The following is a 115,343-nucleotide window of genomic DNA, read 5'->3' on the forward strand; positions in this document are numbered from 1 at the left end:
CAGCAAGTGCAGCAGATAGTTCAGCGTCCGCAGCAAGCTCCTCTGCGTCTGCAGCAGATAGTTCAGCCTCAGCGGCAAGTTCTTCAGCAAGTGCAGCAGACAGTTCTGCAAGCAGCGCTGAAAGTTCAGCAACGGCTGCAAAAGATGTCGCAGATAAAGTTCTTGGTTCTGATGATGGCGACCCAACCACCACACAATATGGTGATGGTGCGAAAGCAACAGGTAAAAATTCCTCTGCTTTCGGTCATAATGCGATCGCTAATGCCGATAACTCAACAGCGATTGGTGCCAATGCACAAGCAACAGCACCAAATTCTGTGGCATTAGGTGCAAATTCTGTGGCAAATGAAGCGAACACGGTTTCTGTGGGTAGCGCAGGTCATGAACGCCGTATCACTAACGTAGCAGACGGTGTGAATCCAACCGATGCGGTGAATAAACGTCAATTAGATAAAGTCTCTAGTGATTTACACAGAACTGATCGCAAATTGCGTGCCGGTATCGCAGGTGCCGTGGCAGTGGCAAATATTCCACAGGTCACTAAACCAGGTGGTAGCGTTGTTGGCTTAGGTGTGGGTAACTATAACGGTCAAAGTGCCGTTGCGGTAGGTTATTCTCGTGCATCAGAAAGCAATAAGGTGATCATCAAAATGAGTGCGGGGGCAACCACGCAAGGTGATTACAACGTTGGGGCTGGTATCGGCTATCAATGGTAGTAAGGTAATTAGCCTATAATGAATTTCAGCTATACTTCGGTATAGCTGGAATTTTATCTAAAATGCGAAAGTATGGTAGATAAAATGATTATGTTGATCTTATCTTGTCGTTATCTGATGTAAAACAGTGTCAAAGTGCGGTAAAAAAATCATTTTATCTACGATACTTAAACGGGGTGAAAATATGAAACGTAAATATAAAGTTGGGATTACTTTTAACTTAGAATCAAAAGTAACAGATATTTGGGCAAATGGTGCCAATCAGAATATTATTTTCTTATATCAATTATTTAAGAAATCAAAAATTGTTGAAGATGTGGTGTTAGTATCGTGGGGGCCAGAAAAACGAACTGAACCACCTAAAGGCTTTATGTTAGACAATTTGGGCTTGAAATTTGCTTATGTGGATGATGTGATTGATGATCTTGATGTGCTGATTGAGGGGACGTTGGTCATTGAGCAAGTGCATCAAAAAAGAATGCACAGTCATAATGGTAAGATTGTCTGCTATAAGATGGGGCCCGATTATATTATGGATATTGAGTATTTTATTTTCGATAAAAAACCGGGGCGGACATTTAATGGTACAGTCTTTGATGCAAACTGGATTATTCCGCAAAATATGAATACCTGTGAGTCTTATTTATCGATTATGAACCGTTGTCCGTCTTATCAGGTGCCTGCAATTTGGGGGACGACGTTTTGTGATAAAGTGATTAAACGGATTAAAGATCAACATAATCTGGAATTTGGTTATAAGCCGAATCTGGAGAAAAAAAGTAAACGTATTTCCTCTTTTGAACCCAATATTTTTATCTTCAAAAACTGTTTCACTCCTGTCTTAATTTACGAGCAAGCCTATCGTACTGCACCAGAGAAAATTGAACACGTTTATTTGTGTAATACCTATGAGAAAAAAGATCATGATACGTTCTTTAATTTTATTGGGCGGACGAATTTGGTTAAAGATAAGGTGATGACTGTTGAAGGGCGTTATCAAATGCCTGATTTCTTGACCCGTTATGTGGATGTGGTGTTGGCTCACCAATGGGAAAATGGCTTGAATTATGCTTATAATGATGCACTTTATGGGGGCTATCCATTTATTCATAATTCTAAATTATTACCAAAAGGCGTGGGTTATTATTATGATCAATTTGATGCCTTTGATGGGGCCAGAGTATTGCTTGATGTGATTGAAAATCACGATAAAAATCACGATGCTTATGTGAAACGAGCAAATGAATATTTGGATTCCTTGTCGCCAGTCAATCCAATGAATATTTATTTGTATGAGAAAGAGTTGAAACGTTTGTTTGACGAGTAAATAATCGTATGAAAAAAGTGATTGTTACCGCACTCGATAATAACGATCAGATTTGGTATGAACATTTGGTCCCGTTTTTGATTAGTTTAAAAGAAACGGATTTTGATGGTGATATCGGGGTGATTGATTATGGTTTATCGGAAAACAAAATTCAAATATTAACCGAAAAACAGATAAAAGTGTTTGTGCCACAACGTCAATATAGTGAATTGTTAATGGATCGACAAATTTCTGCTGCGGCAATAGCAGAACAATATGGTTATGATGCGTTGGCGCTGTATGATGCGGATATTTGGTTTCCCGTTAAGCATCTGACTGTATTTGATGAAGTGCAAGAAAACGAAAAACTGTATTGTAGTTACGATCTCTGGGCTTGTGGTTTTTTATATACCTGTGTCAACCAATATGGCAAGGAGAAAATTTCTCAAGAGATTGAGCAGATTAAACAACAGCATAAATATGTTTGGCAAGCTGGGGTCATGACCGGCACAAAAAGTGCGTGGAAAGAATACCGAGATTTTGCCGACTTATTATTGTCTAAATCCGATGATTTTTATATGCAATATGGTATTGATGCGACCATTTTGAATTTATACTCTGTTCACGAAAATGGAGTGGCATTATTACCAATCAAGTATAATTGCCCACCTGTATGGGGGATTCGTTTATCAGATTGGGGGCATGGCGTTGAATATTCAGTCGAAAATGAGCCAGTGCAAGGTTTACATGTTACTCGGGCGCATCGTAAAAGTGGTGAATTTAGCTATCATAAACGTTTTCCGAAAAAATATTATGAGCAAGGGAAAGCCTATCAAATTAAACAGTATCCTTATTATTCGGTGATTAAAGACGGTTTTTCGTTGAAAGAATTGGCGAGCATGCCAAATCAATTCGAGATCGTGGAAGCGTTTATCAATAATGAATATATGAAAACCAGTTTTATGCCGAGAAATGCGGTTTATACTAAGGACAGTTTATTGGTCACGGCGGCGGGGAGTGCTTCTATTAAATTAAAAAATCGCCAATCTAGCCCACAAGAATTGTGTTTCTATGTAGAGGGGATCGCTGGGTATAGATTTTGTGAAGAAGTGTATTATCGGCTTGATGGGGTAGAACATAAAATAGAACCCTATCGAGTTTATTCCATTTATGTTGCCTCAGAACAACAAATTGAGTTAGTCACAAGGGAGCTGAATGTAGAACAAAGTCAGTTAAGATGGGTGTTGATGGATGTAGCACTGCATAGTTGCTAGACATCATTGATAAAATAGAACTCCCCCTAACGGAGGAGTTCTCTAACTGGTAATTATGAATTATTCATCCAAGAAACTACGTAATGTTTCCGAACGACTTGGATGGCGTAATTTACGCAGTGCTTTGGCTTCAATTTGTCGGATCCGTTCACGGGTTACGTCAAATTGTTTGCCGACTTCTTCCAATGTATGGTCAGTATTCATATCAATACCAAAACGCATACGTAACACTTTGGATTCTCTCGGGGTCAAGCCCTCCAAAACTTCATGGGTAGCAGCTCGCAGGCTTTGTGCTGTCGCACTGTCTAATGGCAATTCAAGGGTGTTGTCTTCGATAAAATCACCTAAATGTGAATCGTCGTCGTCACCGATTGGAGTTTCCATAGAAATCGGTTCTTTAGCGATTTTTAATACTTTACGGATTTTATCTTCTGGCATGCCCATCCGTTCTGCCAGTTCTTCTGGGGTCGCTTCACGTCCCATTTCTTGCAACATTTGACGGGAAATGCGGTTCAATTTATTGATGGTTTCAATCATATGTACTGGAATACGAATAGTCCGTGCCTGATCCGCAATGGAGCGAGTAATGGCCTGACGAATCCACCAAGTGGCATAGGTGGAGAATTTATAACCACGACGGTATTCAAATTTATCCACCGCTTTCATCAAGCCGATGTTACCCTCTTGAATGAGATCAAGGAATTGCAAGCCACGGTTAGTATATTTTTTCGCAATGGAAATTACCAAACGCAAGTTAGCTTCCACCATTTCTTTTTTAGCTTTACGAGCTTTAGATTCACCTTGTGCAACACGTTCGCCAATTTCACGAATTTGTGGAATGGTTAAGCGAGATTCTTGTTCAAGCTGTTGTAAGCGCACAATCGCTTGACGAATATCATCAGCATATCCCGCTAATTTCGGCGCATAGGTTTTCTTGCTGTCTAGAATTTTGACTAACCACGCATCGTTGGTTTCTTTGCCATAAAAGACCTTGGTAAAATCCTCTTTCGGCATTTTAGCATAATCCACTGCCCAACGTTGAATTTGGCGTTCTTCTTTACGCACGCGTTTCATCATGTCACGAATCGACATCACCAATAAATCAAATTGACGTGGTACCAAGCGGAATTGTACAAAAATTTCGGATAATGCTTGAATTTCTGACCGCACTTTTTTATGCGTACGTCCGTGTTTTTCGATCAGTCCTAAAATTTTAATGTGTTGCGCTTTTAATGCCGCAAATTTCTCTCTGGCCACTTCTGGATCAATGGCATTATCGCTGTCATCGGAGCTGGATTCGGTTTCTTCTTCATCTTCTTCATCGTCTAAATCCACATCGGCAACCGCTGCATTTTCATCATCGTCCTCATCGGCCATATCCTCATCGATTTCTTCAATGGCTTCTTCTTCCACCACATTTGGATCCACAAAGCCAGTGATCAAATCCACTAAACGTACTGAGCCATCTTCTACTTTTTCATATTGTTCTAATAAATAAGTCAAGGATTCTGGGTATTCAGCCACCGCACTTTGTACGGTATTAATGCCATCTTCAATCCGTTTGGCAATATCAATTTCACCCTCACGAGTCAGCAATTCAACACTGCCCATTTCACGCATATACATACGCACAGGATCTGTGGTACGACCTAATTCGGCCTCCACACTAGATAATACTTGAGTCGCTTCCTCGATCACATCATCATTAATATTATCAATATTTTCATTTAAGATAAGATCATCGGCATCCGGTGCGGTTTCCAACACGAGAATCCCTGCATCACTGATCATCTGAATAATATTATCGATCTGTTCTGCGTCAACCAGTTCTTCAGGAAGATGGTCGTTGACTTCAGCAAAGGTTAAATAGCCCTGTTCTTGCCCTTGTGCTATTAACAATTTTAATTGTGATTGTGGATTTTGCTCCATAAATGGCTCCGCCTTTACTTGGGTTCGTTGAGATAGTTAAGATAAAATGGGTTAAATTTTATCACTCTTGTGGCTAATTCACTATTGTTTTATTTCGCTCTTACGGTTAATAAGTGAGCAAGCTCTTGTTTTTCTGTTTCGTCTAAACCGTTAGTTCGGTCTTTGGCGATTAATTGTTCAATACGACGTTCGACAATTTGCACCAACAAGAAATTGTAGGTTTCAATGTAGGTCGCACTAATATGTTCATCTTCTATTAGATGATCCCATGTGGCCAAAATTTCAAGGGGTTTATAGTCTTCGGTGTCACGAAAATGTTCTAAAATTTGCCCTAAGTTGAGGCCGACATGCTGACGGCATAAGGTGGTTAATTTATCAAATAAGGCTAAACCCGGTTCATTTAAACTTGCTAGGGGAGAAACGTCATAGTCAAATTCTAGTGCCAATTGCGGATTTTGCAATAATAGGGCGATCATCAAACGCATAGGCGTTCGTTTGACTTCGGGCATTTTTTTCACCGCACTTTTTTGTTGTGGTTGTGCTAATAAACGTTCAATTTGTTGAGGATCGATAATACCTAATTTATGGGCTAAACTATTTTTTAAATAAATGCGTAACATGTCACCCGGAATACGTTCAATTAATGGCACCGCTAACGACGCTAATTTACTTTTGCCCTCTTTACTGTCTAAGCTGACGTCTTTCAGTAGATGATCAAATAAGAAATCGCTCAAGGATTGAGCTTGTTGTAAATAGTCCTCAAATTGTTGTTTGCCATATTGACGAATATAGGTATCAGGATCTTCTCCCTCTGGCAGAAAAACAAATTGTAACTGACGGCCATCTTCTAAATAAGGCAAAGCATTTTCTAAGGCTCGCCATGCAGCAGCTCGGCCCGCTCGGTCACCGTCGTAACAACAAATCACTTGATCGGTGGTACGAAAGAGCTGATTAATCTGTTCTGGTGTGGTGGCTGTGCCGAGTGAGGCCACCGCATAATCCACCCCAAATTGCGCCAACGCCACCACATCCATATAGCCCTCCACCACCAACAAGGCTTTCGGGCTATCGTTAATTTGCAAGGCCTCATATAAACCATACAGCTCATTGCCTTTGTGATAAGTCACGCTTTCTGGGGAATTAAGATATTTGGGCGTGCCGTCGCCAATCACTCGCCCGCCAAAGGCAATCACTCGACCACGGCGGTCACGAATAGGAAACATCACACGATCACGGAATGTATCATAGACCTTGCCACGTTCACTGCGTTTTAGCATGCCTAAGGAAAACAAACGTTCCTGTTCTGCCTTGTTATGGCCAAAGTGACGCACCACCAGATCAAAGCTGTCGGGGACAAAACCAATGGCAAAACGGGCAATAATCTCGTCGGATAAGCCGCGTTGTTGTAAATAGGCTTGTGCATGGGCAAATTGTGGCAGTTGCTGTTGATACAATTCCGCAATTTCTTGCATTAATTGATACAGATCTTTTTTGGTTTGATAATTCACATAAGGTTTATCGGACTTATGCTGGCGTTCTTCCCGTGGTACCTCTAAGCCAAGCATGGCGGCTAATTCTTCCACCGCCTCAACAAATTCGAGTTTGTCGTATTCCATTAAAAAGCTGATGGCATTACCATGGGCGCCACAACCAAAACAATGGTAAAACTGTTTGCTTTTGCTGACCGTAAAAGACGGGGTCTTTTCATGATGAAAAGGGCAACAGGCTTGATAATTATTGCTACCGGCTTTTTTCAGTTTTACCCGAGAATTCACCACATCAATAATATCCGCTTTTGCCACAATATCATTAATAAAAGAACGTGGAATCAAACCAGCCATAGATAACCCTTTATGTGAGCCAAACCAAGACAACAATTAAATGAACAAAACCGTGATTCCAAGTGGTTTCACGGTTTGTTTAGCGCAAATGTTAATTAGAACGTCTAATTAATATAAACGTGTGTTGCGAGAGTTCTCACGTGCAACACGTTTTGCGTGACGTTTAGCACGAGAAATATTTTCACGTTTACGAATTGTTGTTGGTTTTTCGTAGAATTCACGTGCACGCACTTCTGCTAAAATACCCGCTTTTTCGCAAGAGCGTTTGAAACGACGTAATGCAACGTCAAATGATTCGTTTTCACGAACTTTAATTACTGGCATAAGCCATCACCTCTATTAAAATTTGATAAATAAGTTGAGTTAATTTTGCAAAATTACTGAGTAACTTACTCAATAAAGGTCGCAATTTTAATCTAATTTACCCCTAAAAGTAAAGTAGGATTTTGATCTTTTCTGTGCAAAATCGCTAAAGTGCGGTAAAATCTCACTTATTTTTTAGCAGAATAACAAAATAAAGAGTATTTGATGAAGATCCTAGGCATTGAAACCTCCTGTGATGAAACAGGTGTTGCCATTTATGATGAACAACAAGGCTTAATCGCCAATCAACTGTATAGCCAAATTGCCTTGCATGCGGATTACGGTGGTGTGGTGCCAGAATTGGCCTCCCGTGATCATATTCGCAAAACCTTGCCCTTAATTCAGCAAGCCTTGCAACAAGCCAACCTCACCGCCCGAGATATTGATGGTATTGCATACACCTCTGGTCCGGGTTTAGTCGGTGCCTTGTTAGTGGGTGCCACCATTGCTCGTTCACTGGCTTATGCGTGGCATATTCCCGCTATTGGCGTACATCACATGGAGGGGCATTTACTCGCGCCCATGTTAGAACGGCCCGAAAATCGACCGCAGTTTCCTTTTGTGGCCTTATTAGTGTCGGGCGGACATACGCAATTAGTGCAAGTCGAGGGCGTGGGGCGTTATCAATTATTGGGCGAAAGCATTGATGACGCCGCCGGTGAGGCCTTTGATAAAACCGCTAAATTACTGGGTTTAGATTACCCCGGTGGCGCCGCCCTTTCTCGTTTAGCCGAACAAGGGCAAACGGGGCGTTTTGTGTTTCCCAAACCTATGACGGATCGACCGGGCTTAGATTTCAGTTTTTCTGGCTTAAAAACGGCGGCGGCCAATACGATCAACCAATTAATCAAACAGCAAAACGAACTCAGTCAACAAGACAAGGCGGATATTGCTCACGCTTTCCAAACTGCCGTGGTCGATACCTTAGCGATTAAATGCAAACGAGCATTAGCCCAAACGGGCTACAATCGTTTAGTTATTGCAGGTGGGGTCAGTGCAAACAAACAATTACGCCAAGGTTTACAGCAATTAATGCAAAGTTTAAAAGGGCAAGTCTTTTACCCTGCCCCCGAATTTTGCACGGACAACGGTGCCATGATCGCTTACGTGGGATTTTTACGTTTAAAAAATGGTGAACAATCGGATCTCGCCATTGACGTCAAACCCCGCTGGGCCATGACGGAATTGGCATCAATTTAAAAGGTTAACAACCATGGCAAAACTCTATTTTTATTACTCCACCATGAACGCAGGAAAATCCACCACCCTGTTGCAATCCGCCTACAACTATGTGGAACGTCAAATGAACGTGTTGCTTTATACCGCGGCCATTGATGATCGCTTTGGTGTCGGGAAAATTACCTCAAGAATTGGTATCAGCCAAGAGGCAAGATTATTTAATAAAAACAGCGATCTCTGGCAAGAAATCAAGCAACATGTGGAACAAGAGAAATTGCATTGTATTTTGATCGACGAGGCGCAATTTTTAAGTCAAGCACAGGTTCGTCAATTAAGTGATGTGGTGGATAAACTCAATATTCCCGTGCTGTGTTATGGTTTACGCACGGATTTTCAGGCGAATTTATTTGAGGGCAGCCAACATTTACTCGCTTGGGCGGATCAATTAGAAGAATTGAAAACCATTTGCTATTGCGGTCGCAAGGCCAATTTTGTGTTGCGTTTAAATGCGCAAGGCGAGGTGGTGAAAGACGGCAATCAAATTGAAATCGGTGGCAATGATAAATACCTTTCCGTCTGTCGCCGACATTATAAGGAAATGATGGAAAATACCTAAAGAGCTTAAAGTGCGGTGCGAATATTGGCAAAATTTACCCCAAAAACACCGCACTTTCTGTCGCCATTACACCACGGGCGTATTGCGATAAAACATTAATCTTGGCAAGGCCAACCCAATCACTAACGCCCCGAGTAAGAATCCGGTTTTAATAAAATCGTTAATCATATGTTCATACAGATCGGGCGCATAACCATGATAGTTAATTTGTACAATGGCAATCATCGCTTTATAGGCATAAATCCCAGGAATCATTGGGATAATCGCCGCCACCGTAAACACTTTCGGGTGCGCTAAATAACGTTGTGAAATATGCACACCCGCAAACCCAATCAACGCAGAGGCAAGCAAGGTTGCCAACACCAAGGCGACATCAAAATGCAATAACAGGGTACGGAAACTATGCCCCAATGCGCCTAACACGCCACAATAAATCAAGGCTTTAGGCGGCACGTTAAAAATCAACGCAAAGCCCACCGCAGGGATAGCGGCAAAAAACATATCGTCTAGTAATAATAAAATCAAATCCATGTTAATTTCCCCAATGTGCAATATTTAAAACATTTAATCCGAGAACAATGCCCATACAAGCGCCAAAGGTCAACACCGTGGCCAAGGTCCAACGGGCCCAGCCCATACCGATATGGCCCTTTAAAATATCCGCAATGGAATTCACTAACGGGAAACCAGGGACAAGTAATAACACACTGGACGCCAAGGCAATCTGAGGGTTGTTGCCTAAATTGAGTTTTAACGCCCAACCTGAAATCAAGGTCGCCACAAAGGCCGTGACACCAAACACAATCAGCGGGTTAAAATGCCGTTTAGCTAATTCTTGCCGTACAAACATGGCCACCGCAGAGGCCACAAAGGTAATGCCAAAAATAATATGATTACCGCCAGAAAGATGGGAAAAACAGGCGCAAGATAAGCCGATCATAAACACCACAAGCCAACGGTTATATTTCAGCGGTTTAATCTGTTCTAATTTTTTACGCACCAAGTGAATGTCATAAATATGATGTTCTGCCGAAATCACAATCCGCTGCACCGCAGTCACCACTTGCATATTAATGCCTTTATCGCTATTTTGCCGTGCGGTGGTAATGCAATGACCATTCATTAAGGTAGTTAAAATAATCGCGTTTGGGGTTAATGCACATTCTACTGACGCCGCCCCTAAGGCTTTGCCTAAACGTACTGCACTTTGCGACACCACCATACTCTCGGCACCATGTTGTAATAATAGTTGCGCCACCAAGACACAAAGCCTCGTGATTTCACGTTGCTGTTCTTCAGCTTCTGTTTCTGTTTGTTGATATTGTTCCATGACATCATCCTAACCAATAAATTAGCCCCTATTATACGGGGTTTTATCATTATTTAATTTGTCTTAAATCAAGAAAAGTGCGGTAAAAAATTAATGATTTTTTTAGATTTTAATGTTAATTTAAGCGCATTTCTTATTTCTAGGCTTTTATTATGACACAAAAAACCCTTGTGGTGAAATTTGGCACCAGCACCTTAACGCAAGGTTCGCCAACATTAAACCGCCCACATATGATTGAAATTGTACGTCAATTCGCCCAACTGCATCAAGCGGGATTTCGCATTGTGATTGTCACGTCAGGCGCCATTGCTGCAGGGCGTGATTATCTCAATCACCCTGAATTACCGCCGACCATTGCCTCTAAACAATTATTGGCCGCCGTTGGTCAAAGTCAACTGATTCAAACGTGGCAGCAGCTTTTTGCTATTTACGATATTCACATTGGGCAAATTTTATTAAGTCGTGCCGACATTGAAGATCGTGAACGCTTTCTTAATGCACGTGATACTTTGCATGCGTTATTAGACAACCGTATTATTCCCGTGATCAACGAAAATGACGCCGTTGCCACCGCAGAAATTAAAGTGGGCGATAACGATAATTTATCCGCTTTGGTGGCGATTTTAGTACAAGCGGATCAGCTTTATTTATTAACTGATCAACAAGGATTATTTGACAGTGATCCTCGCAAAAATCCTGAGGCGAAATTAATTCCCGAGGTGGCGCAAATTAACGATCATATCCGTGCGATTGCGGGGGGCAGTGGCACCAATTTAGGCACGGGCGGGATGTCCACCAAAATCACGGCGGCGGATGTGGCCACCCGTTCAGGCATTGAAACCATTATTGTGTCGGGCAATCGTGAAAATGTGATTGTGGATTTGGCCTATGATAAACCTATTGGCACCAAATTTACGGTACCGGCTGAACACTTGGAAAGCCGTAAACAATGGCTTTTCGCTGCGCCGTCTGCAGGTACGTTGGTGATTGATGAGGGGGCAGAAAATGCACTGTTAATCCAACAAAAATCCTTATTGCCTGCGGGGATTGTGGAGGTGCAAGGGCGTTTTTCACGGGGTGAAGTGGTCAAAATCCGCACCCGCAGTGGCAAAGACATTGCGCTCGGTATGCCACGTTATAACAGTGATGCCTTAAGCCGTATTCAAGGCAAAAAATCTCAGCAAATTGAACAAATTCTGGGTTATGAATATGGGGCGGTGGCGATACATCGTGATGATATGGTGGTGTTGAAGAAATAATATTCTGCGCTATTTTACACCGCACTTTTCGGCTTAATCTACGTTGATCATTGCCTAAAAAGTGCGGTGTTTTTTTACGTTATTTTTAGCGTAGGAGCTTGTTTATTCCTTGCCTTTTACATCAATAATTACCACTTCTGATTGCGAACCGAGGCGCATTGGAATGCCCCAAAAACCATAGCCAGAGGTGACGATAAAATGGCCGTGACCAATTTTTTCATGGCCGTAAGCCAACCGATAAGTTAATTTGGTAATCAAATTCGCAGGGAAAATTTGGCCGTTGTGCGTATGCCCTGCCACCAGTAAATCCACGGGTAATTGCGAAATTTGTTCAATTTCAGAGGGGCGGTGATCAAGCACAAAAATGGGTAATGAGGTATCGACCGATTGCAGTAATTGTGCGGTACTCGGGCGATCTTTGACGAGATCATCATTACGTCCCACAATCACAAATTCCTGATGAATGGTTTCGGTTTGGTCCCATAAAACCTTGATACCCGCTTGTTTAATTTGCTCGGCAATCCGTTGTTGATCGCCAAAGAAATCATGATTTCCCAAGGTGGCATAAACGCCTAAGGGTGCCTTAAGTTTGGCTAAACTCGGTTGCATTTGTTGGCTTAAATAAGCGTCCACGTTGTCGTCCATAATGTCCCCTGGGAGCAAAATAAGATCGACTTTTTGCTGATCAAAAATCGCCGCCAGTTGATCCATCTGTTTGGCGCCAAACAACGTGCCCAAATGAAAATCACTGGCTAGCCCGATTCGTAGGGGTTTGAGCGGTTTATCAAGGGTAATTTGATAATGCACAATTTTCGGTGTGTAAGCATTGTATACACTCACCGAAATCAGCCCGAACATGGCCACGGGATAAGCCCATGCCAATAAACGAGGACTCTGGAAATAACTTTTACCGAGCCACCAAATGATCCCGAATGCAAGACTAATAAACGCAGAATACAGTAAAATCACCAAAATATAAGGGGTTACCCGAAATAAGCTCGGTGAAACACGCAAAACGGTCAATAAAATAATGCCGTTCGCCAAGAGATAACTAAGAATCGCAAAGGCATATCGCCCTTGTTGGGGTAAAAACGCACCATATAACCAACCTAAAGTGCGGTTAAAAATATACAAAAATAATTGCAATACCACGAAAACAGCGGCAAAAATAAAATAATAACGAGTTTCCAATTTATGCTCTCCAATAAAAAATAGAAGGTGCGTGATAATACGCACCTTTCATTAAAAAATCAACCTTATCAAAAAGTTATACTGCAGATTGGAAAATCACATTATCGGATTTTTGCGTATAACGGCTAATTTGGTCGAAATTCATATAACGGTAAGTATCGTCTTTATCTTGCTGTAAATCATTGGCGTAAGATAAATATTCTGCTGGCGTCGGTAAACGACCCAACAAGGAGGCCACCGCCGCCAGTTCCGCAGAGGCCAAATACACATTGGCGCCTTGCCCTAAACGGTTCGGGAAGTTGCGGGTGGAGGTGGACACCACCGTGGCTTTATTGGCCACACGGGCTTGGTTCCCCATACAAAGTGAACAGCCGGGGATTTCAATCCGTGCGCCACTTTTCCCGAAAATGCTGTAATAGCCCTCGTCACTCAACAAAGACGCATCCATTTTGGTGGGCGGTGCAATCCACAATTTGGTTGGGATCATGTCTTTAAATTTCGCCAATAATTTCCCTGCGGCACGGAAATGACCGATATTGGTCATGCAAGAACCGATAAACACTTCATCTATTTTATCACCTTGCACCTCAGACAACAAACGGGCATCATCGGGATCGTTTGGTGCACACACAATCGGTTCCTTAATATCCGCCAAATCAATGTCGATCACCGCCGCATATTCTGCATCAGGATCCGCTTGCATTAATTCTGGGTTATCCAGCCATTTTTCCATATCACGAATACGACGTTCCAAGGTTCTCACATCGCCATAACCCTCGGCGATCATGTATTTCAGCAACACAATATTGGAATTTAAATATTCAATAATTGGCGCTTTGTCTAATTTAATGGTACAGGCCGCCGCAGAACGTTCGGCGGAGGCGTCGGAAAGCTCAAAGGCTTGTTCCACTTTTAAATGTTCCAATCCCTCAATTTCCAAAATACGCCCAGAGAAAATATTTTTCTTGCCCGCTTTTTCCACGGTTAACAAGCCTTGCTTAATGGCATAGTAAGGAATCGCATGTACTAAATCACGCAAGGTGATCCCTGGTTGCATTTCACCTTTAAAACGCACTAACACCGATTCAGGCATATCCAATGGCATCACGCCAGTGGCTGCCGCGAATGCGACCAAGCCAGAACCCGCAGGGAATGAAATCCCTATCGGGAAACGGGTATGGGAATCGCCACCGGTACCGACGGTGTCAGGCAATAACATGCGATTTAACCAAGAGTGAATAACACCGTCGCCCGGACGCAGTGAAACGCCGCCACGGTTCATAATAAAATCAGGCAACGTATGATGGGTCACCACGTCGACCGGTTTTGGATAAGCGGCTGTGTGGCAGAACGATTGCATGACTAAATCGGCGGAGAAACCCAAACAAGCTAAATCTTTAAGTTCATCTCGGGTCATTGGGCCAGTGGTATCTTGTGAACCCACCGAGGTCATGCGTGGCTCGCAATATTGACCCGGACGAATGCCGTCTACGCCACAAGCTCGGCCCACCATTTTTTGCGCAAGGGTAAAACCTCGGTGATTTTGCACCGCACTTTGTGGTTTTTGGAACACGTCACTTTCTGGCAAACCTAATTCCACACGAGCTTTATGGGTTAAGCCACGGCCGATAATCAATGGAATACGGCCACCCGCTCGTACTTCGTCCAATAACACATTGGTTTTTAATTGGAATTCCGCTAATACCTCGTCCGTATCATGACGGCAAATTTTGCCCGCATAAGGGTAAATATCAATCACATCACCCATATGCAGTTGGCTGACATCCACTTCAATCGGCAACGAACCTGCATCTTCCATGGTGTTAAAGAAAATCGGCGCAATTTTACCGCCAAGCACCACGCCGCCCGCCCGTTTATTCGGAATATAAGGAATATCTTCCCCCATAAACCAAAGTACCGAGTTGGTGGCAGATTTACGAGAAGATCCCGTTCCCACCACGTCGCCCACATAAGCCAAGGGGAACCCTTGTTGTTTAAGGCGTTCAATTTGTTTAATCGGGCCGATATTCCCTGCGTCGTCTGGCTCAATGCCATCTCGTTCATTTTTTAACATGGCTAAGGCATGCAATGGAATATCGGGACGAGACCACGCATCTTGTGCTGGTGAAAGATCGTCGGTGTTGGTTTCACCCGTGACTTTAAACACGGTGACCGTTAATTTTTCCGCCAATTTTGGACGAGATAAAAACCATTCGGCGTCGGCCCAAGATTGTAAGACTTGTTGCGCAAACGTATTGCCTTGTTTGGCACGTTCCGCCACGTCGTGGAAATTATCAAACATAAGTAGAGTAGTAGAAAGGGCGTTTGCAGCAATGGGAGCGAGAGTAGGATTATCGAGGGCGGCCAATAACGGCTCAATATTATAACCGCCTTGCATGGTACCGAGCAGTTTGACGGCATGTTCGGTTGAAATCAGCGGTGAACGGGTTTCTCCTTTGGCTAAGGCCGCCAGAAAACTGGCTTTCACATAAGCCGACTCATCCACTCCAGCTGGAATGCGAGTTTCAAAAAGTTCAAGCAAATCCACCGCACTTTTTTCTGCCGGCGGATGTTTCAGCAATTCGATTAACTGTGCCGTCTGTTCTGCATCTAATGGTTTGGGAACAACACCTTGTACAGCACGTTCATCAACGTGTTTTTGGTAATTTTGTAAAAAACTAGACATAGGAGCTCCTTATTTTTGTTGCAATTCTGTTACATATTAATACTGTTCTCTCTTATCGACAATAAGTTTTTGAAACAAATCATTAAGCTATGATAAACTAGCGCTAATTTGATAAAACCAAAGGATTTTTCAATGTCAACTTTAGCCAATCTCTACCGTAAAATTTTAGCGTTCCCTTTATCATTATTGGTCAAAAACAATTCTATTCCACATCACCCAATAGAAGAATTGGAATTGGATATCAATCAACCCTTTGTCTATGTTCTGCCTTATACCTCACAAACGGATTTAGTGATTTTTCAACGTAACTGTTTAAATGTAGGGTTGCCCGATCCGTTGCAACCCAATGAAATCAACGGTGAAAAACTACCACGTTATGTATTTTTAGATGAGGGACATAGTTTCTTTAAATCTAAGGGCGCCAAAAAAGAAACGGAAAAAGTATTCTATAACTACTTAGAATTACACCGCACATTGCCCGAGTTAAATGTGCAAGTGGTGCCCGTTTCCGTGTTATGGGGGCGTTCACCGGGGCAAGAAGATAAAAATGGCTTGCCGAAATTACGCTTACTGAATGGTATTCAAAAAACCTTTACCGTGTTATGGTTTGGCCGTGATACCTTTGTGCGTTTCTCGCAAGCGGTGTCACTACGTTATATGGTGGATGAACATGGTTCGGATGAAAAAATCGCTCAAAAATTGGCTCGTGTAGCGAAAATGCACTTTGCCAAACAGCGTATTTCTGCGGCGGGTCCTCGCTTACCGAATCGTCAAGCCATGTTCAAAAAACTATTGCAATCGCCAACGATTTTACAAGCCATTGATGATGAGGCCACCACTAAAAAAATAAGCCATGAAAAAGCCACTCAAGAGGCGCAAAAAATTCTGGATGAAATTGCCGCCAATGTGAGCTATGAAAGTTTGCGTATTGCCGACCGTTTTTTACGTTGGTTATGGAATAAACTGTATCAAGGCATTGATGTTCAACATGCCGACCGAGTGCGTAAACTGGCCTTAGAGGGACATGAAATTGTGTATATTCCTTGCCACCGTAGCCATATTGACTATTTATTGCTGTCTTATGTGCTGTATCATCAAGGCTTAGTAACACCGCATATTGCTGCAGGGATCAACCTTAATTTCTGGCCAGTGGGCGGCTTATTCCGTCGTGGCGGGGCATTCTTTATTCGCCGTACGTTCAAAGGCAATCGCCTCTATTCTACGCTGTTCCGTGAATATTTAGCGGAATTATTCCACCGTGGTTATGCCGTGGAATTCTTTATTGAGGGCGGTCGCTCACGTACAGGTCGCTTATTAGCACCGAAAACCGGCATGGTGTCCATGACCTTGCAAGCCTTACAACAAGGCCAAACTCGCCCGATTTCCTTGGTGCCCGTGTATGTGGGTTATGAACACGTGTTAGAAGTGGACACCTATGCCAAAGAATTGCGTGGTGCGGCCAAAGAGAAAGAAAATGCAGGGTTAGTGTTGCGAGTAATCAAAAAATTACGCAATCTCGGTAAAGGCTATGTGAATTTCGGCGAACCGATTTCACTCAATAGCTACCTCACGCAACATTATCCAGAATGGAAACAAAGCCTCCAAGAAGAACGCCCAAGTTGGTTTAACCAAGCGGTGGATCAAGTAGCCAATCAAGTGATGGTAAACATTAACAACGCCGCCGCCGTTAATGCCATGAACTTAACCGGCACCGCCTTACTGTCCTCACGCCAACGTGCGCTATCCCGTGAGCAATTATTGGAGCAGTTGGAAAGCTATCAACAATTATTACAAAATACGCCATATTCACAAGATGTGATTATTCCAACGGAAACGCCAGAGGAAATGCTCAATCATGTGTTAAGTTTAGATCGTGTCGGCGTGTTAACGGAAAAAGATAATTTCGGGGAAATTATCCGTTTAGAACGTAATTCAGCGGTATTAATGACCTATTATCGCAACAATATCCAACACTTATTTGTGTTACCGTCTTTAGTGGCGAGCATTGTGTTGCATTATGAGGCTACCCAAAAAGATTTGGTGATTGATGCGGTGAATAAAATTTATCCGTTCTTACGTGCCGAGTTATTTTTACATTTTAGCAACGAAGAACTGAACCAACGCATTGAAAGTGTGATTGCCGAATTAGCTCGCCAAGAATTAATCAAATGCAACGACAGCTTGCTCAGTATCAACCGACCAAAAGTGCGTGGTTTACAACTGTGGTCGGCCGGTATGCGTGAGATTTTGCAACGTTATCAAATTGCGGTGAGCTTGCTGTGTAACGATCCGAGCATGTCTCGTGCGAGTTTGGAAAAAGAAAGCCAATCGGTGGCACAACGTTTATCGGTATTACATGGGATTAATGCCCCTGAATTTTTTGATAAAGCCGTGTTCTCTGGTTTTATTAATAGTTTGAAAACAAACGGTTATTTTGATGAAAATGGCCAAGCAGATTTGACCAAATTACAACAATTATCGGATATTTTCACCCGTTTGATTTCGGCTGAAATTAACTTGACCATTCAAAGTGCGGTGGAAAAAGCGGAAGAAACCACCAACAACGAGGTGGCGCCAGAAGATAAAACCGAAGATAACGTATAATTATTTTTTATTATCCCTTTAAGGAACCCTATGAATTTACGAGAAAAGATCGACCAAAGCCCCATGTCTGGCTACCAATGGGCCATTGTGGCCATGGCTGCCATTATGAACTTATTAGATGGCTTTGATGTATTGGCGCTAGCCTTTACTGCCTCCTCCATTAAAGCCGAATTTGCCTTATCTGGCGTGCAACTCGGGTATTTAATGAGTGCAGGGTTAATAGGAATGACCGCCGGCTCCTTATTTTTGGCCCCACTGGCGGATAAAATCGGCCGTCGTCCGTTATTACTGATTGCCATTGGCTTATCTGCCTTGGGAATGTTCGGATCTGCCTTTATTAGCCATCATGACGCCCTATTCGGTTGGCGCTTGCTCACCGGTTTAGGCGTGGGCGGTATTTTAGTTGGCACCAACGTATTAACCAGTGAATATTCCTCTCGCAAATGGCGGAGCTTTGCGATTAGCGTGTATGCGGCGGGCTTTGGCGTAGGTGCCGTGTTAGGGGGCTTTTTTGCTGTCGGTTTGCAAGATGTGTACGGTTGGCGTGCGGTGTATTTAGCCGGTGCGGCTTTAACAGGTTTATGCTTTGTGATTTTATTGGCTTGGTTGCCTGAATCCATTGATTTTCTGTTAAATAAACAACCGCACAATGCGCAACAACGGTTAAACAAAATAACCCAAAAAATGGGCTTAGGCAAAGATTGGTCATTGCCAATGCAAACCGCACAACAAGACGGTCAAAGTGCGGTGAAAAAACTCCCCATTTCGCAGTTATTTAACGCCCAATATTTGCGTTCGACGTTGTTAATTTGGACCGCTTTTTTCGCCATTATGTTCAGTTTCTATTTCGTCAGTTCTTGGACGCCGGCCCTATTAAAAGAGGCGGGCATGACGGAAAATGCCAGTATTGTGGTGGGTATGATGATTTCTATTGGTGGCACCATTGGCTCCTTATGTTATGGCTTATTGGCGAGCCGTTGGTCTGCCCGTCATGTGTTAATGCTATTTACGGTGCTCTCCTCTTGCGCCATTATTATCTTTATTTTCTCCTCTGCTATTTTATGGTTAGCCATGGTGTTTGGTGTATTGGTAGGGGCGTTAATGAACGGCTGTATCAGCGGTTTATATACGCTCAATCCGAATATTTATGCGGCGGATATTCGTAGTACCGGTGTGGGTTGGTCGATTGGCATGGGGCGTGTGGGATCGATTCTGGCGCCGACCATTGCGGGTTCGTTATTAGATTTAGGTTGGCAAAAACAAAGCCTGTATATTGCCGTCGGTTTTGTGCTACTCATTGCGGTGGTGGCGTTATTTTTCTTAAAACGTCCAAGCAAAATTCAAGCCCTTTAAAAACAAAAATCCCCACGCAGTAGTGGGGATTTTTATGTGCAGAAAAGCGTGTCGTTTAATTTTGCCAAAGGGGTAACTTGATGGTGATACGTAAACCGCCTAATGGGCTTTTTTCGGCCCAGACTTTGCCCTGATGGGATTGCACGGTATTTTGGACAATTGCTAATCCCAATCCTGTACCGGTTTTTTGCTGTGTACGATATTCGTCAACCCGATAAAACGGCGAAAAGATCCGCTCATATTCCGTTGGCGATAATCCCTCACCATTATCATCAACCTGAATCAACAGCGTATTATCTTGCACAGAAAAATTTACCTCAATCAACGAATGGGTATATTTCAAGGCATTTCGGATCACATTTTCCAACATACTTGATAGCCCCTCTAAATTGCCATAAATTTGGTAATTTTCTGGGGACTTAATTTGTTGCCGTACTTGCATTTGGATATTAAGTTCTTGCGCCTCAAACCAAGCATCTTGTAGCACATCTTGCCACATTTCTGGCAACTTGATATGTTCTCGATAGGCGCTATTTTTAATTTGTGTCGCCGAAACTAATAATAAATCACTTACCATCGTATTCAATCGATTAGTTTCATTTTCAATACGTTGCAATTCGCTGCTGTCCCCCATTTTACGTCGTATTAAGCTGGCGGCTAATTGCATGCGTGTTAACGGTGTACGCAACTCATGTGAGGCGGTAGACATCATTTGCCGTTGGGTATTAATCAGGGTTGCCAAGGATTGTGACATCTGATTAAAACTTCGTCCTACTTGGCGTAATTCGACTACGCCGGTTTTTTCCAACTCTGGATTAACCCGAAAATCCCCTGTAGCAACGGAGTTTGCGGCACGTTGTAAACGGCGAATTGGCTCGGTTAAATTGTAAGCAAGCCATGCTAAAATTGGCGTAGAAACAAGCATTAACAAGATTAATAACAAAAATGGGCGGTCAAAAATATAGTTAGCAATTTCCTTTTGTGGATCGACATAGGTGATAAAATACGCAAAATAGGAATATTGCTGTTCATCGCTATTTAGGTGAATGCTAAAGGGGCCGGCAATTGACAGGTCATAAAATGTTTTCCGCTGTGGGCGTAATAAATCTGTCGAATATTTCATGAAATCTTGAATATAGCCGAGTTCATTTTCTTTCGCACCAATAATATTTTTCGCTTCGTCCACCAACACCGGCCGAGATGAATTTAATTGTTCCTCAATAAATACCTCTGGTGTCACCAGTAAGCGAGAAAATTGCTGGGAACGCACCGCATTAATAATGTCCTGATGGTATTTATTCACTTCCTTAGAATTTAAGGCGATATACAAACGAGTATCTAATTGTGGAATAAAAAACGCCGACACTAATAATAGCGCAAAAATGAACCAGAATAAGGCAAAGATTTTAACTGAGAGTGAATTAAGTATTACTTTGAACATCATTCCACCAATTTATTTTTTCCTTATAAATCATATTGTTAACCCCCCCCCCCGTGATTTTCGTTGGCGGCATTATCACCATGTCTATCACAAAATTCATCGGAGAACATGGCATAGCCTCGCCCACGCAAGGTTCTAAACCACAGATCGCCATTTTCTCGTGGAGGCAATTTTTTACGTAAATTCGACATGTGCATATCAATAGAACGGTCAAACGGAGACAGGGTTCTACCCAATACTTTCATGCTGAGATCATCCTTACTGACCGTTTGATTCAGGTTGGCAATGATCAGCTCAAGACAGCCGAATTCTGTGGTGGTAAGATCTAAATCTTGGCCGTTATAACTGGCTTGTTTGGTGGCGGTATTTAATACGAAACCCTCAAAATTAACGATATGCCGTGTACCGACAGTAAAACTTGAATCGGTACGGCGTAAAATAGCTTTGATACGTGCGAGCAATTCTCGGTCGTTGAATGGTTTAGCAAGATAATCATCTGCGCCTAATTCCAAGCCTTGAATGCGATCTAAATCATCACCACGTGCAGTGAGCATCAATACCGGCGTATTATAGCATTTACGAATCTCTTTTAAGGTTTCAATCCCGTTCATTACTGGCATCATCACATCAAGTAAAATCAATTGATATTGATTATCGGCTAATTTTCCCAATGCCACTAGGCCATTTTCCGCCTCGTCCACCTTAAATCCATCCAAAGATAACAAGTCCACTAATAAAGAACGAATGTCTTGGTCATCATCAACTAATAATAAAGGCACAGTTTTCTCTCCAACTTGTTTAACGGCTTCTCAAGGAGATTCAATTTTAATCTATTTCGATAAAAAAAAGAAACACAAAATAAAAAATTCTGCTGTTAATTTTATGCAAAATCTTTTAAAATCCACAAGATTTATCTATTGCAAATTCTCTTGCAAATTTTAAGTAAGGATCTCCTATGAAAATCGTCGAAGTAAAACACCCTTTAGTCAAACATAAATTAGGCTTAATGCGTATGGCTGACATCAGCACCAAGCACTTTCGTGAATTAGCCACGGAAGTGGGGAGTTTGTTAACTTATGAAGCCACCGCTGATTTAGAAGTGGAAAATGTCACCATTGATGGTTGGTGTGGTCCAGTTAAGGTCGATAGAATTAAAGGTAAAAAAGTTACCGTGGTGCCAATTTTACGTGCCGGTTTAGGCATGATGGACGGTGTGTTGGAACATATTCCAAGTGCCAGAATTAGCGTAGTTGGTATGTACCGTAATGAAGAAACCTTAGAGCCTGTGCCATATTTCCAAAAACTCGCCAGTGATTTAGAAGAACGTTTAGCTATCGTGGTTGACCCGATGTTAGCCACCGGTGGATCGATGATTGCCACCATTGATTTGTTAAAACAAAAAGGCTGCAAACAAATTAAAGTGTTAGTGTTGGTCGCTGCGCCTGAAGGCTTGAAAGCCTTAGAACAAGCTCACCCTGATATTGAATTATACACTGCCTCCATTGATGACCATTTAAATGAACATGGTTACATTATCCCCGGCCTAGGTGATGCGGGTGATAAGATTTTTGGAACGAAATAAATCCTGATGCCTTTGATTTTTATCAAGGGCATTTTTCTGCAACCGCGGTGCAAGGTCAGTGAGCTTTGGCCGCTTATTGAAGTAAAAAACTATGACAACACCTGAAATTCAAAGTAAAACTAAACAAGCCTTTGTGGGCTTACAAATGTTATTCGTCGCCTTTGGTGCCTTGGTTCTTGTGCCATTAATCACGGGCTTAAATGCGAATACTGCTCTATTAACCGCAGGGTTAGGGACATTATTATTCCAACTTTGCACCGGTAAACAAGTCCCGATCTTCCTCGCCTCCTCCTTTGCGTTTATCGCCCCAATTCAATACGGCGTACAAACTTGGGGCATTGCCGTGACAATGGGTGGCTTGGCTTGTACCGGTTTAGTCTATATTGCCTTAAGTACCTTGGTAAAATTACGGGGGGCGGGTATTTTAGAGCGCATTTTCCCACCTGTGGTCGTGGGGCCGGTGATCATTATTATCGGTATGGGGCTTGCACCGACCGCAGTAAATATGGCCGTGGGTAAACCAGACGGTGTGACGCAAGTTTATGAATATGACTTAGCCGTGTTGGTATCTTTAGTCACCTTGCTTACCACGCTATGCGTAGCCGTGTTCTCCAAAGGGATTATGAAACTGATTCCGATTATGTTCGGTATTACAGTTGGTTATATTTTATGCTTATGCTTAGGCTTAATTGATTTCCAACCGGTATATGACGCCGCTTGGTTTAGCTTACCTCAAATCACCACGCCAGAATTTAAACTGGAGGCCATTTTATACTTACTGCCTATTGCCATTGCACCGGCGGTTGAACACGTGGGCGGTATTATGGCGATTAGCTCTGTGACGGGCAAAGATTTCCTAAAAAAACCGGGTTTACACCGCACGTTATTGGGTGACGGTATAGCCACATCTGCCGCCTCCTTATTAGGTGGCCCACCAAATACCACCTATGCAGAAGTCACGGGTGCTGTGATGTTAACGCGCAACTTCAACCCCAATATTATGACATGGGCCGCCGTTTGGGCCATTGCTATTTCATTCTGTGGCAAAGTAGGCGCATTCCTTTCTACCATTCCAACCATCGTCATGGGCGGTATTATGATGTTGGTGTTCGGCTCTATTGCCGTAGTAGGAATGAGTACCTTAATCCGTGCTAAAGTAGATGTGACAGAGGCTCGTAACTTGTGTATTATTTCTGTGGTCATGAGTTTCGGTATCGGCGGTATGTTCGTCAACGTGGGCGAACTTTCGGTCAAAGGCATCAGCTTATGTGCTATCGTGGCCATTATTCTTAACTTGGTGTTACCAAAAGCGGAAAATAAAGTCGAATAACCCTCACCCTATCCCTCTCCCAACAGGAGAGGGAAATTGATAGGATTTTTTGTGCAACAACTTTCTCTCCCCATTCATCATCTTGATGATGAAACCTTAGAAAATTTTTACGGCGACAATAACCTATTGTTGCTCAACTCGTTGCACAAAAATTTCCAACAATTACAACAATCATTCTTTTATATTTGGGGAACCGCTGGCAGTGGCAAAAGCCATTTACTCAAAGCCGTAACCAATTATATTCTGGCCGAGAATCGTTACAGCATTTACGTCCCTTTAAGTAAATATGCCCATTTTTCCACCGCAGTTTTAGACAATCTCGAACAACAAGATGTCATTTGCCTCGACGATTTACAAGCCGTTATCGGTCATCACGACTGGGAACTGGCTATTTTTGACTTATTTAACCGAATCAAAGAAAAAGGCACCGCACTTTTACTCATTAGTGGTGATCAATCCCCCACTGCACTCCCCGTCAAATTACCCGATCTCGCCTCACGTTTACGTTGGGGGGAAATCTATCAACTTCACCCACTCAACGAAACGCAAAAAATCCAAGCCTTACAGCAAAACGCCCATCAGCTTGGCATTGAGTTACCCGAAGATACCGCAAATTTCTTAATCAAACGTTTAGATAGAGATATGCACAGCTTATTTACGGCCGTCGCAAAATTAGATAAGGCCTCATTACAAGCACAACGCAAATTAACGATTCCCTTTGTGAAAGAGATTTTAGGGTTGTAAATTTTACGTAAAAAAACACCGCACTTTCTCAATAATCATGGAAAAGTGCGGTGTTTTCTCTGCGAGTATTAGAACAATACTCTCGCCCGAATAGTGCCATCAATGGCTTTGAGTTTAGTTAATAAACCCTCGGTATTTTCGGTTTCTACGTCAATCACCACATAACCAATTTGCGGATCGGTTTGTAAATATTGTGCGGCAATGTTGATATTTCCTTCCACAAAAATTTGGTTGATTTTATTTAACACACCCGGTTTATTGTGGTGAATATGTAATAGACGTTTGGTGCCAGTATGCTCTGGTAAAGACACTTCTGGGAAATTCACCGAAGAAAGGGTTGAACCGTTATCAGAATATTTGACAAATTTACTGGCGACTTCCGTCCCAATATTTTCTTGTGCTTCCGTCGTTGAACCACCGATATGGGGGGTTAAAATCACATTATCAAATTGACGTAATGGTGACTCAAATACTTCATCAGCGGAAGCCGGTTCTTCAGGGAACACATCAATGGCTGCACCACGAATATGACCTTGTTCTAAGGCTTTGGCCAAAGCGTCAATGTCCACCACCGTACCACGAGCTGCGTTAATAAAAATACAGTCTTTCTTCAGTTGTGCAATGCGTTCCGCATTCATTAGGTTTTTAGTAGATGGCAATTCAGGGACGTGCAATGACACAATATCACTGGTGCTTAATAATTCTTCTAGTGAAGAAATTTGTTGTGCATTCCCTAACGGCAATTTGGTTTCCACATCATAGAAAAATACATTCATACCTAAGGACTCCGCAATAATACTTAATTGCGAACCAATATGGCCATAGCCCACAATGCCTAAGCGTTTGCCCCGCACTTCTCGCGAACCCACCGCACTTTTATTCCATTCGCCACGGTGAACCTGAGCGTTGGCGGTTGGAATATTACGCATTAATAATAGGATTTCGCCTAATACTAATTCCGCTACGGAACGTGTATTTGAGAATGGGGCGTTAAATACTGGAATCCCACGAGCTTTCGCCGCCTTTAAATCCACTTGGTTGGTGCCAATACAAAAACAACCCACCGCAATCAATTTCTTGGCCTCGGCAATAATATCAGCGGTGAGATTGGTGCGAGAACGTAATCCCACAAAATGGGCATCTTTAATCGCTTTTTTCAGTTCGTCAGGTTCAAGGGCTTTTTTGTGGTATTCAATATTAGTGTAACCAGCGGATTTCAAAATATCTAACGCATTTTGATGTACGCCCTCGAGCAATAAAAACTTAATTTTTGATTTGTCTAAAGACACTTTGTTTGTCATATTTGCCTTCCTAATGATGTTGTGTTTTTAATAAATGAAAGAAAAAGTGCGGTGCTTTATTTAATAATTTTCGCACCCTCTGGCGTGCCAATAATTACAGTATTTGCCGCATTTAACGCAAAAATACCGTTCGTCACCACACCCGCCACATTGTTTAATGTTTTCTCCATTTCTACTGGATTCAGGATTTTAAAATTATGGACATCTAAAATGACATTGCCATTATCTGTAATCACATTTTCACGCCATTCTGGTGAGCCACCTAAAGCGACCAATTTACGTGCCACTTGAGAACGTGCCATGGGAATCACTTCCACAGGCAAAGGAAAGGTTGAACCTAACACGTCAACTTGTTTTGAACTATCGACAATACAAATAAAATTCTTCGCCAATGATGCCACGATTTTTTCACGGGTTAACGCTGCACCACCGCCTTTAATCATCATTTTTTGTGGATTAATTTCATCTGCACCATCTACATAAATATCTAAGCTCGATACATCATTGGCACTGAACACTTCAATACCTTGCTGACGTAATAATTCTTCGGAGGCTTTTGATGCGGCTACAGCACCTTTAATTTGGTCTGCCATAGTGCCAAGTACATCAATAAAACAATTCACCGTGGAACCGCTCCCCACGCCCACGATCATATCAGGTTTCACAAATTGCAAAGCGGCTTTCGCTGCTTGTTTTTTCAGTTCGAGTTGATCCATTTTTAATCCTTAGTTTTTGGTAAAACGATTGCTACACTTTAATACTAAAAAGCCTGATAGACAAGCTAATCATACAGGAAATTATTGCATAGCCAGTGATAAAACCATTCATATCAATCTGGCAAAAATAATTCCAATAATTCATTTAAAAATAACTTACCCTGTGGCGTGATTTGCCAATACTCGCTGGCATTGATGACGAAACCTTTTTGAACAGCAAAATCTATCTGTTTTTGCACCGCACTTTGCGGTAGCCCTGTAAATTGCTCAAATTCTCTTTTCGGCACCGCCTCCAACAAGCGAAAACGATTCATAAAAAATTCAAAAGGGCTGTCAATTTCAGGCACGTTTTTTTGTTCATATAAATATTCACCACGCATATAACCTTTGGGGTGTTTGGTTTTACTGTAACGCAAGATTTCACCTGTGGTAAAACTCATTTTGCCATGGGCGCCACAACCAATCGCCAAATAATCACCGAAACGCCAATAATTTAAATTATGCTGACATTGGAAATCTGGTTTGGCATAGGCGGAGGTTTCATATTGTTGATAACCTGCTTCGGTCAATAATTGATGTCCTTGTTCAAAAATATCCCAAAGTTCGTCATCATCAGGCAAACGTGGTGGGCGATAAGCGAACATCGTATTGGGTTCAATAGTGAGCTGATACCAAGATAAATGCGGTGGGTTTAGGGCAATAGCTTGGCGTAAATCATCTAATGCTTGTAGCAACGTCTGATTCGGCAAGCCGTGCATTAAATCTAAATTAAAACTTTTTAACCCAGAATCTTTGGCAAATTGCACCGCGGTTTTGGCTTCGTCTGCATTGTGAATACGTCCTAACGCTTGTAATTTTTCATCGTTAAAACTTTGAATTCCCATTGAAATGCGTGTTACGCCTGCTTTGACATAACCCTTAAAACGCTCTGCCTCGGCGGTGCCAGGGTTGGCTTCTAAGGTGATTTCAATATTTGGCGAAAAGGGGATCTGTTGCTCAATCCCCTGTAATAATTGATGAATACTTTCCGCACAAAATAGGCTCGGTGTGCCACCACCAATAAAAATGGAATGTAAACAACGATCCTGTACGCTGTCTTTCAAACGTTCAAGATCTTGTTGTAAATCGGTTAACAGATGTTGTACATATTCCCTTTCTGGAATTTCGCTCTTTTGTGCATGGGAATTAAAATCACAATAAGGGCATTTTTGGACACACCAAGGAATATGCACGTATAAACTTAATGGCGGTAAGGTCAGTTGAGCCATTAACGTACAATCACCGCAGTACCGCTAGCGGTAATCATAAACATACTTTTTGAACCCGAACCGATGGACGTATAGTTTACTTCGACACCGACTACGGCATTTGCCCCTAAACGTTGTGCATTTTCGATCATTTCATTTAATGCCTCTTGGCGTGAACTGGTTAATTTACGTTCATAAGAGCCTGAACGTCCGCCAAAAATATCCGTTAATCCGGCAAAGAAATCACGAATAAAATTGGCTCCAGCCACTACTTCGCCAAACACTAATTCTTTATATTCAACGATTTGCTTGCCCTCAATACAATTTGTTGTGGTCACTAACATGGTTTTTCCTTATTTTTGTAATTTCATTTTTAATACGGCTAAAGCCTTGGCTCGATGGGAAATTTTTTTCTTCTCCGTAGGCTCTAATTCTGCAAAAGTACAATTTTTTTCTGGGCTAAAAAATAAGCTGTCATAGCCAAAACCGTTTGATCCTTTTTCCACAAACTCAATTTGACCAAAACATTCTCCCTCTGCAATAATCGGGCTTGGATCGGTTTCGTGTTGTAATAACACAATGCAACTGACGAATTTGGCTTGACGTTGTTCGGTGGGGACATCGGCTAATGCTCGCAATAATTTTTGACGATTCGCCTGATCGTCACCGTTGGTTCCGGCATAACGGGCAGAATATAAACCGGGTTCACCATTTAATGCAGCAACCACTAATCCGCTGTCATCTGCAATGGCTGGCAAGCCTGATAATTTCGCCGCATAGCGAGCTTTTAATAAAGCATTTTCCACAAAGGTTAAGCCTGTTTCTTCGGGGCTTTCAATCCCTAAATCCGTTTGAGCAATCACTTCAAAGCCAAAATCCGCTAACACGTCCGACATCTCTTTTACTTTGCCTGGATTGCCTGTTGCCAAAACCACTTTTTGCGTCATTTTTCTCTCCATTTTTTATTATTTGCGTATTTTTTCCCTATTATAAAGATTTTTTCATCAAAGTGCGGTCATTTTTGTTTGAATTTTTGCTATAGTAATAGCAATTTATTTTTACTTAATTTCAAAACAAGGTTTTTGTATGGAAAAAATCATCATTGATGAAGACCAGTTTATGCGAACGATTTCTCGCATTTCTCATGAAATTATTGAAAAACATGCAGATTTGGATGAACTGGTTATCGTTGGCATTAAACGTCGTGGAGCTGAGATTGCGGAATTAATTAAACGTAAAATTAATGAGTTAACCCAACAACAACTGCCTTCATTTGATTTAGATATTACTTTTTATCGTGATGATTTAGAATATGCTGAGCCGAGCCAAATCCCTGTCTATAAAGGTTCTTCTGATTACATTAACATTCAGAATAAAACCGTTATTTTGGTGGATGACGTCTTATTTACTGGGCGGACAATTCGAGCAGCACTTGATGCCTTAGTGGATTTTGGGCGAGCAGCTAAAGTCGAATTGGTGATTTTTGTGGATCGTGGGCACCGTGAATTGCCGATTCGAGCGGATTATGTGGGCAAAAATGTGCCAACCAGCCGACATGAAAAGATACAAGTACGCACCATGAAATTTGATAGTTGCTACAATGTGACTTTGCTGTCAAAATAGCGGTGGGAACTTTTTGCTCAACCTGTACTCTAACAGGTTGTATTTAATTAACTTTTATGAATGGATAACTATGAAACTTCATGCTTTAAAATCAATTTTTCTTGTTGCTATCAGCGTATTAGCCATTTCAACCAGTGTGCAAGCTGTTGAACAAGTGGTTGCCACCGTTGATGGTACGCCAATTTTAGAAAGCCAAGTCAAACATGCACTTGGTGGCAAAGCCAATACCGAAGTGAATCGAACTAAGGCCTTAGATAGCATTATTGATGATATGCTCGTGCAAAAAGCCATTAAAGAATCTGGGGTGAAAGTTAATCAAGCTCATGTGGATCAAATTGTACGTAATATTGCCGCACAAAATGGGTTAACCTATGGTCAGTTACTGGATGCGTTAGATTATCAGGGTATCTCCTTGCAACAATTCCGCAATAACATTGCTAATCAGCTGTTAATGTCAGAAGTACGTAACCGTAGTATCGGTAAATATATTGATGTTAGCCGTGAACAAGTGGAAGCATTGAGCCACCAGATGTGGGAGCAGGCTAAACAAAGTGGCAATCAGCAAGTGTTAACCACGACACATTATAAAGTGCGTCATATTTTGTTAAAATTAAATCCATTATTGAATGATGCTCAGGCCAAAGCGGAATTAACTAAAGTGCGTTCGGATATTATGTCGGGCAAAACAAGTTTTGAAGCTGCCGCTAAAGATTATTCAAAAGATTATTTATCCGGTGCCAATGGTGGTGATTTAGGGTTTGCTCCGGCAGATAATTATGTACCAGAATTTGCTAAACAAGTCACGACAGCCAAAAAAGGAACCATTACTGCACCATTTAAAACTGAATTTGGTTGGCATATTTTAGAAGTAACTGACAGCAAACAAGGGGAAGCCAGTGAAAACACGTTCCACCAAAAAGCCTATGAAACTTTAGTCAATCAACAACTACAAGAAGAATCCAAAGACTGGGTAAAAGCCTTGCGTAAAGGGGCGAATATTCAATATCTTGTTAAATAAACCATTTGTCTGAGGTGGGCCATCGCCCACCTTTTTTATTTTACTGTCAATAATAGATAACTCATGAATTCAAAACGACATTTAGGCCATACCGCACGAAAACGTTTCGGGCAAAACTTTTTACATGATGACAATGTGATTCAAGGCATTGTATCTGCGATTTATCCACAAAAAGATCAATATTTAGTGGAAATTGGACCTGGCTTAGGGGCATTAACCGAACCTGTCGGTGAGCAAGTAGATCAGTTAACCGTCGTCGAATTAGACCGAGATCTCGCAGAACGCTTACGCCATCATCCTTTTTTACATCAAAAATTAAAGGTGATTGAAACCGATGCGATGCAATTTGATTTTGGCAAATTGTATGATGATGAAAAACTGGCGGAGAAAGGGCAAAAATTACGGGTATTTGGTAATTTACCCTACAATATCTCGACACCGTTAATGTTTCACCTATTCAAATTCCACGACAAAATCCAAGACATGCACTTTATGTTACAAAAAGAAGTGGTCAAACGCTTGTGTGCGGCACCGAATAGCAAGGCTTATGGACGGCTTACGATTATGGCACAATATTTTTGCCAAGTCATGCCCGTATTAGAAGTACCACCAACGGCATTCAAACCTGCACCGAAAGTGGATTCCGCAGTGGTACGGTTAATTCCCCATCAGATTTTGCCAAATCCAGTGAAAGATCTGTATTGGTTAAATCGTGTGACCAGTCAAGCCTTTAATCAACGCCGTAAAACCTTGCGTAATGCCTTATCAACGCTATTTTCTGCGGAAAATCTCACCGCACTTGGGGTGGATTTAAATGCGCGTGCAGAAAATTTGAGTATTGCGGATTATGCCAGATTAGCCAACTGGTTATATGATAATCCACCAGTGGAAGAAAAAATAGAAATTATTGGTGAAATATAATCAATCCCCTCTCCCTTTGGGAGAGGGTTAGGGTGAGGGGCAATTTACCCCCTCACCTCCCGAAAATCCGTTGGATTTTCTCCCTCCTCTCCCACTGGGAGAGGCAGTAAAGGAATAAAAAATGTCAACTTACCTTGTCGGCGACTTACACGGTTGCTATGATGAATTGCAACTTTTGTTAGAACAAGCTCAATTTGATGCCACGCAAGATGAACTTTATTTCACTGGTGATCTGGTTGCTCGTGGTGATAAATCCCTTGAATGTTTACGCTTTGCTAAGTCTCTAGGGCAACGTGGTCATACGGTATTAGGCAATCATGATTTACATTTACTTTCCACCGCACTGGGGATTAAAAAAGTCAACGCTCGAGATAAAGTAGATGCCATCTTTGCTGCCCCTGATTTTGCTGAATTAATGGATTGGCTACGTCATCAGCCCTTATTTATTCACCATGAAAAACTGAATTTTACTCTCGTTCACGCAGGAATTTCACCTGACTGGGATTTAAACACAGCTCAACAATGTGCCAAACAAGTTGAAGCGGTTTTACAATCCGACCACTATGCGGATTTACTCAAACAAATGTATGACAGCAATCCTGATCGTTGGTCGTCTGAATTAACGGGTATTGATCGTTTACGTTACATTATTAATGTGTTCACCCGTATGCGTTTTTGCTATGCGGATCATAGGTTGGATTTTGATTGTAAAGTGCCGTTAGATCAAGCTCCAACCGAATTAATGGCATGGTATCAATGCGATAATCCATTATTCCAAACCGAAAATATTATTTTTGGACATTGGGCAAGTCTGGTGGATACACCCACACCGAGCAATATTTATGCCTTAGATACAGGTTGTGCATGGGGTAATCGAATGACGTTGTTACGTTGGGAAGATCAGCGGTATTTTGTGCAGGGGAGTTTGGGAAAATAGGCTCGCACTTCTCGCTTTTTTCTCAAATAAATTCTCTCACAATTTCATAAATCACAATCCATCCGCTCCAATTTCTGCTAAAATACGCCAATATTTTTCAACGGAGAAAACATCATCGAAAATTGGCAACGGGGCTTTGTGCTACACCGCCGAGCGTACAGTGAAACCAGTCTGTTAGTGGATTTATTTACCGAAGAAACAGGGCGGTTGACTGTGTTGGCGAAAGGGGCAAGACGCAAACAGTCTGCGTGGAAAGGCGTGTTACAGCCGTTTACGCCGTTGTTGTTGCGTTGGTCGGGTAAAGGCGAGTTGAAAACCTTGACCAAAGCCGAGCCAGCGGCGATTGCTCTTCCGTTGCAACAAACGGCGTTGTTTAGTGGTTTTTATGTGAATGAATTGCTGTGTCGGGTGATCGAACAGGAAACGCCTAATCCGTTGTTATTTCAGTATTATTTGCAATGTTTAATGGCATTGGCTCAAGCGGAAAATGTTGAGCCTGCGTTACGCACCTTTGAATTTCAGTTATTGCAAATTTTAGGCTATGGCGTGGATTTTGGGCATTGTGCAGGATCGGGCTTGCCAGTGGACAGCACAATGACCTATCAATATCGGGAAGAAAAAGGCTTTATTGCGTCCTTGATTAAAAACAACCAAACCTTTTACGGACGCGATTTGTTAGCCTTTGAGCAGTTGATTTTTGATGACCCTGATGTTTTAAAAGCCGCCAAACGCTTTACCCGAATGGCATTGAAACCCTATTTAGGCAATAAACCGTTGAAAAGTCGGGAATTATTTTCGCAACAGATTTTGTATTTGAACTAGTATGGCATTATTTTACACGCAACCCAAAAAACCAAAACCGCAAGAAAAAACACCGCACTTGACCCTTGATATTCAATCTTTGGATTATCAAGGCTTGGGCGTGGCGAAATTGCAGGGCAAAACGTGGTTTGTGGAAAATGCGTTGCCTGATGAAAGGGTGCAAGTTCGGGTGGTAGAAGAAAAACGCCAATACGGGCGAGCGGTGGCGACCAACATTTTGCGTGCCAATCCTGAACGCCAATCGCCACAATGTGCGGTGTATCAAGCCTGTGGCGGCTGTCAAAGTCAGCATATTCCGTTGGCAATGCAACGGCTTGCTAAACAACAAGCGTTGTTTTCACGGCTGGAAAAATTGCAACCGCAAGGTGTTGAATTTATGCCGATGATCGTGGGCGAAGGCTGGCAATATCGTCGCCGAGTGCGGTTGAGTTTGAATGTGAATCCGAAAACCAAACAGCTGGAAATGGGCTTTCGGCAAAAAAGTGCGGTGCAAATTGTCAATGTTTTGCAATGTGATGTGTTGGAGCCAGCCTTAGATCGCTTATTGCCAAAATTACGAACCCTGTTAAATCAGTTTTCTCAACCGAAATTACTCGGGCATATTGAACTAACCGCCGCCGATAATGGCGTGGCAATGTTGTTACGACATCGCCAAAATTTAAGCGAAAAAGACCTCACTTTGTTGTTGGCATTTGCCGAGCAAGAACGGTTAATGCTGTTTGTGCAAGATGATGCGCAAATTCAGCAGGTCTTTGGCGAACCGCCATTTTATCGCTTGGGGGAATTGTCGCTCCAGTTTGATATTCGGGATTTTATTCAAATTAACCGTGTGTTAAATCAGCAAATGGTGGCAACGGCGTTGGATTGGTTGGAGCTGAAATCCAGCGATAATGTGTTAGATTTATTTTGCGGAATGGGCAATTTCACCTTGCCGATCAGCCAGTTAGTGCAGACTGTTGTTGGCGTGGAAGGCGTAGCGGAAATGGTGGCGAAAGCGCGTAAAAATGCGGAACAAAATGGCTGTCAGAATGTCCAATTTGAGCAAGGCAATTTGGATCAGCCATTTTTAAATCAGCCTTGGGCGACGGTGTCATTTAATAAAATTCTGCTCGATCCGCCCCGTAGCGGTGCGTCGTTTGCCATTGATGGGTTGTGCCAGTTGCAAGCGGAAAAAATACTCTATATTTCGTGCAATCCTGCCACCTTGGTGCGAGATGCCGAAAAACTGTTGCAATCGGGCTACCGCTTGCGTAAAGTAGCGATGATTGATATGTTTCCCCACACAGGACATTTGGAAAGTATCTCGCTGTTTGAGAAAAAATAAGGAAAGATTATGGTTGCGGTGCGTGGTTCTCATTTATTAAATCCGAAGGATTTTAATATTCACCACTGGTGTGAAAATTTAGATTTGCCTGTGCAAATTGAACAGGATCTCACTAAGGCGTGGCAATACGCCCGAGCCAATGCGGAACAGCTTTTCTTAAATAGCCATTGGTATCTGCGTGATGGCGTGGAAATGGTAGAAATTCTGCACAGTTTGAATATGGACGGCGACACTTTGCTTGCCGCAATGTTGTTCCCTGTGGTACACGCCAAAATTGTCACGCTAGAGCAAGTTAAAGAAGATTTTGGTAGCAAAATCAGTAAATTAGTCAAAGGCGTGTTGGAGATGAACAACATCCGCCAACTCAACGCCAACCAATCCGATAATAATCTGCAAATTGACAATATCCGCCGTATGCTGTTGGCAATGGTGGACGATTTCCGTTGTGTAATCATTAAGTTAGCTGAACGCATTACCTATTTGCGAGATGCGGATAAACGCTATTCCAAAGCGGAAAAAATTGCGGCTGCCAAAGAATGTAGCAATATTTATGCCCCCCTTGCCAACCGTTTAGGCATTGGGCAGTTGAAATGGGAATTGGAAGATTATTGTTTCCGCAATTTGCAAACGGAGCAATATCGGATTATCGCCCATAAACTCGGCGAACGCCGTTTAGATCGTGAGCAATATATTCAAGATTTTGTCACCCAACTGTCAGGCTATTTGCACGAAACTATTGATATGGTGGATGTGTACGGACGACCGAAGCATATTTACAGCATTTGGCGGAAAATGCAGAAAAAACATCTGGCGTTTGATGGCTTATACGACATTCGGGCGGTGCGGATTTTGGTGCAAAATTTGCAAGATTGTTACACCGCACTGGGCGTGGTGCACACCCATTATCGCCATTTGCCTGAACAATTTGATGATTATATTGCCAACCCGAAACCGAACGGTTATCAGTCTATTCACACCGTGGTGTTAGGCGAAGGTGATAAACCCATTGAAGTGCAAATTCGCACCCATCAAATGCACAATGATGCTGAACTTGGGGTCGCTGCCCACTGGAAATACAAAGAAGGCACCACAGGATCGATGTCTGCCTACGAAGAAAAAATTTCGTGGTTACGCAAACTGTTAGCGTGGCAAGCGGATATTGTGGACAGCGGCGAAATGCTGGAAGAAATGCGGACGCAGGTGTTTGACGACCGTGTGTATGTGTTCACCCCGAAAGGCGAAGTGGTGGATTTGCCAACCGGTTCGACACCGTTGGATTTTGCCTACGCCATTCATAGCGATGTGGGACACCGTTGTATTGGGGCGAAAGTGGCAGGGCGGATTGTGCCGTTTACCTACCAATTACAAATGGGCGATCAGCTGGAAATTATCACCCAGAAAAATCCCAACCCAAGCCGAGACTGGTTGAACCCAAATTCAGGCTTTACCCACACCGCTAAGGCCCGCTCCAAAATTATGGCGTGGTTTAAAAAGCTGGATCGGGATAAAAATATTCCGTTGGGTAAAGAAGCCTTGGAAAATGAGCTAAACCGTATCGGTGTCACCACCAAGCAAGCAGAACAATATGCCTTGCCCCGTTATAATTTGAAACAGCTCGATGATTTATATAACGGTATCGGCAATGGCGATATTAAATTGCACCATTTGGTGAATTTCCTGCAAAGTAAATTGGTAAAACCCACTGCACAGCAAGCGGACGAAGAAATTTTGCGTCACGTTAGCCAAAAGAGCAACCAAAAAAGTGCTGTGAATCCGCAGCAGAAATCCGATAAGCAAGGTTATGTGGTGGTCAATGGTGTGGGCAATTTAATGCACCATATTGCACGCTGTTGCCAACCGATCCCAGGGGATGAAATTGTGGGTTATATCACCCAAGGTCGGGGGATTTCTATTCACCGTGCCGATTGTGAACAGCTGAAAAAGCTCCGTGCTGCCAACGAAGCTCGTGTGATTGATACCACCTGGGGCGAAAAATTAGCAGGCTCCTTTAATATTAACGTGCGTTTGCTTGCCAGTGATCGCAACGGTTTATTGCGTGATATTACGACGGTTTTAGCCAACGACAAAATCAACGTCAACGGTGTCTCCAGCCGCACCGACAAAAAACGCCAACTTGCCACCATCGATCTTGAACTGGAATTAAGCAATGTCGAGATGTTAAGCAAAGTGCTGGCTCGCCTTGCGTTGCTGGACGATGTGATTGACGTCAAACGAATTTAACCCTTATTTATAGAGAAAACAATGACAGACAAAACCACGGGCTTGACCCATTTAATCAATTCCACTCGCTATTCCTTGCAAGGCTTAAAAAGTGCGGTGCAAAACGAAGCCGCTTTTCGCCACGAGTTATTTTTAGGCATTTTTATCGTGCCGTTGGCATTTTGGTTGGCAAAAGATAAAGTTGAACTGGCATTTATGCTGGGATCTTATTTGATCGTATTAGTGGCAGAATTGCTCAACAGTGCGGTGGAATGTGCCATTGATCGCATTGGTACAGAACGCCACGAACTGTCAGGCAGATCCAAAGATCAAGGATCGGCAGCGGTGTTTGTGGCGATTGTGAATTTTGTGGTGGTTTGGGCGGTGATGATTTTGGGGTAATGTTTAGGGCGACATTTGATAATGTTCTGCGAAAGCGTTGAAGAAATCATCGTAGTTTTGCAATAACAATCCGTACATTTTGCCGGCGGATTGTTATTCCAGTCCCGATGTTTACTCTGCCAAAAATCCCCCGCTCTGATGTTGCCATAACTTCGCATACAAGCCATTTTTAGCCAACAATTCCGCATGGGTGCCTTGTTCGACGATTTGTCCTTGATCTAACACAATCAAACGATCCATTGCGGCAATGGTGGATAAACGGTGGGCGATGGCGATCACGGTTTTGTTTTCCATCATTTTATCCAGACTTTGTTGAATCGCCGCTTCCACTTCGCTGTCTAAGGCACTGGTGGCCTCATCAAGCAATAAAATTGGGGCATCTTTTAACATCACACGAGCAATGGCGATACGTTGGCGTTGTCCGCCTGACAGTTTTACGCCACGTTCACCCACATGTGCATCATAGCCTCGGCGACCGTTTGCATCACTCAATAACGGGATGAAATCTGCTGCTTCGGCACGCTGGGCGGCATTCAGCATATCTTGTTCGGTGGCGTTGGGGCGACCATAAATAATATTTTCACGCACGGAACGGTGTAATAATGAAGTGTCTTGCGTCACCAAGCCAATTTGGCTACGTAGACTTTCTTGTTGTACATCAAGGACATTTTGACCGTCAATGGTAATGGTGCCTTGTTGCGGTTCGTAAAAACGTAAGAGTAAATTGACGATGGTGGATTTCCCTGCGCCTGAACGGCCAATTAAACCGACTTTTTCTCCCGCTTTAATGGTTAAATCAAAGTGTTGAAGTAGCTGTTTTTCAGGGGAATAAGCGAAACTCACATGATCAAAATGAATTTCCCCTTTGCTCACTTGCAATGCCGTGGCATTCGGTTTGTCGACAATCGTATGGGGTTTGGATAAGGTTTCCATACCATCATTCACCGTACCAATATTTTCAAATAAGCGGGCGGATTCCCACATAATCCAATGCGCCAAACCGTTGACTCGTAATGCCATGGCGGTGGAGGTCGCAATGGCCCCGACACCAACGGCCCCCTGTTGCCAAAGTACCACACCTAAAACGGCGGTGCTGAGAGTTAGGAAGATATTGCTCGCATAAGTTAATACATCTAGGCTTGTGCCTAACCGCATTTGGGCGTGGACCGTGACCATAAATTCTTCCATAGAACGTTTGGCATAGGCCGCCTCACGCTCACCGTGCGAAAATAATTTTACGGTGGCGATATTGGAATACGCATCGGTAACTCGTCCCGTCATCAGTGAGCGAGCATCCGCTTGATGTTCGGCAGTTTTGGCTAATTTAGGAATGAGATAATATAAAATACCGCCGAAAATCACAGCCCAAATCAAAAATGGCACAAGAAACCAGCTATCAAAAGCCACCAAGACCACGCCAGAGGTAATAAAATACACGCCTACATAAATGACCATGTTTGCTACCGTTAATACGGTATCACGCACAGCCAATGCGGTTTGCATCACTTTGGCAGACACTCGTCCGGCAAATTCATCTTGGTAAAAAGTGAGGCTTTGCCCAAGCATAAGACGGTGGAAATTCCAACGCAACCGCATGGGGAAAACTCCTTGCAAGGTTTGCAAGCGTACCGTGGAAGTGAGGAATGTCCAGCCGATACTTAAAATAAGAATCAGCAACATACCGATTAAATAAGGGCCTTTTTCTGCCCAAAGGGTGGTGGGTGTATAGGCTCCTAGCCAGTCTACAAGTTTCCCCATAAATTGAAACATCAAGGCTTCCATTACCCCAATGCCAATGGTTAAAAATGAGAAAAATGCAATCCACGCCTTTGTTCCCTCTAAATTTGACCATAAAAAACGCCATAATCCTTTTTCGGGGGTTTTAGGGGGACTGTCAGGATAGGCGTTAATGCGGTTTTCAAACCAAGAAAATATTTTATTAAACATCGTGCTTTCCTTATAAAACAAAAGGCAACGAGGAAAGTTGCCTTAATCTGGTGATATTATAACGCAAAACGTGATAAAAAAGCACCGCACTTTTTAAGGTGGGTGCATGAGTTCAATAAAAATTAATTATTCCAACGCCTTACCTTTAAGTTCTGGAATTAAAAATAATGTCGCCAACATATCTAACACATAAATCGTGGCTAAAAACGCAATAGCAATTTGGAATGAATAAGCGGATACCACGGCGCCTACAACAATCGGGCCAAAACCGCCCACGGCACGTCCGATATTAAATAATACATTTTGCGCCGTGGCACGAGCCTCGGTGGGATAGGCCTCAGACATTAATGCGCCATAACCGCCCATCATGCCGTTCACAAAGGCACCTAATAATGCGCCTGCAAACAACATCGCCGTTGGGTCAGTTAATTGAGAATAAACCACAATACTGATCACAGCCCCTAATTGGAAAATCAGGAAACTTGGCTTACGTCCAATAGCGTCCGCTAACCGGCCAAAAATCCAAATGCCCGCCATCATGCCACAAATGGTGACGGCGGTCCAAAGACCAGACTTGGTTAAACTAAAACCGAGTTGTTTGGATAAAAAGTTCGGCAACCAAATCATAATGCCGTAATAACCGAAGTTTTGTACTGAAGTTAAAACCACAATGCCGAGGCTGACTTTGGCGGTATTTTTGTCTTTCACCAATAATGTAAATGGCGATTTTTTGGGTTTATTCGTGATGGCTTGTTGTTTCACAAAAACGTCGGGTTCATGTAATTTGGCTCGTAAATACCACGCCACAAAGGCAGGGAAAATGCCCACTAAGAACATCCCTCGCCAACCGATAACAGGCAATAATAACGGGGTCAATAATGCCGCAGCGAGTACGCCAATTTGCCAGCCTAACGCCACATACGACGAGGCTTTGGCTCGATGGCGAGCGGGCCATGTTTCGGCGGCCAATGCCATGCCAATACCGAATTCGCCACCTAAACCGATACCCGCAATGGTGCGATAAATCAGTAAATCCCAATAACCTTGTGCAAAGGCACAAAGTCCTGTGAACACGGCAAATAGCACGATTGTCCATGTCAGCACTCGCACACGGCCATATTTATCACTTAATGCACCAAAAATCAGCCCACCAGCCACGGCACCAATAAGGGTCCAAGTGACTAATGAGCCACCTTGTGCGGGCGTTAAAGCTAAATCAGCCGAAATGGCCGTGAGCATAAAACCAAGAATAAGTAAATCAAAACCGTCCATGGCATAACCGACGGCCGATCCGAATAAGGCTTTCCAGCCATATTTATCAACATGATGTGTTGTCATAATGTACGTCCTTTTGTTGCTCACAGGCAACATTTAAAGTTAAAAAGGAGGGTGTTTTTCATTTCCAGCATGGAAATTGGCGCTATTTTAGGGCGTCTTACCTAATTTGGCAACTGGATTTTGCTTTACCCTTTCTTATTTTCTTTCAACGCCGCAAAATGCGCCCCTTTGGCGATCATACGAAGTTGTAAAATGACTCGTTCTTTTAATTCCGCCCGATCTTTTTCATCCATATCCAAGGCCTTGGACATGGCACTAAAGGTGAGCGTCACACTGGCGTCGGCTTGCATATAACCAATATATCTTGAATAATGAAAGCGATAAGTAATAAACTCGCCCAATTCTTCGATAAAGTGTTTAATTTCACGGGAAACTGCGGTGCGAAAAAGCAAAGATGTGCCCGCACTTTCTCGTAATAATAAGCGAAAAACGTTTGGATCGTTTTCAATAAATTCAAAAAAGGTTGCAATGGAAACTTCGATCACACTGCCACCATTCCGCAAGCGTTTCTGGGCCTGTCGCATCAGTTGACGTAAGGTTAAACCCGCCTCATCAACCATGGTCAACCCCAATTCTTCCATATCTTTAAAATGGCGATAAAAAGAGGTCGGGGCAATACCGGCCTCTCGGGAAACCTCACGCAAGCTCAAATTGGCAAAACTTTTTTCAGCGGTAAGCTGATTAAACGCCGCATTAATGAGTGCCTGACGTGTTTTTTCCTTTTGTAATGCTCGAATGCCGGCCATAGAATTACTCAACTAAAATCGGTTTAATGGCATTGACAATCACTTTTGCAATGCGTTCATAACGTTGACGCAACGGCGAACCTGGGCGATAAATTAAGGTAATCGCACGGGTGGGTTCGGGATTCACACAAGGAATATATTTGACCCCTTGACGCTCGCCCTCATTATGTACGGCCAATTCTGGCATCAAGGTAATCCCCGCATTGGCGGCCACCATATTACGCAAGGTTTCTAAACTGGTGGCTTGAAAATGCGCATTTTCTCTGGCGCCGGCGGCAAAACAATAGCCAAGAGCTTGCTCTCTTAAACAATGCCCGTCATCTAACATTAAGATTTCTTTATTATTTAATGAGGACAGGGAAAGCTGTTTTTCCGTTGACCAAGGATGTTTATCCGACACCGCCACCAACATTTTTTCTTGGAAAATCGGCACCTCAATAAAAGGTTGGGTTTCTTCCACAGAGGCCACGATAGCACAATCTAAATGCCCCGTTTCGAGTTGGTCAATTAAATGCGCCGTTTGTTGCTCATACAAAAATAATTCCAATTCAGGAAATTCATGGGTTAAAACGGGCATAATATGCGGTAATAAGTAAGGCCCCACGGTGGGGATCACACCAATATGTAATGGGCCCGTCATATCTTTTCCCTGATTACTCGCCATTTCTTTCAGTAATTTCACTTCACGCAACACGGTTTTAGCTTGATCGACTAACAATAACCCCGACTGGGTAAACAGGACTTTGCGACTGGTACGTTCCAATAACACAATCCCTAATTCATCTTCCAACTTACGGATTTGTCCGCTCAACGTTGGCTGACTCACATGGCAAGCATCCGCTGCACGCCGAAAATGTTTATATTCAGCCAAAGCAACAAGATATTCCAAATCACGGATATTCATAAAAAAATTCCTTATAGGTATGAACAATTAAAAGGATAGAATTAATTGATTGTAACTATACCATAAAATTGCCTATAATCCACCCCGTTAAATAAACAATCACTCAAATCGGAGAAAAAATTATGTCAAATATGGAAGGAAAAAAAGTTCCTCAAGTTACATTCCATACTCGCCAAGGCGACGCATGGGTTGATGTAACTTCAGCAGAATTATTCGACAACAAAACTGTCGTGATGTTCGCTTTACCAGGTGCATTCACGCCAACTTGTTCATCTACTCACTTACCACGTTATAACGAATTAGCTTGCGAATTCAAAGCATTAGGCGTAGACGACATCATCTGTATGTCAGTTAACGACACTTTCGTGATGAACGCATGGAAAGCAGACCAAGAATCTGAAAACGTGACTGTCATTCCAGATGGTAACGGTGAATTTGCAGCGGGCATGGGTATGCTTGTTGACAAAGATGACTTAGGTTTCGGCAAACGTTCATGGCGTTATTCTGCGTTAATCCGCAACGGCGTAGTAGAGAAAATCTTCTCTGAACCAAACGAACCAGGCGACCCGTTCAAAGTATCTGATGCAGACACTATGATCAAATACTTAAATCCAAAATGGGAAGCCAAACCATCCGTCACTGTATTCACTAAACCAGGTTGCCCATTCTGTGCAAAAGCCAAAGGTTTATTAAAAGTGAAAGGTTACACATTTGAAGAAATCGTATTAGGTCGTGATGCTTCAACTATTTCTGTTCGTGCAATCACTGGCAAAACTTCTGTTCCACAAGTCTTCATCGGTGGTGAATATATCGGTGGCAGCGACGATTTAGAGAAATATTTTGCTTAATTTAAGCTGAAAAATTTAGAAAAAATGAACCGCACTTTGAAAGTGCGGTTTTTTTACGCTAATTTTTCTCTAATAAGGTTTTATGTTCTTGAATAATCGCCATAAACGGCTGGGCAAATCGTTCCCATTTAATCGCCCCTACGCCATTAATTTGCAACATTTCTACTTTACTGGTGGGCAAATACAGCGACATTTCTTGTAAGGTAGCATCACTAAACACAATATAAGGCGGAATATTTTCTCGGTCGGCAATTTGTTTACGTAAGAAACGTAATCGTGCGAAGAGATCTTTGTCGTAATGGCTCACGGCGTGGCGTTGTGGTGCTGCCACCGTGGCAATAGCGGATAGTCTTGGGGTCGCCAATGCTAATGGCACGTCGCCACGCAAAATCGGTCTAGCACTTTCGGTAAGCTGCAGTTGCACACCCACGTCGTTCATGACTTGGTGAATAAAGCCGAGATGAATTAATTGGCGGATCACCGATTGCCAATATTCCTTGCTTTTGTCCTTACCGATACCGTATACACTTAATTGTTCATGTCGGTGATCACGGATTTTTTGGTTGTTCATGCCACGCATCACGCCAATCACATATTGCATACCGAAACGTTGCCCCGTGCGGTAAATGGTGGAGAGAATTTTTTGTGCATCAATTAAGCCATCGTATTTTTTCGGCGGATCGAGGCAAATATCGCAGTTTTTACATGGCGTTTGGCGATTTTCGCCGAAATAATTCAACAACACCAAACGGCGACAAGTTTGACTTTCGGCAAATTCACCAATGGCCTCTAGCTTATGTTGTTTGATCTCTCGCTGTGGCGTTTCGGGTTCTTCCATAAGCATTTTATGCAACCAACCGTAATCCGCAGGCTCATAAAACAGCACGGCCTCCGCAGGCAAATCATCTCGTCCTGCTCGCCCAGTTTCTTGATAATAGGCCTCAATGCTGCGAGAAAGATCAAAATGTGCCACAAATCGCACGTTGGATTTGTTGATCCCCATGCCAAAGGCAATGGTCGCCACCACCACTTGAATATTATCCCGTTGAAATGCCCGTTGCACCCGTTCCCGTTCAGCAAATTCCATGCCTGCATGATAAAACGCCGCCGACACGCCCCGTTTTTGCAACGCCTCGGCGACTTTTTCCGATTTATTGCGGCTGTTGCAATACACAATGCCACTTTTGCCTTTTTGTGCCACCACAAACTGACAAAGTTGTTCCATGGGCTTAAATTTTTCTACCAAGGTATAACGAATATTTGGGCGGTCAAAACTGCCGATATATAAGTGCGGTGAATTTAAGCGGAGATTTTGCCAAATATCTTGTCTTGTGGTACTGTCGGCAGTGGCGGTCAACGCCATCACTGGCACATCAGGAAAGGTGCCTTTCAAACCGCCAAGCTGTTGATATTCAGGGCGAAAATCATGTCCCCATTGGGAAATACAATGCGCCTCATCAATGGCAATAAAGCTCACTTTACAATGAGAAATAAAGGCAAAAAAGCTGTTGGTCATCACCTTTTCAGGGGAAAGATAAAGCAATTTCAGTTCACCCGAAATGGCTTTATTTTGCACCTGTTGCTGTTGCTCGTAAGTTTGTGTGGAATTGAGATAATCTGCAGAAATACCGTTGGCTAACAGTTGATCCACTTGATCTTTCATCAACGAAATTAACGGCGAAATGACCAAGGTCAATCCCGAAAAACACAAGGCAGGGATTTGATAACACAGGGATTTTCCGTTACCCGTTGCCATCACCACAAGGCTGTCTTGCCCACGCAAGGCAGATTGAATAACTTCTTCTTGCCCCGTGCGGAAAGATTGATAGCCGAACACGTCCTTTAACATTTGTAAAGGATCGGCTTGCAATGGCTCAGAAAGTGCGGTGGAAAAATCTTGCATTTTTTGCACCGCACTTTTTTGTTTAATTTCGCCAGACAAGGTCATTAAGCAAAGCTCACTTCTTCACCATGCGCCGCACAGGCCTCACTTAAACAGTCGTAAAAACGTTTGCCGTCATGGTTAATCCAATCGCTATCTTTCCATGCAAAATGCAACCCGCCCAAACGGCTGGCTAACCAAAGTTCCGACATGGATTCTTGTTTATTAATCACAATTTGTGTGCGATTGCCAAAGGTCATGGTAAACACCGATCCTTGGCGCTCAAAATCCACGTCTACATCTTGCTCATCACATTGTTCCTCAATGTGATCCCACACTTGTTCAATATTTTGATGAAATTCAACTAGGTTCATTTTTGTTCTCTCAGTAAAATCGTTAGGGTAAATTATAGAGAGTTTCAGCGAGTAAGGATAGAGGGAATATTGATTTAGTTGGCGTGAGTCATCAGGAATGTGTGAAAATTGGAATGGAGATCACAAAATTGTCGATCAATTTCACTTTCAAATCATCGGAATTATGATACACTTTTCAGAAATTGACGGGAGGCTGTATGGAATTGAACAAAGAACAAGAACGCTATCTCACCGAATTGTGGCAAGAGGGTCTAGATAATGATGACTTTGAAGAGATAACGCTCGCACAAATTAAGGCAAAACGGGTTGAACGAGCAGAATATTTAGAAAATAAAAAAGCCATTGATGAGGTATTTTATAGTGAAGTGGCGTACGCTTAAAGGTTCAAAAATCAATGAATTTATGGCGTTGCTTTCCGATGAGGCTTTATTCTATGTGGAAACTGTGCTAGACAATTTTGAACCGGTAAAGTCGCCTTTTTCTATTGAAATCAATAGCTTTACTTCTTTGCAGTGTATTGTAAATAATAATATCGCTTATATTCTTTCTTTCAATTATGGGCGTTTTTCCAATATTAATACAGGGAGAACCTCTCGGGAAGTCAATTTTATTCAACTATTGAAAGAAAAATATTTTTCTTGCAATCAGTTCATTCATCTTTCTCCAAAACAACAAAGACGTTTAACTCGTCTGATAAAAAATAATTATTAATCAATTTCTTATATACGGACGGATAATCATCATGAAAAAACACATTTCTCTTATTATTTTCACCGCACTTTGTGCCAGTCTTGTCGGCTGTGGCGTAAAAGGGCCGTTATATTATCCACAAGACAATACCCAACAAGCTCAACAAAAATAGGATACTGAGATGGATCATTTCCAATATAAAAACGATCTCCTTTTTGTGGAAGATCTTGCTGTGACCGCTTTGGCTGAGCAGTTTGGTACGCCGCTTTATGTGTATTCTAAAGCGACGTTGGAACGTCATTGGCATGCTTTTGATAAGGCGTTTGGTGAGCATCCCCATTTAATTTGTTTTGCGGTGAAAGCCAATTCCAATATTGCAGTGTTGCAAACCATGGCAAGACTGGGTTCAGGTTTTGATATTGTGTCGCAAGGGGAACTGGAACGGGTGTTAAAAGCAGGCGGTGAGCCGTCTAAAGTGGTGTTTTCGGGTGTGGCAAAAACGGCGGTGGAAATTGAGCGAGCGTTGCAAGTGGGGATTCGTTGTTTTAATGTGGAAAGTGTACCAGAATTGTATCGCATTAATGAGATAGCGGAAAAATTAGGCAAAATTGCCCCCATTTCCTTGCGGGTCAATCCCGACGTAGATGCCCATACGCACCCTTATATTTCCACGGGATTAAAAGAAAATAAATTTGGCGTGAGTGTGGAACAGGCTCGTGATGTGTATCGTCAAGCCCATCAATTAGATCATATTGAAATTGTCGGCATGGATTGCCATATTGGGTCACAGCTCACTGAATTACAACCTTTTTTAGATGCAGCAGATCGGTTGATTGTGTTAATTGAACAGTTAAAACAAGACGGTATTCAGTTGAAACATTTGGATTTAGGCGGCGGTTTAGGTGTGCCTTACACAGACGAAATCCCACCCCATCCAAGCGAATATGCCAAGGCATTGTTAGAAAAATTGCAAGGGCTGAATTTAGAGATTGTGTTAGAACCGGGGCGTGCGATTACGGCCAATGCGGGAATTTTGGTGACCAAGGTGGAATATATTAAAACCAATGAAAGCCGAAACTTTGCCATTGTAGACGCCGGCATGAACGATATGATTCGTCCCGCCTTGTATCAAGCCTATATGGCGATTATTGAGGCGGATCGGACCTTAGGACGTGAAAAAGCCCTGTATGATGTGGTGGGGCCGGTATGTGAAACCTCGGATTTCTTGGGTAAACAACGTGAATTGGCGGTAACTGAGGGCGATTATTTGGTACAACGTTCCGCTGGCGCCTATGGGGCGACCATGAGTTCTAACTATAATTCTCGCCCACGCACGGCGGAAGTGTTAGTAGACGGTTCGCAAGTGCATGTCATTCGTCAGCGTGAAAGCTATGAAAATTTATGGCAGTTGGAAACCTTATTGCCTTAACAGAAAGATAAAAAGGAGTATGAAGATGAAATTATATTATTTAAAAGGATCTTGTTCTACGGTGCCACATATTGCATTGGAATGGATTGGTCAACCTTATCAAGTCGTTGAAGTCAGCCGAGAGGCCATTAAACAAGCGGATTATTTAGCCTTAAATCCACAGGGTTCAGTGCCGTTATTGGTGGACGGCGATTTTGCCTTGTCACAAAATGTGGCTATTTTAACCTACTTGGATAATTTACATCCCGAGGCCAAAATTTTCGGCAGTAAAACGGTGCAAGATAAAGCCAAAGCCACCAAATGGTTAGCCTTTTGTAATGCAGATATTCACCCTCTCTTTAGTCGCATTTTTAATGTGCCAGTCTACTTGAAAGAGAATGAGGACTTAGTGAAACAATATCGTCAAGAATTGGCGGAAAGATTATTGCGTTTATATGCCATTGCGGACGATTATTTGAGCCAACACCAGTATTTTGGCGAACAGATTTCCGTGGCGGATGTGTATTTTTATATTACGTTACGCTGGTGCCAAGTCATTGGTTTCGATTACAGCCATTTACGCCATGTGACCGCACATTATCAACGTGTTGGGCAAAATGCGGGCGTGCAATCGGTACTTAAACAACAAGGATTACCTGCCTAATGCCAAGTTTACGTCATTATCATACCTTTGCTATTGACGCTCAGGCAAAAAGTATTGTAGAAATCACCGCACTTGAGCAATTTTCACCCGCTTGGGCAGCAGCAAAAGCAGAAAATCAGCCCGTCTTGTTATTAGGTGAAGGCAGCAATGTGCTGTTTGTGCAAGATTTTAACGGCACCCTGTTAGTCAATCGGTTAACAGGCATTGAACATAAACAGGATAATGACTTTCATTATTTACACGTTGCGGGTGGGGAAAATTGGCACAAATTGGTGCATTGGTCGTTACAACAAGGGATTCAAGGGCTAGAAAATTTAGCCTTAATTCCTGGCTGTGCGGGTTCGGCACCGGTACAGAATATCGGCGCCTATGGTGTAGAATTTAAAGATGTGTGCGATTATGTCGACGTGTTGGACTTGGCGCAAAATCACGTATTTCGTTTAAGCGTCGCAGACTGTGGCTTTGGCTATCGTCATTCCGTCTTTAAACAACAATATGCCAAGGGTTTTGTGGTGGTGGCTGTGGGATTAAAGTTGGCGAAAAACTGGCAACCTGTCTTGAAATATGGTTCTTTAGCCAATCTTGATGTGAAAACGGTAACGGCACAACAGATTTTTGAAGAAGTGTGTGCGGTGCGTCAAGCCAAGTTACCCGATCCCAAACAAACGGGCAACGCAGGCAGTTTCTTTAAAAACCCTGTGGTCACCGCACGTCAGTTCCAAGATTTACAAGCAGAATACCCTACCATTCCTCATTACCCACAAGCCGATGGTTTTGTGAAATTAGCGGCGGGTTGGTTGATCGATCAAGCGGGGTTAAAAGGTTATCAAATCGGCGGCGCCATGGTACATCAACAACAAGCCTTGGTGTTAGTGAATACGGGTAACGCAACCAGTTCGGATGTGGTGGAATTAGCCCATCATATTCGACAAGCCGTAGCAGCTAAATTTGATGTGTATCTTTCGCCAGAAGTGCGTTTTATCGGCGAAAATGGCGAAGTCAATGCGGATAATGTGATTAGCTAACATAAAAAGGACTGAGGCCGATGTTATCGTTGTCAGTCCTTGATATTGATTTCTCACTAAGGTCAAATGAGGTAAAAGTGCGGTGTTTTTTACCCTTTCCATTTCGCAAATAAGGGTGAATTGACCACATTCCCCACATAATCAAAGGCAATCATTTTACCATTTTCCATCAAAATCACTTGCTCTGCCAACGTCGTGAGTTCATCAACGCTATGCGTGACATACAAAATTGGAATTGCAATTTGTTGAGCGAGATTTTCTAAATAGCTTAATAGCTCTTGTTTACGCGGTAAATCTAGGGCAGATAAGGGTTCGTCCATCAGCAACATTTCAGGTTGACTTAATAAGGCTCGCCCAATAGCGACTCGTTGTTTTTCTCCACCAGACAGGCTGATGGGGTAACGATTGAGTAAATGTTCAATGCCGAGGAGTTGCACAATTCGGTCAAATTCCACCGCACTTTTTCCGTTTTTGGCTTGCATGGCATAGCGTAAATTGCCTTTGACGGAATAATGCGGAAATAAACGTCCGTCTTGGAAGACATAGCCCATGTGGCGTTTATTCGGGGGCAGACAAATCCCTTTTGCGGTATCGACTAATATTTTATCGTCTAACTTGATGTAGCCTTGATCGGGGTGAATTAAGCCACTGATTAAATTAATTACGCTGGATTTGCCTGAACCTGACAAGCCAAAAAGTGCGGTGACATTTTGGCTTGGAATTTGGGCGTTAAGTTGTAATTCAAAATTCCCTAAACGTTTACTTACATTAATGTCTAGCATCAGATTGCCCCAATTTTTGTTGTGTCCGTTTGGCGAGCCATTCGGAAATAATCAGCGAGAGTAACGCAATAATAATGGAAATTAAACAAAGGCGAGCTGCTGCCCCCTCGGCGTTCGGGGTTTCGATAAAGGAATACATGGCGAGCGGTATGGTTTGCGTAACATTGGGAATGTTCGACACAAAGGTAATGGTTGCCCCAAATTCACCAAGAGAACGTGCAAAGCCTAAAATCATACCGGCCAAAATACCGGGGAAAGCTAAAGGTAAAGTGATGGTGTAAAAGGTTCGCCATGGGGAAGATCCTAGTGTCAGGGCGGCTTGTTCAAGACGCATATCAATGCTTTCAATGGCTAAACGGATAGAACGTACCACTAAGGGAAATGCAACCACGGCGGAAGCTAAAATCGCACCGTTAAGGCTAAAGCCAAAGGTAAAACCAAACCATTGCGAAATATATTTACCAATAAAGCCATTGCGTCCCATGGAAATCAGCAGTAAGTAACCGATAACCACAGGTGGTAACACAAGCGGTAAATGCACAATGCCGTTCAGTAAGGATTTGCCCCAGAATTGTTTGCGAGCCAGTAACCATGCAATAGCGATAGCGAATGGCAAGGCCCAAATATTCGCCCAAAAGGCGACTTTTAGGCTTAAAATAATGGCGTTAATTTCAGATGGTGAGAGTTTTATATAGTCAATCATATAGCGAGTTTGCTTGTTACAAGGGCGGATACACCGATCCGCCCTCGCAGTATTTTATGTCATTATTTACGCACAATCGGTGGCACAAAGCCTAAACCTAAATCCCATGGCTGTTCAATCCACGTATTTTGTGGAATATCGACCACGTAATCATCAACTAATGGGGCACCAGCAGGTTTAGCAAAAACGGTCACAAATTTGGCTTTTGGATACATTTTGCGAATTTCACGTGCGGTGTTGCCGGTATCCACTAAATCGTCCACCACGATAAAGCCTTCGCCGTCGGTTTGAGCGGCATGTAAGACTTTTAATTCACCTTGTTGATCATGATCGTAGCTTGAAATACACACGGTTTCAACGTGACGTAGTCCCAATTCACGTGCTAATACAGCAGCAGGAAACAAACCGCCACGACTGACAGCAATAATGCCTTTCCATTGTGTGGCTGGTAATAAACGCTCGGCTAGTTTGCGTGCGTGCATTTGGAACATATCCCAAGTGACAATATACTTTTCACTCATAATTTTACCCTTAACTTGATTTGAGAGAAATTTAAAAATTGCGTAAGGATACCATTTTCCATAAGGTGAATGCCAGAAATTTTGTTTTTTGCACCACACTTTTTACGAAAAACAATAGAAATATCAGGAATATTTGTACTAAATCGGAAATTGATCCATAATTAACAGGTTTTTTAAGGAGAATTTATTATGTCAGAGATTCAAACATTACAACCAACGTTATTATGGCAATGGTTTGATCGCTTGTGTGCGATCCCACGTCCGTCACATCATGAAGAAAAAGTGGCAGAATTTATTGTAAATTGGGCGAAAGAAAAAGGGTTATTTGTTGAGCGTGATCAGATTGGCAATATTTTAATTCGTAAACCGGCTAGCAAAAGCATGGAAAATCGTCAAAAAGTGGCGTTGCAAGCACACTTAGATATGGTGCCACAAGCCAATGAGGGGACGACTCATGATTTCTTAACCGATCCAATTTTACCTTATATTGATGGCGAATGGGTGACGGCCACAGGGACAACCTTGGGGGCAGATAATGGTATTGGCTTAGCCTCTGCGTTGGCGGTGTTAGACAGTGGAGATGTGGCTCACCCTGAATTAGAAGTATTATGCACCATGACCGAAGAGGCCGGTATGGATGGGGCACATCATTTAAAAGCCAACTGGTTGCAATCCAGTTTGATGATTAATACCGACACGGAAGAAGTGGGCGAGATTTATATCGGTTGTGCTGGTGGTGAAGATGCCAAAATCACCTTACCTGTTGAACGTGAGCAAAATCCGTTTACTAAAACCTATCGAGTGTTATTAAAAGGGTTACGTGGTGGCCATTCAGGTTGTGATATTCATACCAACCGTGTTAATGCGATTAAATTATTGGCTCGTTTTTTAGCCAATGTACAACAAACACAAGCCTTTTCCTTTGCTTTAGCGGAAATCCGTGGTGGTTCGGTGCGTAATGCAATTCCACGTGAGGCCAGTGCGACCTTGTGTCTGAATGATGAAACGGCACTACAAACTGCGGTGCAAAATTTCCAAGATTTTTTACAACAGGAATTGGCGATGGCGGAACCGAATGCAGTCATCAGTTTACAAGCGGTGGAGAACGAAAAAACAGCCTTTAATCAGCTATCCACTCATAACGCTGTGCACTTATTAAATGCGTTGCCTAATGGTGTGATTCGTCACAGTGATGTGGTGGCTGGCGTGGTGGAAACCTCAAGCAGTATTGGCGTGTTAACCACCGAAGAACAAGCGGTCACTGGTTTGGTATTAATGCGTTCTTTGGTAGAAAGTGGTAAACAATACAGTGAAAATTTATTGCATTCGATCACCGCATTATGTGGTGCGAGCGTGAAATTCTCAGGCAATTATCCCGGTTGGCAACCGCACCCTGATACCGATATTTTGCGTTTAACCGAAAAACATTATGCCGACGTGCTAGGACATCCTGCGGAAATCAAAGTGATCCATGCCGGATTAGAATGTGGTTTGATTAAACAAGTGTATCCGCATATGGAAATTGTATCTTTTGGACCGACGATTCGTAATGCTCACTCGCCAGATGAGAAAGTGCATATTCCAGCAGTGCAAACTTATTGGAAAGTGTTAACAGCGGTGTTAGCGAACATTCCGGCTTAACACAACTGCGGTGCAAAATACAGAAAAATCCGGGACAATTAAAAATTTGATATGAAAATGTCAAAGAAAGTGCTACAATCCCACGTTCTTAAAAATGTCCCGAATTTTATATTTTATTGATAGGTTAATTTATGGCTCTTGTCACTGAGAAAAAGAAAAATGCACCTGAGCAAACAGCAGGGCAAAAATCCGTTGGTTTAAACCGTTTATTGTGGTTATTAGCTATCGTTGTGATTATTGTTGCAGCGGTGGGGAATGTTTATTTTGTCGATCAATATTCAACGGCTGTTCGAGTAGTGGGTATTGTGGTGTTAATTGCCATTGCTTTAGGCTTGGCAGCGATCACGAATCAAGGGGCGAAAGCACTTTCTTTCTTTAGTGACGCTCGTGTTGAAATGCGTCGAGTGGTGTGGCCAACTCGTTCAGAAGCCACACAAACTACATTGATTGTGGCCGGTGTAACCGTGGCGGTTTCCTTAATTTTATGGGCGTTTGACAGCATTATTATTAGCGTCCTTGATTTCTTAACCAATTTGAGATTCTAATCCTATGACAGAAACAACAACAGCAAAAAAACGTTGGTATGTATTACAGGCTTTCTCTGGTTTTGAGGGGCGAGTAGCGACAACATTACGTGAATATATTAAATTAAACCACATGGAAGATCAGTTTGGTGAAGTGCTGGTGCCGACCGAAGAAGTGATCGAAAATGTCGCAGGTAAACGCCGTAAAAGCGAACGTAAATTTTTCCCAGGCTACGTGCTCGTCCAAATGGAAATGAATGATTATACTTGGCAGTTGGTACGTAGCGTGCCGAGAGTATTAGGCTTTATTGGTGGAACTGCCGATAAACCGTTACCAATTAGTCAACGTGAAGCGGATTTAATTTTAAATCGTGTGGAACAAAATGCCGATAAACCACGTCCGAAAAATACCTTTATGCCAGGCGAAGAAGTCCGTGTTACCGAAGGACCTTTTGCTGATTTTAATGGTACCGTGGAAGAAGTGGATTACGAAAAAGGTCGGGTAAAAGTCTCTGTTTCTATCTTTGGTCGTGCAACACCAGTTGAGTTGGAATTTGGCCAAGTAGAAAAAGCCCATTAATGGATTGTATTTGATAAAAAATAGTCGGGGCGTATTGCATACGCTCTAAAATTTGATTAAAATGCAGCCCTTTTAACGTCCTCGCCTTGTGTGGGGGTAAATAGAAATCTTGCATTCGCAAGGAAATAAACAGGGGAGCTGCTTAAGTAAAGTCTGGCGGCGTTATCACCCAAATATAAGGAAACTTAAAAATGGCAAAAAAAGTCCAAGCATACGTTAAGTTGCAAGTTGCAGCGGGTATGGCTAACCCATCACCACCAGTTGGTCCTGCATTAGGTCAACAAGGTGTGAACATCATGGAATTCTGTAAAGCATTCAACGCTCGTACTGAGAGCTTAGAAAAAGGCTTACCAATTCCAGTGGTTATCACGGTATATGCAGACCGTTCATTCACGTTCATTACTAAAACCCCACCAGCAGCCGTTTTATTGAAAAAAGCAGCGGGTATCAAATCTGGTTCAGGTAAACCGAACAAAGATAAAGTGGGTAAAGTCACTTTAGATCAAGTGCGTCAAATCGCTGAAACCAAAGCAGCAGATATGACGGGTGCGACTATTGAAACGAAAATGAAATCAATCGCTGGTACTGCTCGTTCAATGGGCTTAGTGGTGGAGGAATAATACGATGGCTAAATTGACTAAAAAAATGAAAGCAATCAAAGCTGGCGTAGATTCTACTAAAGCGTATGAAATCAACGAAGCCATTGCAGTGTTAAAACAATTTGCAACCGCTAAATTCAAAGAAAGCGTTGATGTGGCAGTAAACTTAGGTATTGATCCACGTAAATCAGATCAAAACGTACGTGGTGCCACTGTGTTACCACATGGTACAGGTCGTGAAGTACGTGTTGCTGTATTTACCCAAGGTGCTAATGCAGACGCAGCGAAAGCGGCAGGTGCAGACTTAGTCGGCATGGAAGATCTTGCTGAGCAAGTGAAAAAAGGCGAAATGAACTTCGACGTGGTTATCGCATCGCCAGATGCAATGCGTATTGTGGGTCAATTAGGTCAAGTATTAGGTCCACGTGGCTTAATGCCAAACCCGAAAGTCGGTACTGTGACACCAAACGTTGCTGAAGCGGTTAAAAACGCAAAATCTGGTCAGGTTCGTTACCGTAATGATAAAAATGGTATTATCCATTCTACTATCGGTAAAGCAGACTTTGCGCCAGAACAATTAAAAGAAAATCTACAAGCCTTGTTGGCGGCTTTAACGAAAGCAAAACCAACCAGTGCAAAAGGTATCTTTATCAAGAAAGTCAGCCTGTCTACCACAATGGGTGCAGGTGTAGCTGTTGATCAGTCTTCACTTTAATTGATTATTTGGTTTAGAAAAGTGCGGTTTTTTTACCGCACTTTTTTATAGAAATGGCTTTACCAATAGGAAAAAGTCGTCTATAATAACCGACCTAATTTGCTATTTATAGCAAAATAATTGATGGTGCTTGCCTATTCAAGCCCCATCCAAGACCGTCGGTGGTGGCGTAAAATTGGTCACCTTAATATCCAACGTAGATGGTGAACAGAAAAAGAATTTTCTGCTTCTGTACACCGAAGTCGTCCTAGTGGCTATATTGAAATAGTTTATTAGGGAGTTTAATTCCGAGAAATCGGAGTGTATTCAGGAGCTAAAAGCCAATGGCATTAAATCTTCAAGACAAACAAGCAATTGTTGCTGAAGTAAATGAAGCAGCCAAAGGTGCCCTATCAGCAGTGATCGCGGACAGCCGTGGTGTGACTGTGGATAAAATGACTGAGTTACGTAAAACAGCTCGTGAAGCTGGCGTTTCAATGCGTGTGGTTCGTAATACTTTATTACGCCGTGCCGTTGAAGGGACAGAATTCGAATGTTTAAAAGATGCGTTTACTGGTCCAACTCTGATTGCATTTTCAAATGAGCATCCAGGTGCAGCAGCACGTTTATTTGCTGAATTTGCGAAAGCAAACAAAGAGTTTGAAGTTAAAGGTGCCGCCTTTGAAGGTAAAATCCAAGATGTTAATTTCTTGGCAACATTACCAACTTACGAAGAAGCGATTGCACGTTTAATGGGTACAATGAAAGAAGCTGCGGCAGGCAAACTTGTTCGCACTTTTGCAGCATTACGCGACAAATTACAAGAAGCCGCTTAATTTTAAAAGCACTTCTTAAATCGTTTATCAACTTATTTACTTTAGGAATTGATTGTTATGTCATTAACTAACGAACAACTAATCGAAGCGATTGCTTCAAAATCAGTATCAGAAATCGTTGAATTAATCGCAGCGATGGAAGAAAAATTCGGTGTTTCAGCAGCAGTAGCTGCAGCCGCTCCAGCCGCAGGTGCAGCAGGTGCAGCAGCAGAAGAAAAAACAGAATTCGACGTAGTTCTTGCTGAAGTGGGTGCAAACAAAGTTGCTGTGATCAAAGCAGTACGTGGTGCAACAGGTTTAGGCTTGAAAGAAGCGAAAGACTTAGTTGAATCTGCACCAGCTAACTTAAAAGAAGGCATCTCTAAAGCAGAAGCTGAAGCATTGAAAAAAGAATTAGAAGAAGCGGGTGCAAAAGTCGATATCAAATAATTTTGATTGACACTTTTTCCACTTCGGAAACCAGATTTTCTGGGAAAGTGGCTGACGGTATTCCGTCAGCCATTTTGTGCTATCAAGATAGCATAAATAAAACCACCGTTTCATTGTCGATAAATTAAGTTAAATCAAGCTGTTAGCTTAATGACAATCCGCTCATCAGAAGTAAGGTTCAGAGTGCGGTATCTAACAAACGGATTCAACTCATTGTAACAGGTCGGTAAAAATTTTTATTTTTTCACCGCACTTTTAAACTGTTGCAATTCGGTCACACTAAAAAATTACAGAGGAACCCCAATGGTTTACTCCTATACCGAGAAAAAACGTATTCGTAAAAACTTCGGCAAACGTCCGCAAGTTTTAAATGTACCTTATTTATTAACTATCCAATTAGATTCTTTTGATAAATTTATCCAAAGCGATCCAGAGGGACAACAAGGCTTAGAAGCCGCATTTCGTTCTGTATTCCCGATTGTGAGCAACAACGGTGCCACAGAATTACAATATGTGAGCTATAAACTAGGCGAACCGGTATTTGACGTACGTGAATGTCAAATTCGTGGTACCACATTCTCCGCACCATTACGTGTTAAATTGCGTTTAATCAGCTATGACCGTGATGCCGCACCGGGTACGATCAAAGATATTAAAGAACAAGATGTTTACATGGGTGAAATCCCATTGATGACGGAAAATGGTACCTTTGTGATCAACGGTACAGAACGTGTTATCGTGTCACAATTACACCGCAGTCCAGGTGTGTTCTTTGATAGCGACAAAGGTAAAACCCATTCATCTGGGAAAGTATTATATAACGCAAGAATTATCCCTTATCGTGGTTCTTGGTTAGATTTTGAATTTGATCCGAAAGATAACTTATTCGCTCGTATTGACCGTCGCCGTAAATTACCAGCGACCATTATTTTACGTGCGTTAAACTACACGACCGAAGAAATTTTGGATTTATTCTTCGAAAAAGTGCAATTTGAAATTCAAGACAATAAATTATTCATGGCCTTAGTGCCAGAGCGTTTGCGTGGTGAAACGGCCAGCTTTGATATTGAAGCCAATGGCAAAGTCTATGTAGAACGTGGTCGCCGTATCACCGCTCGTCATATTCGTGCTTTAGAAAAAGACAATATTGATAAAGTGGAAGTGCCAACCGAATATATTATCGGTAAAGTCGCTGCCAAAGATTATGTGGATTTAGAAAGTGGCGAAATTATTTGTCCTGCCAATATGGAATTATCCTTAGAGCTATTAGCGAAATTAGCTCAAGCAGGTTACACCACCATTGAAACCTTATTTACCAATGATTTAGACTTTGGTCCATATATTTCTGAAACCTTGCGTGTCGATCCGTCTTATGATCGTTTAAGTGCGTTAGTGGAAATCTATCGTATGATGCGTCCTGGTGAACCACCGACAAAAGAAGCCGCTGAGGGCTTGTTTGATAATCTATTTTTCTCACATGAACGTTATGATTTATCTGCCGTCGGTCGCATGAAGTTCAACCGTTCTTTAGGTATTGAAGATGCAGAAGGTAGTGGTGTATTAAGTAAAGAAGACATTGTGAATGTAATGAAAAAACTCATTAACATTCGTAACGGTCATGGCGAGGTAGATGATATTGACCACTTAGGAAACCGTCGTATTCGTTCTGTAGGTGAAATGGCAGAAAACCAATTCCGTATTGGTTTGGTGCGTGTTGAACGTGCCGTGCGTGAGCGTTTATCTCTCGGGGACTTAGATGCGGTAACACCACAAGATTTAATCAATGCCAAACCAATTTCCGCAGCCGTGAAAGAATTCTTTGGTTCATCACAATTATCGCAATTTATGGATCAAAACAACCCATTGTCGGAAGTGACCCATAAACGCCGTATTTCTGCTTTAGGACCAGGTGGTTTAACTCGTGAACGTGCAGGCTTTGAAGTGCGTGACGTACATACTACCCATTACGGTCGTGTGTGTCCAATCGAAACCCCTGAGGGTCCGAATATCGGTTTGATTAACTCGCTTTCCGTATATGCTCGTACTAACGACTACGGTTTCTTAGAAACGCCATATCGTAAAGTGGTCGATGGTCAAGTGACCGAAGAAATTGAATATTTATCTGCCATTGAAGAAGGTAAATATGTGATCGCACAGGCGAACTCCAATCTTGATGAAAACTTCCGCTTTACTGATGCCTTTGTTACGGCACGTGGTGAACACGGTGAATCAGGGTTATATCGCCCAGAAGACATTCATTATATGGACGTTTCCACCCAGCAAGTGGTGTCAGTGGCGGCAGCGTTAATTCCATTCTTGGAACACGACGATGCGAACCGTGCCTTAATGGGCGCGAACATGCAACGTCAAGCCGTTCCAACCTTACGCTCCGATAAACCATTAGTCGGTACAGGAATGGAAAAACCAATCGCCCTTGACTCCGGTGTGGCTGTGGTAGCAAAACGTGGTGGGACAATCCAATATGTGGACGCCTCTCGTATCGTGGTGAAAGTCAACGAAGATGAAACCATTCCAGGTGAAGCAGGGATTGATATTTATAACTTAATTAAATACACCCGTTCTAACCAAAACACTTGTATTAACCAAATTCCTTGTGTGAATTTAGGTGAGCCTGTGGGGCGTGGTGAAATTCTTGCCGATGGCCCTTCAACCGATCTTGGTGAATTGGCGTTAGGTCAAAATATCCGTGTGGCATTTATGCCATGGAACGGTTATAACTTTGAAGACTCCATGCTGGTGTCTGAACGTGTGGTGCAACAAGACAGATTTACCACCATTCACATTCAAGAACTCTCTTGTGTGGCTCGTGATACCAAACTCGGTTCGGAAGAAATCACCGCGGATATTCCAAATGTGGGTGAAGCAGCGTTAAGCAAACTGGATGAATCAGGCATTGTGTATGTCGGTGCGGAAGTGAAAGGCGGCGATATTTTGGTGGGTAAAGTGACACCAAAAGGTGAAACGCAATTAACCCCAGAAGAAAAATTATTGCGTGCGATTTTCGGTGAAAAAGCCTCTGATGTGAAAGATAGCTCACTTCGTGTACCAAATGGCACATCAGGTACGATTATTGACGTGCAAGTCTTTACCCGTGACGGTGTAGAGAAAGACAAACGTGCCTTAGAAATCGAAGAAATGCAACTCAAACAAGCGAAAAAAGACCTTGTGGAAGAGTTGGAAATTTTAGAAGCAGGCTTGTTCTCTCGTGTGCGTAACCTATTAATTGACGGTGGTGTAAGCGAAAAAGAATTGGATAAAATGGATCGTGCAAAATGGTTAGAACAAACCTTGAGCGATGAAGCGAAACAAAACCAATTAGAACAACTTGCCGAACAATATGAAGAATTACGCAAAGACTTTGAACACAAACTGGAAGTAAAACGTGGCAAGATCATTCAAGGTGATGATTTAGCCCCAGGCGTGTTAAAAGTAGTGAAAGTCTATCTTGCGGTGAAACGCCATATCCAACCAGGTGATAAAATGGCGGGTCGTCACGGTAATAAAGGGGTTATCTCAAAAATTAACCCTGTGGAAGATATGCCGTATGACGAAAACGGTCAACCTGTGGAAATCGTGTTGAACCCATTGGGCGTACCATCTCGTATGAACATCGGTCAGATTTTGGAAACTCACTTAGGTTTAGCGGCCAAAGGGATTGGTGACCAAATCAATGCCATGTTGAAACAAAAACAAGACGTGGAAAAATTGCGTGGCTATATCCAAAAAGCCTACGATCTTGGCGGTGGTTCACAACAAGTGGATTTAACCACCTTTACTGATGAAGAAGTGTTACGTTTAGCGGAAAACTTACGTAAAGGTATGCCATTAGCCACACCAGTATTTGACGGTGCGGAAGAGCGTGAAATCAAAGAGTTACTACAATTAGGTGGCTTGCCGACTTCAGGTCAAATTACCTTATACGATGGTCGTACAGGGGAAAAATTTGAACGTCCTGTCACCGTGGGTTACATGTATATGCTCAAATTGAACCACTTAGTTGACGACAAAATGCACGCTCGTTCAACCGGTTCTTATAGTCTTGTTACACAACAACCGTTGGGTGGTAAAGCTCAATTCGGTGGTCAGCGTTTCGGTGAAATGGAGGTCTGGGCATTAGAAGCCTACGGTGCTGCTTACACCTTACAAGAAATGTTGACAGTGAAATCCGATGATGTGAACGGTCGTACGAAGATGTATAAAAACATCGTCGGCGGCACCCATTATATGGAACCAGGCACACCAGAATCTTTCAATGTGATTATGAAAGAAATTCGTTCGCTTGGTCTTAACATTGATTTAGACGAAGAGTAAGCCGACAGGCAAATTATCCGCTAAAGTGCGGTTAAAAAAATTCCATTTTTTACACCGCACTTTGAATACGTTTAACTCCGATAGGAGCAAAATCTGTGAAAGATTTAGTTAAATTTTTAAAAGCACAATCAAAAACTGCAGAAGATTTTGATGTGATTAAAATCGGTCTAGCTTCCCCTGATATGATTCGTTCTTGGTCATTTGGTGAAGTGAAAAAACCAGAAACCATTAACTACCGTACATTCAAACCAGAACGTGACGGTCTTTTCTGTGCCAGAATTTTCGGACCAGTCAAAGATTACGAATGTTTATGTGGTAAATATAAACGTTTAAAACACCGTGGCGTGATCTGTGAAAAATGTGGCGTAGAAGTGACCCAAACCAAAGTTCGCCGTGAACGTATGGGACACATTGAGTTAGCCTCACCTGTAGCACATATTTGGTTCTTAAAATCACTACCGTCCCGTATCGGTCTATTATTAGATATGCCATTGCGTGATATTGAACGAGTGCTTTATTTCGAAAGCTACATTGTGATCGAACCGGGGATGACGGATCTTGAAAAAGGTCAATTACTCACCGAAGAGCAATATTTAGAGGCCGAAGATCGTTTCCAAGATGAATTTGAAGCGAAAATGGGGGCAGAGGCCATTCAAGCGATTTTGCGTGAAATGGATCTTCCACATGAATGCGAAGTATTGCGTGAAGAATTGCAAGAAACCAATTCTGAAACCAAACGCAAAAAAATCACTAAACGCTTGAAATTAATCGAGGCCTTTATTCAATCTGGCAACAAACCAGAATGGATGGTGATGACCGTATTGCCTGTATTGCCGCCAGATTTACGTCCATTAGTGCCGTTAGATGGGGGTCGTTTTGCCACATCTGACTTGAACGATCTCTATCGCCGTGTGATCAACCGTAACAACCGTTTAAAACGGCTATTAGATTTAATCGCACCAGACATTATTGTGCGTAACGAAAAACGGATGTTACAAGAGTCTGTCGATGCCTTATTAGATAACGGTCGCCGTGGTCGTGCGATCACCGGTTCAAACCGTCGTCCATTGAAATCCTTGGCTGATATGATCAAAGGTAAACAAGGTCGTTTCCGTCAAAACTTGTTAGGTAAACGTGTTGACTATTCAGGTCGTTCTGTAATCACCGTAGGTCCATACTTACACCTACATCAATGTGGTTTACCGAAAAAAATGGCGTTGGAATTATTCCGTCCATTTATTTATGCGAAATTAGAAAGCCGTGGTTACGCATCAACCATTAAAGCTGCCAAAAAAATGGTGGAGCGTGAAGATGCGATCGTATGGGATATTTTAGCGGACGTGATTCGCGAACACCCAATCTTATTAAACCGTGCACCAACCTTGCACCGTTTGGGTATTCAAGCCTTTGAGCCATTATTGATTGAAGGGAAAGCGATTCAGTTGCACCCATTAGTGTGTGCGGCGTTCAATGCGGACTTCGATGGTGACCAAATGGCGGTACACGTCCCATTAACCTTGGAAGCCCAATTAGAAGCTCGTGCGTTAATGATGTCCACCAACAACATTTTATCCCCAGCCAGTGGTGATCCGATTATCGTACCATCACAAGACGTGGTGTTGGGTCTGTACTATATGACTCGAGATAAAGTGAATGGCAAAGGCGAGGGTATGTTGTTGCAAGACCCAAGAGAAGCGGAAAAAGCCTACCGTACAGGACAGGCGGAACTCCATTCTCGTGTCAAAGTGCGTATCACCGAATACACCAAAAATGCGGATGGTGAATTTGAACCACAAACCAACTTAGTGGATACGACCATTGGTCGTGCCATTTTATGGATGATCGCACCAAAAGGTATGCCATTTAGTTTGTTTAACCAAACCTTAGGCAAAAAAGCGATTTCAAAATTGATCAACGAAAGCTATCGCCGTTTGGGGATGAAACCAAGCGTGCTATTCGCTGACCATATTATGTACACAGGCTTTGCTTACGCCGCTCGTTCTGGTTCATCTGTCGGTATCGATGATATGGTGATCCCAGAGAAGAAATACGAAATTATTTCCGCTGCTGAAGAAGAAGTGGCAGAAATTCAAGAGCAATTCCAATCAGGTTTAGTGACTGCTGGCGAACGCTATAATAAAGTGATCGATATTTGGGCAGCGGCCAATGAACGAGTTGCCAAAGTGATGATGGAAAACTTGTCCACGGAAGAAGTGATTAACCGTGACGGTAATCCTGAAAAACAAGCGTCTTTCAACAGCATCTTTATGATGGCGGACTCTGGGGCACGTGGTTCTGCGGCTCAGATTCGTCAGTTAGCAGGTATGCGTGGTTTGATGGCACGTCCAGACGGTTCAATTATTGAAACCCCGATTACCGCAAACTTCCGTGAGGGTTTGAACGTATTACAATACTTTATTTCTACCCATGGTGCACGTAAAGGTTTGGCGGATACCGCATTAAAAACTGCGAACTCAGGTTATTTGACTCGTCGTTTAGTTGACGTGGCACAAGACTTAGTGATCACTGAAGACGACTGTGGCACCCACGAGGGTATCGTCATGATGCCATTGATCGAGGGTGGTGATGAAAAAGTCCCATTGCGTGAACTCGTATTAGGTCGTGTCGCCGCAGAAGACATCTTAAAACCAGGTACAGACGATGTATTAATTGCACGTAATACCTTGTTAGATGAAAAACTTTGTAACGTATTAGACGAAAATTCCGTGGATACCGTGAAAGTACGTTCCGTGGTAACCTGTAACACCGACTTCGGTGTGTGTGCCAAATGTTACGGACGTGACTTGGCACGTGGTCACTTGATTAACCAAGGTGAAGCGGTGGGCGTTATCGCTGCTCAATCTATCGGTGAACCAGGTACACAGTTAACCATGCGTACGTTCCATATTGGTGGTGCGGCATCTGCAGCAGCCAAAGAATCTAGCGTTCAAGTGAAAAACAACGGTACCATTCGTTTAGCCAACGTGAAATTCGTTAATAACAACGAGGGTAAATTAGTTTTAACTTCTCGTAATACCGAATTAACCGTGATTGACGCATTCGGTCGTACCAAAGAGCATTATAAATTGCCTTACGGTACCATTTTAAACAAAGCAGACGGCAGCGATGTCGAAGCCGGCGAAACCATTGCAAATTGGGATCCGCATACCATGCCGGTTATCTCTGAAGTAGCGGGTTTCGTGAAATTCGTGGATATCGTGGACGGCTTGACCGTGACACGCCAAACCGATGAATTGACCGGTTTATCTTCTATCTTAGTGCAAGATGTGGGTGAACGTGCAACAGCCGGTAAAGACTTACGTCCAGCGATTAAATTAGTGGATGCCAAAGGTAACGATATTTTAATCCCAGGTACGGATGTGGCTGCACAATACTTCTTACCAGGTAAAGCGATTGTGAACCTTGAAGACGGTGCAGAAATCAATATCGGTGATCCATTAGCACGTATTCCACAAGAATCCGTCGGAACCAAAGATATTACCGGTGGTCTTCCACGAGTAGCGGACTTATTCGAAGCACGTAAACCGAAAGAACCGGCTATCTTGGCAGAAATTTCTGGTATCGTGTCATTCGGTAAAGAAACCAAAGGTAAACGTCGCTTATTGATCACGCCAGTTGATGGTTCTGATCCATACGAAGAAATGATTCCAAAATGGCGTCAACTCAACGTATTTGAGGGCGAAATGGTGGAACGTGGCGACTTAATTTCTGATGGCGCAGAAACCCCACACGATATTTTACGCTTGCGTGGTGTTCACGCCGTGACGGAATACATCGTCAACGAAGTGCAAGAAGTTTACCGCTTACAAGGGGTAAAAATCAACGACAAGCACATCGAAGTGATCGTTCGCCAAATGTTGCGTAAAGCCATTATCACCAAAGCCTACGATTCTGAATTCTTAGAGGGCGAGCAAGTGGAAGTGGCACGCATTAAGATCGTGAACCGCAAACGTGAAGAAGAGGGCAAACCGTTAGTGGAATACCAACGTGAATTGTTGGGTATCACTAAAGCCTCATTGGCAACGGAATCTTTCATCTCTGCAGCATCGTTCCAAGAAACCACTCGTGTGTTAACGGAAGCAGCAGTTGCTGGTAAACGTGATGAATTACGTGGCTTGAAAGAAAACGTGATTGTCGGTCGCTTAATTCCAGCCGGTACCGGTTTTGCGTATCACCAAAACCGAGTGAAAAACCGCCATGTAGGTATTCAAATTGAAGAACCTGTGGTGAAATTCTCTGCCGCAGATGAAGCAGAAATTGAAGCGGAATTTAACAATATGGTTGCGGATGACCCAACTGCGAGTTTGACAGAAATGTTGAATATGGTGGATGATGAGTAATCGTTGACTATTGCTAGTAAGAGCCTTGAACGTGAATGTTCAAGGCTTTTTTGTGTTCAAAAATTCTTCAATTTCTCACCGCACTTTCCAATCCTCCCAACCACTTCAACCCATTATTTGCTTTCTCCGCCCCGAAATGATAAAGTAACAAACGTTACCTATTGAAAAAATTAGGTGTTTTCTTGAAGTACGATATTGAATTTGCCAAAAAGCAAGTGGCTGATCTAGAGCATTTTCGGGTGGTACGAGCGTTGTCGGGTGCCTCCAACGAGTTTCAGCATATCTTTAAACTAGTGACATTATTATTACAGGTTAACCACCCCAGTTTGCCTGGTTTTGTCGTGGGTTCTCCGGCGGGGATTAGTCAATTTCAATTATCGGATTATCAGCAAGAATACTTAACTCGGGTTATGCCAGAGTTGTCATATTCACAAATTAATGGATTTTCTCACCGCACTTTTGATGCGATTTATGGCGTGTATGTGATGGGGAGCATTGCCTCTATTTCACAAACAGCTTCGTCTGATCTGGATATTTGGGTTTGTCATCGTGAGGATTTGAATCAACATGAACGAGAGTTGTTAACCCAAAAAACCTTGGCTATCCAATATTGGGCGAAACAATTTGAAGTGGATGTGAATTTTTTCCTGATGGATCAAGAACGTTTTCGCTGTTTTCGTTATTCCGATCCCATGACGTCAGAAAATTGTGGTTCGGCTCAATATATGTTGTTGCTTGATGAGTTTTACCGTTCTGCGATTCGTTTAGCCGGTAAACCCTTATTGTGGTTGCATTTACTGGTCGAAGATGAAAAACAATACGAAACCGAAGTTGAACAATTAATTTTAAATAAAGAGATTGATCCGCAAGATTGGGTGGATTTTGGCGGCCTTGGGGCATTTTCCGCCAATGAATATTTTGGCGCCAGTTTGTGGCATCTTTATAAAGGCATTGATGCGCCTTATAAATCCACCATCAAGATTTTATTGCTTGAGGCCTATTCTTGGGAATATCCAAACACCTATTTAATTTCATCTGATTTCAAGTTTCATTTATTAACGGATCGTACCGAAGATCATCATTTTGATCCTTATCTCGCCATGTTAGATCGGGTAACCAGTTATTTGACTTATTTGGGCGATTTTAAACGGTTAAACTTTGTGCGTCGTTGTTTTTATATTAAGGCGACGGAAGATTTATGGTACACCAAAGCCGAGGGGTGGCGTTTTTGTTTATTATCGGAAATGGTGAAACAATGGGGCTGGAGCCAAGATACCGTAGAGGAGCTTAATCAGCGACCATTTTGGAAAATAAAAATGGTCAAACGATCTTATGATGATTTAGTGCAGATGTTAATGATGAGTTATCGTAATCTGATTAAATTTGCCCGTAAAAATCATGTGGACGCCACCATTATGCCGCAGGATATTAGTATTCTGTCGAGAAAATTATACAGTGCCTTTGAGGAATTACCAGGCAAAGTGTCATTGGTTAACCCCTTAATTTCTAATGATTTATCGGAAGAACATCTCACGTTTATTGAAGTGCCACGCACCAAGCACGATACCCGAGCGGGATGGTATGTGGTCAATCAAGCGCCAGAGGCCTCGGAGCTTGCCTCTTATAATCGTCATGTGGAATACAACCCGAATTTGCATAAACTGGTGTCTTGGGCGTATTTTAATGGCTTGTTAACCAAGAAAACCCAGTTGCATATTTTTAGCCAGACGGTATCGTTAAACAAGCTCAAAACCTTTGTGGCAGATTTAACGCAGTTCTTCCCTGTGCAAGTGCCGCCCGCCACCAATGAAGAATTGCACCACCCTTGTGAAATTCGGCATTTAGCGGTTTTTGTGAATTTAGCCTCGGACCCAACGCAAAATTTGGTGCAACCTCGGATCAATATTCAACAAGCGGATTTATTTAGTTTTGGTCAAAATGAAGAAAGTTTGGTGGGCAGTATCGATCTGATTTACCGCAATGTCTGGAATGAAATTCGGACGTTGCATTTTGACGGCCAGAATGCCATTTTATTGGCGTTAAAAGTGCTAACCAATAAAATTCATCGAGGTTCAGATTCGCCTAAATCCGTTGAGGTGTTTTGTTACAGTGAGAACTATCAGCGAGCGTTACATGATTTAGTGTTAACCTTGGTGAATAAATGTATTGGTATTCAAGTCGGCACCATTTCTTCGGCGAACAGCCCGAATATGTTACGGATTGCCGGTAAAAACTGGCAGTTTTTCTTCGAAAATCGGGGCATACGTTGGCTGGAAATTCCGGATGTCCAAGTGGCCAATATTGAGGAACTGGCGCATACTGCAAAATTTGATGAAAAAGCCCCGCACTTTCCACATCAACTTTCAGCACAGCAACATAATCGTAGCTATCCAGTGGAAATTGACGCTTTTGCGAGTGAGGGATTTTTGCAATTTTTCTTTAAAGACAATGCGGATGGCACCTTTAATGTATACATTTTAGATGAACAAAATCACATTGAAATTTATCGTCATTGTGATGGCGAAAAAGAAGATAAAATAAAAGAAATCAATCATATCTATCACCAAGCCGATAGCTCAGGCAACAATTTATATCATATTATTCAACGTGATTTTAATTATCCTCAATTTTATCAATTAGTGTTTGATCGAGAGGGCCGAAAAATTGTGCCTTTTACTGCTGTTCATCGCTAATGTCGCTTTGCGTTTGTACAACAGCTAGTTAGCGAGCTTTGCGTTTTTTACTGCTTGATTTCTTCTCTTTTCCGCTGTTTTTCGCTTTTTCGGTTTTCAAACTGCGGTGTTTTTTCACCCCATTTTCCGCTTTTTTCGCTTTGGTTTTTGCGGTTTTACCCACTCGGCGAGGTTTGCGTTCGCTAGAAACCAAGGAGAAATCCACTTGGCGTTGTTCGAGGCTAACGGCCTCTACTTTGATTCTGACTTTATCGCCTAAACGATAGAGCATACCGCTGTTTTCGCCGATTAAGCGTTGGCCGGCGCTGTCAAATTGATAGTAGTCATTATCAAGGGTGGAAATATGCACCAAGCCGTCAATAAACAAATCATCAAGGCGAACAAATAAGCCAAAACCCGTGACAGAGGAAATCACACCGTCAAATTCATCTCCCACGTGATCTTGCATAAATTCGCATTTTAACCAGTCGGCGACTTCTCTTGTGGCGTCATCTGCACGGCGTTCGGTCATGGAACATTGATCGCCTAGGACGTCCATTTCCTCTAAGCTATAATGATAACCGCCGCTTGGTGTGGTTTTGCGTTTTGCGCCTTTTTCTTTGGCAATCAAATATTTAATGGCACGGTGTAGAGTTAAATCAGGGTAACGGCGAATTGGCGAAGTAAAATGCGCATATTCTTCTAAGGCTAATCCAAAATGGCCAATATTATCAGGGTGATACACTGCTTGGCTAAGGCTGCGTAATAACATGGTTTGAATCAGTTCTTGATCGGGACGTTGTTTTACTTGGCTTAATAATTCGGCATAATCGGCGGTGGTGGGTTTGTTGCCGCCACGTAAGGATAAGCCACATTCACTGAGGAACGCACGAAATGCGGTCAATTTTTCTTCACTTGGGCCCGCATGAATCCGATATAAGGCCGGTTCTTGATGACGTTCCATCAAATTCGCTGAGGCAATATTGGCCAAAATCATACATTCTTCAATGATTTTGTGAGCGTCATTGCGTTCCACTTTTTCGATTCGCTCAATGCGTCCCATTTCATTAAAAATAAATTTACTTTCAATGGTTTCAAAATCAATGGCTCCCCGTAAATGACGGGCCTCTAACAAGGCTTGATACATGGCGTGCAATTCTTTCAAATGCGGCACTAAAGCGTGATAACGTTGGCAAAGTGCCTCGTCGCCGTCTAAAATGCGTGCGACTTTGTTGTAGGTTAAACGAGCGTGTGAGTTCATTACCGCCTCATAGAATTGATAACCTTTTAATTCGCCTTTATGGGACACTTCCATTTCACACACCATACACAGGCGATCCACCTGCGGATTGAGTGAACATAAGCCATTCGACAAAATTTCAGGCAACATCGGCACCACTCGGTTCGGAAAATAAACGGAGTTCCCCCGATTGCGAGCCTCGGTATCTAAGGCAGTGCGTAACCGCACATAATAGCTGACATCGGCAATCGCCACCCATAAACGCCAACCGTTTTTTTCTTTACGACAATGCACCGCATCGTCAAAATCTCGAGCATCTTCGCCGTCAATCGTGACTAACGGCAAATCACGTAAATTGATACGCCCTTTTTTCGCTTCTTCTGGCACGTCTTCACTCAGTTTTTTCACCGCTTTTTGGACAGCATCTGGGAAAGTATGTGGAATATCGTGATTGCGTAAGGCAATTTCCACTTCCATGCCCTTGGCCATATTGTCGCCTAAAATTTCGCTGATCATGCCCACCGGCTGACTAAAGCTAGCGGTGCGGGGTTTCAGTTCAACCACCACCACTTGCCCCATTCTCGCCCCTTGACGAAATTCATTCGGAATTAAAATATCTCGCCCAATACGGCTATCATCCGGCACCACATAACCAATACCGTCCTCGAGGAAAAAGCGACCGACCACGTGTTTTTTACGGCTTTCTAACACACGCACAATCCGCACTTCTTGGCGACCACGACGGTCAAATCCCGCCGGTTGGGCCAACACAAAATCGCCGTGCATAACCCGTTGCATTTGGTTATTGGGAATAAATAAATCTTTATTGGCGACTGCATTTTTGGCCGGGCTTTCGATTTCTAAAAAGCCGTAGCCGTCACGGTGTCCAATCACGGTGCCTTTAATTAAATCTAACTTCTCTGGCAAAGCATAGCGTTTACGTTTGGTGAACACCAACTGGCCGTCATTTTCCATAGCACGCAAACGGCGACGAATGCCCTCCAGTTCATCTTCATGACGTAAGCCAAAAGTCGCCACGATTTCCTCACGGCTCATGGGGGCGTTATGTTCTCGGATAATTTGAATAATAAAGTCACGGCTTGGGATGGGATTGTCGTATTTTTCTTGTTCTTGTTGGCGATTGGGATCCACAAGCGCGGTGTTTTTTTGGGTTTTTTTAGTGGTTGTCATATTATCTCTCTGCGGTTATCTGGTTAAAATCGGGATAGGGTTAGTTTGACACCCTGCTGCGCTGAATGCAAGGGAAAAACCCATTGCTTGAGCGATAGAATAGGAAAACATTTCAAGTTATGAAAACAAAGAATATGGTGAAGAAAGAATAATTGAAAAAGGAGATATTGTTAAAATTCAAGATGATCTTAATTTGAAAACAGGCTTTTGTTCTTAATAAAAATGCTGGAAATTTCCAGCATTTTTATTAATGATATGAAGCATTTAATAATTTCAAAAATTTTTCTCTTTCTTGGATGTTTTTTTCATAAAAATCTTTTATGCTTGGTGGGCAAACACTTTTTAATAAATCATCAATTCCATAAACAGTTTCAATAATTGGATAATTATAATATTTTTTTTCAAACATTTCTTTATATAAGGATTTCTTTTCATTAGATAATGATGTAAATACGTTCTCATTATTTAAGAAAGTTTTGTTTTTAATTGATTGAATTAATCTATTTTCATAATTTGATATTTTTTTTTCAAAGTTATTTGTTTCTTTTTGATGTTCTAAAGTTAATGGTTTTGCCATGTTTTTATAATTGTATTCTTTTCCATCAAAAACATATTTTGCTTTTTTAAATTCTTCTGTAACAGTTTGATAAATTAGCCTTTTATCTTTGCACATATAATTACGTTGTTCTGTTTTTAATTTTTCCATTAAAGTTATTCTGCCAAACACATCACAACTTCCATCATCATATAATGCAAAAGATTTACCACTAAATCCTAGACCACTTACCATTAAAAGCCCGAACAATAAACTGTTTAATAATGTGTTTTTCATCATATCATCTCCTAAGAAAATTGAAATTCGTCTTGCATTATACTGCGTTTTAGGCCTTACTGCCAACACCTGTTAAGGTGATGACGCAATAAATCTTGCCCCTTGCTCGCTCACTTCCAATACCGAGGCCGTTTTGCCCCAATCCCCTAACACAATTCGCTCATGCTGCGGTGTGATTTGATGAATATGTTGCTTATGGGTGTGACCGTGAATTAATCTGGTTACCGCAAATTGTTGCATGATTTGCAAAGTAAATTCAGGATTCACGTCCATAATCTCAACAGGCTTTTGTTGCTTATCTGCTTTGCTTTTAGTGCGAATATTCTCGGCAATTTTTAACCGCAGTTTTAAGGGTAAGCATAAAAACAAACGTTGTCGCCATTTTTGATGGACTTTACGGCGGAACTGTTGGTATTTTTCATCATCAATACACAGGGTATCACCGTGACAAATTAGGGTTTGCGTGCCATATAAATCAATTACTTGATAATCAGGTAAAAGCTGTAATCCGCAAGTTGCCGCAAATTGTTGCCCGAGCAAAAAGTCCCGATTACCGCAGATAAAATAGCAGGGAATACCTTGTTGTGTAATCGCACGAATGTGGTTTTGCACTAAGCGAATTAAATCTGAACGTTCATCATCGCCAATCCAAAAATCGAATAGGTCGCCCAGAATATATAACGCCTCGGCTTTTGGGGCTTGCTGTTGCATAAAATCCACAAAAAGTGCGGTTAAATCAGGGCGATTTTCGCTTAAATGTAAATCGGCAATAAACAAGGTTTTTTTCATTTAATGTCCTACCATTAACTGCCACGCATGATTAACCGGATCAATTTCCAATTGTTGTTGATGATGTACATTCAAGGTTGAGCGGTGTCCCACACTGATAATCGTGGTGTGAGGCAAACGTTCATGTAATAAACGATACATGGCATCTTCTAATCCCTCATCCATACTGGCAGAGGCTTCATCTAAGAACGCAATTTGCGGTTGGGTAATCAATAACCGAGCGAATGCTAATCGCTGCTGTTCACCGAGTGAAAGCACCCTTGTCCAGTCATTTTCTTGTTCCAATTTATCGCTTAAATGGCCAAGTTGCACCGCTCGCATGGTGTCTGCCGCTTGGGCGAAATCCACATTATCAGGGGCAAGATTTGGATAAAATAACGCATCAATTAAACGCCCTTGCGGTAAATACGGTTTTTGCGGTAAGAACAGGGCGTTCTGTTGGGGTAAATAAATATCGCCGTTGGCATGCGACCAAAGGCCGGCAATAGTGCGTAATAAGGTGGTTTTGCCTGCACCTGATGGGCCTTTAATTAATAGCGATGAACCCTGTGGCAGATCGAAAGTTAAATCCGCAATGAGGGTTTCGCCCGTTGGTTTTTTCACCGAAACTTGCTCAAAACGCACCGCACTTTCGGTGTGATGTAAGCGTACTTCATTCGGTTGATTGGCCTGATCGATGGCGGAATGGAAACCGGTTAAACGATCTAACACAGCACGATAGCTGGCAAATTCATCATAAGCGTTACGGAAATAAGATAACGCCGATTGGACACGGCCAAAGGATTGCGAGGTTTGAATTAAATCGCCTAATTGAATTTGTTTACTAAAGAATCGACTGGCTTGAATAATAAACGGAAACACCACGGATACTTGCGATACCATTAAGTTAAAGCCGGACAGTTTTAAGGTCATGTGAACCATTTTCCACACGTTGCCAATCACTTTATCAAACTGTTTAAATAGGATATTGCGTTCCATTTTTTCGCCACGGAAAAAGGCAATGCTTTCCGCATATTCTTTAATTCGAATTAGCGAGTAACGGTAGTTCGCATTTAAGCGTTCGTTAGCAAAATTTAACTGAATTAACGGTCGTCCAATACGGAACGCAAACACACTGGTGACGAGCACATAAATAAATACCAAAAACACCATGGCATGCGGTATGGTAAAGGATCCCACGTCCATTGGGCCGGACAGATTCCATAAAATTTGGGTAAAGGCCACAATAGACACCACGGAAGAAATCACGCCGGTGGCAAAACTTAAGGAGCTAGACACATAGGATTGAATATCTTGTTGGATCCGTTGATCGGGGTTATCTAGTTGATTATAAATATATTGTGTTTTGTAATAGGCCTGTTCACCGAGCCATTTATCCACCATTTCTTGGTTGAGTTCAGTTCGCCATTGAATGGTGAAACGTTGTCCGAGATAATAAAGCAATAACACATTGCTGATGTTAATGGTGGCCAACACGGAGAACACCACCATTTGAATCCAGAAAACGTTTTCATTGCTATTTTGCAAGGCGTCATACATGGCCTTGTACCATTCGGAAAACAGAATATCTAAGCGGACGGAAAATAGGTTAAAAAACACAATCACAATAAAATAAGCTAGGGGTTTAACACTGCGTTTGGGCGACAGATAATCTTTCGCCAATGACCAAAATTGTTGTCCCCAATGGGTGGTTTTGACTAAAAACCAGAGTACAGCAGTGAACACAATCGCCGTGATCCCAATGGCTTTTAAGATCCAAAATAGCGAGGTGATTAATTCTTGGGTATAATCCATATAATAATTCAGCAATAAATGTTAAAATAATGCGTTATTTTTCAGCAAATAATGCAATTTAGCAAGGAAAAATGTGATAAACGTCAAATTTTTTCATTTTGCTTATTTTATCTTGTGTGGCTTACATTATAATTGTGGCCAGTTAATTTTAATTTAGGGGGCGTTATGTCTGATATTGCGATCACGATAAGCCTGCTTTCGCTTGTGGCGGTAGTGGGGTTATGGATTGGTCATTGGAAAATTAAAGGTGTGGGACTGGGTATCGGCGGTGTGTTATTCGGCGGTATTATTGTTTCCCATTTCACCCATCAAAACGGGTTAATGTTGGATCCGCATACCTTGCATTTTGTGCAAGAGTTTGGTTTGATTCTGTTTGTTTATACCATTGGTATTCAAGTAGGCCCCGGCTTTTTTGCCTCTTTGCGTGAATCGGGTATGAAACTCAATGGCTTGGCCGCATTAATTGTGTTGTTAGGTTCATTAACGGTGGTGGGGGTTTATCATCTTGCCGACGTGCCATTGGAAGTGTTGCTTGGGATCTATTCGGGGGCGGTGACGAATACGCCATCTCTCGGGGCAGGACAGCAAATTCTGGTGGAGTTAGGCATGACCAACATCACCGAAAAAATGGGGATGTCTTATGCCATGGCCTATCCGTTCGGGATCTGCGGTATTTTGTTAAGCATGTGGTTAATTCGTTTATTCTTCCGTATTAAAGTGGACGAGGAGGCGGAGGCCTTTAATCGAGAAACAGGCAAGGACAAAGAGGCGTTAGAAAAAGCCAATCTGAAAGTGACCAACCCGAATTTACACGGTTTATTGCTTAAAGAAATCCCCGGTTTTGAGGGGCAAGCGGTGCTTTGTACTCGCTTAAAACGTGGCGAAGAAATCGTGGTGCCAAAAGGCGAAACGGAAATTCACTTAGATGATGTGTTGCATTTAGTGGGTGAGGGCCGAGCCTTAAATAAAGTGCGGTTAATTATGGGCGAGTTAGTGGATATTGAGGCCTCGACCATTAAAGGCAACTTACGCTCTGAACGTGTGGTAATTACCAATGAGAAAGTGTTAGGGAAAAGTATTCGTACCCTTGCTTATCATCAAAAATACGGCGTGGTGATTTCTCGTTTAAACCGTTCAGGGATCGAACTCGTGCCAACCGCTAACACAACGTTGCAATTTGGTGACGTGGTGCATGTTGTCGGTGGTGATGACGTGATTGGTAAAGTGATGTCTGATCTCGGTAACATGCAATCCAAACTGCAACATGTGCAGATGTTACCGGTGTTTATCGGTATCGGTTTAGGGGTATTGGTCGGGTCTATCCCATTCCATATTCCAGGTTTCCCTGTGGCGTTAAAACTCGGTTTAGCTGGTGGCCCATTAGTGGTGGCGTTAATTTTGGCTCGAATTGGTTCTATCGGCAAACTCTACTGGTTTATGCCACCGAGTGCCAATATGGCGTTACGTGAAATCGGGATCGTGTTGTTCTTGTCGGTGGTCGGTTTAAAATCGGGGGGCAATTTCGTTAGCACCTTAACCGAGGGGAATGGGCTAGAATGGATGGGGTATGGTATTTTAATTACCTTTGTGCCGTTGGTGTTAGTCGGCATTATTGCTCGCTTGTATGCCAAACTGAATTATCTTTCTATTTGTGGTTTGCTTGCCGGTTCCATGACGGATCCTCCTGCTTTGGCCTTTGCTAATGCGATTAAAGAAGATCACGGTGCCGCACCGTTGGCCTATGCCACGGTTTATCCATTAACCATGTTTTTACGGATAATTTCACCGCAGTTATTGGCGATCTTGTTGTGGTCGATTTAACGGTAATGTATTGAATATAAAGGGCGAACAGATGTTCGCCCTTTTTCGTTATCGCTAGGCCGTGTCTAATTGTCATTTAAACGGACCGATGTGTTCGCAAGGAATCTATTCTCAAAATATTGTTGATAATGACAATGGAATGTGGTAATTTATACAGGTGTATTGGTTGTTACACAATATGAGTGATATATCGGGCTGAAAATTAGAGGGCGTTTGTAAGATGAGCAATAAAAGTAATCCAATCCAGATTTACCAATCTATTGATGGTACAACTAAAGTCGATGTGCGGTTTGAGCAAGAAACAGTGTGGCTGAGTCAGGCCCAAATGGCAACGCTATTTGACACAACAAGTGAAAATATTATTATGCACTTAAAAAATATTTTTGCCGAAGGGGAGCTTGATGAAAATGCAACTACTAAGGATTTCTTAGTCGTTCGCCAAGAGGGTAAACGTCAAGTACAACGTCAAATCAAACATTTTAATCTTGATGCCATTATTTCTGTGGGCTATCGTGTCAAATCCAGTTCGGCAACTAAATTCCGCATTTGGGCAACCGAGCGGCTTAAGGAATATCTGATCAAAGGTTTCACCATGGATGATGAACGTCTGAAAAATCTAGGTGGAGGCCATTATTTCAAGGAATTATTAGACCGTATCCGTGAAATCCGTTCAAGCGAAAAAGTGATGTATCGGCAAGTGTTGGATTTATATGCTACCGCAATAGATTATGATGCGAAGAGTGAAACTAGTATTAAGTTCTTTAAAATTGTGCAAAACAAATTACACTACGCTGCTCACGGCAACACCGCCAGTGAAGTGATTTATTTTAGAGTGGATAGCGACAAACCTTTTGCTGGGTTATCTCATTTTAAAGGTAGTCAGCCTACTCAAGCCGAAGCAATGATTGCTAAAAATTATTTGAGTGAGCATGAATTGCGAGTGTTGAATAATATCGTATCGGCTTATTTTGATTTTGCTGAATTAAATGCGATTGAAGAACGTCCTATGAAAATGACAGATTTTGTACAGGAATTAGATCGGATTTTAATGTCCACTAATCGCAAAGTTTTAACCCATTCAGGCAGTATCTCGCATGATCAAGCCATAGAAAAAGCCAAAATGGAATATCGTAAATATAAGGCGAGAACGCTTGATGATGTGGAAGTGGCTTATTTAGAAACTATCAGCAAACTTGGCAAACAAGCCAAAAAAGTGACGAAGAAGTAGAAAAATTTTATGCTATAACACGACAAATTGAGGAATGGAAAATGACTAAATAAAATCTGCACCCAAATACGTAAGTAATTAGCTTAAATTTCAGGTGCAGATTATACTTAGACAGGCCTAATTATTGGTTTTCAATTTATTCCAATATTTCTCATAAATATCCACAGCGTCGCCCACGTCGCCTTGGAATACGCCTTTTTCCACTTCTTCCGCCGGTGGGAACAATAATGGATTTGCCGCATCTTCCGCTTTTAACAAGGCTTTTGCCCCAGTATTCGGCATAGAAAAGCCCATGCGTTCAATAATACTTTTCGCATGTTCAGGACGGAGCATAAAGTCAATAAATTTGTGGGCCGCCTCAATATTTTTCGCCCCTTTCGGAATGGCGTAGTTATCCATCCAGAAAATGGCTCCCTCTTTTGGGTAAACGAATTTAATATCCGGATTTTCTTTGGCAGCCATATAAGCAGATCCGTTCCAAATCATCCCCAAATCCACTTCGCCTTGAATATAAGGCAATTCTGGCGTATCTGAATTGAACGCCCCCACATTAGGCAACAGTTTAACTAAACGCTCATAGGCCGCCTTAATCTCCTCTTCCTTGGTGGTATTCGGCGATTTACCGTCTAGCAATAACGCAATATGAAACACTTCTCGTGCGTCAGCGGTTAATAACACTTTGCCTTTAAATTCAGGATTCCATAAATCCCCCCAACTGGTCACTTTAGCCGGATCAATTTGGCTGGTGTTTACCGCAATGCCAGTTAACCCATAAACATAGGGTAAGGAATATTGGTTATTGGGATCAAATTCTTTATTTAATAAATTTTGTGGAATTTGTGACAAATTGCTTAATTTGCTGTGGTCGATTTTTTCTAACATACCGTCTTTGGCCATTTTGCCAATGTAATAGCTTGACGGAAACACTAAATCATAGCCGGCTTTATCCATTAACTTCAATTTTGAATACATTTCTTCGTTGCTTTCAAAGGTCGAATAATTGACATTTATGCCTGTTTCTTTCGTGAACTCGGCCACTAAATCTGACGGAATATAGTCCGTCCAGTTATAAATATACAGATCCTCCGCCCAAACTTGGCTAGCAAAAAAAGTGGTGGCGGAAAGCATGAAAGTTTTCATTGAACGAGAAAAGGATTTTTTCATTTACGTTTAGATTCTCCAAAAGTGCGGTTAAAAAATTAAAAGTTTTGTGCTTTATTTAAGCAAATAAAGTATAGCATAGTTTTTACATTGACATCTGCTCTTATCCTTGTAAGATCGGCGAAAATAATTGAAAAAGGCAATTTTATGCTGAACTTTGCACATCAAGAACATATCAACACCTACTATTACGACAGCCGAAATCTCGACTTAAAACAACCGCACTTAGCGGAAAATTTATCCGTAGATGTTTGCGTAATCGGTGCTGGATTATGCGGTTTATCTACGGCATTAGAACTGGCAGAACAAGATAAAAAGGTGATTGTGCTAGAGGGGGCCAGAATTGGCTTTGGTGCCTCGGGACGCAGTGGTGGTCAGGCGATTAATGGTTTTGAAGATGGCATTGATGAATATATTGAGCAATTTGGTTTTGAACAAGCCAAAAGTTTGTGGGAAATGTCGTTAGAGGCCATTGATATTATTGATGAGCGAGTTAATAAATACCAAATTTCATGTGACTGGAAAAAAGGTTACGCCACTTTGGCATTAAACCATCGCCGTATGGACGATTTAATCGCCATTGAAAAAGCCAGCCGTGAAACTTTTGGCTATCCCCATATGCAATTGTGGGATAAGCACCAATTACAACAGCATTTGGGATCAGATATTTATGTGGGCGGTTTATTTGATAGCAATTCGGGGCATTTACATCCGTTAAATTACTGCTTAGGTTTAGCCAAAGCCTGTTTAGATCTGAGCGTACAGATTTTTGAGCAATCGCCTGTATTGGATATGCAAACGCAAGGCAATCAAGTAGTTTTAACCACCGATAAAGCCCAAGTATCTGCTCAACATGTGGTGTTAGCCACCAATGCCTATATTGCCAATTTACCTAAGTCTATTCATCACGGTACCGCTCGGAAAATCTTACCTGTGGAAAGTTTTATTATCGCCACAGAACCGCTCGATCAAGCCACCGCAGATAGCCTGATTAATAACGGCATGTCAGTGTGCGATAATAATTTATTGCTCGATTATTATCGCTTAAGTACAGATAATCGCTTGTTATTTGGCAGTGATAGTAGTTCTAATAAAGATATGGTACAAGTTATGCGAAAAAATATGTTGCATGTTTTTCCGCAGTTGGAACAGACGAAAATTGATTACGGTTGGGGTGGGCCAATTGATATGACCTTAAATTCACAACCTTATTTTGGTCGCATTACACCGAATGTGTATTTTGCTTATGGTTATTCTGGCCATGGCATTGCGTTAACCGGCTTGGCTGGACGGATTATTGCGGAAAGTATTTTAGGGGATGATCACCGTTTACAGGTGTTTGAAAAGCTCAAAATTCCATCCGTGTATGGCGGAAAATGGATTAAAAATCTCGCCTTAAAAATTGGTATTCCTTATTATAAATTTTTGGATAAATACCGCTAGTTTTAGCCATAAATTTATTCGCAAGGTGTGGTGAGAAAATTCATAGATAAGAGGTGAAAAATGGGTGATTTAGAAAAAAGTGAACGACAATCTGCGGTGCAATTTGCTATCGATAACAACAGATTAGAAGGATTAGAACCGAGTGATGAATTTCTGGCTTTCTCCCAAGATTGGATTGACGGAAATTTAACAACAGAAGAATTTGGGGAAAAGATTTATGCATTACATGGTATCAAAGACGTAACGAAAAGGGGAGCATAAGCTCCCCTTTTTTCGGTTTTAAATCTCGCACTTGATGGTAGCTGCACACCTCTAAATAAATCTCGCACTTAATGGTAGCTGCACACCTCAGAATAGTTAAAAACTACCTTGTGTGTGATTTTAATTGATCGTTTATGGGTTGTCCAGAGATGCCGTTAACTTTTTTCATACCAAATCCGATTAACAAAAAACAGCATATTGCCTGATGGCGTGTTCACCCGCACTTCGTCATCTAACTGTTTGCCAATCAAAGCACGAGCCACTGGGGAGTCAATGGAGATCCAATTTTTAGCGGGATCAAATTCATCACAACCCACGATACGATATTGTTTTAATTCACCGCTTTCTGTTTCCAATTCCACCCATGCACCGAAAAAGACTTTGCCCTCTTGTTGGGGGTGATAATCCACGATTTGCAACACTTCCAACCGTTTCATTAGAAATCGTACACGCCGATCAATTTCACGTAAGCGTCGTTTACCGTAAATATATTCGGCGTTTTCACTGCGGTCGCCCATGGCTGCTGCTTCCGAAACGGCTTGTGTAACCTTTGGGCGTTCTTCTTTCCAGAGATACTTTAATTCTTTGTCTAAGGCATTCCAGCCTGAGCGAGTGATGTAGTTTGATTTTGCCATTTAGAGTAAATATGCGTAAAATAAGCAAAATTATAGCATATCCTGTGATCTAAACGCTACGGCTTAACCTGTTGTAGCTATTGCTTAAGCGGCGGAAAAAGGGTATATTCAGCAACATGAATGATTGAAAATTAAGAGGTATTTTATGGGTGGTATTAGCATTTGGCAACTTCTCATTATTGTGGCCATTGTGGTGTTATTATTCGGTACAAAAAAATTAAGAACCTTAGGTTCTGATTTAGGCGAATCTGTAAAAGGCTTTAAAAAAGCCATGGCGGATGAACCAAAAGAGGCGGAATTTAAATCCCTAGACAATGGCGACAACGCAAAAACAGAAGAGACGGCAAAGCAAAAAGAACAGGCATAATCCGTGTTTGATATAGGTTTTTCTGAATTACTGTTAATTTTTATTGTGGGCTTAGTGGTATTAGGGCCGCAACGTATGCCTGTGGCTATTCGTACCGTGATGAAATGGGTGCGGACCGTTCGTGGGTTGGCGGCCAATGTGCAAAATGAATTGGCACAAGAATTAAAATTGCAAGAATTACAAGAGAGTATCAAAAAAGCCGAGCATTTAAATTTAAATGCTTTATCGCCTGAATTAGCGGAAACTGTGCAAGATTTGAAACAATCTGCGGAAAAAATGAAAGCAGAGTTGGATAAACAAGCCAGTGTAGCCAATCATTCGTTGCAAGAACAAATTGAGATTGTGCGTAACCAGAATTATCAAGCGAATCAACAAAATACATCAGAAACAGCGGAAAATCCCACCGCACTTGATAATGCGGAAACAGTTGATGACGAGCTGGCGGAAAATATTGAACATGAATTGTCTTTAGACGAACAGTTGGCACAATATATCGACCAATATCACCCTGCTGAAGATGCTCAACCTGTTAGCCAACAGGAGAACAAATCATGAGTAATGTCGAAGAAACACAGCCTTTAATCTCACATTTAATCGAATTACGTAATCGTTTATTACGCTCATTCATTTTTGTTGCCGTGGTTTTTCTGGCGTTAGTCTATTTTTCTAATGATATTTATCATTTAATTGCGACCCCCTTATTGGATGCTATGCCTGCTGGCTCAACCATGATTGCCACCAATGTGGCTGCACCGTTTTTTACCCCGATAAAATTAACCGCACTTTCAGCGGTGTTTATTTCGGTGCCTTTTTTACTGTATCAACTTTGGGCATTTGTGGCACCAGCGTTATACAGCCACGAAAAACGCTTAGTCTATCCGTTGTTATTTTCCAGTACGTTATTATTTTATGTAGGCGTCGCCTTTGCCTATTATGTGGTGTTTCCCTTGGTATTTAGCTTTCTCACCAAAACCACCCCTGACGGCGTTGCCATGGCAACGGATATTAGCAGCTATTTAGATTTTGTCCTGACCCTATTTTTAGCCTTTGGTGTTTGCTTTGAAGTGCCGGTGGCGATTATTTTACTTTGTTGGGCAGGCGTCACCACGCCAGAAGATCTCAAAGCGAAACGCCCTTATATTATCGTGACGGCTTTTGTGGTCGGCATGTTGCTGACTCCCCCTGATATTTTTTCCCAAACCTTATTGGCCATTCCTATGTGTTTGCTGTTTGAAGTGGGTGTAATCTGTGCCAGATTCTACCGCCCGAAAGAAGATACTGCCGAAACTGAATCCTAACATTCCCTCTCCCTTTGGGAGAGGGCTAGGGTGAGGGTAAAGTGCGGTAAAAAATCAAGAATTTTATAAGTTTTGGAGTAAACAATGACAATACAAATTTTTACAGGCTACCCTGAACGCCGTTTACGCCGTATGCGTAAACATGATTTTAGCCGTCGTTTAATGGCGGAAAATAAATTAACCGTGGATGATTTGATCTATCCAGTGTTTATCATGGAGGGCGAAAACCAACGTGAACCCGTGCCGTCTATGCCAAAAGTGGAACGTTTAACCATCGATCAATTACTGATTGAGGCTGGTTTGTTAGTGAAATACGGTGTGCCAGTCATCGCCTTGTTTCCAGTGGTTGAACAAGACAAAAAATCCTTGTTAGCGGAAGAAAGCTATAACCCTAACGGCTTGGTGCAACGTGCAGTACGAGCCTTAAAATCCGCTTATCCTGAATTAGGTGTATTAACGGATGTGGCGTTAGATCCTTATACGGTGCATGGTCAAGACGGCATTATTGATGACTCCGGCTATGTGTTAAATGAAGAAACCTGTGCTGTTCTGGTTAAACAAGCCCTTTCCCATGCCGAGGCGGGGGCGGATATTGTGGCACCAAGCGATATGATGGATGGCAGAATTGGCAAAATTCGCACCGCACTTGAACAAAAAGGCTTGATTCATACCTTAATTATGGCCTATGCCGCAAAATACGCATCCAATTATTACGGCCCTTTCCGTGATGCAGTGGGGTCATCAGCTAACTTAAAAGGTGGCGATAAGAAAACCTATCAAGTGGATCCTGCCAACAGTGATGAGGGCTTGCAAGAAGTGGCACTGGATATTCAAGAAGGTGCCGATATGGTGATGGTAAAACCCGGTATGCCGTATTTAGATATGGTTTACCGTGTCAAACACCAATTTGGCGTCCCGACCTTTGCCTATCAAGTGTCCGGCGAATATGCCATGCACTTGGCTGCTATTGAAAATGGTTGGTTAAAAGAAAAAGAATGTATTATGGAGGGCTTGTTGTGCTTTAAACGAGCCGGCGCCGATGGGATTTTGACGTATTTTGCTAAACAAGTGGCAGAGTGGTTGTATTTGGAGGGGAAACAGAAATAATATTTTCCCATAAAAAAAGTTGGTGTTAAAAACCAACTTTTTTATATTCTACCTAAGCCTATTGCTCAACACATTCATCTGCTAACAATTTGCCCACACTACTACGTAGGCTATTGTTGTTCGTTTCTTCTAACCATTGCCAGTGAATACTGGTGTAAAATTTCCCCGTTTGGTAAAGTGTGGCGGTCAGCTTTTGCGTTACCCCCTCAAAGGTCAGGTGAATTTCATCAGTTTTTACTTTTTGAGTCTTTTTACTGCTTGCTGTAATGCGGACGACTTTTATTTCTTTATCATCTTTACATTTATACAGACTGGCAGAGCCTTTCTGTGTGGATTTATCTAATGTTACGGCCTTTGGTGTGGGCGTAGCGTATGGGAGCTCAGAGCTTGTTGTACAAGCACTGAGCCCAATAAAAGTGATGAATAAAAGTCGTTTTAACATAATAGGCTTATTTGCTGTATTTATAGGTGCCGTCTGCTTGACGTGTAAAGACAGAACCATCCGATAAACGCATGCTGTTGACACGGCCTTGGCTGACAGAAACCTGTACTTTGTCATTGGCTTTAAAGCTACTTAATACATTGCCTGCACCGTTAGCTTTGGTCATGGCATTGGCATCACGAATATCTAAACCGTTGCTACGGAACACTTGGAACAAGGATGTCCCTTGTGGTACGACTAAGGTTTTTGTGCCAGAAGTTGCGTTTGTACTTGTCGCTTTACTAGCAGATGTATTGGCACTGCTTGCTTTATTGCTTGAGGCGCTGCTACTGGTGCTAGCTGGTTTGGCATCAACCACTGGCGCTGTTTTTGCTTTGCTCGCAGTGGTTTTGGTTTCAGCTTTATGTGCTTGTTGAGCGGCAGCTTTAGCCTGTTCTGTTTTGCGAGCTTGTTCCGCTGCCAGTCTGGCTTGTTCGGCTTTACGTGCTTGTTCTGCTGCCAGTTTGGTTTGTTCAGCTTTACGTGCTTGTTCTGCGGCCAATTTTGCTTGTTCCGCTTTGGCCTGTTCTGTTGCACTGTTCACAGGTTGGCTAGCGGCTGCAACCGTTTCTGGTGTGGTTGGTGCTGCCGTTGTGGTTTCAGCAGTAGCTTGCGGAGTAGGAGTTACCGTAGCCTGTTCTGCTGGTGCGATAGTGCTGTTAGCCGTGGCGTTGTTATCTGCCATGGCGACATTTTCCGTTGTTTCTGGTAGTGGCTCATTTGGATTGAGCGACTGGAATTCAATCGGTGTTGATGAACTGTTATTGGCTTGAATTTCTTCTACGGTATTATTACTTGGTTTTAACCATAATAACGCCAATAAAATGGCTACGGCGCCTGCAATGGCAATAAATAAACGACGGTGTTTAGTTGGTAATTTCTGCATAATTGCCCAGTTTTCAGGGTTTTTATTGCTCGCTTTGCTTGATGTAGGTGGCACAACAGGTTGCTCAACCGAGTCTGCTGTATCCGTTTGGGGAACCGTTGGGCTTTCTGCTGTCGGGGTTTCTACTGTACCGGTTGTTTCCGCCACAACGGTTTCTGCTGCGGTCGGTTGAGTTGGCTCTGTAACGCTAGAAACGGGCGTTGTGACATTTTCTTGACCGTTTTCGTTGCTGACAGACTGTGCTGTGTGAGTTGTATTGAGGTAGTTACCTTGTTGGAAAGAACTTGAGGTAGAATAATGGGTCACATTTTGTGCCATGCTAGCGGAAACATTCGGGCTCGCATTGATATTGTGGCTCGGTGTTGCAGTTGCTTGGGGCGCAGTGGGTTGGCTACCAAATGTTGGCTCTTTACGCACCGCAAATTGTGTCGGCTGGGCGCCCTCTTTTTTGTTAAATAAGCCAGTGACTTTGCTCAAAATCGAATCAGTTTGATTGGTACCCAAATCTAATTCACTTTGACTTGGATTATTTTTTGGTGTGTTTTCCACAATGTTACCTCAGTAAATACTAAACAAAATTGCACTTTACTTTATACCCTAAATAAAGTGCGGTCGAATTTTACTTATTTTAAAGGATCTTTCGTGATTTTCCTAGAATTAACTACGGGGCATATAAAGTTTTATTGGGTTCATGGGCAATTTCACGAGCTAATTTTGGCACTAAATAGCCAGAACTGATTTTTTGTAAATCTCGGTAAATTTTCCCCGCACTTTCATCAGAAAGATAAAAATGGCTTGCGCCCTCGACTTTGTCCAATAAATGCAAATAATAAGGCAGAATCCCCACGGAAAATAAACGATCACTCAGTGCTTTTAGAATATGCGCATCATCATTCACGCCTTTTAATAATACCGATTGATTTAACAAGGTGACGCCCGCTTGTTTTAATTGTGTCATGGCGAGGGCAAACCGCTCATCTATTTCATTGGCGTGATTAATATGGGTGACTAATACCGTTTGAAAACGACTTTCGGTCAAGATTTGGCATAGCTCGTCAGTAATTCGCTGTGGAATCACCACGGGCAAACGAGTATGAATACGCAAACGCTGTAAGTGCGGTATTTTTTCGAGCGCTTTTATCAGCCAGTCTATTTCATGATCTTTGGCCATTAAGGGATCGCCACCTGACCAAATAATTTCCTCAATTTGTGGATTTTCCGCAATATAGTCTAAGGCTTTTAACCAGTTGGCTTTATTGCCTTTATTTTGCTCGTATGGGAAATGGCGACGGAAACAATAACGACAGTTAACTGCACAGCCATTTTTTATCATAAATAACAAACGGTTATGGTATTTATGTAAAATATTGGGGGCGGCAGTTTGCTGTTCTTCAAGGGGATCTTTACTAAACCCCTCTTCCACTAAAAATTCTTGTTGGGCGGTCATCACTTGCAAAAAAAGCGGATCTTGCGGGTTGCCTTTTTCCATTTTCTGCACAAAAGGCAATGGTACACGCATAGGAAATAAACGGCGTGCTTGAATATCTTTTTCAAAGGCATTTATCGGTAAATCCAGCATTTTAAGCAATTTTTCAGGGTCAGAAACCGCATTTGCCAGAATTTCTAACCAATTCTCTGCTTTTTGTTCTTCTCTAATGAGGGGGTTTTGGGTTAAAATACGCACTTTAAAACGTTCTATCTCTAAATTAAGGATAAATATGGCATCATACACTACCACAGACTTTAAACCAGGTCTAAAATTTATGCAAGACGGCGAGCCTTGCGTTATCGTTGAAAATGAATTTGTTAAACCCGGAAAAGGGCAAGCCTTTACTCGTACTCGTATTCGTAAACTCATTTCAGGCAAAGTCTTAGACGTGAACTTTAAATCAGGCACTTCCGTTGAAGCGGCTGACGTTATGGATTTAAACTTAACCTATTCTTACAAAGACGAAGATTTCTGGTATTTTATGCACCCAGAAACCTTTGAGCAATACTCTGCGGACGAAAAAGCGGTGGGTGATGCAGAAAAATGGTTACTTGACCAAGCGGATTGTATTATTACTTTATGGAATGGTACACCGATTTCTGTGACGCCACCAAACTTTGTGGAATTAGAAATTGTGGATACTGACCCAGGTTTGAAAGGCGATACCGCAGGTACAGGTGGTAAACCGGCCACATTAAGCACAGGCGCTGTGGTGAAAGTGCCTTTATTTGTTCAAATCGGTGAGGTGATCAAGGTAGATACTCGTTCAGGTGAATATGTTTCACGTGTGAAATAATTTAATGGAATATCAAAATAGCACGGATAACCGTGCTATTTTTTTATCTATTTTACAATCACATTCAATTCTTCGGTGGATGGCCACGCATTGATCACCGCTTTGACCAAGGTGGCCAACGGAATAGCAAAAAACACGCCCCAGAATCCCCATAATCCACCAAAAATTAACACCGAGACAATGATGGTTAAAGGATGTAAATTAACGGCTTCTGAGAACAAAAATGGCACCAGTAAATTGCCGTCAAGTAACTGGCTAACGACGTACGCAATGATAATATACCAGAATGTAGAATGATCGCCGAATTGAAAGAATGCCACCAAAGCCACAGGCACACTGACTAACACGGCCCCCACATAAGGCACTAACACAGACACACCCACCGCAACGGACAGCAAAAGCGGGTAATTTAAGCCAAAGAACAGGAACACAATATAGGTTACAAGGGTGACAATCGCAATTTCAAACAGTTTGCCACGAATATAATTGGCAATTTGTAACTGCATTTCTTGCCACACTTTATTGGCAAGATGACGGTTTTGCGGTAAAAATTGGGTAAAGGATTGAATTAATATATTTTTATCTTTTAACATAAAAAACATCATTAACGGCACTAAAAACGCATAAATGCCAATGGTGACCAAGTTAACAATAGAAGAAAGTGAAAATTTCACCGCACTTTCGCCAAAGGCAAGGATTTTGCTCCGTGTCGCCGTAAAGATTCCCTCAACCATTTGCGCATCCACAAATTCGGGGTGGGTTTCGGGTAACTGCATCGCCCATTCATGCAGTTTGTTAAACATATTCGGCAAATCGCTTAATAAATTCAGGGTTTGGTTAATCAAGTTAGGGAGCAAACCAAACGCCAGTAATAGGGCGAATGTGATAAAGCTGCCTAAGACCAGAATAATCGACAGAATGCGAGGCAAGGCAAATTTGTTGGATAGAAACTGAATGGGAAATTCCAACAAGTAAGACAATACGATAGCGATTAACAAGGGGGCAATCAGGTCGCTAAAAAAATAAATAGCGATAAAGCAAAATAATAAAATAGCCGCCAATCCCATGGCTTGAGGATCGCTAAATCGGCGCATGTACCAACTTTTCAGCATTTCTATCATAAATCGCTCCTTACATAATTTTTTCTTGATTATAAGTTAAAATTTGCCTGAATTACATATATAATAACCAAGTTTATTTATCAGAGAGGAAAATATGGCAAAGAAAATACACAGTTTGCCTGTTGTGGCAGACATGCAAGGCTCCACGACCTACCAACATGGTCGAGGCGTGATTCGTGATAATGCGATTCAAGCGTTATTACATGATCGATTATTTCGCCAACGAGTGGAAAAGAAGCACAAAGGTAAAGGTAGCTATCAACGCAAGGCGAAACATGCGACGAAATGGACTGAAAAGCCCGATAATAAGATTTCTTGGATAAGAGATTTTATTATCGGGTTTTTATTTTTACGCACCATTTAATTAACAAGGAAATTAACTATGTCAGCATTTACGGAAACCTTATTTACCAATACATTAAACGTACGTATCAGCGATCCAGGCGAAGAGGGGGCGACTAGCCATTTTTTTGAAACCATTTATATTACCCTTATCGCCCATATTCAGGACGATCAGGTTGAGTATGAATTTACTCGGAAAATCGAAAACGAAGTCAAAATTCACCGCACTTTTACCGATTTAAATGTGCTATTCAAATTCTTAGCAGATTATCTCGACCCCGTTGCCTTAGGCAATTTAGGCGTAAAAATTGGTCAGATGGGATTAAATAAGTAAATAAAAAAACAGCCACTGATGTTATCCGAAAGCACGGTACATCAGTGGCTGATAAGGGAATGAACGCTTTACTACGAGCGTTGTTCTAGCAACAAGGTGTCGGTATTTTCAATGATAGGCTCTGCATTTTCCGTTACCAAGGTATCAATGGCCATGGCGGATTTTAACACTTCATCACGTAACTGTTTCGCCAGATCTTGTTCGCCCACTTGCTCAAAGACATAGGTCGCCATGGTGATATCATTCGGCTCAAGATTGTCCTTATTGGCCACCACTTTCTTAAATACTTCAGCAGCTTTCGCAAAATCGGCATTACGGACATACAAATAACCCAAGGCACGATAAGCACAACAGCCCGCTTTTTCGTCCGCACCTTTCACTCGTTTTTGCAAGAGTTTCACTAACTTACTACTATCCGTAGCTTGTAAACGAGTAATTTGAGCATATAACGGTTGATTAAATTCGCTGTCGGCGTCCAATTTTTTCAAGGTTTCGACGCTTAACTCATAGGCGGATTCATGATCGTTACAATCAATTAAACGTTGAATCAAGGCGATACGCACATAATTGTCGTTATGGCGTTTACGTGGTTGATCTTGCCACCATGCAAGTAAGCCATCTGCACCGTCTTCATTCATGATTTCATCCAATAACCCATTTTCCACTGCTTGTTGAAGTGCGGTGAATTCTTGGGCAGAATACATGCTACTACGTTCAATCATTGGCAATATTTCATCAAGTGCTTCAAATGCTTGAGATTTTTGATAAATCTCAATGGCCAGTTTTAAGACTTCTGGGTTTTTGTTTGTCATCACTAACAAACTATCCACCGAACTACGTGCGGCTGGCAGTTTATGTTGTAATAACAAAATACGAGTACGGGCTAACTCGACCACTAAATTATCTGGACCCGCTAATTCTGTGGCCTCCATTAGGTATTTATTGGCGTTGAAATCATCGCCACGTTGTTGGGCTGCCTCAGCGGCTTTGATAAAATTCAAAATCGGTTCATCAGAATGTTTGGCATTTTTACCAATTAATTTTTCCGCTTTGGAATAGTTGCCCTCGTCCATTTTGATTAACCCTTGTAGGGTTTGTTTTTGGGCTTTTACCCGTTTACGACGTGAAAACCAACCGTAGGTACTGTTACTTAAGCGGAAAAATTTACGTACGGCCCATTCAATAAAATAGACCACCGCCATGGCAATCACGAAGAAAACCACTAAGGTGACGAGGGATAATTCATAGTTAGTATTGGCCGTTTGAATTAACACATAGCCCTGTTTTCCGGCTAAATAAGGTCCTGCAATTAAGCCTGCTAGTAATACAAGCATGAGGAATAAAACTCTAAACATTGTATTGCTCCTTATTGTTGTTCCGTATTGGCGGGTTTCTCATCCGTATTTGTCGGTGTTTCACTGGACGCTTCAGCCGCTTTTTCTGGTTCTTGTGGCGTATTTTGTTCTGCCGATTTAATTTCTTCTACCGCCACTTGATTTGACTCTGTTAAGGCTTTATCAGCAGAAATCTCAATTTTTTGCACCTCTGGAGGGGTTTTATTGAGTAATTTATCCAATGCCGTTAAACTGCTTAACTGATTTGGCACCTCGACATAAATAGATTGATCCGCCAATTCATCTAGGGATTTTAAGAACGTCGTCGCCGTTTCTGAATGGGTATCAAAATAGCTACGAATCCACGCTGCCACTGTTTCAAGTGATTGTTTATAAAGCTCATTTTGTTGACGTGGTACGGCTAAAATGGCAATTTGTAAACGCAAGCGAATGTTTTCACGTAAATAAATATCTTGATTCGGGGCAAGCAAGGCTTGCGTGGTATTCTCAGTCCGAGGGGTGATACGAATAAAGTGATTCAAGAACGAGGTCGCACTTTTTTCAATGTTTTTCTCCCAGTCATTCACATCGTCGGAGATTTTGCTGTCTTGGTTTTGCTCATCACCAAAATTAACATTGGCCACCACCAACTCGTCCACATTGTTGGCCAGTTGCGACAAGCGTTGCATGATGGTATTTTGATCCACACTATTGACGGAAAGTAATTGTTTTAAGTCTTGATTAATGGCCGTGCGAATCGGTTTAACTTGCGGATCGTCTACTTTGGTCAACACTTCATCGGCCACTTTTAACAGCGCAATACTGGTATCAATATCGTTATCTAACAACAATTTACGTAACGCATTGGTGAGTAAGAAATCTGCCTCACTGAGTAACCATTCACTCGGTTGAGCATTACTGTTATTGGCCAATTTATTCACTTGGTCTTTTAACGCAGAATAAGCGTTGTCTTTGTCAGACAGGCTTTGTTCAAGGCTCGCCAATTTTTGATCGTTGGCTTTTAAACTGGCGAGAACGTTTTCCAGTTGTGCACGTTCTTGCTCAAAATTTGGCATTTCAGCGAGAGAGGGACGATTATTGGCGGTCGTGACTGCACCACCTGAGATTTTTTGCTCAAGTGCGGTGACTTTTTGGTTAATTTTATCCACTTCAAGTTGTCCAAAATAATAACCCGCACCGCCTAGGCCTAAAGCAACTAATAAGGCGAGTAACCCCATAGCTGAACCGCCTTTTTTGACCACCACCGTTTCGGTTTTCACAGGTTCGCTTTTGGCTGGCTCGGATGTTGTTGGCTCAGCTGTCACGCTTTGTTTCTCGTCTTTTTTACTTGTTTGAGCGTTGTTAGCGTCGGCTTGCGTGCTATTTAACACCGGCTCAACTTTGGCTTTTTTATCTGCTTTTTCAGTGAATGCTTGCTTCACGTTTTCAACCTCTTTTTCTACAATAGTTTGTGTTTCAACCGCATCAGATTGATTTGCTTTTTTATTGCTCATACCCACTCTCTCTAAAATTAAGCTGTTAATAACGTTAGGGTTTCCACCAAACTGGCATTATCTGCTTTGGGTGAAATAATAATCTTCTCGGGTTGCCAACCCACAGCAATGGCTAAATTCGCAATGCGGCGACTGATGGTGACAAGTTGACAACTTTTTAACCAAGTTTGGTCTCTCACTGGCACAAAGTCAACCAAAGAATGCAAAATTTCCGTACTGGTGACGATCACAGATTGCACGCCAGCTCGTTTCCATAAGTCAATTTGCGCCTCGGCCTGATACTGAATTGGCAAACGTTGATAACATTCTACCACATTAATCGTGGCACCACGTAATTTTGCTTGCTCAGCAAAATATTCCCGTCCGCCATTGCCTCGTAATATCAAGATATTTTTGTCCGCCAATGTCTGCATGGCTGTTAAACTTAACACGCCCTCGCTGTTTTCTTGCTGAAAAGGATAGTGTACCGCCCTTTCTGCTAGGCTTGCAAAATATTCTGCGGTGCCTTGCCCCACGGCAAAATACTGTAAATCTTCACGCCAGTGAAAACCCGTGGCTTGCAAGGTTTCTGTGGCAAATTTCACCGCACTTTTCGACACGCAGAAAATATAATCTCCCGCATTTAATTGGCTGATTCGGTTGGGTAATTCATTTAACTCTCGGCCAGCGGACAAGGAAAAAAAAGGCAAATGAATATTAGCAATTCCCGCTTTATTCAATTTCTCCGCTAACTGTTTGCCAGCCTCATCTGGTCGAGTAATCAACACCGCCATAACCATTAATCCTGATAGATTTCAGCTAAAATCTTGTCTGCCCCTTGGGCTAAAAGCTGTTCAGCAATCTGCACGCCTAAAACCTCGGCATTTTGCACCGCACTTTTACCATTTGCCCGAATAATTTTTGAACCGTCTAAAGCCCCCACTAACGCCTGCAAATAAACTTCATGGTTTTCTATCACCGCAAACCCAGCAATCGGCACTTGGCAACCGCCTTGTAAATGATTATTCATTGCACGTTCAGCTAATACACAAGCGGTGGTTTCAGGATCCGCCAAAGGGGCAAGCAATTGTTGCACTCGCTCATCAGCAATACGGCATTCAATTCCTACCGCCCCTTGCCCCGCTGCGGGGAGTGAACAATTAATATCCAAATAGGCCGTAATACGCTGTTGTAAACCCAAACGAATTAATCCCGCAGATGCCAAAATAATCGCATCATAATCGCCATTGTCTAACTTGCTTAATCTGGTCCCCACATTGCCACGTAGTGACTGAATATGCAAATCGGGGCGTAAATTCTTAAGCTGGCACTGACGGCGTAAACTAGAGGTACCGACAACCGCTCCTGCTGGCAAGGCCGCTAAATTCGGATAGTGATTAGACACAAAAGCATCTCGAGGATCTTCTCGTTGGCAAATCACGCTTAACCCTAAGCCAGTCGGAAATTGCATGGGGACATCTTTCATGGAATGCACCGCAATATCTGCCTCGCCATTTAATAAGGCCTGTTCTAATTCTTTGACAAACAAGCCTTTTCCGCCAATTTTTGCCAGTGGCGTATCTAAAATGACATCCCCTTTCGTCACCATTTTAACCAGTTCAATGGTTAAATCTGGATACAAGGCTTGCAAGCGATCTTTTACATAATTGGCTTGCCATAACGCTAATGGGCTTTGTCTTGTGGCTATTCTTAAACGGTTATTCATATTATCGTCAAACTATAAAATCATCTTAATTAATTTATCGGCTTTAATGCGAGAAAAACGTTTTAACAAGCGTTGAACCGGTGCAGGATATTGTTCCAGCGTATCCAGTTCTGAATAATGTTTCACAATATGCGTATATTGACGAATTTCACTTAATTCTTGTTGTATTTTCGGTTGTAATTGCTGTTTTGGATCGGAAATAAATAAACCATTTTCCGCATCAAGTCGCCAAGCTCGAGGGTTTAAATTATTGCCGGTTAATAACATATATTGATGATCGACCCAGATACCTTTGAGGTGATAACTATGATCTTGATCTTTCCAAAGGCGAACGGTTAGGTGGCCGTTATTCATTTCATGTTCAAATTTTTTACAAAACGAACGGAGATTTTTTTCATATAAATAAGGCAAACCTCCAGCCATTTTAAAGGGTTCAGATGGCGGAATATAAAAATCGTTGGCGGTTTTATCTCCCACAATAATTTCCACTTGCTTACCGTCATTTAATAGGTCACGAATTTTGATTTGTAAAGTGCGTGGAAAGTTAAAATAAGGCGTACAAATGGTTAATTTTTCTTCCACTAATACAAATAAATCTTGGATAGTTCGGTTAAGCAAATTATCTCTGGCTCCTAAGCCAAATAAAGGCGTGATACACAATTCATCGGCTAATGGCTCCGCACCTTTTACCTGATAAGCCCCTTGCGTCATTAAATGGCGACGGAAAGATTTAATGTGATGCTTAATTTCTTTGGTGGTCGGGCGTTGTTTATCGTCCAATGGGAAAACCGCATCGGGTGCGGTTAAATAGGTTTGCATAAATTGCACTAAACTGTCCGCCAAAGGGCTATTTTTGATTTTTTGATAGCGGTCGTAACGATATTTATCTTGTTGATATAAATACACATTATTAATGCTGGCACCGCTGTATAAAATGATGTCATCAAATACAAAGCCTTTAATATGTAATACCCCAAAGACTTCACGATTATTAATTGGCACCCCAAAAAACATCGGATCATTTTGATGCAACGCACGCTGTTCTGCATACCAATCCGCATTGGTTTTACCTTTTTCGGCACCAATTAAATTGCGTTGAGCCCGATGCCAATCCACAAAGATTTTCACGTCTAAATGCGGATTTTTGGCTTTGGCTTGGTAAATTTCGGCTAAAATTTCTTCACCGGCCTCATCTAATTGCCAGTAAAGTGCGGTGAAATAAATGCGAGTTTTGGCCGTTCGGATTAAGTCAATAATCGCTTGCTTAAACGCCTTGGGCCCTGAAATAAATTCAATATTATCCGCTTGTTGTGGCACATAATTGAGTTGTGCCAAATGCTGTTTAGCTCTATTTCGTCGATTAATAAACATAATATTTCTTCGTTTTATTCCGTTTCATTGAGTTAGTTTACAATATTTATCAGAGAATAGGGTAGAAAAAAGCATTTTTTTGCTATAATAGCCACAATCTTACTTTATTAGTGACCACATTATGAACAAATCTAAATCTTCCTCTTTCAGTCAACCTACTTTTTCGACAGCGTCCGATGAAAAACGTTTCAAACCGGCCTTTAAACAAGAACGTCAATTTGATGATCGTGCCGATAGACGTGAACGACATGATAAATTTGCCAAAAATAAACCGCACTTTGCGAACAAAAGTCCAGCACGACATGAAAACAGGGAGTTTGCTGAATATTCAGATCGCCGTTCAGCTCGTACAACACGCCCGACCTATCGTCAACCTGTGTTAGCACCACAAATTACCGAAACCACGTTAGGTGGCGTGAAAGTGATGGTGAAATCCACTGGTGTGAGTGACAAACCGAGAGAGAAGAAAACAGGTGCATTGTCACCGAGAGCCCCAGAAAAAATCAAGAAAAATCGGGCGGAAGAAATGAAAATCTTCGGGGAAAATGCTTGTTTAAGTTTGTTCGCTCAACGCCCTGAAACCATGGTTCGAGTTTGGGCGACGGTGGAAATGTCGCATAAAATCGGGGATATGCTCAGTTATTTAGCCGGTAATAAAAAAGTCTATCACATTGTGGATCGTGATGAATTAGAATTAGTCAGTGGTTCAGAACATCACGGTGGCATTTGTATGTTGGTGAAGAAACCTCGCACCTTTACCTTGACAGGTTATGTGGATTTGCCACGTAAAGCCGATTGTTTATTGATGTTAGACGGTGTGGCGAATAATCCACAAAATCTCGGTGGCATTTTACGCACCTGTGCGTTTTATGGCGTGAAAGGGATTGTAACCAGTCAACCCGATATGTTGCTCAATGCCAATACCGCACGTGTGGCCGAGGGCGGTTTAGAATATGTGCATATTTTACAAGCCCATGACGGTGAAACCGCTTTGCAACAATTACGTCAAGTTGGTTATCAAGTGGTACATATTAGCCAAGAAAAACAGGCTCAAAGCGTGAATAGCCTGAAGTTACAAGATAAAGTCGTGTTTGTGTTAGCGAACGGTTGGGCAACAAAAGAGGATACACAAGTGAATTTAAGTTTAGCCAATCCGCTAAAATCAGGCTTGAATGTCGCGGTGGCAACAGGGGTGTTGTTAGCTAAATGGGTGGCTCGATAGGTTACAATTTATCCGCATGATGAATTAACACAAAACGCTCCCAAAGTTCTTCTTGGGTTTCCAGATGCTCGGGATCGAGAATAATACATTTCGTGATTGGGCAAACTTTTTGGCACGTTGGGGTGTCATAATGTCCGACACATTCGGTGCAAAGATTGGGATCGATTTCGTAAATATCATCACCAATAGAGATCGCATCATTCGGACATTCCGGCAGACACATATCGCAATTCGTGCATTTATCAGTGATGAGTAACGCCATAACATTCTCGTAAGTTTAAAAGTGGGCGATTATAGCCAATTTTTATATAAATTTAAAGGTTAAAAATGAAACAAAAACAGCAGAAACAACTTCTTCAATTAGGCGTTATCTTGATCGGTTTGGTGCTTTATTTTGCCATGGATTGGTTTAAAAGTGAACACAACAAATCATCAACACCAAACACATCCACTCAACAAACCCAAAAACAACGTTCAAGCAACCAGAATTCAACCAATCATCATCAAAGTGCGGTGCAAACGGACTACGATTTTATTATGCGTCATGACGCAATTGGTCCGAATAAACAGGCGAAAACCGATTATTACATGCTCGCTTTATCTTGGTCACCGGCTTTTTGTGACAGTCAGCAAGAGAAATATGGCAACAATCTGCCCCAATCGGCTCAACTGCAATGTGGTACGCAACAACAATATGGCTGGGTGATTCATGGTTTATGGCCACAAAATGCTAACGCACGTAGCACCAGTGATCACCCAAGATTTTGCCAAGGGGATTTGCCAGCAGTGGATTATACGATCATTCAAAACTATTTAAGCGACAGCCCTAGCCCGAATTTACTGCAAGGCGAATGGGAAAAACACGGTGCCTGTGCCTTTGATTCTGCCGAACAATATTTTAAAAAACAGCAAGATTTATACCGCAGTTTAACCTTACCGACGCAACAATTAAGCAAAAAAGAGCTGTTCCGTTGGATGAAACAACATAATCCAGCGTTAAAAAATGCCTATTTAGGGGCAAGTCGTGCAGAATTATTTATTTGTTATGATTTAAATTGGCAAGTGATAGATTGCAAATAACTGACAATAATTTGATCTAAAGCAGTTACAATAGCATTCAGATCTCGCTATAATAGGGCGGATGTACAGTTTTATTATTTTTAACATAAAGAGGAAATATTATGTCAGTAATCAAAATGACAGACCTTGATTTAGCCGGTAAACGTCTTTTTATCCGTGCCGATCTTAATGTGCCAGTCAAAGACGGCAAGGTGACATCGGATGCGCGTATTCGTGCCACCATTCCAACCTTAAAACTCGCCTTAGAAAAAGGGGCGAAAGTCATGGTGACTTCTCACTTAGGTCGTCCAACCGAGGGCGAATTTGATGAAGCCTCCTCATTGCAACCCGTCGTAGATTACTTAAACAAAGCATTAGATGTGCCAGTACGTTTAGTGCGTGATTACTTAGACGGCGTTGAAGTGAATGCAAACGAAGTCGTGGTATTAGAAAACGTGCGTATTAACAAAGGTGAGAAGAAAAACGATCCTGAATTAGGCAAAAAATACGCCGCACTTTGTGATGTATTCGTGATGGACGCTTTCGGTACCGCTCACCGTGCCCAAGCCTCAACCTATGGCGTGGCAGAATATGCCCCAGTGGCTTGTGCTGGCCCATTATTAGCAGCAGAATTAGATGCCTTAGGTAAAGCCTTAAAAGAACCACAACGCCCAATGTTAGCTATTGTGGGTGGTTCAAAAGTCTCCACGAAATTAACTGTATTAGACAGCCTTTCAAAAATCGCTGATCAAATTATCGTGGGTGGTGGTATCGCTAATACCTTTATTGCTGCCGAAGGCAAAGCCGTGGGTAAATCGCTTTACGAAGAAGATTTAATTCCTGAAGCTCAACGTTTAGCTAAACAAACCAAAATCCCTGTGCCAGTGGATGTGCGTGTGGGTACTGAATTCTCTGAAACCGCTCCAGCCACTGAAAAATCAGTAGATGCGGTTCAAGCAGATGAATCTATCTTCGATATTGGTGACAAAACAGCAGAAGAATTAGCAGCGATCATCAAAGCATCAAAAACGATTCTTTGGAACGGTCCAGTAGGTGTATTTGAGTTCCCTAATTTCCGTAAAGGCACAGAAGTGATCTCTAATGCGATTGCAGAAGCGACCGCAAACGGTGCATTCTCTATTGCAGGCGGTGGTGATACATTAGCGGCTATTGATTTATTCGGTATTAAAGATAAAATTTCTTACATCTCAACTGGTGGCGGTGCGTTCTTAGAATTCGTAGAAGGCAAAGTGTTACCTGCGGTAGAAATTTTAGAAAAACGTGCGAACGGTTAATTAATTTAAACCCTCACCCCTGCCCCTCTCCCAAAGGGAGAGGGGAAAAGTGCGGTGAAAAAATGAGAAATTTTTAAACTTCCGATCTCGTCCCCTCTCCCTTTGGGAGAGGGCTAGGGTGAGGGTAAAAAATTCAAATCTAAATAAGGAAAAAACAAAATGGCATTATTAGACATTGTAAAACCAGGCGTTGTGACTGGTGATGACGTTCAAAAAGTATTCGCTTATGCAAAAGCACATAACTTTGCAATTCCTGCGGTAAACTGCGTGGGTTCTGACAGTGTAAATGCGGTATTAGAAACCGCTGCACGTGTGAAATCGCCAGTGATTATCCAATTCTCAAACGGTGGTGCAGCATTCTATGCCGGTAAAGGTATCAAACCAACTTCAGGCACACGTCCAGATGTATTAGGTGCCATTGCGGGTGCAAAACATGTACATAGTTTAGCTGTTGAATATGGTGTGCCAGTGATTCTTCATACTGACCACGCAGCGAAAAAATTATTACCATGGATTGACGGTTTATTAGATGCAGGTGAAAAACACTTTGCTGAAACAGGCAAACCATTATTCTCATCTCACATGATCGATTTATCTGAAGAGCCAATTGCAGAAAATATGGAAATCTGCAAAAAATACCTAGCTCGTATGGACAAATTAGGCATGACCCTTGAAATCGAAATCGGTATCACTGGTGGTGAAGAAGATGGCGTGGATAACAGCGATGTAGATGAATCACGTTTATACACTCAACCAAGCGAAGTACTTTTCGTGTATGACAGTCTTCACCCAATCAGCCCACGTTTCACTGTTGCAGCGGCATTCGGTAACGTACATGGGGTTTACAAACCAGGTAACGTGAAATTAAAACCATCTATTTTAGGTGCGTCACAAGATTTCGTTGAAAAAGAACGTAATCTAGCGAAAAAACCAATCGACTTCGTCTTCCACGGCGGTAGCGGTTCAAGCCGTGAAGAAATCCGTGAAGCCATCGGTTACGGTGCCATCAAAATGAACATTGACACCGATACACAATGGGCATCTTGGAATGGTATTCTTCAATTCTACAAAGCTAATGAAGCCTATCTTCAAGGTCAATTAGGTAACCCAGAAGGTCCAGATTCACCAAACAAAAAATTCTACGACCCACGTGTTTGGTTACGTAAAATGGAAGAATCGATGTCTAAACGCTTAGAACAATCTTTCGAAGATTTAAATTGTGTAAACGTATTATAATTACGTAAAATACGCTAAAATATCACCGCACTTTTGCTAATTATTGAGCGAAGTGCGGTTTTTTTATGGTGATTTTAGGGGAAAAGGAATAAATGAATTTATCACTGGATTTTATTAAGCAGAATAAAATACTGACGTTAACCAATGCAAGTGTTGGGCTATTTTTTCTGACGGTTTTACTGTTTAAAGGCTCGCATAATATCGGGTTTGCCTTATTAGTGGCAATAGGCATTATTTTTGCTATTTATCATGTGGTAAAAAAACAAAAAGCAAATTTCATAACACAAGATAAATGGATAACCGTCAGTTTCGTGTTTTATGTGTTGGTCTTTTTGCTATCACTACTTGTTAATGGTGGCAAAATGAGCGAACTGGATAATCCAAGCCGAGCGTTATTGGTGTTGCCGTTGATTTTATTATTTATCAAATATCCACCAAAATTAAGCGTATTATTGACTTGTATTCCAATCGGTGCCACCCTTGCTGGCATTGTGGCATTGACGCATCGATTTGTGTTGCATTATGTGAGAGCATTTCAGTACCAAATGCAGATCCAAGCGGGGGATATGGCCATGTCATTAGGCATGTTTAGCTTTGCTATTGCCTTATATTTTGCTTATAAAAAACACACAAAATTGACCGCACTTTGCTTTATCTCCTCATTATGCGGTATTTTAGCCAGTTTACTTTCTACCGCTCGTGGTGGTTGGGTTGGCGTGCCTGTTATTCTTGCGGTGATCTTTTGGGTTTATCGTAAACAGGTATCTAAAAAAGTGATTGGCATAGTTTCTACTATTTTAGTGCTGTTAATTGCCGTCGCTGTGATGATCCCACAAACCCAAATTACCCAACGTATTCAGAAAATGGAACATGATATTATCGTTTATATGGATAAAAATAATACTAGCACTTCGCTGGGTGCAAGATTTGATATGTGGAAAAGTGCGGTATTAATGGCGAAAGAAAAACCATTATTAGGTTGGGGATCCGAAGGAAGTAACCAACAGCGAAAGGAACAAGCTAAACAAAAATTGGTGAACCCAATCATTGTGAAGTTCACGCATGCCCATAATCAATATTTAGATGATCTTTCTAAACGAGGTATTTTAGGATTACTCGCCTTGTTGGGGATTTTATTGATTCCATTGCGTTACTTTTGGAAACACACTGCCTCACAACATGCGACGATAAAATTAACCGCACTTTTGGGCACCATTCATATTATTTCAGTGATCTTCTATGGTTTAAGCCAAGGTTTCTTTGCCCATAATTCAGGCACCATTTTTTATTTTCTGGTGACAATGATTTTTTATGGGGCGTTAAAGCATCAAATAAAAGAAAGTTAATCACTGCATAATGGGTTCAATTTCAAGCGTAGTCGACAAAGTGGTTGGAACTTGTTTTTAGGAATAAATTCTGTTTCTCACCGCACCAAATACCTGCTATGAGCAGAGAACGCCAAGAGCAACCGAATGACTAAATATGTTGTATTTTTTACCGCACTTTTAGTCATTCAGCTACAATATAGGATAGAGGGTTAAGCTCTATGTTACATCCACGCATTATTGCGAATAATACCCACTGCAATACCTTCTACTTCAAAGCGCTCTTGTTCACGCAAATTGACTACAATCGGCTCGTATTCTTCATTTTCAGGGTGTAAATAAATCACATCACCTTTGCGTTCTAAACGTTTTACGGTGACTTCGTCTTCAATACGGGCCACAATTACTTGACCGTTACGTACATCTTTGGTGCTGTGAACGGCTAATAAGTCGCCGTCTAAGATACCAATATCTTTCATGGATTGACCGTTGACTTTAAGTAAGAAATCCGCCTGTGGTTTAAACATTTCTGGATCTACTTTGTAGGTACCCTCAATGTGTTGTTCGGCTAAAATCGGTTCACCTGCGGCGACACGGCCAATTAAAGGTAACCCTTCCACTTCTTCCTCGTCATTGGATGACATCAATAAACGAATGCCTCGAGACATGCCCGGTACCATTTCAATGGCGCCTTTACGAGCCAAGGCTTTTAAATGTTCTTCTGCGGCATTAGGCGATTTAAAGCCTAATTCCCGAGAAATTTCCGCCCGTGTTGGTGGCACGCCAGCGGTTTCAAGGTGATGTTTTAAGAAGTCATAGACTTCTTGTTGACGAATGGTGAGGTTTTTACTGAGTGTTCTCATAGTTGTGCTTTCCTTTATGTTGTTTCGTACAGGTTATTTGAAATTATATACAGACTGGAATAAATTGCAATAAAAAGTTGATATTTTTTTATGCAAATTGGGGTTTACAAGAAATTTACTGAATATTACTTAAAATTTTGTTATAATTTCTCAACTATTTTTGATTATTTAAGGAATTTTTCATGTCTGTTTTAGGACGTATTCACTCATTTGAGTCTTGTGGCACGGTAGATGGACCTGGCATTCGGTTTATTTTGTTTATGCAAGGTTGTTTAATGCGTTGCAAGTATTGCCATAACCGAGATACATGGGATTTAGATGGTGGCCGTGAAATTGGCGTGGAAGAATTAATGAAAGAAGTGGTGAGCTATAAGCATTTTATGAATGCCACTGGCGGCGGCGTGACAGCCTCGGGGGGCGAGGCAATTTTACAAGCGGAATTTGTGCGTGACTGGTTTCGTGCCTGTAAAGCTGAGGGGATTAATACCTGTTTAGACACTAATGGCTTTGTGCGTGCTTATAATGAGGTGATTGATGAATTGTTGGATGTCACTGATTTAGTGTTACTCGATTTAAAACAGCTCAATGATAAAATTCATCAAAATCTGATTGGTGTGCCGAATAAACGCACCCTTGAATTTGCCAAATATTTACAAAAACGTAATATCCCGACTTGGGTGCGTTATGTGGTCGTGCCAGGTTATACCGATGCCGATGAAGATGTGCATTTGTTGGGGCAATTTATTGAGGGTATGCAAAATATTGAGAAAGTCGAATTGTTGCCTTATCACCGTTTAGGAGCGCATAAATGGAAAACCTTGGGCGTGGATTATGAACTGGAAGACGTGTTACCGCCGAAAAAAGAAAGCCTTGAGCATATTAAGCAGATTTTAGAGGGCTACGGACATATTGTGAAGTTTTAGTTCAAGCGATAAGGTCTTTATGCAACCGTAATGGTTAAAATTGTGGAGTTTACCCCATTCTTTTGGTCTAATTCCCCATATTGTTCAAAATTTGTGTAAATAAAGTTACCATAAACCCTAAAAAATCTGTATAATGACCGATGCTTTTTTGTATCCGTTTTAGCGTGCGGCTATCAAAAATATTTTGTAGATAAACAAAGAATATTTTTGCTAGTCGCAAATTGGAACAAAAGAGCAGTGTGTTATATCAACCAATCAAATGATTAAAAAAGGAAAAACATTGTGAATCCAATTGTGAAACAATTTAAATACGGTCAACATACCGTGACGCTTGAAACCGGTGCTATTGCCCGTCAAGCAACCGCTGCTGTGATGGCAAGCATGGACGATACCACGGTATTTGTTACCGTCGTCGCCAAAAAAGACGTGAAAGAGGGGCAAGATTTCTTCCCATTAACCGTGGATTATCAAGAACGTACCTATGCAGCCGGTAAAATCCCAGGGGGATTCTTCAAACGTGAGGGTCGTCCATCTGAGGGTGAAACCTTAACTGCTCGTTTAATCGACCGTCCAATTCGTCCATTATTCCCAGAGGGATTTTTAAACGAAATTCAAATTATTGCGACTGTGGTGTCAGTGAATCCGCAAATCAGCCCTGATTTAGTGGCTTTAATCGGTGCTTCTGCCGCATTATCTTTATCTGGTGTACCATTTAATGGTCCAATCGGTGCCGCTCGTGTGGGTTTCATTGATGATCAATTCGTGTTAAACCCAACCATGGCAGAACAAAAACAAAGCCGTTTGGATTTAGTGGTGGCTGGGACAGACAAAGCGGTATTAATGGTGGAATCTGAAGCCGATGTATTAAGCGAAGAACAAATGTTAGCTTCGGTGGTATTCGGTCATCAGCAACAACAAGTGGTCGTTGAAGCCATTAAAGAATTTGCTAAAGAAGCCGGCAAACCACGTTGGGATTGGGTTGCACCTGAACCAAATACGGCGTTAATTAATAAAGTGAAAGCGATTGCGGAAAGCCGTTTAGGTGATGCTTATCGTATTACGGAAAAACAAGTGCGTTATGAGCAAATTGATGCCATTAAAGCAGATGTAATTGCTCAAATCACCGCTGAAGATGAAGAAGTGAGTGAAGGTAAAATTATTGATATTTTCACTGCACTGGAAAGCCAAATCGTGCGTGGACGTATCATTGCAGGTGAACCACGTATTGACGGTCGTACCGTTGATACCGTACGTGCGTTAGATATTTGTACTGGCGTGTTACCACGTACTCACGGTTCAGCGATTTTCACGCGTGGTGAAACGCAAGCCTTAGCAGTGGCAACCTTAGGTACCGAGCGTGATGCACAAATTCTTGATGAATTAACTGGTGAACGTCAAGATAACTTCTTATTCCACTACAATTTCCCTCCGTATTCTGTGGGTGAAACAGGTCGTGTTGGCTCACCAAAACGTCGTGAAATTGGTCATGGTCGTTTGGCAAAACGTGGTGTCGCCGCTGTGATGCCAAGCATTACCGAGTTCCCTTATGTGGTGCGTGTAGTGTCTGAAATTACCGAATCTAATGGTTCATCTTCTATGGCGTCTGTATGTGGTGCTTCCCTTGCGTTAATGGACGCCGGTGTGCCAATTAAAGCCGCTGTTGCTGGTATCGCAATGGGCTTAGTGAAAGAAGATGACAAATTTGTGGTGCTTTCTGATATCTTAGGTGATGAAGATCACTTAGGCGATATGGACTTTAAAGTCGCTGGTACTCGTCAAGGTGTCACTGCGTTGCAAATGGATATTAAGATTGAGGGTATCACCGCTGAAATTATGCAAATTGCCTTAAATCAAGCGAAAAGTGCTCGTATGCACATCTTAGGTGTGATGGAACAAGCGATTCCTGCTCCACGTGAAGACATCTCTGATTTTGCACCACGTATTTACACCATGAAAATCGATCCGAAGAAAATCAAAGATGTGATCGGTAAAGGTGGTGCGGTGATTCGTGCGTTAACCGAAGAAACTGGCACATCTATTGATATTGATGATGACGGTACGGTGAAAATTGCCGCCGTTGACGGTAATGCAGTTAAAGCAGTGATGGCACGTATTGAAGACATTACCGCTGAAGTCGTGGCAGGTGAAATTTACAAAGGTAAAGTCACACGTTTAGCTGACTTCGGTGCGTTTGTCGCTATTCTTGGTGGCAAAGAGGGCTTGGTGCATATTTCTCAAATCGCGGAAGAACGTGTTGAGAAAGTGACAGATTACCTTGCGTTAGGTCAAGAAGTGCAAGTCAAAGTGGTGGAAATCGATCGTCAAGGTCGTATTCGTTTAACCATGAAAGACATTGCAGAAAAACAAGAAAATGTTGAACCAGCTGAACAAACAGCGGTCGAACAAGAATAATTTGTAAAAAAGCGACCGCACTTTATGCTGAATGCTTAAAGTGCGGTTTATTTCTCACAAATTTTGTCTAATTTAAGGCATTATAGGCAATGATATTGCTAGAAAGGTTAGTTGGAAGCAGTAAAATACTACTGCGTTTAGTTTTTGTTGTTGTGTTATCAGGTTGTGTTAATAGCACGAACGGTGTATTTGTAACAAAAAATAAGGTGACCTTGGCGGAGCAATATCCAAATATTCACTTTGAACAAGAAGTGATGATTGCTCGAATTAGCCAAATGTTGGTGATTGGACAGCTATCAAAAGACGAACGAGCAAATTTACATTTTGAGCGTGGTGTCCTTTACGATAGTCTAGGGCTTTGGGGATTGGCACGTTATGACTTTACCCAAGCGTTAGAACTGCAGCCGAATATGGCCGCAGTTTATAATTATTTAGGTTTATATTCGTTATTAGATGAAGATTATGATGCGGCGTTGGAGGCTTTCAACGTGGTATTTGAATTGGATCCCGATTATGAATACACCTATTTAAACCGTGGTTTAGATTTTTATTACACTGCACGTTATAACCTGGCACAACAGGATTTTTTGAAGTTTTACACTTCCGATAAAAAAGATCCTTATCGTACCCTGTGGTTATATTTAAATGAGCTTAAATTTAAACCCAATGAGGCGAAACAGAATTTAGTAAACCGAGCAGAACAGCTTTCTACTGAATACTGGGGGACTTTTATCGTCCAATATTATTTGGGCAAACTTTCAGAACAAGCATTATTCGACAAAGCCAAATCCTTTGTTGATCCGCAATCATCACAGTATGCGGAGATTTTGACTGAAACGTATTTTTATCTAGCAAAACAAAAACTCAATATTGGTAATTTGAGTGAGGCGGAAACCTTATTCAAATTGGCATTGGCAAATCAGGTGTATAATTTCGTTGAGTATCGTTTTGCATTGTTTGAACTGGCTAAATTGAAAGACATGGAAACCAGCGAGCAAAACAACGTGGTTACACAAAATAGCCCGACAAAATAATCGCCAAAGTGCGGTGATTTTTCTGCTATTTTTGGCGTAATTTAATTATACAAACTGAGAAAGCCCATTGAGCTTTCCTAGGGGCAATGCCCCCTAATAAACAATTCGAGTATTTTAATGACTGAAACAACTATGACTTTTGGCGACTTAGGTTTGCCAGAATTTATCCTTTCTGCAGTAACAGAAATGGGCTTTACTAATCCATCACCTATCCAACAAGCCTGTATTCCACACCTATTAAACGGTCGTGATGTGTTGGGGATGGCACAAACCGGTAGTGGTAAAACGGCGGCATTTTCCTTGCCATTATTGGCACAAATTGATGTGGAACAAAAACATCCACAAATGTTGGTGATGGCGCCCACTCGTGAATTAGCCATTCAAGTGGCCGATGCTTGTGAGCATTTTGCGAAAAACGCCAAAGGCATGCGTAGTGCCACCCTTTACGGCGGACAACGTTATGACATTCAATTACGTGCTTTAAAACAAGGCGCACAAGTCGTGGTGGGGACACCAGGGCGTATTTTAGACCACATTAAACGTGGTACCTTAAATTTGTCTGAATTGAAATTCATTGTGTTAGATGAAGCGGACGAAATGTTACGCATGGGCTTTATTGAAGATGTGGAAACCGTGATGGCGGAATTGCCTGAAAAACACCAAACGGCGTTATTCTCAGCGACCATGCCAGATCCGATTCGTCGTATCACCAAACGTTTTATGACCGATCCACAAGAAGTGAAAATTCAATCTACCCAACGTACCAACCCTGACATTGCTCAAAGCTGTTGGTATGTGCGTGGCTATCGTAAAAATGATGCCTTATTGCGTTTCTTAGAAGTGGAAGATTTTGACGCTGCGATTATTTTCACTCGCACCAAAACCGGCACCATGGACATCACCGAATTATTAGAAAAACATGGTTTCAGTGCGGCAGCGTTGAACGGTGACATGACGCAACAAGCTCGTGAGCAAACCTTAGATCGTTTACGCAACGGTAGCCTTGATATTTTAGTGGCAACGGATGTGGCCGCTCGAGGTTTAGATGTGGAACGTATCAGCCTTGTAGTCAACTATGATATTCCATTAGATGCAGAAAGCTATGTGCATCGTATCGGCCGTACTGGCCGAGCCGGTCGTTCAGGCAGTGCATTGTTGTTTGTGGAACCCAGAGAACGCCGTTTATTAGGCAATATTGAACGCTTAATGAAGAAACCAATTGATGAAGTGGGCGTACCAAATCATGAACAATTACAGGCTTGTCGCCGTGAAAAATTCGTGCGTAATATTACCAAACAATTAGAACACCATGATTTAGAAAAATACCGTGGTTTAATTGAAGATTTGTTTACTGCGGATCAAGATTTAGAAGATATTGCGGCCGCCATGTTAATGTTATTACAAGGCAAACAAAAACTCATTCTTCCACCGGATCCACCAATGGAAAAACGTTCAAGCCGTGATCGTGATGATCGTCGTGGTGATCGTCATGAGCGTCGTGACCGCAGTGATCGTGGTGAACGCCGTGGTTATGGTAATCCAGTGCCAATGGATCTTTATCGTATTGAAGTGGGCCGTGCGGATGGCGTGGATGTGCGTCATATCGTGGGTGCCATTGCTAACGAGGGTGATATTGATAGCCGTAATATCGGTCATATTAAATTATATGATGAGTATTCCACGGTGGAATTACCAAAAGGTATGCCGAAAGAATTGTTGCAAACCTTTAGCAAAACGCGTGTGTTAAATAAACAAATTCGTATGACATTTGTCAGCGAGGCACAAGGTGGCGAGCGTGGCGGACGTGATGATCGTCGTGGTGGCAATGGCAATAGCCGACGTCGTAGTAATGACCGTAACGATCGTGGCGAGCGTAGTTTCCGTGGTGATCGTAAATTCTCGGGTAAAAATGACCGCGGTTTTAAAGAAAACAGTGGCAAAGATTTTCGTGAGAAACGCCAACGTTAATTGATCTGTCTAAGATGAAAAAGGGACGCGATATTGTAGCGTCCCTTTGTTTTACCTGAAGTGAATTAAAACACACCCATATTGCGTAATCCCGTGGTGATAATTTCTACCCCAAGGGACATCAATAATAACCCCATAATACGAGTAATCACGTTTGAGCCTGTTTTGCCTAATTTTTTAATCAGCGGTTTAGAATAACGGAATAAAATATAACAGCCCACCCCAAATAACATAATGGTGATGGACGAATACACATAATTGATCAAGGTATGTTGAGTAGAACCAAATACAATGGTCGCACTAATGGAACCAGGGCCTGCCATAATTGGCATGGCTAACGGCACCACGGCAATGTTATTGTAGTCGTCAAAGTTTTCATTTTTTTCTTCTTTATTGATTTTATGTTCACCGATTTTACCGTTAATCATGGTTAACGCAATCATGGCTACCACACCACCGCCAGCAATGCGGAAAGAATCAATAGAAATTTTGAACGTGTCTAAAATAAAATTACCGAAAAAGAAACTGACTAACAAAATCATCACAATAGAAAAACAAGTAACCAACGCCGTACGGTTTTGTTGTTCTCGGGTTTGTTCTGACGTCATGGAGTAGAAGATTGGCGTGACGCCAATGGGGTTAACCAAGGCGATCAGCCCCATAAAGAACTGGAGATAGATAGCTAATTCCATATTTTATCCTAAGTTTAATCATTTTCGGCCATTATAATGGATAGCTTAATAGAGATAAATAAGCCAAATGCAAAAAAGTGCGATGAAATTCACCGCACTTTCCTAATTATATTCAGATGATAGACAGATGATTACATCATACCGCCCATGCCACCCATACCGCCCATACCGGCAGCTGGATCTAATTTATCGTCTTTCGGTAACTCAGTGACCATACATTCAGTCGTGATCATCAAGCCTGCCACTGAAGCGGCAAATTGTAATGCAGAACGAGTGACTTTGGTTGGGTCTAAGATACCCATTTCGATCATATCGCCGTATTCTTCCGTACCAGCATTATAACCGAAGTTACCAGAACCGGCTTTCACCGCACTGGCCACCACAGACCCCTCTTCACCTGCATTTTCTACGATTTGACGTAATGGGGATTCTAAAGCACGTAAGGCTAATTTGATACCCACATTTTGCTCTTCGTTATCGCCAGTTAAGGTTTCAGCCACTTTCGCTGCTGCACGGACTAAGGCCACGCCACCACCGGCAACGATACCTTCTTCCACCGCTGCACGAGTGGCATGTAACGCATCTTCCACACGGTCTTTCTTCTCTTTCATTTCCACTTCAGTGGCTGCACCGACTTTAATTACGGCCACACCGCCAGCGAGTTTCGCTACACGTTCTTGTAATTTTTCTTTGTCGTAGTCAGACGTGGATTCTTCGATTTGTTGACGAATTTGGGTTACACGACCTTTAATCTGAGCCTCGTCACCGATACCGTCAATAATCGTGGTGTTGTCTTTGTTGATCACCACACGTTTGGCTTGACCTAAATCTTCCAAGGTCGCTTTTTCTAATTCCATACCGATTTCTTCAGAAATCACGGTACCGGCTGTTAAAATCGCAATGTCTTGTAACATAGCTTTACGACGATCACCAAAGCCTGGGGCTTTTACCGCAGCGACTTTTACGATACCACGCATAGTATTGACGACTAAAGTGGCTAAGGCTTCACCCTCAACATCTTCGGCAATGATTAATAATGGTTTACCGGCTTTTGCTACGCCCTCTAACACGGGTAACAATTCACGAATATTAGCGATTTTTTTATCCACTAATAAAATATATGGATTGTCTAATTCAACCGTTGCCGTTTCTGGTTTATTGATGAAATAAGGGGATAAATAACCACGGTCGAATTGCATACCCTCAACCACGGCTAATTCATCTTCCAAACCTGTGCCGTCTTCAACGGTAATCACGCCCTCTTTGCCGACTTTTTCCATAGCTTGAGCGATTAATTGACCGACCACACTGTCGCTGTTGGCAGAAATGGTGCCCACTTGTTCAATTTCTTTCGAGGTTTCACATGGTTTAGACAAGGCTTTTAATTCCGTGACCACGGCAGCCACGGCTTTGTCAATCCCACGTTTTAAATCCATTGGATTCATACCAGCAGCCACGGCTTTTAAGCCCTCATTCACGATAGCTTGAGCTAAAACAGTTGCGGTTGTGGTACCATCACCTGCGGCATCATTGGCTTTAGAGGCAACCTCTTTCACCATTTGTGCACCCATATTTTCAAATTTATCGGCTAATTCAATTTCACGTGCCACAGACACACCGTCTTTGGTAATCGCAGGTGCGCCAAAGGCTTTATCTAAAATCACATTACGACCTTTCGGGCCTAAAGTCACTTTCACGGCGTCCGCAAGCACATTTACGCCGGCTAACATTTTTACACGAGCATCATTGCCAAATTTTACATCTTTTGCTGCCATTTTCTTATTCCTTCTCTATTATTCTACGATTGCTAAAATATCATTTTCAGAAACGATTAACACTTCTTCGCCGTCAATTTTTTCGGCTTTCACGCCGTATCCCTCATTGAAAATCACGGTGTCACCCACTTTCACATCTAACGGTTGCACGGTGCCGTTTTCTAAGATACGGCCTTTGCCTACCGCAAGCACTTTTGCTCGAGTGGATTTAGTTGCCGCCGTGCCGGTTAACACGATACCACCAGCGGATTTGGTTTCTACTTCTTCACGTTTGATAATTACACGATCGTGTAAAGGACGAATTGCCATTTGAATTTCTCCTAAATTAGATTTATTAAAAAAGTATCAATAATATGGGGCGAGAATTTAGGCTTTCAAGAGGAAAAATAAATTTTTTTGCAAAATGTAGGCATAAAAATAGGGCAAATCACTTTCGCCCTATTTTTGAAATTTGCGGATGTTGGCTTTCTAGCCCATACCATATTGTTTTAATTTTTTACGTAAGGTACCACGGTTAATGCCTAACATAATGGCGGCACGGGTTTGGTTGCCACGGGTATGTTGCATAATGATGTCTAGCAAAGGGAGTTCCACTTCAGCTAACACAAGCTCATAAAGATCATTGACATCTTGACCGTCTAATTGAATTAGATAATTTTTAATTGAACGTTTTACTGAATCACGTAAAGGTTTATTCACCGCTTGTGATTGTGCATTTAATTCTGGCACGATAAATTTTGTCGAAATTGTGGTTTGTTCAGTCATTTGAATTTCCATTCTTATTAATAAAATTAAAAAAATCTTCCAATGCAACTAACTGCTCAGTAGCGTTGCTAATGGCATTAAAAGTCCGTTTAAAATCGGAATCGGGTTGAATTCCTTGTAAATACCAGCCAACATGCTTGCGAGCAATTCGATAGCCTTTTTCAGGGCCATAGAACTGATGTAATTCTTCAATATGACGTAAAATTACACCGCACTTTTCTGTTAAACTGGGGGCGACTATATTGGTTGAATTGATTTCAGCTAGTTCTCCTAAAGATTGAAATATCCAAGGATTACCTAAAGCCCCACGCCCAATCATAATTCCATCTGCACCTGTATAATCAAGCACAAATTTTGCTTTCTCTACCGAGATAATATCGCCATTAGCTATTATGGGAATTGAAACCGCTTGCTTAACTGCTTTAATATTTTGATATTCTGCATCCCCTTCAAATAAGCATTCACGAGTACGTCCATGAATGGTTAATGCCGTAATACCACATTGTTCCGCAATTTGAGCGATTTCTACGCAATTTATATGTTGCCGATCCCAGCCAGTACGAATTTTTAACGTGACAGGCACGTTGACAGCATTGACCACCGATTCAAGTATTTCTGCCACTAAATCGGGAAATTGAAGTAAGGCAGAACCTGCTAACTTCTTATTCACCTTTTTAGCTGGGCACCCCATATTAATATCAATTATTTGGGCACCATATTGCACATTAACTTGAGCCGCTTGTGCCATTTCCTGCGGATCTGCACCCGCAATTTGAACAGCATTAATGCCAGCGTCTTGGTGATGAGCCAGACGTAATTTCGATTTTTCTGTATGCCATACTTGCGGATTAGTGGACATCATCTCCGAAAACGTCAGTCCAGCACCATAGTGCGAACAGAGTTTACGAAATGGCTGATCCGTAATGCCTGCCATTGGAGCTAATAAAATGCGATTTTTTAATTGATATTGACCAATTCGCACTTTATATTCTCCAACACTTAGTTAACTCAGAAAAAATTAAGCCGAATATTGATTAAATATTCGGCATTAATAACCGACAAGGTTGGCTATGATACGCAAAAATTTGTCATTTGAAAAGCATAATTTTTAAACAAGTAACAGAAAAAGTGTGGTTTTTCTAGTTGACATAGTTAAATTAGGCTAATTTTCCTGTAATTCTGCACCATTCTTCTTGTTCAGCCACTGGTTCAAGGATAAATTTTTGTTGATAAGTCTCACAAACCGATGCTGCTTGTGTCGCTAAAATACCCGATAAGCCCAAATCGCCATGTGGTTTGACTAACTGGCTAATCACTGGATAAAGCTCTTTGAGTGGGCCGGCTAAAATATTGGCAACCACCACATCCGCTTTTAAATCCGCTGGTTTGTCGTCTGATAAAAATAATTGCAAGCGATCTGCCACGCCATTGTTCTCAGCATTATTGCGACTGGCTAAAATGGCTTGTGGATCAATATCAATGCCAATCGCCGATTTTGCCCCGAGTTTTAATGCCGCAATGGCCAAAATCCCCGAGCCACAACCAAAATCAATTACGGTTTTACCGTTTAAATCCAAGCTATCTAACCATTCCAAACACAATGCCGTGGTCGGATGTGTACCTGTACCAAAGGCAAGACCGGGGTCAAGCATGACATTCACTGCATTTTCATCAGGCACGTCACGCCAACTTGGGCAAATCCATAAACGTTTGCCAAATTGCATTGGGTGGAAATTATCCATCCATTCCCGCTCCCAATCTTTATCCTCAATTTGCTCAATTTTATAGGCAAAATCGGGTGCTAACAGTTGGCTGTTGCGAAGTGCGGTTAAAATTAACGCCATTTCTGTTTCCGCATCAAATAACGCCATCACATCCGTATTGCCCCAAAGGCGAGTTTCCCCTGGGAGCGGTTCAAAAATCGGCGTATCTTGACTGTCCATAAACGTCACCGACACTGAACCGATTTCTTCTAAAAAATCACTGATTTTTTCTGCTTTTTCGCAGGTACTGTTTAAGCGAAGTTGTACCCAAGCCATAGTTTTTTCCTTTTTATTGTTATATTCTTACTGAACCACCAACAATCCAATCGCCCCTTTATCCGCCTGCACTAAATCCCCTGAACCAAAAATAAACGGATGGGTATTGGCAGACAAATTATCAAATTTCACCAAAATACTGGCTTTGTTTTCGATCCACAAGGTGTCTTTCCAGACCAATTCATTTTCGGGAGTGTGGTTATCATTTTGGCTTTCCACCACAAATCTTGCCCCTTGAATGCGGAAACTGACCGGGGAAGAAACGCTGATTTGCCAACGTTCAACGGTGCCTTGTTTGGCACTCACATCAATACGACGGGGGTCAAAGCGTTTTTGGTTAATCATGGCGTTGATATTGTCTAAATGAAATTGGCGTTCTTGCACGATTTCCGTTGGCAAGCTGGCAATTTGGCTAAATTGATAGCGTGGCTTATTGGTAAACGCTGCGAGTAACCCTTCGGGACGCAGTTCTAATATATGGTTATCCGCCAATTCGCCGTCGCTATCAAAGAATAAGCCGATTTTATCAAGTACCCCTCGTTTTTTGCCGGTAATTAAGCTGACATTGCCGCCCTCGTTTAAATCCACTAGGATTTCAAGGCGTTCCCCCGAACCGAGCATGACGGATTTTACCGTTTTCGGTTCAGGCAAAAAGCCCTGATCTTGGGCGATAATCAGAAAATCCCGTTCATCATCAAATCGCAATTCATAAGCACGAGAAAGCGAGGCATTCAGCAAACGTAACCGCACCCAACCCCGAGCCACGCTCAAATAAGGCGATTGTTGACCGTTCACAAATAAGCGTTCGCCCAGAAAGTGCGGTTCATTTTGTTGAAATAATTGCGAGCCACTGCTGTTTAGGCTTAAATCTTGTAAAATCAAGGGAATATCATTGACACCATAGTTATTGGGTAGCGACGATTTTTTGCTTTCGTCATCTTCCACAATCCACATGCCCACCAGCCCACGATAATTTTGATAAGCCGAACTGGCGAGGGAACAAGATTGGTAATAACATAGCCCAGCGGACTGCGTAACCGGCACAATCGGTGCCCAACTTTCACCGGGTTTTAAACTATGCCCAATGCCCCCGAGAAATTCGCTGTTCACTTGCAAACCCTGAATATTCATGGCCACCAGTTGTGGCAGATTATTGCGATAGTTGAGTTTCACAAAATCCCCTTGACGCACTTTCACCGTCGGGCCGAGATATTGCCCATTAAAGCCCCAGACTTCCACTAAATTATTTTCCAATAATTTCACTTGGGTGCTTTCTAAGCCTAAAAACAGCGGTTTACCTCGACGGAGTTCAATCAAAGGCGGAATCACCAACGGTTGATTCACCGCCGCCCACAAAGCTGTCGGCAAGGTGGCTAAAGCGGTGGCAAGGGCGGTTTTTTTAAACAACTGACGGCGAGCATAATCCATGGTGACATCCTTTATGATTGAGCAATTTCCGCATCTAATTCAGCGATACGCTGTTGCATGAGTTGATGGCAATGGTTGGCAAATTCACGCACATTGTCTTTATTAAATTGGCGACTGTCAATGGGTGGTAGAATTTCACAAATCACTTTGCCATTATGCAAGCGATTTAACTCAATTTTGCCTTGTGTGGTCGAACACACCACTGGCACAATCGGCACGCCCGCCGCAATCGCCGCATGAAATGCCCCCGTTTTAAATGGCAATAAACCACGCCCACGACTGCGAGTACCCTCGGGGAACATCCACACCGACAGATTATCTTGATTGATACGTTGTGCCACTTGTCCCATGGTGTTATGGGCTTTATTTTTATTATCACGATCTAACAGAATGTTGCCCGTTGCCCAGTAAACCAAACCAAAAAAGGGGATCCAGATGAGGCTTTTTTTGCCGATACTCACGGTGCGAGGTTGCACCATATAAGACACTGTGACCATGTCGTAGTTATTTTGGTGATTGGCAATATAGACGCAAGGGCCAATGTTGGCGGATTCGGGGGAATAACGGTGTTCAACGGTTAAGCCGAAGAGGGGATATAAGCGGCCAAACCAACGAGCGACGACACTCACGTTATTTGGATTTTTGAAACGAATGAGTGAGTAGATAGTGCCACAAATACAGATAATTAGGCAGAATAGAACGACAATAATAATTCTGGCGAGTTTTAGCATGTTGTTGTTTTCCTGTTTGGTTTTTTGGGGATTATAACAGGTTTTTATTGTTTTTTTAATATCGGTTTTCGCCGATGGCGACTTACTTTTTCTTTGCTTTTGCAAAGAAAAAGTAAGCAAAAAGAAAGCACACCCCGACTTTGCCTTGTTTACTGAAAAAGGGTTAATTTGCTTAACGGAAAATGGCTGAACTCGCTACGCTCAGACAGACGCCATTTCCCTACAAATTAACCCTTTTTCAGGCGGCAAACACGTGGCCCC

General features: G+C 42.2%; 103 protein-coding genes and 1 pseudogene. 56 read left to right on the plus strand and 48 right to left on the minus strand.

Going from position 1 to position 115,343, the window contains the following annotated elements; translation table 11 throughout:
* The 3 genes from ACTG7L_RS02195 to ACTG7L_RS02205 all read left to right on the plus strand — a co-directional run.
* Positions 1-716 (plus strand): YadA family autotransporter adhesin (locus tag ACTG7L_RS02195; protein ID WP_439287316.1); only part of this gene is annotated, 716 nt, incomplete at its 5' end.
* A 184-nt stretch (positions 717-900) separates the two neighbouring features.
* Complete coding sequence (locus ACTG7L_RS02200) at positions 901-2,043, plus strand: DUF2827 family protein (RefSeq protein ID WP_439287317.1); 1,143 nt, start codon at positions 901-903, stop codon at positions 2,041-2,043.
* A gap of 8 nt (positions 2,044-2,051) precedes the next feature.
* Complete coding sequence (locus ACTG7L_RS02205; RefSeq protein ID WP_439287318.1) at positions 2,052-3,296, plus strand: hypothetical protein; 1,245 nt, start codon at positions 2,052-2,054, stop codon at positions 3,294-3,296.
* Positions 3,297-3,356: 60 nt separating this feature from the next.
* Here the strand turns inward: ACTG7L_RS02205 and rpoD are convergent, their stop codons facing one another.
* The 3 genes from rpoD to rpsU all read right to left on the minus strand — a co-directional run bounded on the left by rpoD (position 3,357) and on the right by rpsU (position 7,390).
* Positions 3,357-5,225, minus strand: coding sequence for an RNA polymerase sigma factor RpoD (gene rpoD, locus ACTG7L_RS02210; protein WP_439287319.1), 1,869 nt, complete (start codon positions 5,223-5,225; stop codon positions 3,357-3,359).
* Between the two features lie 89 nt (positions 5,226-5,314).
* Positions 5,315-7,066 (minus strand): DNA primase, encoded by a 1,752-nt coding sequence (gene dnaG, locus ACTG7L_RS02215; protein ID WP_439287320.1) that lies wholly within the window; start codon positions 7,064-7,066, stop codon positions 5,315-5,317.
* A gap of 108 nt (positions 7,067-7,174) precedes the next feature.
* Positions 7,175-7,390: a 30S ribosomal protein S21 gene (gene rpsU, locus ACTG7L_RS02220; RefSeq protein WP_439239938.1), complete on the minus strand. Its 216-nt coding sequence runs from the start codon at positions 7,388-7,390 to the stop codon at positions 7,175-7,177.
* A 204-nt stretch (positions 7,391-7,594) separates the two neighbouring features.
* Between rpsU and tsaD the strand changes: the two genes are divergently transcribed.
* Together tsaD and ACTG7L_RS02230 are read left to right on the plus strand one after the other, a co-directional pair.
* Positions 7,595-8,629, plus strand: coding sequence for a tRNA (adenosine(37)-N6)-threonylcarbamoyltransferase complex transferase subunit TsaD (tsaD, locus tag ACTG7L_RS02225; protein ID WP_439287321.1), 1,035 nt, complete (start codon positions 7,595-7,597; stop codon positions 8,627-8,629).
* Positions 8,630-8,642: 13 nt separating this feature from the next.
* The gene (locus tag ACTG7L_RS02230) at positions 8,643-9,224 is read left to right on the plus strand and encodes a thymidine kinase (protein ID WP_439287322.1); all 582 of its coding nucleotides are present in this window, start codon (positions 8,643-8,645) and stop codon (positions 9,222-9,224) included.
* A 66-nt stretch (positions 9,225-9,290) separates the two neighbouring features.
* On the opposite strand, the gene ACTG7L_RS02235 is transcribed toward ACTG7L_RS02230, so the two are convergent.
* Complete coding sequence (locus ACTG7L_RS02235; protein ID WP_439239944.1) at positions 9,291-9,755, minus strand: threonine/serine exporter family protein; 465 nt, start codon at positions 9,753-9,755, stop codon at positions 9,291-9,293.
* 1 nt (position 9,756) lies between these two features.
* Positions 9,757-10,554 (minus strand): threonine/serine ThrE exporter family protein, encoded by a 798-nt coding sequence (locus tag ACTG7L_RS02240; protein WP_439287323.1) that lies wholly within the window; start codon positions 10,552-10,554, stop codon positions 9,757-9,759.
* Between the two features lie 152 nt (positions 10,555-10,706).
* Between ACTG7L_RS02240 and proB the strand changes: the two genes are divergently transcribed.
* Complete coding sequence (proB, locus tag ACTG7L_RS02245; protein WP_439239948.1) at positions 10,707-11,813, plus strand: glutamate 5-kinase; 1,107 nt, start codon at positions 10,707-10,709, stop codon at positions 11,811-11,813.
* A gap of 102 nt (positions 11,814-11,915) precedes the next feature.
* Here proB and ACTG7L_RS02250 read toward each other — a convergent pair whose 3' ends face one another.
* The gene (locus ACTG7L_RS02250) at positions 11,916-13,004 is read right to left on the minus strand and encodes a metallophosphoesterase (RefSeq protein ID WP_439287324.1); all 1,089 of its coding nucleotides are present in this window, start codon (positions 13,002-13,004) and stop codon (positions 11,916-11,918) included.
* Between the two features lie 76 nt (positions 13,005-13,080).
* Entirely contained in the window at positions 13,081-15,690 is a 2,610-nt protein-coding gene (acnB, locus tag ACTG7L_RS02255; protein WP_439287325.1) for a bifunctional aconitate hydratase 2/2-methylisocitrate dehydratase, read from the minus strand.
* A gap of 132 nt (positions 15,691-15,822) precedes the next feature.
* On the opposite strand from acnB, the gene plsB reads away from it, so the two are divergent.
* Both plsB and ACTG7L_RS02265 read left to right on the plus strand, forming a co-directional pair.
* Positions 15,823-18,294 (plus strand): glycerol-3-phosphate 1-O-acyltransferase PlsB, encoded by a 2,472-nt coding sequence (gene plsB, locus ACTG7L_RS02260; protein ID WP_439287326.1) that lies wholly within the window; start codon positions 15,823-15,825, stop codon positions 18,292-18,294.
* 30 nt (positions 18,295-18,324) lie between these two features.
* Positions 18,325-19,647 carry an MFS transporter gene (locus ACTG7L_RS02265; RefSeq protein ID WP_439287327.1) on the plus strand — a complete coding sequence of 441 codons (1,323 nt, stop codon included), beginning with the start codon at positions 18,325-18,327 and terminating at the stop codon, positions 19,645-19,647.
* A gap of 55 nt (positions 19,648-19,702) precedes the next feature.
* Here ACTG7L_RS02265 and cpxA read toward each other — a convergent pair whose 3' ends face one another.
* Positions 19,703-21,091, minus strand: coding sequence for an envelope stress sensor histidine kinase CpxA (cpxA, locus tag ACTG7L_RS02270; RefSeq protein WP_439287328.1), 1,389 nt, complete (start codon positions 21,089-21,091; stop codon positions 19,703-19,705).
* Positions 21,092-21,126: 35 nt separating this feature from the next.
* Positions 21,127-21,867 carry a response regulator gene (locus ACTG7L_RS02275; protein ID WP_439287329.1) on the minus strand — a complete coding sequence of 247 codons (741 nt, stop codon included), beginning with the start codon at positions 21,865-21,867 and terminating at the stop codon, positions 21,127-21,129.
* A gap of 176 nt (positions 21,868-22,043) precedes the next feature.
* Here ACTG7L_RS02275 and upp point away from each other — a divergent pair, with 176 nt between their 5' ends.
* The 3 genes from upp to hda all read left to right on the plus strand — a co-directional run bounded on the left by upp (position 22,044) and on the right by hda (position 24,744).
* On the plus strand, positions 22,044-22,670 hold the full coding sequence (gene upp, locus ACTG7L_RS02280) for a uracil phosphoribosyltransferase (RefSeq protein ID WP_439287330.1): 627 nt from the start codon (positions 22,044-22,046) through the stop codon (positions 22,668-22,670).
* Positions 22,671-22,761: 91 nt separating this feature from the next.
* A complete protein-coding gene (locus ACTG7L_RS02285; protein ID WP_439287331.1) occupies positions 22,762-24,000 on the plus strand; it encodes a nucleobase:cation symporter-2 family protein in 1,239 nt (412 codons plus the stop codon).
* A 51-nt stretch (positions 24,001-24,051) separates the two neighbouring features.
* On the plus strand, positions 24,052-24,744 hold the full coding sequence (gene hda, locus ACTG7L_RS02290; protein ID WP_439287332.1) for a DnaA inactivator Hda: 693 nt from the start codon (positions 24,052-24,054) through the stop codon (positions 24,742-24,744).
* Between the two features lie 68 nt (positions 24,745-24,812).
* Here the strand turns inward: hda and serA are convergent, their stop codons facing one another.
* The 5 genes from serA to rdgB all read right to left on the minus strand — a co-directional run bounded on the left by serA (position 24,813) and on the right by rdgB (position 28,955).
* Complete coding sequence (gene serA / locus ACTG7L_RS02295; RefSeq protein WP_439287333.1) at positions 24,813-26,045, minus strand: phosphoglycerate dehydrogenase; 1,233 nt, start codon at positions 26,043-26,045, stop codon at positions 24,813-24,815.
* 56 nt (positions 26,046-26,101) lie between these two features.
* Positions 26,102-26,761, minus strand: coding sequence for a ribose-5-phosphate isomerase RpiA (gene rpiA, locus ACTG7L_RS02300; RefSeq protein WP_439287334.1), 660 nt, complete (start codon positions 26,759-26,761; stop codon positions 26,102-26,104).
* A gap of 113 nt (positions 26,762-26,874) precedes the next feature.
* Positions 26,875-28,029 carry a radical SAM family heme chaperone HemW gene (hemW, locus tag ACTG7L_RS02305; RefSeq protein ID WP_439287335.1) on the minus strand — a complete coding sequence of 385 codons (1,155 nt, stop codon included), beginning with the start codon at positions 28,027-28,029 and terminating at the stop codon, positions 26,875-26,877.
* Positions 28,029-28,352: a YbjQ family protein gene (locus ACTG7L_RS02310; RefSeq protein WP_386692412.1), complete on the minus strand. Its 324-nt coding sequence runs from the start codon at positions 28,350-28,352 to the stop codon at positions 28,029-28,031. The genes hemW and ACTG7L_RS02310 overlap by 1 nt, the downstream gene beginning before the upstream one ends.
* A gap of 9 nt (positions 28,353-28,361) precedes the next feature.
* Positions 28,362-28,955, minus strand: a complete 594-nt coding sequence (gene rdgB, locus ACTG7L_RS02315; RefSeq protein ID WP_439287336.1) for an RdgB/HAM1 family non-canonical purine NTP pyrophosphatase — start codon at positions 28,953-28,955, stop codon at positions 28,362-28,364.
* A gap of 139 nt (positions 28,956-29,094) precedes the next feature.
* On the opposite strand from rdgB, the gene pyrR reads away from it, so the two are divergent.
* The 8 genes from pyrR to ACTG7L_RS02355 all read left to right on the plus strand — a co-directional run bounded on the left by pyrR (position 29,095) and on the right by ACTG7L_RS02355 (position 37,275).
* On the plus strand, positions 29,095-29,631 hold the full coding sequence (gene pyrR / locus ACTG7L_RS02320; RefSeq protein ID WP_439287337.1) for a bifunctional pyr operon transcriptional regulator/uracil phosphoribosyltransferase PyrR: 537 nt from the start codon (positions 29,095-29,097) through the stop codon (positions 29,629-29,631).
* Positions 29,632-29,701: 70 nt separating this feature from the next.
* Positions 29,702-30,649, plus strand: coding sequence for a peptidylprolyl isomerase (locus ACTG7L_RS02325; RefSeq protein WP_439287338.1), 948 nt, complete (start codon positions 29,702-29,704; stop codon positions 30,647-30,649).
* A gap of 63 nt (positions 30,650-30,712) precedes the next feature.
* Positions 30,713-31,570, plus strand: coding sequence for a 16S rRNA (adenine(1518)-N(6)/adenine(1519)-N(6))-dimethyltransferase RsmA (gene rsmA / locus ACTG7L_RS02330; protein ID WP_439287339.1), 858 nt, complete (start codon positions 30,713-30,715; stop codon positions 31,568-31,570).
* A gap of 121 nt (positions 31,571-31,691) precedes the next feature.
* Complete coding sequence (gene apaH / locus ACTG7L_RS02335; RefSeq protein ID WP_439287340.1) at positions 31,692-32,507, plus strand: bis(5'-nucleosyl)-tetraphosphatase (symmetrical) ApaH; 816 nt, start codon at positions 31,692-31,694, stop codon at positions 32,505-32,507.
* 111 nt (positions 32,508-32,618) lie between these two features.
* A complete protein-coding gene (gene recO / locus ACTG7L_RS02340) occupies positions 32,619-33,329 on the plus strand; it encodes a DNA repair protein RecO (RefSeq protein WP_439287457.1) in 711 nt (236 codons plus the stop codon).
* Between the two features lies 1 nt (position 33,330).
* Entirely contained in the window at positions 33,331-34,653 is a 1,323-nt protein-coding gene (gene rlmD / locus ACTG7L_RS02345; RefSeq protein WP_439287341.1) for a 23S rRNA (uracil(1939)-C(5))-methyltransferase RlmD, read from the plus strand.
* 9 nt (positions 34,654-34,662) lie between these two features.
* Complete coding sequence (gene relA, locus ACTG7L_RS02350; RefSeq protein WP_439287342.1) at positions 34,663-36,894, plus strand: GTP diphosphokinase; 2,232 nt, start codon at positions 34,663-34,665, stop codon at positions 36,892-36,894.
* Positions 36,895-36,915: 21 nt separating this feature from the next.
* Complete coding sequence (locus ACTG7L_RS02355) at positions 36,916-37,275, plus strand: diacylglycerol kinase (RefSeq protein ID WP_439287343.1); 360 nt, start codon at positions 36,916-36,918, stop codon at positions 37,273-37,275.
* A 111-nt stretch (positions 37,276-37,386) separates the two neighbouring features.
* Here the strand turns inward: ACTG7L_RS02355 and ACTG7L_RS02360 are convergent, their stop codons facing one another.
* From ACTG7L_RS02360 to oxyR, 4 genes are all read right to left on the minus strand, one after another.
* Positions 37,387-39,222: an ABC transporter ATP-binding protein gene (locus tag ACTG7L_RS02360; RefSeq protein ID WP_439287344.1), complete on the minus strand. Its 1,836-nt coding sequence runs from the start codon at positions 39,220-39,222 to the stop codon at positions 37,387-37,389.
* A 126-nt stretch (positions 39,223-39,348) separates the two neighbouring features.
* Complete coding sequence (locus tag ACTG7L_RS02365) at positions 39,349-40,560, minus strand: MFS transporter (RefSeq protein WP_439287345.1); 1,212 nt, start codon at positions 40,558-40,560, stop codon at positions 39,349-39,351.
* Positions 40,561-40,685: 125 nt separating this feature from the next.
* On the minus strand, positions 40,686-41,306 hold the full coding sequence (gene fabR, locus ACTG7L_RS02370) for an HTH-type transcriptional repressor FabR (RefSeq protein WP_439257017.1): 621 nt from the start codon (positions 41,304-41,306) through the stop codon (positions 40,686-40,688).
* 4 nt (positions 41,307-41,310) lie between these two features.
* On the minus strand, positions 41,311-42,210 hold the full coding sequence (gene oxyR / locus ACTG7L_RS02375; protein ID WP_439287346.1) for a DNA-binding transcriptional regulator OxyR: 900 nt from the start codon (positions 42,208-42,210) through the stop codon (positions 41,311-41,313).
* Between the two features lie 122 nt (positions 42,211-42,332).
* Between oxyR and ACTG7L_RS02380 the strand changes: the two genes are divergently transcribed.
* Positions 42,333-43,058: a glutathione peroxidase gene (locus tag ACTG7L_RS02380; RefSeq protein WP_439240042.1), complete on the plus strand. Its 726-nt coding sequence runs from the start codon at positions 42,333-42,335 to the stop codon at positions 43,056-43,058.
* A gap of 58 nt (positions 43,059-43,116) precedes the next feature.
* Here ACTG7L_RS02380 and recQ read toward each other — a convergent pair whose 3' ends face one another.
* Together recQ and cyaY are read right to left on the minus strand one after the other, a co-directional pair.
* Positions 43,117-45,006 carry a DNA helicase RecQ gene (gene recQ / locus ACTG7L_RS02385; RefSeq protein WP_439287347.1) on the minus strand — a complete coding sequence of 630 codons (1,890 nt, stop codon included), beginning with the start codon at positions 45,004-45,006 and terminating at the stop codon, positions 43,117-43,119.
* Entirely contained in the window at positions 45,006-45,314 is a 309-nt protein-coding gene (gene cyaY, locus ACTG7L_RS02390; protein WP_439287348.1) for an iron donor protein CyaY, read from the minus strand. The genes recQ and cyaY overlap by 1 nt, the downstream gene beginning before the upstream one ends.
* 197 nt (positions 45,315-45,511) lie before the next feature.
* On the opposite strand from cyaY, the gene ACTG7L_RS02395 reads away from it, so the two are divergent.
* Genes ACTG7L_RS02395 through murB form a run of 6 tightly spaced genes read left to right on the plus strand, consistent with a single transcriptional unit; the run spans position 45,512 to position 49,101 of the window.
* Complete coding sequence (locus ACTG7L_RS02395) at positions 45,512-45,694, plus strand: hypothetical protein (protein WP_439287349.1); 183 nt, start codon at positions 45,512-45,514, stop codon at positions 45,692-45,694.
* On the plus strand, positions 45,675-46,025 hold the full coding sequence (locus tag ACTG7L_RS02400) for a hypothetical protein (RefSeq protein WP_439257022.1): 351 nt from the start codon (positions 45,675-45,677) through the stop codon (positions 46,023-46,025). Before ACTG7L_RS02395 ends, ACTG7L_RS02400 begins: the two co-directional genes overlap by 20 nt.
* A 31-nt stretch (positions 46,026-46,056) precedes the next feature.
* Positions 46,057-46,176: an LPS translocon maturation chaperone LptM gene (lptM, locus tag ACTG7L_RS02405; protein ID WP_439240034.1), complete on the plus strand. Its 120-nt coding sequence runs from the start codon at positions 46,057-46,059 to the stop codon at positions 46,174-46,176.
* Positions 46,177-46,185: 9 nt separating this feature from the next.
* A complete protein-coding gene (lysA, locus tag ACTG7L_RS02410; RefSeq protein ID WP_439287350.1) occupies positions 46,186-47,433 on the plus strand; it encodes a diaminopimelate decarboxylase in 1,248 nt (415 codons plus the stop codon).
* Positions 47,434-47,458: 25 nt separating this feature from the next.
* The gene (locus tag ACTG7L_RS02415; protein ID WP_439287351.1) at positions 47,459-48,076 is read left to right on the plus strand and encodes a glutathione S-transferase family protein; all 618 of its coding nucleotides are present in this window, start codon (positions 47,459-47,461) and stop codon (positions 48,074-48,076) included.
* Complete coding sequence (murB, locus tag ACTG7L_RS02420) at positions 48,076-49,101, plus strand: UDP-N-acetylmuramate dehydrogenase (RefSeq protein ID WP_439287352.1); 1,026 nt, start codon at positions 48,076-48,078, stop codon at positions 49,099-49,101. Before ACTG7L_RS02415 ends, murB begins: the two co-directional genes overlap by 1 nt.
* A gap of 95 nt (positions 49,102-49,196) precedes the next feature.
* Here the strand turns inward: murB and modC are convergent.
* From modC to gpt, 3 genes and pseudogenes are all read right to left on the minus strand, one after another.
* Positions 49,197-49,883 (minus strand): annotated as a pseudogene (modC, locus tag ACTG7L_RS02425) (molybdenum ABC transporter ATP-binding protein); the annotation flags it as partial.
* Positions 49,870-50,586: a molybdate ABC transporter permease subunit gene (modB, locus tag ACTG7L_RS02430; protein ID WP_439256984.1), complete on the minus strand. Its 717-nt coding sequence runs from the start codon at positions 50,584-50,586 to the stop codon at positions 49,870-49,872. The gene modB and the pseudogene modC, both read right to left, overlap by 14 nt.
* Before the next feature lie 62 nt (positions 50,587-50,648).
* A complete protein-coding gene (gpt, locus tag ACTG7L_RS02435; protein ID WP_439256983.1) occupies positions 50,649-51,107 on the minus strand; it encodes a xanthine phosphoribosyltransferase in 459 nt (152 codons plus the stop codon).
* Positions 51,108-51,296: 189 nt separating this feature from the next.
* On the opposite strand from gpt, the gene ACTG7L_RS02440 reads away from it, so the two are divergent.
* The 10 genes from ACTG7L_RS02440 to ACTG7L_RS02485 all read left to right on the plus strand — a co-directional run bounded on the left by ACTG7L_RS02440 (position 51,297) and on the right by ACTG7L_RS02485 (position 67,796).
* Positions 51,297-52,748 carry an aminoacyl-histidine dipeptidase gene (locus ACTG7L_RS02440; protein WP_439287353.1) on the plus strand — a complete coding sequence of 484 codons (1,452 nt, stop codon included), beginning with the start codon at positions 51,297-51,299 and terminating at the stop codon, positions 52,746-52,748.
* Positions 52,749-52,879: 131 nt separating this feature from the next.
* A complete protein-coding gene (gene secE, locus ACTG7L_RS02445; protein WP_439240020.1) occupies positions 52,880-53,293 on the plus strand; it encodes a preprotein translocase subunit SecE in 414 nt (137 codons plus the stop codon).
* 4 nt (positions 53,294-53,297) lie between these two features.
* Complete coding sequence (gene nusG, locus ACTG7L_RS02450) at positions 53,298-53,852, plus strand: transcription termination/antitermination protein NusG (protein WP_439240018.1); 555 nt, start codon at positions 53,298-53,300, stop codon at positions 53,850-53,852.
* A gap of 191 nt (positions 53,853-54,043) precedes the next feature.
* Positions 54,044-54,472 (plus strand): 50S ribosomal protein L11, encoded by a 429-nt coding sequence (gene rplK, locus ACTG7L_RS02455; protein WP_014064251.1) that lies wholly within the window; start codon positions 54,044-54,046, stop codon positions 54,470-54,472.
* A gap of 4 nt (positions 54,473-54,476) precedes the next feature.
* Positions 54,477-55,166, plus strand: a complete 690-nt coding sequence (gene rplA / locus ACTG7L_RS02460) for a 50S ribosomal protein L1 (RefSeq protein WP_439287354.1) — start codon at positions 54,477-54,479, stop codon at positions 55,164-55,166.
* Positions 55,167-55,489: 323 nt separating this feature from the next.
* Complete coding sequence (gene rplJ, locus ACTG7L_RS02465) at positions 55,490-55,981, plus strand: 50S ribosomal protein L10 (protein ID WP_386689169.1); 492 nt, start codon at positions 55,490-55,492, stop codon at positions 55,979-55,981.
* Between the two features lie 57 nt (positions 55,982-56,038).
* A complete protein-coding gene (gene rplL / locus ACTG7L_RS02470) occupies positions 56,039-56,410 on the plus strand; it encodes a 50S ribosomal protein L7/L12 (RefSeq protein ID WP_439240014.1) in 372 nt (123 codons plus the stop codon).
* 303 nt (positions 56,411-56,713) lie between these two features.
* Complete coding sequence (gene rpoB / locus ACTG7L_RS02475; RefSeq protein WP_439287355.1) at positions 56,714-60,742, plus strand: DNA-directed RNA polymerase subunit beta; 4,029 nt, start codon at positions 56,714-56,716, stop codon at positions 60,740-60,742.
* A 95-nt stretch (positions 60,743-60,837) separates the two neighbouring features.
* On the plus strand, positions 60,838-65,103 hold the full coding sequence (rpoC, locus tag ACTG7L_RS02480; RefSeq protein WP_439287356.1) for a DNA-directed RNA polymerase subunit beta': 4,266 nt from the start codon (positions 60,838-60,840) through the stop codon (positions 65,101-65,103).
* Positions 65,104-65,285: 182 nt separating this feature from the next.
* Complete coding sequence (locus ACTG7L_RS02485; protein ID WP_439287357.1) at positions 65,286-67,796, plus strand: class I adenylate cyclase; 2,511 nt, start codon at positions 65,286-65,288, stop codon at positions 67,794-67,796.
* A 28-nt stretch (positions 67,797-67,824) separates the two neighbouring features.
* Here ACTG7L_RS02485 and rnr read toward each other — a convergent pair whose 3' ends face one another.
* The 4 genes from rnr to ACTG7L_RS02505 form a co-directional block, all read right to left on the minus strand.
* Positions 67,825-70,206, minus strand: coding sequence for a ribonuclease R (rnr, locus tag ACTG7L_RS02490; RefSeq protein ID WP_439287358.1), 2,382 nt, complete (start codon positions 70,204-70,206; stop codon positions 67,825-67,827).
* A 247-nt stretch (positions 70,207-70,453) separates the two neighbouring features.
* Positions 70,454-71,041: a hypothetical protein gene (locus ACTG7L_RS02495; RefSeq protein WP_439256973.1), complete on the minus strand. Its 588-nt coding sequence runs from the start codon at positions 71,039-71,041 to the stop codon at positions 70,454-70,456.
* A gap of 69 nt (positions 71,042-71,110) precedes the next feature.
* A complete protein-coding gene (gene lpxH / locus ACTG7L_RS02500; RefSeq protein WP_439287359.1) occupies positions 71,111-71,827 on the minus strand; it encodes a UDP-2,3-diacylglucosamine diphosphatase in 717 nt (238 codons plus the stop codon).
* Positions 71,828-73,621: an ABC transporter ATP-binding protein/permease gene (locus tag ACTG7L_RS02505; protein WP_439287360.1), complete on the minus strand. Its 1,794-nt coding sequence runs from the start codon at positions 73,619-73,621 to the stop codon at positions 71,828-71,830.
* Between the two features lie 165 nt (positions 73,622-73,786).
* Here ACTG7L_RS02505 and ACTG7L_RS02510 point away from each other — a divergent pair, with 165 nt between their 5' ends.
* Positions 73,787-75,442: a putative transporter gene (locus ACTG7L_RS02510; RefSeq protein WP_439256970.1), complete on the plus strand. Its 1,656-nt coding sequence runs from the start codon at positions 73,787-73,789 to the stop codon at positions 75,440-75,442.
* 220 nt (positions 75,443-75,662) lie between these two features.
* A complete protein-coding gene (locus ACTG7L_RS02515; RefSeq protein WP_439287361.1) occupies positions 75,663-76,670 on the plus strand; it encodes a virulence RhuM family protein in 1,008 nt (335 codons plus the stop codon).
* Positions 76,671-76,787: 117 nt separating this feature from the next.
* Here ACTG7L_RS02515 and ACTG7L_RS02520 read toward each other — a convergent pair whose 3' ends face one another.
* A complete protein-coding gene (locus tag ACTG7L_RS02520; protein ID WP_439287362.1) occupies positions 76,788-77,834 on the minus strand; it encodes an extracellular solute-binding protein in 1,047 nt (348 codons plus the stop codon).
* Positions 77,835-77,978: 144 nt separating this feature from the next.
* Here ACTG7L_RS02520 and ACTG7L_RS02525 point away from each other — a divergent pair, with 144 nt between their 5' ends.
* The gene (locus ACTG7L_RS02525) at positions 77,979-79,274 is read left to right on the plus strand and encodes an NAD(P)/FAD-dependent oxidoreductase (protein WP_439287363.1); all 1,296 of its coding nucleotides are present in this window, start codon (positions 77,979-77,981) and stop codon (positions 79,272-79,274) included.
* A gap of 60 nt (positions 79,275-79,334) precedes the next feature.
* Complete coding sequence (locus ACTG7L_RS02530; RefSeq protein WP_439287364.1) at positions 79,335-79,535, plus strand: antitoxin VbhA family protein; 201 nt, start codon at positions 79,335-79,337, stop codon at positions 79,533-79,535.
* A 155-nt stretch (positions 79,536-79,690) separates the two neighbouring features.
* Here ACTG7L_RS02530 and greB read toward each other — a convergent pair whose 3' ends face one another.
* Positions 79,691-80,170, minus strand: coding sequence for a transcription elongation factor GreB (gene greB, locus ACTG7L_RS02535; RefSeq protein ID WP_439287365.1), 480 nt, complete (start codon positions 80,168-80,170; stop codon positions 79,691-79,693).
* Between the two features lie 145 nt (positions 80,171-80,315).
* Here greB and tatA point away from each other — a divergent pair, with 145 nt between their 5' ends.
* The 4 genes from tatA (at position 80,316) to hemB (ending at position 82,942) form a co-directional block, all read left to right on the plus strand.
* Positions 80,316-80,537 (plus strand): Sec-independent protein translocase subunit TatA, encoded by a 222-nt coding sequence (gene tatA, locus ACTG7L_RS02540; RefSeq protein ID WP_439256964.1) that lies wholly within the window; start codon positions 80,316-80,318, stop codon positions 80,535-80,537.
* Positions 80,538-80,540: 3 nt separating this feature from the next.
* Entirely contained in the window at positions 80,541-81,092 is a 552-nt protein-coding gene (gene tatB, locus ACTG7L_RS02545) for a Sec-independent protein translocase protein TatB (protein ID WP_439287366.1), read from the plus strand.
* The gene (tatC, locus tag ACTG7L_RS02550; RefSeq protein ID WP_439256962.1) at positions 81,089-81,835 is read left to right on the plus strand and encodes a twin-arginine translocase subunit TatC; all 747 of its coding nucleotides are present in this window, start codon (positions 81,089-81,091) and stop codon (positions 81,833-81,835) included. Before tatB ends, tatC begins: the two co-directional genes overlap by 4 nt.
* Before the next feature lie 84 nt (positions 81,836-81,919).
* Positions 81,920-82,942 (plus strand): porphobilinogen synthase, encoded by a 1,023-nt coding sequence (gene hemB, locus ACTG7L_RS02555; RefSeq protein ID WP_439287367.1) that lies wholly within the window; start codon positions 81,920-81,922, stop codon positions 82,940-82,942.
* A 58-nt stretch (positions 82,943-83,000) separates the two neighbouring features.
* On the opposite strand, the gene ACTG7L_RS02560 is transcribed toward hemB, so the two are convergent.
* From ACTG7L_RS02560 to epmB, 3 genes are all read right to left on the minus strand, one after another.
* Positions 83,001-83,384: an MliC family protein gene (locus ACTG7L_RS02560; RefSeq protein ID WP_439287368.1), complete on the minus strand. Its 384-nt coding sequence runs from the start codon at positions 83,382-83,384 to the stop codon at positions 83,001-83,003.
* A 7-nt stretch (positions 83,385-83,391) separates the two neighbouring features.
* Positions 83,392-84,858, minus strand: a complete 1,467-nt coding sequence (locus tag ACTG7L_RS02565; protein ID WP_439287369.1) for a LysM-like peptidoglycan-binding domain-containing protein — start codon at positions 84,856-84,858, stop codon at positions 83,392-83,394.
* 112 nt (positions 84,859-84,970) lie between these two features.
* Positions 84,971-85,993, minus strand: coding sequence for an EF-P beta-lysylation protein EpmB (gene epmB / locus ACTG7L_RS02570; RefSeq protein ID WP_439287370.1), 1,023 nt, complete (start codon positions 85,991-85,993; stop codon positions 84,971-84,973).
* A 34-nt stretch (positions 85,994-86,027) separates the two neighbouring features.
* Here epmB and efp point away from each other — a divergent pair, with 34 nt between their 5' ends.
* Positions 86,028-86,594 (plus strand): elongation factor P, encoded by a 567-nt coding sequence (gene efp, locus ACTG7L_RS02575; RefSeq protein ID WP_132300040.1) that lies wholly within the window; start codon positions 86,028-86,030, stop codon positions 86,592-86,594.
* A gap of 47 nt (positions 86,595-86,641) precedes the next feature.
* Here efp and ACTG7L_RS02580 read toward each other — a convergent pair whose 3' ends face one another.
* Complete coding sequence (locus ACTG7L_RS02580) at positions 86,642-87,715, minus strand: AI-2E family transporter (protein ID WP_439287371.1); 1,074 nt, start codon at positions 87,713-87,715, stop codon at positions 86,642-86,644.
* A gap of 94 nt (positions 87,716-87,809) precedes the next feature.
* Here ACTG7L_RS02580 and ACTG7L_RS02585 point away from each other — a divergent pair, with 94 nt between their 5' ends.
* On the plus strand, positions 87,810-88,079 hold the full coding sequence (locus ACTG7L_RS02585) for an alternative ribosome-rescue factor A (protein ID WP_439287372.1): 270 nt from the start codon (positions 87,810-87,812) through the stop codon (positions 88,077-88,079).
* Between the two features lie 18 nt (positions 88,080-88,097).
* The gene (locus ACTG7L_RS02590; RefSeq protein ID WP_439240105.1) at positions 88,098-88,391 is read left to right on the plus strand and encodes a DUF5377 family protein; all 294 of its coding nucleotides are present in this window, start codon (positions 88,098-88,100) and stop codon (positions 88,389-88,391) included.
* Positions 88,392-88,462: 71 nt separating this feature from the next.
* Here ACTG7L_RS02590 and ACTG7L_RS02595 read toward each other — a convergent pair whose 3' ends face one another.
* From ACTG7L_RS02595 to pssA, 5 genes are read right to left on the minus strand one after another with little or no spacing between them, the layout of a single operon-like run.
* Positions 88,463-89,746, minus strand: a complete 1,284-nt coding sequence (locus ACTG7L_RS02595) for a heme biosynthesis HemY N-terminal domain-containing protein (protein WP_439287373.1) — start codon at positions 89,744-89,746, stop codon at positions 88,463-88,465.
* 11 nt (positions 89,747-89,757) lie between these two features.
* A complete protein-coding gene (locus ACTG7L_RS02600; protein WP_439287374.1) occupies positions 89,758-91,239 on the minus strand; it encodes a uroporphyrinogen-III C-methyltransferase in 1,482 nt (493 codons plus the stop codon).
* Between the two features lie 17 nt (positions 91,240-91,256).
* Complete coding sequence (locus ACTG7L_RS02605; protein WP_439287375.1) at positions 91,257-92,012, minus strand: uroporphyrinogen-III synthase; 756 nt, start codon at positions 92,010-92,012, stop codon at positions 91,257-91,259.
* Between the two features lie 5 nt (positions 92,013-92,017).
* On the minus strand, positions 92,018-92,944 hold the full coding sequence (gene hemC, locus ACTG7L_RS02610) for a hydroxymethylbilane synthase (RefSeq protein WP_439287376.1): 927 nt from the start codon (positions 92,942-92,944) through the stop codon (positions 92,018-92,020).
* A 12-nt stretch (positions 92,945-92,956) separates the two neighbouring features.
* Positions 92,957-94,315: a CDP-diacylglycerol--serine O-phosphatidyltransferase gene (gene pssA, locus ACTG7L_RS02615; RefSeq protein ID WP_439287377.1), complete on the minus strand. Its 1,359-nt coding sequence runs from the start codon at positions 94,313-94,315 to the stop codon at positions 92,957-92,959.
* Between the two features lie 121 nt (positions 94,316-94,436).
* Between pssA and ACTG7L_RS02620 the strand changes: the two genes are divergently transcribed.
* Complete coding sequence (locus ACTG7L_RS02620) at positions 94,437-95,537, plus strand: TrmH family RNA methyltransferase (RefSeq protein ID WP_439287378.1); 1,101 nt, start codon at positions 94,437-94,439, stop codon at positions 95,535-95,537.
* 1 nt (position 95,538) lies between these two features.
* Here the strand turns inward: ACTG7L_RS02620 and ACTG7L_RS02625 are convergent, their stop codons facing one another.
* Positions 95,539-95,799, minus strand: a complete 261-nt coding sequence (locus tag ACTG7L_RS02625; protein ID WP_439240090.1) for a YfhL family 4Fe-4S dicluster ferredoxin — start codon at positions 95,797-95,799, stop codon at positions 95,539-95,541.
* Positions 95,800-95,864: 65 nt separating this feature from the next.
* Here ACTG7L_RS02625 and ACTG7L_RS02630 point away from each other — a divergent pair, with 65 nt between their 5' ends.
* The 4 genes from ACTG7L_RS02630 to ACTG7L_RS02645 all read left to right on the plus strand — a co-directional run bounded on the left by ACTG7L_RS02630 (position 95,865) and on the right by ACTG7L_RS02645 (position 100,473).
* A complete protein-coding gene (locus ACTG7L_RS02630) occupies positions 95,865-96,617 on the plus strand; it encodes a ribonuclease T2 family protein (RefSeq protein ID WP_439287379.1) in 753 nt (250 codons plus the stop codon).
* 101 nt (positions 96,618-96,718) lie between these two features.
* Positions 96,719-97,891: a phosphoglycerate kinase gene (locus ACTG7L_RS02635; protein WP_439258199.1), complete on the plus strand. Its 1,173-nt coding sequence runs from the start codon at positions 96,719-96,721 to the stop codon at positions 97,889-97,891.
* Between the two features lie 159 nt (positions 97,892-98,050).
* The gene (gene fbaA, locus ACTG7L_RS02640; RefSeq protein WP_439287380.1) at positions 98,051-99,127 is read left to right on the plus strand and encodes a class II fructose-bisphosphate aldolase; all 1,077 of its coding nucleotides are present in this window, start codon (positions 98,051-98,053) and stop codon (positions 99,125-99,127) included.
* 92 nt (positions 99,128-99,219) lie between these two features.
* The gene (locus tag ACTG7L_RS02645; protein ID WP_439287381.1) at positions 99,220-100,473 is read left to right on the plus strand and encodes an O-antigen ligase family protein; all 1,254 of its coding nucleotides are present in this window, start codon (positions 99,220-99,222) and stop codon (positions 100,471-100,473) included.
* A 203-nt stretch (positions 100,474-100,676) separates the two neighbouring features.
* On the opposite strand, the gene lexA is transcribed toward ACTG7L_RS02645, so the two are convergent.
* Positions 100,677-101,315 carry a transcriptional repressor LexA gene (gene lexA / locus ACTG7L_RS02650; RefSeq protein ID WP_439239876.1) on the minus strand — a complete coding sequence of 213 codons (639 nt, stop codon included), beginning with the start codon at positions 101,313-101,315 and terminating at the stop codon, positions 100,677-100,679.
* 182 nt (positions 101,316-101,497) lie between these two features.
* Between lexA and pflA the strand changes: the two genes are divergently transcribed.
* From pflA to ACTG7L_RS02670, 4 genes are all read left to right on the plus strand, one after another.
* Positions 101,498-102,238: a pyruvate formate lyase 1-activating protein gene (gene pflA, locus ACTG7L_RS02655; RefSeq protein WP_439239875.1), complete on the plus strand. Its 741-nt coding sequence runs from the start codon at positions 101,498-101,500 to the stop codon at positions 102,236-102,238.
* A 282-nt stretch (positions 102,239-102,520) separates the two neighbouring features.
* Positions 102,521-104,650 (plus strand): polyribonucleotide nucleotidyltransferase, encoded by a 2,130-nt coding sequence (gene pnp / locus ACTG7L_RS02660; RefSeq protein WP_439287382.1) that lies wholly within the window; start codon positions 102,521-102,523, stop codon positions 104,648-104,650.
* Between the two features lie 92 nt (positions 104,651-104,742).
* Positions 104,743-105,684, plus strand: a complete 942-nt coding sequence (gene nlpI / locus ACTG7L_RS02665) for a lipoprotein NlpI (protein ID WP_439287458.1) — start codon at positions 104,743-104,745, stop codon at positions 105,682-105,684.
* 117 nt (positions 105,685-105,801) lie between these two features.
* Complete coding sequence (locus ACTG7L_RS02670) at positions 105,802-107,652, plus strand: DEAD/DEAH box helicase (protein WP_439287383.1); 1,851 nt, start codon at positions 105,802-105,804, stop codon at positions 107,650-107,652.
* 65 nt (positions 107,653-107,717) lie between these two features.
* Here the strand turns inward: ACTG7L_RS02670 and ACTG7L_RS02675 are convergent, their stop codons facing one another.
* The 8 genes from ACTG7L_RS02675 to ACTG7L_RS02710 all read right to left on the minus strand — a co-directional run bounded on the left by ACTG7L_RS02675 (position 107,718) and on the right by ACTG7L_RS02710 (position 115,082).
* The gene (locus ACTG7L_RS02675) at positions 107,718-108,344 is read right to left on the minus strand and encodes a YchE family NAAT transporter (protein ID WP_439239871.1); all 627 of its coding nucleotides are present in this window, start codon (positions 108,342-108,344) and stop codon (positions 107,718-107,720) included.
* Between the two features lie 131 nt (positions 108,345-108,475).
* A complete protein-coding gene (gene groL / locus ACTG7L_RS02680) occupies positions 108,476-110,119 on the minus strand; it encodes a chaperonin GroEL (RefSeq protein WP_439239870.1) in 1,644 nt (547 codons plus the stop codon).
* Between the two features lie 18 nt (positions 110,120-110,137).
* A complete protein-coding gene (locus tag ACTG7L_RS02685) occupies positions 110,138-110,428 on the minus strand; it encodes a co-chaperone GroES (RefSeq protein WP_439239869.1) in 291 nt (96 codons plus the stop codon).
* A 159-nt stretch (positions 110,429-110,587) separates the two neighbouring features.
* Positions 110,588-110,884: a DNA-binding transcriptional regulator Fis gene (gene fis, locus ACTG7L_RS02690; RefSeq protein ID WP_439239868.1), complete on the minus strand. Its 297-nt coding sequence runs from the start codon at positions 110,882-110,884 to the stop codon at positions 110,588-110,590.
* The gene (dusB, locus tag ACTG7L_RS02695; protein WP_439287384.1) at positions 110,877-111,866 is read right to left on the minus strand and encodes a tRNA dihydrouridine synthase DusB; all 990 of its coding nucleotides are present in this window, start codon (positions 111,864-111,866) and stop codon (positions 110,877-110,879) included. The genes fis and dusB overlap by 8 nt, the downstream gene beginning before the upstream one ends.
* A 175-nt stretch (positions 111,867-112,041) precedes the next feature.
* The gene (prmA, locus tag ACTG7L_RS02700; RefSeq protein ID WP_439287385.1) at positions 112,042-112,923 is read right to left on the minus strand and encodes a 50S ribosomal protein L11 methyltransferase; all 882 of its coding nucleotides are present in this window, start codon (positions 112,921-112,923) and stop codon (positions 112,042-112,044) included.
* 27 nt (positions 112,924-112,950) lie between these two features.
* The gene (locus ACTG7L_RS02705) at positions 112,951-114,351 is read right to left on the minus strand and encodes a multicopper oxidase domain-containing protein (protein WP_439287386.1); all 1,401 of its coding nucleotides are present in this window, start codon (positions 114,349-114,351) and stop codon (positions 112,951-112,953) included.
* Positions 114,352-114,362: 11 nt separating this feature from the next.
* On the minus strand, positions 114,363-115,082 hold the full coding sequence (locus ACTG7L_RS02710; RefSeq protein WP_439287387.1) for a 1-acylglycerol-3-phosphate O-acyltransferase: 720 nt from the start codon (positions 115,080-115,082) through the stop codon (positions 114,363-114,365).
* Positions 115,083-115,343: the final 261 nt, after the last annotated feature.

Source organism: Lonepinella sp. BR2357, assembly GCF_051851525.1.
GTDB lineage: Bacteria > Pseudomonadota > Gammaproteobacteria > Enterobacterales > Pasteurellaceae > Lonepinella.

Coding starts and splice junctions, on each gene's coding strand:
- ACTG7L_RS02200 (WP_439287317.1), top strand. CDS start 901: ATGAAACGTAAATATAAAGTTGGGATTACTTTTAACTTAGAATCAAAA.
- ACTG7L_RS02205 (WP_439287318.1), top strand. CDS start 2,052: ATGAAAAAAGTGATTGTTACCGCACTCGATAATAACGATCAGATTTGG.
- rpoD (WP_439287319.1), bottom strand. CDS start 5,225: ATGGAGCAAAATCCACAATCACAATTAAAATTGTTAATAGCACAAGGG.
- dnaG (WP_439287320.1), bottom strand. CDS start 7,066: ATGGCTGGTTTGATTCCACGTTCTTTTATTAATGATATTGTGGCAAAA.
- rpsU (WP_439239938.1), bottom strand. CDS start 7,390: ATGCCAGTAATTAAAGTTCGTGAAAACGAATCATTTGACGTTGCATTA.
- tsaD (WP_439287321.1), top strand. CDS start 7,595: ATGAAGATCCTAGGCATTGAAACCTCCTGTGATGAAACAGGTGTTGCC.
- ACTG7L_RS02230 (WP_439287322.1), top strand. CDS start 8,643: ATGGCAAAACTCTATTTTTATTACTCCACCATGAACGCAGGAAAATCC.
- ACTG7L_RS02235 (WP_439239944.1), bottom strand. CDS start 9,755: ATGGATTTGATTTTATTATTACTAGACGATATGTTTTTTGCCGCTATC.
- ACTG7L_RS02240 (WP_439287323.1), bottom strand. CDS start 10,554: ATGGAACAATATCAACAAACAGAAACAGAAGCTGAAGAACAGCAACGT.
- proB (WP_439239948.1), top strand. CDS start 10,707: ATGACACAAAAAACCCTTGTGGTGAAATTTGGCACCAGCACCTTAACG.
- acnB (WP_439287325.1), bottom strand. CDS start 15,690: ATGTCTAGTTTTTTACAAAATTACCAAAAACACGTTGATGAACGTGCT.
- plsB (WP_439287326.1), top strand. CDS start 15,823: ATGTCAACTTTAGCCAATCTCTACCGTAAAATTTTAGCGTTCCCTTTA.
- ACTG7L_RS02265 (WP_439287327.1), top strand. CDS start 18,325: ATGAATTTACGAGAAAAGATCGACCAAAGCCCCATGTCTGGCTACCAA.
- cpxA (WP_439287328.1), bottom strand. CDS start 21,091: ATGATGTTCAAAGTAATACTTAATTCACTCTCAGTTAAAATCTTTGCC.
- upp (WP_439287330.1), top strand. CDS start 22,044: ATGAAAATCGTCGAAGTAAAACACCCTTTAGTCAAACATAAATTAGGC.
- ACTG7L_RS02285 (WP_439287331.1), top strand. CDS start 22,762: ATGACAACACCTGAAATTCAAAGTAAAACTAAACAAGCCTTTGTGGGC.
- serA (WP_439287333.1), bottom strand. CDS start 26,045: ATGACAAACAAAGTGTCTTTAGACAAATCAAAAATTAAGTTTTTATTG.
- rpiA (WP_439287334.1), bottom strand. CDS start 26,761: ATGGATCAACTCGAACTGAAAAAACAAGCAGCGAAAGCCGCTTTGCAA.
- hemW (WP_439287335.1), bottom strand. CDS start 28,029: ATGGCTCAACTGACCTTACCGCCATTAAGTTTATACGTGCATATTCCT.
- ACTG7L_RS02310 (WP_386692412.1), bottom strand. CDS start 28,352: ATGTTAGTGACCACAACAAATTGTATTGAGGGCAAGCAAATCGTTGAA.
- rdgB (WP_439287336.1), bottom strand. CDS start 28,955: ATGACGCAAAAAGTGGTTTTGGCAACAGGCAATCCAGGCAAAGTAAAA.
- pyrR (WP_439287337.1), top strand. CDS start 29,095: ATGGAAAAAATCATCATTGATGAAGACCAGTTTATGCGAACGATTTCT.
- ACTG7L_RS02325 (WP_439287338.1), top strand. CDS start 29,702: ATGAAACTTCATGCTTTAAAATCAATTTTTCTTGTTGCTATCAGCGTA.
- rsmA (WP_439287339.1), top strand. CDS start 30,713: ATGAATTCAAAACGACATTTAGGCCATACCGCACGAAAACGTTTCGGG.
- apaH (WP_439287340.1), top strand. CDS start 31,692: ATGTCAACTTACCTTGTCGGCGACTTACACGGTTGCTATGATGAATTG.
- rlmD (WP_439287341.1), top strand. CDS start 33,331: ATGGCATTATTTTACACGCAACCCAAAAAACCAAAACCGCAAGAAAAA.
- relA (WP_439287342.1), top strand. CDS start 34,663: ATGGTTGCGGTGCGTGGTTCTCATTTATTAAATCCGAAGGATTTTAAT.
- ACTG7L_RS02355 (WP_439287343.1), top strand. CDS start 36,916: ATGACAGACAAAACCACGGGCTTGACCCATTTAATCAATTCCACTCGC.
- ACTG7L_RS02360 (WP_439287344.1), bottom strand. CDS start 39,222: ATGTTTAATAAAATATTTTCTTGGTTTGAAAACCGCATTAACGCCTAT.
- ACTG7L_RS02365 (WP_439287345.1), bottom strand. CDS start 40,560: ATGACAACACATCATGTTGATAAATATGGCTGGAAAGCCTTATTCGGA.
- fabR (WP_439257017.1), bottom strand. CDS start 41,306: ATGGCCGGCATTCGAGCATTACAAAAGGAAAAAACACGTCAGGCACTC.
- oxyR (WP_439287346.1), bottom strand. CDS start 42,210: ATGAATATCCGTGATTTGGAATATCTTGTTGCTTTGGCTGAATATAAA.
- ACTG7L_RS02380 (WP_439240042.1), top strand. CDS start 42,333: ATGTCAAATATGGAAGGAAAAAAAGTTCCTCAAGTTACATTCCATACT.
- recQ (WP_439287347.1), bottom strand. CDS start 45,006: ATGACCTTGTCTGGCGAAATTAAACAAAAAAGTGCGGTGCAAAAAATG.
- cyaY (WP_439287348.1), bottom strand. CDS start 45,314: ATGAACCTAGTTGAATTTCATCAAAATATTGAACAAGTGTGGGATCAC.
- ACTG7L_RS02395 (WP_439287349.1), top strand. CDS start 45,512: ATGGAATTGAACAAAGAACAAGAACGCTATCTCACCGAATTGTGGCAA.
- lptM (WP_439240034.1), top strand. CDS start 46,057: ATGAAAAAACACATTTCTCTTATTATTTTCACCGCACTTTGTGCCAGT.
- lysA (WP_439287350.1), top strand. CDS start 46,186: ATGGATCATTTCCAATATAAAAACGATCTCCTTTTTGTGGAAGATCTT.
- ACTG7L_RS02415 (WP_439287351.1), top strand. CDS start 47,459: ATGAAATTATATTATTTAAAAGGATCTTGTTCTACGGTGCCACATATT.
- murB (WP_439287352.1), top strand. CDS start 48,076: ATGCCAAGTTTACGTCATTATCATACCTTTGCTATTGACGCTCAGGCA.
- modB (WP_439256984.1), bottom strand. CDS start 50,586: ATGATTGACTATATAAAACTCTCACCATCTGAAATTAACGCCATTATT.
- gpt (WP_439256983.1), bottom strand. CDS start 51,107: ATGAGTGAAAAGTATATTGTCACTTGGGATATGTTCCAAATGCACGCA.
- ACTG7L_RS02440 (WP_439287353.1), top strand. CDS start 51,297: ATGTCAGAGATTCAAACATTACAACCAACGTTATTATGGCAATGGTTT.
- secE (WP_439240020.1), top strand. CDS start 52,880: ATGGCTCTTGTCACTGAGAAAAAGAAAAATGCACCTGAGCAAACAGCA.
- nusG (WP_439240018.1), top strand. CDS start 53,298: ATGACAGAAACAACAACAGCAAAAAAACGTTGGTATGTATTACAGGCT.
- rplK (WP_014064251.1), top strand. CDS start 54,044: ATGGCAAAAAAAGTCCAAGCATACGTTAAGTTGCAAGTTGCAGCGGGT.
- rplA (WP_439287354.1), top strand. CDS start 54,477: ATGGCTAAATTGACTAAAAAAATGAAAGCAATCAAAGCTGGCGTAGAT.
- rplJ (WP_386689169.1), top strand. CDS start 55,490: ATGGCATTAAATCTTCAAGACAAACAAGCAATTGTTGCTGAAGTAAAT.
- rplL (WP_439240014.1), top strand. CDS start 56,039: ATGTCATTAACTAACGAACAACTAATCGAAGCGATTGCTTCAAAATCA.
- rpoB (WP_439287355.1), top strand. CDS start 56,714: ATGGTTTACTCCTATACCGAGAAAAAACGTATTCGTAAAAACTTCGGC.
- rnr (WP_439287358.1), bottom strand. CDS start 70,206: ATGACAACCACTAAAAAAACCCAAAAAAACACCGCGCTTGTGGATCCC.
- ACTG7L_RS02495 (WP_439256973.1), bottom strand. CDS start 71,041: ATGATGAAAAACACATTATTAAACAGTTTATTGTTCGGGCTTTTAATG.
- lpxH (WP_439287359.1), bottom strand. CDS start 71,827: ATGAAAAAAACCTTGTTTATTGCCGATTTACATTTAAGCGAAAATCGC.
- ACTG7L_RS02505 (WP_439287360.1), bottom strand. CDS start 73,621: ATGGATTATACCCAAGAATTAATCACCTCGCTATTTTGGATCTTAAAA.
- ACTG7L_RS02510 (WP_439256970.1), top strand. CDS start 73,787: ATGTCTGATATTGCGATCACGATAAGCCTGCTTTCGCTTGTGGCGGTA.
- ACTG7L_RS02515 (WP_439287361.1), top strand. CDS start 75,663: ATGAGCAATAAAAGTAATCCAATCCAGATTTACCAATCTATTGATGGT.
- ACTG7L_RS02520 (WP_439287362.1), bottom strand. CDS start 77,834: ATGAAAAAATCCTTTTCTCGTTCAATGAAAACTTTCATGCTTTCCGCC.
- ACTG7L_RS02525 (WP_439287363.1), top strand. CDS start 77,979: ATGCTGAACTTTGCACATCAAGAACATATCAACACCTACTATTACGAC.
- ACTG7L_RS02530 (WP_439287364.1), top strand. CDS start 79,335: ATGGGTGATTTAGAAAAAAGTGAACGACAATCTGCGGTGCAATTTGCT.
- greB (WP_439287365.1), bottom strand. CDS start 80,170: ATGGCAAAATCAAACTACATCACTCGCTCAGGCTGGAATGCCTTAGAC.
- tatA (WP_439256964.1), top strand. CDS start 80,316: ATGGGTGGTATTAGCATTTGGCAACTTCTCATTATTGTGGCCATTGTG.
- tatC (WP_439256962.1), top strand. CDS start 81,089: ATGAGTAATGTCGAAGAAACACAGCCTTTAATCTCACATTTAATCGAA.
- hemB (WP_439287367.1), top strand. CDS start 81,920: ATGACAATACAAATTTTTACAGGCTACCCTGAACGCCGTTTACGCCGT.
- ACTG7L_RS02560 (WP_439287368.1), bottom strand. CDS start 83,384: ATGTTAAAACGACTTTTATTCATCACTTTTATTGGGCTCAGTGCTTGT.
- efp (WP_132300040.1), top strand. CDS start 86,028: ATGGCATCATACACTACCACAGACTTTAAACCAGGTCTAAAATTTATG.
- ACTG7L_RS02580 (WP_439287371.1), bottom strand. CDS start 87,715: ATGATAGAAATGCTGAAAAGTTGGTACATGCGCCGATTTAGCGATCCT.
- ACTG7L_RS02585 (WP_439287372.1), top strand. CDS start 87,810: ATGGCAAAGAAAATACACAGTTTGCCTGTTGTGGCAGACATGCAAGGC.
- ACTG7L_RS02590 (WP_439240105.1), top strand. CDS start 88,098: ATGTCAGCATTTACGGAAACCTTATTTACCAATACATTAAACGTACGT.
- ACTG7L_RS02595 (WP_439287373.1), bottom strand. CDS start 89,746: ATGTTTAGAGTTTTATTCCTCATGCTTGTATTACTAGCAGGCTTAATT.
- ACTG7L_RS02600 (WP_439287374.1), bottom strand. CDS start 91,239: ATGAGCAATAAAAAAGCAAATCAATCTGATGCGGTTGAAACACAAACT.
- ACTG7L_RS02605 (WP_439287375.1), bottom strand. CDS start 92,012: ATGGCGGTGTTGATTACTCGACCAGATGAGGCTGGCAAACAGTTAGCG.
- hemC (WP_439287376.1), bottom strand. CDS start 92,944: ATGAATAACCGTTTAAGAATAGCCACAAGACAAAGCCCATTAGCGTTA.
- pssA (WP_439287377.1), bottom strand. CDS start 94,315: ATGTTTATTAATCGACGAAATAGAGCTAAACAGCATTTGGCACAACTC.
- ACTG7L_RS02620 (WP_439287378.1), top strand. CDS start 94,437: ATGAACAAATCTAAATCTTCCTCTTTCAGTCAACCTACTTTTTCGACA.
- ACTG7L_RS02625 (WP_439240090.1), bottom strand. CDS start 95,799: ATGGCGTTACTCATCACTGATAAATGCACGAATTGCGATATGTGTCTG.
- ACTG7L_RS02630 (WP_439287379.1), top strand. CDS start 95,865: ATGAAACAAAAACAGCAGAAACAACTTCTTCAATTAGGCGTTATCTTG.
- ACTG7L_RS02635 (WP_439258199.1), top strand. CDS start 96,719: ATGTCAGTAATCAAAATGACAGACCTTGATTTAGCCGGTAAACGTCTT.
- fbaA (WP_439287380.1), top strand. CDS start 98,051: ATGGCATTATTAGACATTGTAAAACCAGGCGTTGTGACTGGTGATGAC.
- ACTG7L_RS02645 (WP_439287381.1), top strand. CDS start 99,220: ATGAATTTATCACTGGATTTTATTAAGCAGAATAAAATACTGACGTTA.
- lexA (WP_439239876.1), bottom strand. CDS start 101,315: ATGAGAACACTCAGTAAAAACCTCACCATTCGTCAACAAGAAGTCTAT.
- pflA (WP_439239875.1), top strand. CDS start 101,498: ATGTCTGTTTTAGGACGTATTCACTCATTTGAGTCTTGTGGCACGGTA.
- ACTG7L_RS02670 (WP_439287383.1), top strand. CDS start 105,802: ATGACTGAAACAACTATGACTTTTGGCGACTTAGGTTTGCCAGAATTT.
- ACTG7L_RS02675 (WP_439239871.1), bottom strand. CDS start 108,344: ATGGAATTAGCTATCTATCTCCAGTTCTTTATGGGGCTGATCGCCTTG.
- groL (WP_439239870.1), bottom strand. CDS start 110,119: ATGGCAGCAAAAGATGTAAAATTTGGCAATGATGCTCGTGTAAAAATG.
- ACTG7L_RS02685 (WP_439239869.1), bottom strand. CDS start 110,428: ATGGCAATTCGTCCTTTACACGATCGTGTAATTATCAAACGTGAAGAA.
- fis (WP_439239868.1), bottom strand. CDS start 110,884: ATGACTGAACAAACCACAATTTCGACAAAATTTATCGTGCCAGAATTA.
- prmA (WP_439287385.1), bottom strand. CDS start 112,923: ATGGCTTGGGTACAACTTCGCTTAAACAGTACCTGCGAAAAAGCAGAA.
- ACTG7L_RS02705 (WP_439287386.1), bottom strand. CDS start 114,351: ATGGATTATGCTCGCCGTCAGTTGTTTAAAAAAACCGCCCTTGCCACC.
- ACTG7L_RS02710 (WP_439287387.1), bottom strand. CDS start 115,082: ATGCTAAAACTCGCCAGAATTATTATTGTCGTTCTATTCTGCCTAATT.